General features: G+C 41.9%; 99 protein-coding genes and 4 pseudogenes (1 of these 103 cut by a window edge). 63 read left to right on the top strand and 40 right to left on the bottom strand.

From position 1 onward, the window contains the following. The first annotated feature begins 17 nt into the window (after window positions 1-17). Window positions 18-1,871 (top strand): TonB-dependent receptor domain-containing protein, encoded by a 1,854-nt coding sequence (locus C2M25_RS13050; RefSeq protein ID WP_105181283.1) that lies wholly within the window; start codon window positions 18-20, stop codon window positions 1,869-1,871. A gap of 148 nt (window positions 1,872-2,019) precedes the next feature. On the opposite strand, the pseudogene msrA reads toward C2M25_RS13050, so the two are convergent. The 3 genes and pseudogenes from msrA to C2M25_RS13035 form a co-directional block, all read right to left on the bottom strand. Continuing rightward, a pseudogene (gene msrA, locus C2M25_RS13045) lies at window positions 2,020-2,552 on the bottom strand (peptide-methionine (S)-S-oxide reductase MsrA). A gap of 84 nt (window positions 2,553-2,636) precedes the next feature. Next, window positions 2,637-5,735: an efflux RND transporter permease subunit gene (locus tag C2M25_RS13040; RefSeq protein ID WP_105181282.1), complete on the bottom strand. Its 3,099-nt coding sequence runs from the start codon at window positions 5,733-5,735 to the stop codon at window positions 2,637-2,639. A gap of 2 nt (window positions 5,736-5,737) precedes the next feature. Then, window positions 5,738-6,790, bottom strand: coding sequence for an efflux RND transporter periplasmic adaptor subunit (locus tag C2M25_RS13035; protein WP_105181361.1), 1,053 nt, complete (start codon window positions 6,788-6,790; stop codon window positions 5,738-5,740). Between the two features lie 241 nt (window positions 6,791-7,031). Between C2M25_RS13035 and C2M25_RS13030 the strand changes: the two genes are divergently transcribed. The 4 genes from C2M25_RS13030 (at window position 7,032) to C2M25_RS13015 (ending at window position 10,391) form a co-directional block, all read left to right on the top strand. Continuing rightward, window positions 7,032-7,739 carry a DUF2982 domain-containing protein gene (locus tag C2M25_RS13030; RefSeq protein WP_105181281.1) on the top strand — a complete coding sequence of 236 codons (708 nt, stop codon included), beginning with the start codon at window positions 7,032-7,034 and terminating at the stop codon, window positions 7,737-7,739. Between the two features lie 33 nt (window positions 7,740-7,772). Continuing rightward, complete coding sequence (locus C2M25_RS13025; RefSeq protein WP_105181280.1) at window positions 7,773-8,105, top strand: hypothetical protein; 333 nt, start codon at window positions 7,773-7,775, stop codon at window positions 8,103-8,105. Window positions 8,106-8,188: 83 nt separating this feature from the next. Then, a complete protein-coding gene (locus C2M25_RS13020; RefSeq protein WP_105181279.1) occupies window positions 8,189-9,868 on the top strand; it encodes an Lcl C-terminal domain-containing protein in 1,680 nt (559 codons plus the stop codon). A gap of 1 nt (window position 9,869) precedes the next feature. Beyond that, on the top strand, window positions 9,870-10,391 hold the full coding sequence (locus C2M25_RS13015) for an Lcl C-terminal domain-containing protein (protein ID WP_063703194.1): 522 nt from the start codon (window positions 9,870-9,872) through the stop codon (window positions 10,389-10,391). Here the strand turns inward: C2M25_RS13015 and C2M25_RS13010 are convergent. Continuing rightward, a complete protein-coding gene (locus C2M25_RS13010) occupies window positions 10,379-11,488 on the bottom strand; it encodes a tRNA nucleotidyltransferase (protein WP_105181278.1) in 1,110 nt (369 codons plus the stop codon). The genes C2M25_RS13015 and C2M25_RS13010 overlap by 13 nt on opposite strands. A 125-nt stretch (window positions 11,489-11,613) precedes the next feature. Between C2M25_RS13010 and C2M25_RS13005 the strand changes: the two genes are divergently transcribed. Then, window positions 11,614-12,534 (top strand): ExeA family protein, encoded by a 921-nt coding sequence (locus C2M25_RS13005; protein WP_105181277.1) that lies wholly within the window; start codon window positions 11,614-11,616, stop codon window positions 12,532-12,534. 13 nt (window positions 12,535-12,547) lie between these two features. Next, window positions 12,548-13,615 (top strand): general secretion pathway protein GspB, encoded by a 1,068-nt coding sequence (locus C2M25_RS13000; RefSeq protein WP_105181276.1) that lies wholly within the window; start codon window positions 12,548-12,550, stop codon window positions 13,613-13,615. Between the two features lie 20 nt (window positions 13,616-13,635). Here C2M25_RS13000 and C2M25_RS12995 read toward each other — a convergent pair whose 3' ends face one another. Both C2M25_RS12995 and putA read right to left on the bottom strand, forming a co-directional pair. Beyond that, complete coding sequence (locus tag C2M25_RS12995; RefSeq protein ID WP_063703201.1) at window positions 13,636-14,844, bottom strand: HD-GYP domain-containing protein; 1,209 nt, start codon at window positions 14,842-14,844, stop codon at window positions 13,636-13,638. 161 nt (window positions 14,845-15,005) lie between these two features. Further along, window positions 15,006-18,809 (bottom strand): bifunctional proline dehydrogenase/L-glutamate gamma-semialdehyde dehydrogenase PutA, encoded by a 3,804-nt coding sequence (putA, locus tag C2M25_RS12990; RefSeq protein ID WP_063703204.1) that lies wholly within the window; start codon window positions 18,807-18,809, stop codon window positions 15,006-15,008. A gap of 166 nt (window positions 18,810-18,975) precedes the next feature. Between putA and C2M25_RS12985 the strand changes: the two genes are divergently transcribed. Then, window positions 18,976-19,458, top strand: a complete 483-nt coding sequence (locus C2M25_RS12985; RefSeq protein ID WP_054551119.1) for a winged helix-turn-helix transcriptional regulator — start codon at window positions 18,976-18,978, stop codon at window positions 19,456-19,458. A gap of 48 nt (window positions 19,459-19,506) precedes the next feature. On the opposite strand, the gene C2M25_RS12980 is transcribed toward C2M25_RS12985, so the two are convergent. Next, window positions 19,507-20,106: a TIGR04211 family SH3 domain-containing protein gene (locus tag C2M25_RS12980; RefSeq protein WP_063703206.1), complete on the bottom strand. Its 600-nt coding sequence runs from the start codon at window positions 20,104-20,106 to the stop codon at window positions 19,507-19,509. Window positions 20,107-20,319: 213 nt separating this feature from the next. Here C2M25_RS12980 and C2M25_RS12975 point away from each other — a divergent pair, with 213 nt between their 5' ends. From C2M25_RS12975 to C2M25_RS12965, 3 genes are all read left to right on the top strand, one after another. Continuing rightward, window positions 20,320-21,840, top strand: a complete 1,521-nt coding sequence (locus C2M25_RS12975) for a CYTH and CHAD domain-containing protein (protein ID WP_063703208.1) — start codon at window positions 20,320-20,322, stop codon at window positions 21,838-21,840. Window positions 21,841-21,877: 37 nt separating this feature from the next. After that, window positions 21,878-22,498, top strand: coding sequence for an START domain-containing protein (locus C2M25_RS12970; RefSeq protein ID WP_158679722.1), 621 nt, complete (start codon window positions 21,878-21,880; stop codon window positions 22,496-22,498). Between the two features lie 69 nt (window positions 22,499-22,567). Then, window positions 22,568-22,972, top strand: coding sequence for a diacylglycerol kinase (locus C2M25_RS12965; RefSeq protein ID WP_063703212.1), 405 nt, complete (start codon window positions 22,568-22,570; stop codon window positions 22,970-22,972). 52 nt (window positions 22,973-23,024) lie between these two features. Here C2M25_RS12965 and metK read toward each other — a convergent pair whose 3' ends face one another. Continuing rightward, window positions 23,025-24,176 (bottom strand): methionine adenosyltransferase, encoded by a 1,152-nt coding sequence (metK, locus tag C2M25_RS12960; protein WP_063703215.1) that lies wholly within the window; start codon window positions 24,174-24,176, stop codon window positions 23,025-23,027. Window positions 24,177-24,442: 266 nt separating this feature from the next. Here metK and tkt point away from each other — a divergent pair, with 266 nt between their 5' ends. From tkt to C2M25_RS12920, 8 genes are all read left to right on the top strand, one after another. Continuing rightward, entirely contained in the window at window positions 24,443-26,434 is a 1,992-nt protein-coding gene (gene tkt, locus C2M25_RS12955; protein ID WP_105181275.1) for a transketolase, read from the top strand. Window positions 26,435-26,726: 292 nt separating this feature from the next. Beyond that, window positions 26,727-27,149 (top strand): GCN5 family acetyltransferase, encoded by a 423-nt coding sequence (locus C2M25_RS12950; protein WP_105181274.1) that lies wholly within the window; start codon window positions 26,727-26,729, stop codon window positions 27,147-27,149. 362 nt (window positions 27,150-27,511) lie between these two features. Then, window positions 27,512-27,937 (top strand): hypothetical protein, encoded by a 426-nt coding sequence (locus C2M25_RS12945; protein ID WP_105181273.1) that lies wholly within the window; start codon window positions 27,512-27,514, stop codon window positions 27,935-27,937. A gap of 273 nt (window positions 27,938-28,210) precedes the next feature. Continuing rightward, window positions 28,211-28,522, top strand: coding sequence for a pyrimidine/purine nucleoside phosphorylase (gene ppnP, locus C2M25_RS12940; protein WP_105181272.1), 312 nt, complete (start codon window positions 28,211-28,213; stop codon window positions 28,520-28,522). Between the two features lie 182 nt (window positions 28,523-28,704). Further along, entirely contained in the window at window positions 28,705-29,061 is a 357-nt protein-coding gene (hpf, locus tag C2M25_RS12935; RefSeq protein WP_063703227.1) for a ribosome hibernation-promoting factor, HPF/YfiA family, read from the top strand. 465 nt (window positions 29,062-29,526) lie between these two features. Further along, complete coding sequence (locus tag C2M25_RS12930) at window positions 29,527-30,759, top strand: NRAMP family divalent metal transporter (protein ID WP_105181271.1); 1,233 nt, start codon at window positions 29,527-29,529, stop codon at window positions 30,757-30,759. Between the two features lie 701 nt (window positions 30,760-31,460). Further along, complete coding sequence (locus C2M25_RS12925; RefSeq protein ID WP_105181270.1) at window positions 31,461-32,384, top strand: hypothetical protein; 924 nt, start codon at window positions 31,461-31,463, stop codon at window positions 32,382-32,384. A gap of 1 nt (window position 32,385) precedes the next feature. Further along, window positions 32,386-32,964 (top strand): hypothetical protein, encoded by a 579-nt coding sequence (locus C2M25_RS12920; RefSeq protein ID WP_105181269.1) that lies wholly within the window; start codon window positions 32,386-32,388, stop codon window positions 32,962-32,964. Between the two features lie 238 nt (window positions 32,965-33,202). Here C2M25_RS12920 and C2M25_RS12915 read toward each other — a convergent pair whose 3' ends face one another. The 3 genes and pseudogenes from C2M25_RS12915 to C2M25_RS12905 form a co-directional block, all read right to left on the bottom strand. Further along, window positions 33,203-34,390: a vWA domain-containing protein gene (locus tag C2M25_RS12915; protein ID WP_063703231.1), complete on the bottom strand. Its 1,188-nt coding sequence runs from the start codon at window positions 34,388-34,390 to the stop codon at window positions 33,203-33,205. Between the two features lies 1 nt (window position 34,391). Next, window positions 34,392-35,239 (bottom strand): annotated as a pseudogene (locus C2M25_RS12910) (AAA family ATPase). A gap of 52 nt (window positions 35,240-35,291) precedes the next feature. After that, on the bottom strand, window positions 35,292-35,525 hold the full coding sequence (locus C2M25_RS12905; protein WP_370626052.1) for a DUF1653 domain-containing protein: 234 nt from the start codon (window positions 35,523-35,525) through the stop codon (window positions 35,292-35,294). Window positions 35,526-35,588: 63 nt separating this feature from the next. Here C2M25_RS12905 and C2M25_RS12900 point away from each other — a divergent pair, with 63 nt between their 5' ends. From C2M25_RS12900 to rpoS, 11 genes are read left to right on the top strand one after another with little or no spacing between them, the layout of a single operon-like run. Further along, window positions 35,589-36,071, top strand: a complete 483-nt coding sequence (locus C2M25_RS12900) for a DUF2947 domain-containing protein (protein WP_063703236.1) — start codon at window positions 35,589-35,591, stop codon at window positions 36,069-36,071. A gap of 59 nt (window positions 36,072-36,130) precedes the next feature. Continuing rightward, the gene (locus tag C2M25_RS12895; protein WP_063703237.1) at window positions 36,131-36,763 is read left to right on the top strand and encodes a hypothetical protein; all 633 of its coding nucleotides are present in this window, start codon (window positions 36,131-36,133) and stop codon (window positions 36,761-36,763) included. Between the two features lie 22 nt (window positions 36,764-36,785). Next, window positions 36,786-37,076, top strand: coding sequence for a cell division protein FtsB (gene ftsB / locus C2M25_RS12890; protein WP_063703238.1), 291 nt, complete (start codon window positions 36,786-36,788; stop codon window positions 37,074-37,076). Next, window positions 37,066-37,767: a 2-C-methyl-D-erythritol 4-phosphate cytidylyltransferase gene (gene ispD, locus C2M25_RS12885; protein ID WP_105181268.1), complete on the top strand. Its 702-nt coding sequence runs from the start codon at window positions 37,066-37,068 to the stop codon at window positions 37,765-37,767. The genes ftsB and ispD overlap by 11 nt, the downstream gene beginning before the upstream one ends. Continuing rightward, complete coding sequence (gene ispF / locus C2M25_RS12880; RefSeq protein WP_105181267.1) at window positions 37,764-38,246, top strand: 2-C-methyl-D-erythritol 2,4-cyclodiphosphate synthase; 483 nt, start codon at window positions 37,764-37,766, stop codon at window positions 38,244-38,246. Before ispD ends, ispF begins: the two co-directional genes overlap by 4 nt. Then, entirely contained in the window at window positions 38,243-39,271 is a 1,029-nt protein-coding gene (truD, locus tag C2M25_RS12875) for a tRNA pseudouridine(13) synthase TruD (RefSeq protein WP_105181266.1), read from the top strand. The genes ispF and truD overlap by 4 nt, the downstream gene beginning before the upstream one ends. Then, window positions 39,272-40,036, top strand: coding sequence for a 5'/3'-nucleotidase SurE (surE, locus tag C2M25_RS12870; protein ID WP_054551143.1), 765 nt, complete (start codon window positions 39,272-39,274; stop codon window positions 40,034-40,036). Further along, window positions 40,026-40,664: a protein-L-isoaspartate(D-aspartate) O-methyltransferase gene (locus tag C2M25_RS12865; RefSeq protein WP_063703242.1), complete on the top strand. Its 639-nt coding sequence runs from the start codon at window positions 40,026-40,028 to the stop codon at window positions 40,662-40,664. Before surE ends, C2M25_RS12865 begins: the two co-directional genes overlap by 11 nt. 11 nt (window positions 40,665-40,675) lie before the next feature. Next, window positions 40,676-41,254 carry a YqaA family protein gene (locus tag C2M25_RS12860; RefSeq protein ID WP_063703243.1) on the top strand — a complete coding sequence of 193 codons (579 nt, stop codon included), beginning with the start codon at window positions 40,676-40,678 and terminating at the stop codon, window positions 41,252-41,254. Window positions 41,255-41,296: 42 nt separating this feature from the next. Next, complete coding sequence (locus C2M25_RS12855; protein WP_063703244.1) at window positions 41,297-42,121, top strand: peptidoglycan DD-metalloendopeptidase family protein; 825 nt, start codon at window positions 41,297-41,299, stop codon at window positions 42,119-42,121. Window positions 42,122-42,180: 59 nt separating this feature from the next. Next, window positions 42,181-43,164: an RNA polymerase sigma factor RpoS gene (gene rpoS, locus C2M25_RS12850; protein WP_063703245.1), complete on the top strand. Its 984-nt coding sequence runs from the start codon at window positions 42,181-42,183 to the stop codon at window positions 43,162-43,164. A gap of 101 nt (window positions 43,165-43,265) precedes the next feature. Here rpoS and mutS read toward each other — a convergent pair whose 3' ends face one another. Further along, window positions 43,266-45,839: a DNA mismatch repair protein MutS gene (mutS, locus tag C2M25_RS12845; protein ID WP_105181265.1), complete on the bottom strand. Its 2,574-nt coding sequence runs from the start codon at window positions 45,837-45,839 to the stop codon at window positions 43,266-43,268. A 21-nt stretch (window positions 45,840-45,860) separates the two neighbouring features. On the opposite strand from mutS, the gene C2M25_RS12840 reads away from it, so the two are divergent. Then, window positions 45,861-46,358: a nicotinamide-nucleotide amidohydrolase family protein gene (locus C2M25_RS12840; protein WP_063703247.1), complete on the top strand. Its 498-nt coding sequence runs from the start codon at window positions 45,861-45,863 to the stop codon at window positions 46,356-46,358. 58 nt (window positions 46,359-46,416) lie between these two features. Then, window positions 46,417-47,463, top strand: coding sequence for a recombinase RecA (recA, locus tag C2M25_RS12835; protein ID WP_063703248.1), 1,047 nt, complete (start codon window positions 46,417-46,419; stop codon window positions 47,461-47,463). Between the two features lie 451 nt (window positions 47,464-47,914). Here recA and C2M25_RS12830 read toward each other — a convergent pair whose 3' ends face one another. Continuing rightward, window positions 47,915-50,038, bottom strand: a complete 2,124-nt coding sequence (locus C2M25_RS12830) for a TonB-dependent siderophore receptor (RefSeq protein ID WP_105181264.1) — start codon at window positions 50,036-50,038, stop codon at window positions 47,915-47,917. A 194-nt stretch (window positions 50,039-50,232) separates the two neighbouring features. Next, window positions 50,233-51,399, bottom strand: coding sequence for a DcaP family trimeric outer membrane transporter (locus C2M25_RS12825; protein WP_105174842.1), 1,167 nt, complete (start codon window positions 51,397-51,399; stop codon window positions 50,233-50,235). Between the two features lie 282 nt (window positions 51,400-51,681). On the opposite strand from C2M25_RS12825, the gene acs reads away from it, so the two are divergent. Both acs and C2M25_RS12815 read left to right on the top strand, forming a co-directional pair. Beyond that, window positions 51,682-53,622 carry an acetate--CoA ligase gene (gene acs, locus C2M25_RS12820; RefSeq protein ID WP_063703251.1) on the top strand — a complete coding sequence of 647 codons (1,941 nt, stop codon included), beginning with the start codon at window positions 51,682-51,684 and terminating at the stop codon, window positions 53,620-53,622. 96 nt (window positions 53,623-53,718) lie between these two features. After that, a complete protein-coding gene (locus tag C2M25_RS12815; RefSeq protein WP_054551155.1) occupies window positions 53,719-54,369 on the top strand; it encodes a response regulator transcription factor in 651 nt (216 codons plus the stop codon). Between the two features lie 52 nt (window positions 54,370-54,421). Here C2M25_RS12815 and purU read toward each other — a convergent pair whose 3' ends face one another. After that, the gene (gene purU / locus C2M25_RS12810; protein ID WP_105174841.1) at window positions 54,422-55,252 is read right to left on the bottom strand and encodes a formyltetrahydrofolate deformylase; all 831 of its coding nucleotides are present in this window, start codon (window positions 55,250-55,252) and stop codon (window positions 54,422-54,424) included. Between the two features lie 340 nt (window positions 55,253-55,592). On the opposite strand from purU, the gene C2M25_RS12805 reads away from it, so the two are divergent. Both C2M25_RS12805 and C2M25_RS12800 read left to right on the top strand, forming a co-directional pair. After that, window positions 55,593-56,954: a hypothetical protein gene (locus C2M25_RS12805; protein ID WP_105181263.1), complete on the top strand. Its 1,362-nt coding sequence runs from the start codon at window positions 55,593-55,595 to the stop codon at window positions 56,952-56,954. Window positions 56,955-57,060: 106 nt separating this feature from the next. Further along, on the top strand, window positions 57,061-59,664 hold the full coding sequence (locus C2M25_RS12800) for a DUF2339 domain-containing protein (protein ID WP_105181262.1): 2,604 nt from the start codon (window positions 57,061-57,063) through the stop codon (window positions 59,662-59,664). Window positions 59,665-59,673: 9 nt separating this feature from the next. On the opposite strand, the gene C2M25_RS12795 is transcribed toward C2M25_RS12800, so the two are convergent. Beyond that, window positions 59,674-63,114: a PAS domain-containing hybrid sensor histidine kinase/response regulator gene (locus tag C2M25_RS12795; protein ID WP_105181261.1), complete on the bottom strand. Its 3,441-nt coding sequence runs from the start codon at window positions 63,112-63,114 to the stop codon at window positions 59,674-59,676. 387 nt (window positions 63,115-63,501) lie between these two features. Here C2M25_RS12795 and C2M25_RS12790 point away from each other — a divergent pair, with 387 nt between their 5' ends. The 12 genes and pseudogenes from C2M25_RS12790 to C2M25_RS12730 all read left to right on the top strand — a co-directional run bounded on the left by C2M25_RS12790 (window position 63,502) and on the right by C2M25_RS12730 (window position 76,973). Next, window positions 63,502-63,765 (top strand): DUF4212 domain-containing protein, encoded by a 264-nt coding sequence (locus C2M25_RS12790; RefSeq protein WP_054551160.1) that lies wholly within the window; start codon window positions 63,502-63,504, stop codon window positions 63,763-63,765. 10 nt (window positions 63,766-63,775) lie between these two features. Further along, the gene (locus tag C2M25_RS12785) at window positions 63,776-65,500 is read left to right on the top strand and encodes a sodium:solute symporter family protein (RefSeq protein WP_063703256.1); all 1,725 of its coding nucleotides are present in this window, start codon (window positions 63,776-63,778) and stop codon (window positions 65,498-65,500) included. 119 nt (window positions 65,501-65,619) lie between these two features. Further along, a complete protein-coding gene (locus tag C2M25_RS12780) occupies window positions 65,620-67,458 on the top strand; it encodes a DUF294 nucleotidyltransferase-like domain-containing protein (protein WP_105181360.1) in 1,839 nt (612 codons plus the stop codon). A gap of 8 nt (window positions 67,459-67,466) precedes the next feature. After that, window positions 67,467-68,089, top strand: a pseudogene (locus C2M25_RS12775) (3'-5' exonuclease). After that, complete coding sequence (locus C2M25_RS12770) at window positions 68,086-68,547, top strand: methyltransferase family protein (RefSeq protein ID WP_105181260.1); 462 nt, start codon at window positions 68,086-68,088, stop codon at window positions 68,545-68,547. Before C2M25_RS12775 ends, C2M25_RS12770 begins: the two are co-directional and overlap by 4 nt. Before the next feature lie 295 nt (window positions 68,548-68,842). Further along, window positions 68,843-69,859, top strand: coding sequence for an erythrose-4-phosphate dehydrogenase (gene epd / locus C2M25_RS12765; protein WP_105181259.1), 1,017 nt, complete (start codon window positions 68,843-68,845; stop codon window positions 69,857-69,859). 42 nt (window positions 69,860-69,901) lie between these two features. Further along, window positions 69,902-71,077 (top strand): phosphoglycerate kinase, encoded by a 1,176-nt coding sequence (locus C2M25_RS12760; RefSeq protein WP_105174837.1) that lies wholly within the window; start codon window positions 69,902-69,904, stop codon window positions 71,075-71,077. Between the two features lie 196 nt (window positions 71,078-71,273). After that, window positions 71,274-72,338 carry a class II fructose-bisphosphate aldolase gene (gene fba, locus C2M25_RS12755; RefSeq protein ID WP_063703260.1) on the top strand — a complete coding sequence of 355 codons (1,065 nt, stop codon included), beginning with the start codon at window positions 71,274-71,276 and terminating at the stop codon, window positions 72,336-72,338. 400 nt (window positions 72,339-72,738) lie between these two features. Further along, the gene (locus tag C2M25_RS12745) at window positions 72,739-73,689 is read left to right on the top strand and encodes a porin (RefSeq protein WP_105181258.1); all 951 of its coding nucleotides are present in this window, start codon (window positions 72,739-72,741) and stop codon (window positions 73,687-73,689) included. Between the two features lie 146 nt (window positions 73,690-73,835). Continuing rightward, a complete protein-coding gene (phoB, locus tag C2M25_RS12740) occupies window positions 73,836-74,525 on the top strand; it encodes a phosphate regulon transcriptional regulator PhoB (protein WP_036970740.1) in 690 nt (229 codons plus the stop codon). A 56-nt stretch (window positions 74,526-74,581) separates the two neighbouring features. Further along, window positions 74,582-75,913 (top strand): phosphate regulon sensor histidine kinase PhoR, encoded by a 1,332-nt coding sequence (gene phoR, locus C2M25_RS12735; protein WP_063703263.1) that lies wholly within the window; start codon window positions 74,582-74,584, stop codon window positions 75,911-75,913. Between the two features lie 91 nt (window positions 75,914-76,004). Then, window positions 76,005-76,973: a PstS family phosphate ABC transporter substrate-binding protein gene (locus C2M25_RS12730; RefSeq protein ID WP_063703264.1), complete on the top strand. Its 969-nt coding sequence runs from the start codon at window positions 76,005-76,007 to the stop codon at window positions 76,971-76,973. A 52-nt stretch (window positions 76,974-77,025) separates the two neighbouring features. Here C2M25_RS12730 and mdoH read toward each other — a convergent pair whose 3' ends face one another. The 10 genes from mdoH to sfsA all read right to left on the bottom strand — a co-directional run bounded on the left by mdoH (window position 77,026) and on the right by sfsA (window position 87,462). Beyond that, window positions 77,026-79,008, bottom strand: coding sequence for a glucans biosynthesis glucosyltransferase MdoH (gene mdoH / locus C2M25_RS12725; RefSeq protein ID WP_105181257.1), 1,983 nt, complete (start codon window positions 79,006-79,008; stop codon window positions 77,026-77,028). Beyond that, window positions 78,980-80,695 (bottom strand): glucan biosynthesis protein, encoded by a 1,716-nt coding sequence (locus C2M25_RS12720; RefSeq protein WP_105181256.1) that lies wholly within the window; start codon window positions 80,693-80,695, stop codon window positions 78,980-78,982. Before C2M25_RS12720 ends, mdoH begins: the two co-directional genes overlap by 29 nt. Window positions 80,696-81,041: 346 nt before the next feature. Beyond that, window positions 81,042-81,242, bottom strand: a complete 201-nt coding sequence (locus C2M25_RS12715) for a hypothetical protein (protein ID WP_370625252.1) — start codon at window positions 81,240-81,242, stop codon at window positions 81,042-81,044. 96 nt (window positions 81,243-81,338) lie between these two features. Further along, the gene (panC, locus tag C2M25_RS12710; RefSeq protein ID WP_063703268.1) at window positions 81,339-82,190 is read right to left on the bottom strand and encodes a pantoate--beta-alanine ligase; all 852 of its coding nucleotides are present in this window, start codon (window positions 82,188-82,190) and stop codon (window positions 81,339-81,341) included. Continuing rightward, window positions 82,191-82,985, bottom strand: a complete 795-nt coding sequence (gene panB, locus C2M25_RS12705; protein WP_063703269.1) for a 3-methyl-2-oxobutanoate hydroxymethyltransferase — start codon at window positions 82,983-82,985, stop codon at window positions 82,191-82,193. 29 nt (window positions 82,986-83,014) lie between these two features. Further along, a complete protein-coding gene (gene folK / locus C2M25_RS12700) occupies window positions 83,015-83,503 on the bottom strand; it encodes a 2-amino-4-hydroxy-6-hydroxymethyldihydropteridine diphosphokinase (RefSeq protein WP_063703270.1) in 489 nt (162 codons plus the stop codon). A 2-nt stretch (window positions 83,504-83,505) separates the two neighbouring features. After that, on the bottom strand, window positions 83,506-84,792 hold the full coding sequence (pcnB, locus tag C2M25_RS12695) for a polynucleotide adenylyltransferase PcnB (protein WP_229677565.1): 1,287 nt from the start codon (window positions 84,790-84,792) through the stop codon (window positions 83,506-83,508). Window positions 84,793-85,084: 292 nt separating this feature from the next. Next, window positions 85,085-86,029 (bottom strand): tRNA glutamyl-Q(34) synthetase GluQRS, encoded by a 945-nt coding sequence (gene gluQRS, locus C2M25_RS12690; RefSeq protein WP_063703273.1) that lies wholly within the window; start codon window positions 86,027-86,029, stop codon window positions 85,085-85,087. 17 nt (window positions 86,030-86,046) lie between these two features. Continuing rightward, a complete protein-coding gene (gene dksA / locus C2M25_RS12685; RefSeq protein ID WP_063703275.1) occupies window positions 86,047-86,490 on the bottom strand; it encodes an RNA polymerase-binding protein DksA in 444 nt (147 codons plus the stop codon). Window positions 86,491-86,742: 252 nt separating this feature from the next. Next, on the bottom strand, window positions 86,743-87,462 hold the full coding sequence (gene sfsA, locus C2M25_RS12680; RefSeq protein ID WP_105181255.1) for a DNA/RNA nuclease SfsA: 720 nt from the start codon (window positions 87,460-87,462) through the stop codon (window positions 86,743-86,745). A gap of 149 nt (window positions 87,463-87,611) precedes the next feature. On the opposite strand from sfsA, the gene pepB reads away from it, so the two are divergent. Further along, window positions 87,612-88,907: an aminopeptidase PepB gene (gene pepB / locus C2M25_RS12675; protein WP_105181254.1), complete on the top strand. Its 1,296-nt coding sequence runs from the start codon at window positions 87,612-87,614 to the stop codon at window positions 88,905-88,907. A gap of 470 nt (window positions 88,908-89,377) precedes the next feature. Next, window positions 89,378-89,944, top strand: coding sequence for a phosphoribosyltransferase (locus C2M25_RS12670; protein ID WP_063703281.1), 567 nt, complete (start codon window positions 89,378-89,380; stop codon window positions 89,942-89,944). A 193-nt stretch (window positions 89,945-90,137) separates the two neighbouring features. Here the strand turns inward: C2M25_RS12670 and C2M25_RS12665 are convergent, their stop codons facing one another. From C2M25_RS12665 to C2M25_RS12655, 3 genes are all read right to left on the bottom strand, one after another. Continuing rightward, complete coding sequence (locus C2M25_RS12665; RefSeq protein ID WP_158679721.1) at window positions 90,138-92,165, bottom strand: hypothetical protein; 2,028 nt, start codon at window positions 92,163-92,165, stop codon at window positions 90,138-90,140. Window positions 92,166-92,302: 137 nt separating this feature from the next. Then, window positions 92,303-93,913 carry a hypothetical protein gene (locus C2M25_RS12660; protein WP_105181252.1) on the bottom strand — a complete coding sequence of 537 codons (1,611 nt, stop codon included), beginning with the start codon at window positions 93,911-93,913 and terminating at the stop codon, window positions 92,303-92,305. Window positions 93,914-94,274: 361 nt separating this feature from the next. Continuing rightward, the gene (locus C2M25_RS12655) at window positions 94,275-94,931 is read right to left on the bottom strand and encodes a Crp/Fnr family transcriptional regulator (protein ID WP_054560870.1); all 657 of its coding nucleotides are present in this window, start codon (window positions 94,929-94,931) and stop codon (window positions 94,275-94,277) included. Window positions 94,932-95,199: 268 nt separating this feature from the next. On the opposite strand from C2M25_RS12655, the gene C2M25_RS12650 reads away from it, so the two are divergent. Then, the gene (locus tag C2M25_RS12650; RefSeq protein WP_063529621.1) at window positions 95,200-95,430 is read left to right on the top strand and encodes a YgjV family protein; all 231 of its coding nucleotides are present in this window, start codon (window positions 95,200-95,202) and stop codon (window positions 95,428-95,430) included. A 2-nt stretch (window positions 95,431-95,432) separates the two neighbouring features. On the opposite strand, the gene C2M25_RS12645 is transcribed toward C2M25_RS12650, so the two are convergent. The 5 genes from C2M25_RS12645 to C2M25_RS12625 form a co-directional block, all read right to left on the bottom strand. Next, window positions 95,433-97,073 (bottom strand): amidohydrolase, encoded by a 1,641-nt coding sequence (locus C2M25_RS12645; protein WP_105181251.1) that lies wholly within the window; start codon window positions 97,071-97,073, stop codon window positions 95,433-95,435. A gap of 93 nt (window positions 97,074-97,166) precedes the next feature. Next, window positions 97,167-97,400, bottom strand: a complete 234-nt coding sequence (locus tag C2M25_RS12640; RefSeq protein WP_063703288.1) for an EF-hand domain-containing protein — start codon at window positions 97,398-97,400, stop codon at window positions 97,167-97,169. Window positions 97,401-97,404: 4 nt separating this feature from the next. Further along, a complete protein-coding gene (locus C2M25_RS12635; RefSeq protein ID WP_063703291.1) occupies window positions 97,405-97,638 on the bottom strand; it encodes an EF-hand domain-containing protein in 234 nt (77 codons plus the stop codon). Between the two features lie 103 nt (window positions 97,639-97,741). Next, a complete protein-coding gene (locus tag C2M25_RS12630; protein WP_063703293.1) occupies window positions 97,742-97,969 on the bottom strand; it encodes a hypothetical protein in 228 nt (75 codons plus the stop codon). Window positions 97,970-97,978: 9 nt separating this feature from the next. Continuing rightward, window positions 97,979-98,206 (bottom strand): cag pathogenicity island protein Cag25, encoded by a 228-nt coding sequence (locus C2M25_RS12625; protein WP_062564862.1) that lies wholly within the window; start codon window positions 98,204-98,206, stop codon window positions 97,979-97,981. 312 nt (window positions 98,207-98,518) lie between these two features. Here C2M25_RS12625 and C2M25_RS12620 point away from each other — a divergent pair, with 312 nt between their 5' ends. The 4 genes and pseudogenes from C2M25_RS12620 to C2M25_RS12605 all read left to right on the top strand — a co-directional run bounded on the left by C2M25_RS12620 (window position 98,519) and on the right by C2M25_RS12605 (window position 102,359). Further along, window positions 98,519-99,976, top strand: coding sequence for a HAMP domain-containing sensor histidine kinase (locus C2M25_RS12620; RefSeq protein ID WP_105181250.1), 1,458 nt, complete (start codon window positions 98,519-98,521; stop codon window positions 99,974-99,976). Between the two features lies 1 nt (window position 99,977). Next, window positions 99,978-100,505 (top strand): hypothetical protein, encoded by a 528-nt coding sequence (locus C2M25_RS12615; protein ID WP_063703297.1) that lies wholly within the window; start codon window positions 99,978-99,980, stop codon window positions 100,503-100,505. 2 nt (window positions 100,506-100,507) lie between these two features. Next, window positions 100,508-101,850: pseudogene (locus tag C2M25_RS12610) on the top strand (sigma 54-interacting transcriptional regulator). Between the two features lie 8 nt (window positions 101,851-101,858). After that, window positions 101,859-102,359 (top strand): DUF1543 domain-containing protein, encoded by a 501-nt coding sequence (locus tag C2M25_RS12605; protein ID WP_105181249.1) that lies wholly within the window; start codon window positions 101,859-101,861, stop codon window positions 102,357-102,359. A gap of 1 nt (window position 102,360) precedes the next feature. Here C2M25_RS12605 and C2M25_RS12600 read toward each other — a convergent pair whose 3' ends face one another. The 4 genes from C2M25_RS12600 to pdsR form a co-directional block, all read right to left on the bottom strand. After that, window positions 102,361-102,570, bottom strand: a complete 210-nt coding sequence (locus tag C2M25_RS12600) for a hypothetical protein (RefSeq protein WP_054560860.1) — start codon at window positions 102,568-102,570, stop codon at window positions 102,361-102,363. Between the two features lie 50 nt (window positions 102,571-102,620). Continuing rightward, window positions 102,621-102,791, bottom strand: a complete 171-nt coding sequence (locus tag C2M25_RS21740; protein WP_156426462.1) for a hypothetical protein — start codon at window positions 102,789-102,791, stop codon at window positions 102,621-102,623. Window positions 102,792-102,904: 113 nt separating this feature from the next. Continuing rightward, window positions 102,905-105,031 (bottom strand): proteobacterial dedicated sortase system histidine kinase, encoded by a 2,127-nt coding sequence (pdsS, locus tag C2M25_RS12595; protein ID WP_105181248.1) that lies wholly within the window; start codon window positions 105,029-105,031, stop codon window positions 102,905-102,907. Next, window positions 105,031-105,720: a proteobacterial dedicated sortase system response regulator gene (gene pdsR / locus C2M25_RS12590; RefSeq protein ID WP_105181247.1), complete on the bottom strand. Its 690-nt coding sequence runs from the start codon at window positions 105,718-105,720 to the stop codon at window positions 105,031-105,033. Before pdsR ends, pdsS begins: the two co-directional genes overlap by 1 nt. 219 nt (window positions 105,721-105,939) lie before the next feature. Between pdsR and pdsO the strand changes: the two genes are divergently transcribed. Genes pdsO through C2M25_RS12575 form a run of 3 tightly spaced genes read left to right on the top strand, consistent with a single transcriptional unit; the run spans window position 105,940 to window position 109,279 of the window. Beyond that, window positions 105,940-106,677 carry a sortase-associated OmpA-like protein PdsO gene (pdsO, locus tag C2M25_RS12585; RefSeq protein WP_105181246.1) on the top strand — a complete coding sequence of 246 codons (738 nt, stop codon included), beginning with the start codon at window positions 105,940-105,942 and terminating at the stop codon, window positions 106,675-106,677. Between the two features lie 26 nt (window positions 106,678-106,703). Then, window positions 106,704-108,704, top strand: a complete 2,001-nt coding sequence (locus C2M25_RS12580) for a marine proteobacterial sortase target protein (RefSeq protein ID WP_105181245.1) — start codon at window positions 106,704-106,706, stop codon at window positions 108,702-108,704. Continuing rightward, window positions 108,692-109,279 carry a class GN sortase gene (locus tag C2M25_RS12575; protein ID WP_105181244.1) on the top strand — a complete coding sequence of 196 codons (588 nt, stop codon included), beginning with the start codon at window positions 108,692-108,694 and terminating at the stop codon, window positions 109,277-109,279. Before C2M25_RS12580 ends, C2M25_RS12575 begins: the two co-directional genes overlap by 13 nt. Here C2M25_RS12575 and C2M25_RS12570 read toward each other — a convergent pair. Next, complete coding sequence (locus C2M25_RS12570; protein ID WP_105181243.1) at window positions 109,186-110,133, bottom strand: DMT family transporter; 948 nt, start codon at window positions 110,131-110,133, stop codon at window positions 109,186-109,188. The two genes, C2M25_RS12575 and C2M25_RS12570, sit on opposite strands and share 94 nt — an antisense overlap. A 125-nt stretch (window positions 110,134-110,258) precedes the next feature. On the opposite strand from C2M25_RS12570, the gene proB reads away from it, so the two are divergent. The 4 genes from proB to gltX all read left to right on the top strand — a co-directional run bounded on the left by proB (window position 110,259) and on the right by gltX (window position 114,390). Next, entirely contained in the window at window positions 110,259-111,362 is a 1,104-nt protein-coding gene (proB, locus tag C2M25_RS12565) for a glutamate 5-kinase (protein WP_063703313.1), read from the top strand. Window positions 111,363-111,425: 63 nt separating this feature from the next. Beyond that, the gene (locus C2M25_RS12560; RefSeq protein ID WP_105174818.1) at window positions 111,426-112,397 is read left to right on the top strand and encodes a GGDEF domain-containing protein; all 972 of its coding nucleotides are present in this window, start codon (window positions 111,426-111,428) and stop codon (window positions 112,395-112,397) included. Between the two features lie 68 nt (window positions 112,398-112,465). Continuing rightward, window positions 112,466-112,825: a glutathione S-transferase N-terminal domain-containing protein gene (locus tag C2M25_RS12555; RefSeq protein WP_054560852.1), complete on the top strand. Its 360-nt coding sequence runs from the start codon at window positions 112,466-112,468 to the stop codon at window positions 112,823-112,825. Window positions 112,826-112,905: 80 nt separating this feature from the next. Further along, window positions 112,906-114,390 (top strand): glutamate--tRNA ligase, encoded by a 1,485-nt coding sequence (gltX, locus tag C2M25_RS12550; protein ID WP_063703318.1) that lies wholly within the window; start codon window positions 112,906-112,908, stop codon window positions 114,388-114,390. Window positions 114,391-114,492: 102 nt separating this feature from the next. On the opposite strand, the gene C2M25_RS12545 is transcribed toward gltX, so the two are convergent. After that, window positions 114,493-114,882, bottom strand: a complete 390-nt coding sequence (locus C2M25_RS12545) for a hypothetical protein (RefSeq protein WP_063703320.1) — start codon at window positions 114,880-114,882, stop codon at window positions 114,493-114,495. Between the two features lie 428 nt (window positions 114,883-115,310). Between C2M25_RS12545 and C2M25_RS22210 the strand changes: the two genes are divergently transcribed. After that, on the top strand, window positions 115,311-115,343 hold the 5' end (the start) of the coding sequence (locus tag C2M25_RS22210) for a S8 family serine peptidase (RefSeq protein WP_105181242.1). Its footprint extends 5,061 nt past the window's final position; 33 of the gene's 5,094 nt are visible here — the first part of the coding sequence; its start codon is at window positions 115,311-115,313; the stop codon falls past the right edge of the window.

The following is a 115,343-nucleotide window of genomic DNA, read 5'->3' as shown; positions in this document are numbered from 1 at the left end:
ACAGGCTAGGGGATATCATGCTAAATAAATCTGCGTTAGGCGTAGCGGTTGCTGCTGCGTTGTCTTTTTCTGTATCTGCTGACGAGCAATCGATCGAGCATATCACAGTTACTGCCAATAAATTCGAACAATCAATTAATGATGTATTAGCCAGCGTTACTGTTATAGACCGTGCTGATATTGAAGCAAGCTATGTTCGTGACTTACCAAGCTTACTGGCCACCCAAGCAGGCTTTCAAATTAATGCCAATGGTGGTTTTGGGCAAAGCTCAGGTGTGTCATTACGTGGTGCAAGTTCTCGTCATACGCTAATTTTAATTGATGGTGTACGCACCGGCTCTGCAACACTTGGCTATAAAAGTATTAGCAATATTCCTTTAAACAGTATTGAGCGTGTTGAAGTAATTAAAGGCTCACGTGCTGCTGTATATGGTTCTGATGCGCTAGCTGGTGTGATTAATATCATTACGCGTAAAGCACAAAATACGACCTTAGATGTTACTTTTGGCTCAGACTCTTACCAAGAGTACCAAGTAGCGACAGGTGATCAGTTTGCGGGTGTTGATGTGGCCGTTAATGCCGGTTATGAAAAAACAGATGGGTTTGATGTCCTTCAAGGCTTAGCGCCTGATGAAGACGGCTACGAGAACAAAAACCTTGGCTTTAATCTAGGTTATCAAAATGAGCAGTTAGGTGAGTTTTTAGCGCAAGCACAATACTCAGAAGGCGAAGCAAAATACGATAGCGCTTATAGCCCTGCAGACAGCACTGTAGAAAAAGGCGAGTTCGAAAATTACCAAGCTTCACTAGGTTGGAAAAAAGCTTTCGAAAAACACGGCCATGCCATTGATATTGCAATATCAAGTGATAGTTCAGATGACTCACGTATTGATTACACAGGCGCAACGGTGGTCGATAAGTTTGAAACTGAGCGTGAGCAAATTGATTACAATGGCCAATACTTTTTCAATCAAGCGCTGACTCTTAGTGGCGGTTTGAATTGGTATAAAGATGAAGTGAACACTAACTCAGGTACTTACTTAAAAGACAGCCGTGAAGTATTCGCTGCGTTTGTTGGCGCTTATTATGACGACGAACAAGTACTGGCAAACCTAACCGTTCGCCAAGATGATGATCAACAGTTTGGTGATGAAACAACTTACACCGCAGCTGTTGGCTATCACTTAAATGACATCGCTACATTCCGCGTAAGTCAAAGTACGGGTTTTAAATCTCCAACATTTAATGACCTATATTACCCTGGCTCAGGTAACCCAGAGTTAAATCCTGAAACATCAGATAACCAAGAGCTTGGTTTATCACTCAATGTGAATGATATCAGCCTTGATATTGCGATTTTCCGCAGCGAAATCGACAACAAAATCGCTTGGGCACCAAATGCATCAGGGCAGTGGATCCCAACCAATATAAACGAAGCTCGCCACGAAGGTGTTGAGTTTAGCTTTAAAAACCAAGTGTTTGGCTTTGATCACAGCTTTAACTTTACCTACCTTTCAGCGGAAGATACTGAGACAGGTCAGTCACTAACCTATGTGTCAAATCACAGTGTGAATTGGTCATTAAACAAAGCATGGGGTGATTTTGATGCCGGTATCGATATGCAATACCGTGGTGATCGTGATGGCAAGTTAACGCACTTACCTTCGTATACGTTATGGAATTTAGTAGGTCACTACCAAGCAACTGACAACTTAACTGTGTCACTACGTGTAGAAAACCTATTCGATAAAGAGTACAACGCCGTTGATGCCTATGGTACAGACCTAGATGGTGATTACATCAACGACGAATTTTATTACTACAACACGGCCGAGCGTCGCCTGTTTGTAGGTGCCCGCTATCAGTTCTAATAACCACTAAGGTCAGCTGAGTTGTTTACTTATAGCGAGTAATTGACATTAATTTGCCCGTTGATGTCATTAGTCCTAAGTTAAAACAAGCTCAGCGTTATTATTAGTTCTGCGTCTAAAAGCTCGCTACCTACTTAGCGGGCTTTTTTCATTTTAGTTTATCTGCGTAATACTGTTCGAACTTTGCAAGCTTAGGGGCAATCAGAATACTGCAATAACCTTGGTTTGGGTTTTCATTGTAATAGTCTTGATGGTACTGCTCTGCAGGGTAAAAGTTTGTAAGCGGGCTAAGCTCGGTGACAATCGGCTCACGAATTTGCTTTTGTAAAGCATCAATCATGGCTTGAGATTCTGCTTTTTGCTTTTCATCATGATAGTAAATAACACTTCGATACTGGGTGCCGACATCATTACCTTGGCGGTTTAACTGTGTGGCATCGTGTAAAGTGAAGAACATTTCAAGTAGGGTGTTATAGCTTACAATACTGCTGTCAAAATCGAGCTGAACACTTCAGCGTGACCCGTTAAGCCAGTACAAATTTGCTGATAATTTGGGTTTTCAATCTCACCGCCGGCATAGCCAGAGCTGACATTAAGCACGCCTTTTACGCGTCTAAATGCGGCATCAATACACCAAAAGCAGCCGCCGCCAAAAGTGGCGATTTGTATGTTGTTATCCATATTTCACTCCCTTACCGTTTTGCTGACTATAGCCGAAAAAACAAAACGCCGTAAAGACGGCGTTTTGTTAAAGCTCAAGCTTGTTTAAATTTCTTCTAACGGCTTGTCTTTTGCTTGTTGTTCTAACTTGCTCTGTAAGTACTCAGGCGACTGGGTATTTCGGGCAAGTGCGCTGTATGCTGCAGGTACAACGAACAAGGTTAGTAAGGTTGCAACAATAACACCTGTAAATACCACCACACCAATTACCATGCGACTTTCTGCACCTGGGCCACTTGCAAGAACTAGCGGTACCGAGCTCATCACTGTGGTCAATGAGGTCATAATAATTGGGCGTAAACGTTGTGTCGCAGCTTGGCTAATCGCTTCGTTAAACTCAACGCCTTTATCGCGCAGCTGGTTTGCAAACTCAACAATCAAGATACCGTTTTTCGCACTTAAACCTATCAGCATTACGATACCAATTTGGCTGTAAATATTTAGAGTAAGTCCGGTGTACCACAAGCCAAATAACGCACCCACTAAACCAAGTGGCACAGTAAGCATGATCACAAATGGGTGAATAAAGCTTTCAAACTGGGCTGCAAGTACTAAGAAGGTAACAGTCAGCGCCAGAATGAATACATAGGTCATTGCCGATGCACCTTCATAGAACAGCTGAGATTCACCCTTGTAGTCAATTGCACCGTCGATGTCGTTTTCTTCTGCTGCCACTTGATTTAAGAAGTTAAGCGCTTCTTCTAGGGTATAACCATCTGCTAAGTTCGCACTTAACGTAATTGCGCGCATACGGTTATAACGGTTTAAACGCGATGCGGTGGCTTCTTCTTTTAAGCTAATTAAGCTATCTAGCGGCACTAATTCACCACTGCGTGACTTTAAATAGATATTTGAGATATCAGTTGGGTTAGCAAAGTCTTCTTTGGTGCCTTTTAAAATCACATCGTATTCTTCACCGCGGTCGATAAAGGTCGTTACGCGGCGTTGCCCTAACATGGTTTCTAGCGTGCGGCCTACATCAGATACAGAAACCCCTAAATCCGCGGCTTTGTTTTTATCAATGTTGATTAAAAACTGCGGGAATGTTTCTTTGTAATCGTGGTCAATTCTTACCAAGCCTGGGTTTTTCTCAGCACGCTCAATAATACGGTCTCGCCAATCGGCTAGCTGGTCGTAATCGTTACCTTGCAGTACAAATTCAATCGGACGAGATGAACCGCCGCCACCAATACCACGGCGCATAATGGCAAACGCACGCACATCAGTCACTTCAGTCATTTTACCGCTGATTTCGTCCATTACTTCCCACGTCGAGCGCTTACGCTTATCCCAGTCAGCCATACCAATGATAGCAACACCACCTTGGCCGCCCCAGCCCGGCACACGAACAAGCACTCGGCTCAATTCACCAGACTCAGAGTAAGGCATTAAACGTTCTTCAATTTTAGCCATGTTTGCAGCGTTATTTTCATAACTTGCGCCCTCTGGGCCACTCATCATGATAAAGAAAGTACCGCGGTCTTCTTTTGGAGTAAGCTCTGAAGGCACTTTTTGAAACAGCATAAAGCTGGCAACACCGGCCAAAATCATAGTCAGTAGTAAGCTCCACTTACGGCCCATATTTGAAGCCAGCGAGTTACGATAGGCGTTTTCGATTTTGGCGAAGGTTCTATCCATCCACTGGCTAAATTTACTCTCTTTTTCTGAAGCTTTTAACACTTTAGAGCAAAGCGCCGGAGAAAGGGTTAATGCAGTAATACTCGAGAAGAACACCGCGGCACTTACTGCCATCGCAAATTCTGTGAATAGGGCACCAATACGACCATCCATAAACACTAGCGGTACGAAGACCGCAATCAATACGAGTGTGGTGGCAATAATCGCAAAGCCAACTTCACGGGCACCACGAAACGCTGCAAGCAGTGGTGGTTCACCCAGCTCTATACGGCGGTGAATATTCTCAAGCATTACAATCGCATCATCTACTACTAAACCGATAGCAAGCACGAGTGCCAGAAGAGTTAATAAGTTGATTGAGTAACCCATAGCCAGCAAGAACATAAAGCTGCCCACTAAGGCCACTGGTACGGTTACAGCAGGCACTAGGGTTGCGCGGATATTGCCTAAAAATAGGTAAATAACCAAGACAACTAGCGCCATTGAAATCCCAAGGGTTCTATACACTTCATCAATAGACTCTTTGATGAAAATTGATGAGTCATAGCTGTCTTGAATGGTGGTGCCTTCTGGCAGGTTACGCTTAATTTTTTCAAGCTCTGCGCGGGCATTATCAACCACGGTTAGGGTATTGGCTTTTGCTTGCTTGACGATACCCAAACCAATCATATTACGGCCATTACCTCGGAATAAACTTTCGTCGTCAGCAGCTTCTAAGTGAACATCAGCCACTTCACCTAAACGTACTAAATAGCCGTCATCGCCACGTTTGATTACTAGGTTTCTAAAGTCTCGCTGATCTTTATAACTACGCGCGGTACGTACTGTAAAATCACGGTCGATAGATTCGATTTCACCGGCAGGTAATTCAACGTTTTCAGTGCGTAAGGTATTTTCAATATCGCTACTGGTAATACCGCGCGCTGCCATCGCTTTACGGTTTAACCAGATTTTCATTGCGTATTTACGCTCGCCACCCACGCGTACATTAGAGACACCATCAACAACCGCTAATCGGTCAACAATAAAGCGCTGTGCGTAATCAGATAACTGCAATGAATCCATAGTGGTACTGTTTAGTACGAACCAGGCAATTGGGCTTTCATCACTGTTTGATTTAGAGACCTCTGGTGGGCGAACTTGCTCAGGTAAGCTATCAAGGGCACGGGCGACACGTTCACGTACATCGTTTGATGCGGCATCGATATCGCGGCTGATATTAAACTCAATGGTGATATTTGAGCGACCATTTCGGCTTGATGAGTTAATACTTTTAATGCCTTCGATACCCGAAATGCGGTTTTCGAGTACTTGGGTGATTTTCGTTTCAATAATCTCTGCGCTGGCACCTGTGTAATCAGTGCTAACGCTGACAATCGGTGTTTCAATATCTGGGTATTCGCGCAGTGGCAGCATAGAAAATGCCACTAAACCAAAGGTAAGTAACAACAGGTTTATTACGATCGCAAAGACCGGGCGTTTAACACTAGTATCAGTAATTTTCATGTTTAGCCCTTGATACTTACTTTGCTGCCAGTACGGATCTTAATGATGCCTTCAGTCACAACTTGTTGGCCATTTTCAAGGCCTTTATCAATGGCTACCCAGCCATTGTGACGACCAGCCACATGCACCTCGACTTTGTTTGCAACGCCATCTTCAATTTGGAACACATAGTGTTTGTCTTGTTGCGGGATCACGGCTTTCTCAGGCACCATAAGTGCTTGGTTTGAGCTTAACTCTAATGCGGTATTTAACAGCATACCTGGGCGTAATAGGCCTTTTTCATTGATAAAGCTTGCAGTCACTTCAACGCTACGAGTGACTGAATCGATACGCGAGCTAATATGCGTCACTTTACCGTTAAAGGTTCTATCTGGGTAAGCATCGTTTTGGGTCATCACTTTCATTCCTAGCTGTAACTGCGCTAGGTATTTTTCTGGTACTTTAAAGTCGACTTTAATGATGCTGATATCATCAAGGGTGGTGATGTTTGTAGTATTGCTAACATAAGTACCAATTGAAATTTCGCGCTTGCCAAGTAAGCCAGAAAAGGGTGCTTTAATCGTCATTTCGGCAAGTTTTGTTTTAGCGCTTTCAAGTTGTGCTTCGGTTGCGTCTACGCGTGATAGCTGCTCTTCTAGTAACGATTTAGCCGTAGCCTGTGAGCGAGATAGCTCAGTAAGGCGTTCAAGTTGACGGCGTTCTTCACGTAAATTAATGCTTAGCTCTTTCACTGCTAACTCTTCTTCTTGAGATTGCAATTGAACCAGCTTTTGACCTTTACTAACTAAGTCGCCATCATTGAAAAAGATATCGGTAACATAATCGTTTTGTGCACTGCGAATATAAATCGCTTGGTTAGCACGAGCACTACCAATTGCTTCTATTAGCACCGCATTTTCTTCGGCTGTAACAGTGTGTGCTGTCACCTGCGTTGCTCTGTCGCCAAAGTTGCTTTGCTCACCTTGGCTTGAAGGTAAATACAAATAAATACATAACCCTAGTAAAAGGGTAATAATAAAAGGAAAAAGTGCTTTACCAGATTGTGTAGAATACATCATCGTGTTACCAGAAAATTAGTTGAGTGTAGTGTACAAAATTAGTACGTGCCCCGTATGTCAGGTATCTCATAAATTTGTGCATTTGGCGTAAAAGTTAAAAGTTCGGCTAATTTGTTCCTTTATTGTGACTAAAAGAGAGGTTTTAGTATGGGTAAAGAGCCAAAATGTAATTATTGTTTAACGCTTAGAAAGATAGTTTTGGTCACAATTGTGATGTTTATTTTTTACTTTTCTGTTTATGGATAAGAAACCTCCTGCACTTAGAGTGCGCGCACAAGCATCCCGCCATGGTAGTGAGTTTTTAATTGTGGGCGGTATTGGGTTAATCATTATTATGCTAGTTAACCTATTGAGGCCCGGTGAAATTAGCATTGTTGAGATTTTTTTAGCCACAACCTGCATTGCGGCAATTTTTGTTGGCTTTTTAAAAACTCAAGAACCATACTTTAGCCTAACATTTACTCAGAATTTACTTATTTATCATCACAAAGTTGGGAATTGGCAGCTAAATCATGCTAATTTTCATCATAGTGGTATACCAAAAGTGGAACAGGGCTTAGAATACCTTGAGTTAAATGCAGTTGGTATTAAACTCAATAACATAGATGAATTTTTAACACAGATTCACCCAAGAATTGCCGGACGATTACTAATAGAGCAGCGTCATCTATTTATGCAAGTTATTCAAAAACATTGCAAAAATGGTGATTGCCCATCAGAATGGTTAATAGAAGAGACGGACTACACTGCCCCAAGTGGTCAGCTTTACAAAGGATTGATTGCCATGTTTGCCAATCGTACGCAGCATTTAAGGCAATTGACAGGATACGATTTATTACTGCCTGCCAATGTACTTGATGTTGATATTTGGCAATTTAGTGCTGATTTGAATCGTTGGAAACTGAATCCTAATGAGTTTATAGAGACTCGCTTGCAGAAAATGTAAGCTTTAGGTGGCAGAAAGTAGTAGGAAAAGGCTATGAGTCAAGAACGTTCTTTTATTAAAAGCGGTCGAAACACAATTATACACAAAGATAAAAAACTTGATTTAGTGATAGTGAATGGTGAAAACCATCCACGTATTAAAGTGACCCAAAATGGCCTTGAGCCTTTCAAAGAAGATCTGCCAAAAAACCGTCGTGAAGCGAAAGAGCGCTATCTAGAGATGGTATATGTAACCAGTCCAGATGTGTTCGCAGAAGAAAAACGTTTACTGTTTATCCAAGCCCTAGATGGTCGAGAGTATAAAGTCGACTACAGTAAAGTCGGCACAAAGCTTTTCGTTCGTATCCACCAAGAAAGTTATTTATAACTCCTAGTCTGGCACTTTAATTGCTTGTTATTAGCTTATTTGGCAGTCGGCCTTAACCGACTTTTCATTTTAAGGTGGTAAACATGAGATTAGTGCCTCTTGCCCTAGTTGCATTAACGACATTAACAGCCTGTGGTGGCGGTGGCGGTTCGAGTGACTCGAGCACAACCGCTGCAACCGTTAATGCGGGCACAGATCAGCAAATCATTGAAAAAAGTGAGTTTACTGTATCTGCAAAAGGCTCTCCAAGCGATGGAACCTTCACTTGGGAGCGAGTCAGTGGCCCAGCATTAGAAGGTTTTCCTGCTGAGGGTGCTGAGCAAACTGTTACTGCTCCTGATATTAAGCTCGATTCAGAGCTTGTGTTGAAAGTGAATTATCAAACCGATGATGGGCAACTTGTTTCCGATCAGGTAAGTATTTTTATTACTTCCAATAACCAACTCCCGGTTGCTGTTATTACCCAAACTGCGCCAGAAGAGTTGCCATCACAATACAATGATGTGATCACATTAAGCGGCGAAGAATCTGCTGATATCGATGAAAATGGCTCGGTTGACAGTTATTTGTGGACGCAACTGGATGGTCCGGATTTAACCGCTGATAGTTATACAAACCAAACAATTAGTTTTACTCACCCATTACTTGAATCAAATACAGCAATGACATGGCGCTTGACTGTAACCGATGATGAAGGTGGCTCGGCGAGTACTGAGGCGTCGTTTACCTTAAACAAAACGGTTGAGGTAATTATTGCTGATGCAGGGGAAGACCAGCAGGTTATCGAGTTTGATACCGTAACCCTTGATGCCAGCAATAGTGAAATTGTGACAGCAACAAAATCATGTTTTTGGGAGCAGTTAACAGGCGAAACAGTGACGTTGGCAAACCAGAACCAATGTATCACGACGTTTGTAGCCCCTGATGTCGATACCGATTCAGAGCTTAGTTTTGAAGTTACCGTGACAGACAGTAAATCGCGTAGCGACACAGATACAGTGATTATCGATATAAGTCCAAAACCGTTGGGATTAATTAACGATACCGGTATGAGCGATTGCTATAACAACTCGCAAAAAATTAATTGCGGCAGCGAAGACTTCCCAAGCCAAGACGCAGATATAGGCCGTGACAGTGTCGCCAATCAACTAGATAAAGTCGGTCAGGGTGACTTGGCGTTTGATTTTACCAAAATGAATGAATATGCCGACGAACTTCCTGATGATGCGACCAGCTTTAGTTGTGTACGCGATAACGTGACGGGCCTTATTTGGGAAGTAAAAGAAGCAAGTTCAACATTACCGCCGTCAACAACCGATCGTGCAGCAACAAACCATTATACCTGGTATTTAAATGGTTCAAGTGGTGTGCAAACGGGCAGTGTACAAGGGGCTGCGAGCTCTACTTGCCCAAGCACCAGCAACTGTGGCCTGCAAACTTACATTAATGATGTAAACAGCAGCGATTTTTGCGGTGGTACAAATTGGCGTGTGCCCACTTACACCGAATTATTAGGGTTATTAGATTATGCCAAGCAAGGTGAGTCTTCGATACTTAATAGTGACTTTTTCCCAAATCAACCGAGCGACACGCAACTAAGTACAGATGGCAGTTCGTTTATGCCTTATTGGACTTCGCAAACCGCGGCAGATGGAACAAGTTTGTCGCAAGCTTATATTATCGATATGAGTAGTGCGAATGATTTAGCGTATCCAAAAAGTAACACTGCCTTTGTGCGCTTAGTTAGAACGCCGGGAGAGTAATATGCGAAACTTATCTTTAATCACAGCACTTACCGTAATCGCTCTGCAATCGAGTTATGCCGCTGCGCAAGTATGTTATAGCGCCGTCACTGAGACGACGCCTGATAGCCGCTTTACTATCAATGAGGATGGTACAGTAAGTGACAGCGAAACGGGTCTTATGTGGCAACGTTGTACCTTTGGCCAAAGTTATGATAGTGACACGGATACTTGCGAGGGCACGAGCCAGCAGCTTACATGGGGCGAAGCTTTACGCGGGGCCGAAAACGCAACGTTTGCTGATTACACTGATTGGCATGTGCCAAATGTAAAAGAGTTAGCAAGTATCTTAGAGCATAGTTGTGTACAGCCTAGTATCAACGAAACGGCATTTTTATCGACTAAGCTGCAAAACTATTGGAGCAGTACTTCAGGGATCAGTCGTACCGATCTTGCTTGGGTGTACCAATTTGATAAAGGCATAAACAGCCTGCACGCAAAAACGTCCGATGTTTATTTGCGTTTGGTGCGCTACGAAAAGTAACTGTTAATAACTTCTAACCGCGCTTGCTCAAGCGCGGTTTTTATTTCTGCGCCTTTAATACCTTGAGCAATAAATTGCTGCGGACTAACTGCTCGTGCTTGCTTAGCTGTCTTTGTGAGCGACTCAAAACAGCTAACAGGTTGTTGCTGACTTATTTCTAACACCTTCAATACTTGCTCAAAACGCTCAGGGCGACGCCATAAATCAAGTTGATTAAAGCAAGCAAAAACAGCTTCGCTAGTCGGTTTTTCTGCACTTAATGTTGTTTGATGAGTTTGGCTAAATAGCGCTAAATCACGCACTTCATTAGGTAAGCGTATGTTGCTAGCTATCGTTTTTATCTCATCGCTTGAAAGTGATAAAGTAATTTGGCTAAATAATAACGCAGTGTCGTTAATTTGTAGTTTGTTAGCATAGTCAAAACGTGCTTGAAACGTATTGTAAAGCTCATCACACCATTTACTTTCAAGCTCAGGGCTAATCACATGCAGGCCATTGATGCTGGCAAGTACATTTAGAAACTCGCTAAATGCGCCATCACTGAGGGATTTTTCGCATTCCAACCAAACGCGCTCAGCGGTGAGGGTACTCAGTTCACCGGCTTTAACCATCTCGGTTAATAGTGATAGGGTTTCTGGGGCGATAGTAAAGCCTAGGTAATGATAACGAGCAGCAAAACGCGCTACTCGCAATATGCGTAGAGGGTCTTCACTAAAGGCATCGGAGACATGACGTAATACACGATTTTCAAGATCTTGCTGGCCAGAAAATGGATCAACTAAGCTGCCATCTTGGGCTTGCGCAATGGCGTTTACGGTGAGATCTCGACGAATTAAGTCTTGCTCTAAAGTGACATCAGGCGCGAAATCACAAATGAACCCCGTGTAACCTTGACCTTGTTTTCGCTCGGTACGGGCTAGCGCATATTCTTCTTTACTTTTAGGGTGTAAAAATACTGGAAAATCTTTTCCAACTTGTTGATAGCCTTGGCTGATCAGTTGCTCGGGCGTTGCACCAACCACCACATAATCGCGCTCTTTAACGTCACGACCAAGTAGGGCATCTCTCACTGCGCCACCGACTAAATAAACCTGCATAAAACACCTAAAATTTTGCCTTTTCGCTATTTTACGTTATTTAACCAATAAAATGTAAACAAGGTTTTAAGTAGCGATGTTTTTTGCCATTATAGACCGTGATTTTAAACGCAAGGAATAACACGGTGTATTTAAGCTATTTTGGCTTGTCAGAAAAACCCTTTTCGATTGCCCCTAATCCTGAGTATTTATTTCTTAGTGAGCGCCATAAAGAGGCATTAGCACATCTTACCTACGGATTAGGTGAAGCGGGTGGCTTTGTTCTGTTAACAGGCGAAGTGGGTACAGGTAAAACAACACTAACAAGAAGCCTGCAAGAGCAGTTACCTGAAAACACCCAAGTGGCACAAATTCATAACCCAGCTTTGTCACAGCTCGAACTGCTTGCCAGTATTTGTGATGAGTTGAAAATTGAGTATGACAGCGCGAATGCGACATTAAAAACGCTTACTGATGTTATTAAAAAACATCTAGAGGCAAATAATCAAGCAGGTGGTCATACCATCTTAATTATTGATGAAGCACAATTACTCGCGCCAGATGTGCTAGAGCAATTGCGCTTATTGACGAATATCGAAACGGATCACAAAAAGCTACTGCAAATTGTGTTAGTTGGGCAACCAGAGTTACAAGAGTTATTAAAACGTACTGAATTAAGACAACTAGCTCAGCGTATAACGGCACGTTATCACTTATTACCATTAACGGAAGGGCAAGTATTTGCCTATGTTAAGCATCGCTTGTTTAAAGCGGGTACAGAGCAAGCCTTGTTCTCAGGTGATGCGTTAAAAGCAATTTATCAAGTCACTCAAGGTGTACCAAGATTAATCAATTTATTGTGTGAGCGTTGTTTAGTAGGGGCTTTTTCGCAGCAAAAATTGAGTATTGATAGTGAGCTTGTGATGCGCTCAGCTGCTGAAGCATTGCCACCCACGAGTACACCAATGGCCACAGTAGCAAATAAAGAGCCGAGTTATGTTTGGCTCTACCCAGTTTCATTTTTAGCCGTATTAGGAATGGGTATTGGTTTATCCTACCTAATATAACGAGTGTTCATTTATGTCATTATTATTAGATGCAATTAAACAGTCTGGTCAGCACGAACAAACCGCGGTTGACCACGACCAAGCAGCGCTTGCGCTCAAACAACAACAAGAACTTACACGCTATCGCCGCTTAGCTTTTTCATTTGGCTTATTATTGGCGGCCATTTTAACCTTGATGGCAGGCTTTTCAATTGGTAAATGGTTACAACAAAATAAACCATTTGCTGAACAGCCAAAAGTTGTTAATAACAGCCATGAAGCCACTGAAAGCGCTGCGACTGAGGCTCAAGCAAGCCCTGAATCGCAACAACCCGCTAAGCAAGATCAAGTTGCCCAACCACACACTCAGCAAGCTGCTAATAACCCAGCTCAAGTAACCACAATGCCGCAACAAGGGCAGTTGATGCAACCAGCCATGGGGCATCAACAAATGATGCAGCAGGTGCCAGTGCAAGGACAGCAATACCAGTGGGTGCAAGTTCCGGTAAATTCAGCACCTGTGTACGCGAATCAAGGTTATCAAGTACAGCCGCAATATCAGCAGCAAGCTGTGTATCAAAATCAGCCTGTATATCAATCGCAGCCACAATTTTCTCAATCAATGCAAATGCAGCAGATTAACCCGCAACAAATGAGCAGCAATGGCATTGATCTAAGCAAGTATAAGGTGCTGGGTAAGCCACTTGATGGTCAACCAACTCAACCCGCATCGCAATCATCAACAAATGATGAGTTAAGAGATGTGCCAGATACCTTAAAGGATGCCTTTGCTAAAGCGGTTGAAGATGTTGATAACGCACACAGTGTTGATATTACTCGAAGCACTAAAAATACCTCGTATGCTGAGCCGATTGAGCTATTACCCGATGCGCTGCAAAGCCTAATTCCTACCATTAAATATCAAGCGCATATCTATGCGTCTGAATCATCAAAGCGTTGGATTAAGTTAAACGGTAGAGAATTATACGAAGGCGATAACATTGGTGTGCTATCTGTGGTTGAAATTACCCCTGAGCAAAGCTTATTAAGCTACGATGGCTATGAGTTTACCCTAAAAGCATTACAAGACTGGCCTGAATAGCCAGTCTTTACTTTAAGGGATTAAGGTAAAATCGCGTTCTTAAAAAAGCGGATCAGATCGATATTAAATTCAGCAGGCCTGACTGCTGATTCTAAACTGTCATGACAGCGGCTGTTTGCCAAATCAATATCCTGCACTTCGGTATAACGCGCATGTTTAGCGTGATAAAACACTTTAACTTGAGGTTTTAAAGGGCTGGTTGGGTTACTGTGAGTGACCACCCCCAACTTTTGACTTTCAAGTTTCACTAAAGTGCCAACCGGGTGAATACCAATACATTGAATAAATTTAGTGACTAAGTCTCCATCAAAGCTATCTGGGCAGCCTTCTTTGAGAATTTTAAATGCCTTAATTGGCTCCATGCCTGCTTTGTAGACCCGCTCAGCGGTTAGTGCATCATACACATCGACAATCGAAGCCATGCGCACATACAAGCTGATCTCTTCACCACTTTTACCAAACGGATAGCCACTACCGTCTAAGCGCTCGTGATGGAATCCTGCAATATCCACCGCAATTCCACTTAAACCTGACTGCTCTAAAATTTCTTTGCTAAAGCGAGCGTGGTCTTGAATGGTTTTATATTCGTCATCGGTTAACTTGCCTGGTTTATTAAGTATTTCATCAGGAATGTTTATTTTACCGATATCGTGTAGTAATGCGCCGGTGGCAATTTCTTGGATTATCGATTTTTCTATTCCTAAATGTTTGGCAAAAATACTGATTAAAATCGAAACATTGATTGAATGTTCAAGCAGATAGGCATCTTTTTCGCGCATACGTGTGATACAAGCAAGCGCATCTTGGTTACGAAAAACCGAATCAATAAAACCACTTGCGAGGTCTTTAAAAGGGGCGATATCAATTTTGTTGCCATCGCGGATATCATCAAATGCTTTGCTTTGCAGTGTTCTTGCTTCGTTGTATAAGCTGTTTGCTTTGCTCATTTCTGCTGACACGCTATGGCTGGTGTGCCAAGGATTAAAGGTCTCTGAATTGGTCGCAGGTTTCGCAATATCTTGTTGCTCGACCACTTTATTATCACTGTCTAAAGTCAGTGTTTTATCCGGATCGATTGAAATTTCTAATATACCTGCCTTGATCAGTTTATCTATACTTCCCTGCGTTTTTACCCAACCTTGGTTTTTTATACGGATCTTGCCTGTTTGTTTTGTCACGCTTTGTACAAACATGCCCGGCTTAAGTTGATTGATAGGGAGTGTTTTCAAGGCCTTTACTTCTAGTCAAATACAATACTATAAAACTAGCAGAAAATTTGTACCTCGGTAAATAAGAATAATGAAAAGGTATCTTTAATACTAAAAAGCCCCCGCAAAATGCGAGGGCTTTTAATTTACTCAGGGAATGGTAACTCCCTTACTGAATACGATTATTCGTCGTCTTCAACTAAGGTCATTAGTGATGTATTACCACCTGATGCCGTTGTATCAATACTGATTGTTTTCTCAGTTAATAAACGTTTAATTAGCGTGTCGTAGTACTCAGAGCTGATCACTGGCAGAATCGCACCTTTACGTTGTGCTAGCTGCTGGCTGAAGTAGCCTAAGCGTGATGAACGTGCAGCAACAACTGCACCAGCAAGGTGAGGGTGCGCTAAAATTGCTTGTAACTGATTAGGTTTAGCAACTTGGAATACACCTTCAGCGATACCTGTAGAGATAAACTTGTCTCTAAACGCAACCGCTTCTTCGTAGAATAACTCTGATGCAACAGTAATTACGGTGTTACCTGCAGCAAGTGCTGTGATAATCGAAATTGCCCAGAAGTTAAATGACGTACTCTTATCAGCATAACAAACCACACAGCCACGAGGCTCTAAGTGAAGTGTGTTTGACTCACCCGTTGGTCCAGGTAACACAGTGTGCTTACGCATGTGTTTTTCAAGACGGTTAAGCTGCGCACGTGCATCAGCTAGCGTTAATGCTAAGTCATCAGCTAGCTCGTCGATGATCTCTACTGTTGCTACTTTCGCAAGTAATTGACGTACAGCAGAAACACGGTCGTTTAGCGGTGTCGCACGCCAGATTTTCTCGTCGCGTAATGAATTTTCCATCAGCTTAGCAACTTGCTCAGCTGCACCAGAGAAGTTATGTGTATCTAACTCATCAGGTGTTAGGTTTGTCATTTGTACGTTATCTGGTGATGCTTTTTCTTTCACTAGACGTTGTAAGTAGTTTGGACCACCGGCTTTAGGACCAGTACCAGAAAGACCACGGCCACCGAAAGGTTGTACGCCTACAATCGCACCGATCATATTACGGTTGATGTAAACGTTACCTGCACGTGACATCTTCGCTAAGTATTCACAACGTTCTTCGATACGTGAATGAACACCCATCGTTAGACCGAAGCCAGTGCCATTTACTTGGTCAATTACGTTATCAAGCTCTGAGCCTTTGAAACGGATGATGTGTACACATGGGCCAAATACTTCGCGCTTAAGTACAGATAAATCTTTGATTTCGTATAAACGAGGCGCAAAGAAGTAAGCACCATTTTCGTTGTTATCAGGGATCGCACATTCGTAATGGAGTGTTGCGTTACCTTTTAAGTACTCAACGTGCTCGTTTAGGTTCTTCAGTGCTTTCTCGTCGATAACTGGACCGATATCCGTTGAAAGTAGTGAAGGATCGCCAACATGAAGCTCTTTTAAAGCGCCTTTGATCATATCAATGATGCCGTCTGCAACGTCTTCTTGTAAGAACAACACACGTAGCGCAGAACAACGTTGACCAGCACTTTGGAAACCTGAGCTGATCACATCGTCAACAACTTGCTCTGGTAGAGCGGTTGAGTCAACGATCATACAGTTTTGACCACCGGTTTCAGCGATAAGCGGTACTTGGATATCATTACGCGCAGCAAGCGTTTGCGAAATAACAGTACCGGTTTCAGTTGAACCTGTGAACATAACTGCTTGAATACGCTCATCAGGAACGATTGTTTTACCTACTTCGCTACCACGAGCAATAACAGGTTGTACAACGTGCTCTGGTAAGCCAACAGATAGCATAAGTTCAATCGTACGAAGGGCGATTAAACTTGTTTGCTCAGCAGGTTTTGCAATAACCGTGTTACCTGTCACGATAGCTGCAGCAACTTGGCCTAAGAAGATAGCAAGAGGGAAGTTCCATGGGCTGATACATAAGATCACACCACGCGCTTCAAAACGCTCGTCTTGTGATAATTCTTCAGCGCGTGCAGCGTAGTAGCGACAAAAATCCACAGCTTCACGTACTTCATCGATACCGTCTTGAGTTACTTTACCCGCTTCTTTGATACACAGAGCCACTAACTCATCGTGGTGACGTTCTAGGATATCAGCAACGCGGCGTAGTAAGTTTGCGCGTTCTTTAACTGGTGTTTGTGACCATGATTCAAATGCTTTTTCTGCATTTTCTAAAAGTGCAGTCATCTCTTCTGATGATTGTAATTTCACATGACCAATGATTTCTTTATGGTTTGCAGGGTTCTTAACTGGGATAGAGCCTTCTGGCACTGCGCTTAATTCAATGCGGTGCTCAGCAAACCAAGTATCAAGGTTTTCTTTAAATGGTGTAATAACATTGATGTCAGTTAAGTCCATGCCTTTCGAGTTTGGACGCTCATCACCATATAAATCAATTGGCATCTTAATTTGCGTGTTGTACTTGTTACGTAAACCTTGCAGCGTTTCTACAGGGTCTGGTAATAGTGATTCAACTGGTTTAGTGGTATCAACAATCGCATTTACGAATGAAGAGTTAGCACCGTTTTCTAATAAACGACGTACTAAGTATGCAAGTAAGTCTTCGTGTTGACCTACAGGTGCGTAAACACGACATTGAATTTTTTCTTGCTCAACGATTTGGTCAAATAATGACTCACCCATACCGTGTAGGCGTTGGAATTCGAAACCTTCATGGTCACCTTTAGCAACTTCTAAAATAGTTGCCGCAGTGTAGGCGTTGTGTGTAGCAAATTGCGGGTAAAGTACATCGCGCGCTTCAAGTAGTTTGATAGCACATGCTTTGTACGAAACGTCAGTCGTCGCTTTACGTGTAAATACCGGGTAGTGATCTAAACCATCTTGTTGAGTGGTTTTGATTTCTGTATCCCAGTATGCGCCTTTAACGAGACGAACCATTAATTTACGACCAACGCGGCGGGCAAGTTCTGCAACCCATTCAACCACAAAAATAGCGCGTTTTTGGTATGCTTGAACGGCTAAACCAAAGCCATTCCAGTTACCTAAATCGTCATCGCTGAATACCGCTTCAATGATATCTAATGAGATGTCTAAACGGTCAGCTTCTTCAGCATCAACAGTGAAGCCGATGTCGTAGCTTTTAGCTGCAAGTGCAAGCTCTTTTAGCTTAGGTACGATTTCAGCCATCACACGCTCACGATGAGTAAACTCATAACGTGGGTGAATCGCAGAAATTTTAACTGAGATACCAGGGCTCTTGATTGGGCCACGGCCATTTGCTGCTTTACCAATCGCGTGGATTGCCGTCATGTAGCTTTGGAAGTAACGCTCAGCATCTTTCATGGTGCGCGCGCCTTCACCTAGCATATCGTATGAGTATACGTAGCCTTTTTGCTCTTTATCAGCAGCACGTTCAATCGCTTCGTTAATAGTACGACCCATAACGAATTGCTTACCCATGATCTTCATTGCGAAGTTCACAGATTTACGAATAACAGGCTCACCTAGACGACCAATTGTTTTCTTCAGAACACCGAATTGCTGTTCTTTAGATTTGTCGCTGTAGTTAACCATTTTACCGGTTACTAACAGGCCCCAAGACGATGCATTTACAAATAGAGAGTCACTGCTACCTAAGTGCGAGCTCCAGTCACCTTTAGCAAGTTTGTCACGAATTAGTGAGTCTTGCGTTGCTTTGTCTGGTACACGTAGTAGTGCTTCTGCTAAACACATTAATACCACACCTTCTTCACTTGAAAGTGAGAACTCGTTTAGTAGTGCATCTACACCGCTTTGACCATCCTGATCGCGACGGATATTTAAAACCATTTGACGAGCACGTTCCCACGCTCGGCTACGCGCTTTCACGCCTACTTCAGCCAAAGGCAAAATGTGATCAATCACCGCATTTTCATCAATACGGTAGAAATCACGGATCTTTTGTCTAATTGGACATTCAGTTGTCAAATCGCCATTAAATAGCATAAGTAACCCTCTGGTATGTGGAGTCTAGAAATGAACTTATTGCATTTCTTACCATTGATATAATTCGTGCATTCTAATTAAAATCCAGCAGAATATGCTGGTTAAATTTTTCGATTTACGATAATTTACAGGGCATACCGTTAACTTAGCCGCATAAAATTCTGTTATGACCAGTCCGAATAGATTACGCATGTTAGATCGCATCGATTTAGCAATTTTAGACGCTCTGCAAAAAAATGGCAGAATATCGAACGTAAACCTCGCAAAACAGGTAAACCTGAGCCCAAGCCCGTGTCTCGATCGCGTAAAACGTTTAGAACAAGAAGGCTACATCGAAGGCTATTACGCAAAGCTTAGCGAAGCAAAACTTAACCAGAGCTTGTTAGCACATGTGCAGGTATCGTTAGTGACTTCGAATACATCAGTATTTAAAGTGTTTCGCGAATATATTTTAAATATTCCTCAAGTTGTTGAATGCGACATGGTGGCTGGTGGCTATGACTACTTATTAAAAGTACGAGTCTCAGATATGGATGAATATCGCCAAGTATTGGGTGATTTAGTGGATATTCCGGGGGTGGGGACACACCACACCTATATGGTGATCGAAAAAATTAAACAAGATACCGGATTAAGATTCGATATATAGATACAAAAAAAGCACCAACAGGTGCTTTTTTAATGACTATTTAGTAGCTTATGCCCAGCCGTCGTAACGTTTACGACGAGATAACACCACCGTTAAGATAATACCTATCAGTAAGCCTATAAATGCAATTGCACCGCCATAAGTAAGTAGCTGGCGTTTCTCTTTTGCACTTGCTGTTTGCTTAGCGTTACGCTCAGATTCAATGGTATTTTTTAGCGTTTCGATTTGCTCACTCAGGGCTGCGTTTTGCTCTGTTAGTAATTTGTTCTGTTCTTGAAGTTGTGGCAGTTCAATTTCAGCCTGACGAAGTTGCTCTTGCATTACCGTCATGTCGTTATTCAATGCCTGAAATTGTTGCTGGATACCGGCGTTTTCAGTGATGAATTTTGATTCAACCCAGCCTTCGCGATCTTTATCGTCACGAATTTTAAAGTAGCCGTTATCTTCACCTGATAACAACACAATTTGAGTACCCGCATCAACTGAACCCAAAATGCGGTAGTTTTTGCTCGGACCTGAATGCATAAAGGTGTACAGGTTATCGACTATGTAGGCGGTGTTTTGGCTGTCGCTGCTTGGCGCTTCTTCTGCGTAGCTAATAAAAGAGGTGGCCGCAAGGAGCAACCCAAAAATACACTGTTTTAACATCAATCTGCCTTGTTAATGTGATCTTGCCTAGAAGTGGCTAAATTTATAATTTCTTTATGTATAGAGATAGTAGGGATTTCAACTATTAATAGCAAGGCTGATATTGTAATCCATGGATGAGCTTGGTCGCAAAAATCAGGAAAAAATTTGCATTAAGTAGCTGCTTTGTTTATTTTGATCACTTATTTATTTTAAATGTACTCCGCAAAACGAATGGATACTGAGATAGAACTGAAGTTTTTGGTGTCAGATGCCGTTGTTCCACTGATCCCCGCATTAATTACCCAATTTGCAAAAACCGTTACCAACAAACCGTCGCGCAGCTTACAAAATGCTTATTACGATACGCCAAGCCGAGAATTACGTGCTTTAGATATTGGCTTACGTACTCGCTGTTGTGACAACCAGTGTGAGCAAACGATTAAGCTTGCTGGCGAAGTCGTTGGTGGCTTACATCAACGCCCAGAATACAACTTACCACTAACAGGTAACCGCCCAGATTTACTCGCATTTGATGCTGCTATTTGGCCTCATGGTATGCAAGTGGGTGCTATTGCAGAGAATTTATACCCAATTTTTAGCACTAACTTTATTCGCCGTACTTGGTTAATTGAAACTAATAACGGTGCAAAAATTGAAGTGGTGTTAGATAAAGGTGAAGTTGCGGCATCGGGTCAGGTTGAGCCAATTTCTGAACTTGAAATCGAACTAATCGAAGGTAGTCGTAGTGAGTTGTTTGCACTGGCTGATAAATTGGTTAGTGAAAGCCATGTTCGCTTAGGGCTTTATTCTAAAGCAGCACGGGGCTATCGCCTTGCGGATGACAAACCATTAAAAGCAAGTAAATCAATTGGTTTTGTGCCGCTAAAAAGCGATGCCACACAAGAGCAAGCGCTGGTAGAAAGTATCAACTACGCGATTCGATTTGTGCAAAAACATGAGGCCTGTTACTTCATTAAACCTAGTCTAAAAACTCTTAAGCGTGTCACAGACGGTATTCGTTTAATTCGCCATACGTTTTGGCTGTTTGATGACATTGTCAGTAAAGACGACACCGACTCATTGCGCACAGAGTTAAAGTGGTTATTGAGCGAATTAGCGTGGGTTGAAAACGCAATTCAACTAAAAACCTATACATCAAAGCGTCACGCATACTACAAAAAAATCAACAGTGCGCCTGAGCTCACGCAAGTTATTAATGACTTAAAAGAGTTACAGCCAAGCATTGAAGATATCGAAACTCTGTTCCATAGCACCCGATATAACCGCTTACTATTGCAATTAACAACGTGGTTAATTGAAAAGCAATGGCGTAAATCATGGGGGCAAGCTGAGTTTCAGGCAGCAGAAAAACCGGTTGCCGATATTGCTAAGCGTTTATTTGCCAAAGATTGGCACGACATGCATGAGCTTATCCCTGAGCAGCAAGTATTTACCGATAAAGACTATTTATCACTGCGCACTCGCTTAGAAAACTCATTGCTTAGTGGCAACTGTTTAGGTGCTTTGTTCGATAAAGAAGACAGAAACGAGTTTCGTATGCCATGGGTCGATATCTCTCATGGTATTTACGAGTTAAGTACGCTTGAGTATCTAAAGCAGTTATGCGCAGGACAAGACGATTTAGAGCTGGCAAAAATTCAAGCATGGCTTGATCAAAAGTCAGAGTTTTTAGTTAGTGCAATGGAGCAAAGCCGTCACGCTTCATTTAATACTGATCCCTATTGGCTGTAAGTAAATGCGCTTTTGCCTATGGATGGGGTTAGCTTGGTTGAGTATATCAGCCTGGGCTAACCCTATTGAATGGCAAACCTACAAACAGCAAGACGACATCACCGTAAGCTATAAAAAGCATGAAACCGGTATTATTGAAATTAAAGCTTCTGTGCTGGTGAAAAATGCCAAAGCCAGTGACTTTATGGCATTGCTCAGTGATACCGACAACGCTGCTAACTGGCTTGAGAATGTCAAAAGCGTGACGCTAATGGAGCGCTTAAGTCCCTCAGAAACCCTTGTTTATACTCATTTTAATTCACCTTGGCCGGTGTCAGACCGTGACTTGGTGAGTTATTCTTGTTATCACGCTTTAGATGAGCACAAAACCGAGTTACAAATCAAAAGTCAGCCTTATGCAAAAGCCGAAGTTGCAGGGCTTGTACGCATCAAAGATCTCACCGCTTATTGGCGCTTAGAACAGCAACAAAGTAACTTGTTAGTGAGCCATCAAGCCTATGCTGATCCAAGCGGTTCCATTCCGCATTGGTTAAGTAACAAAGTGTCGTTAAAAAGTGTTTATAAAACTCTGCAAGCACTGAGAGAACAATTAACCAACAATCAGTTTTCTAGAGCGAATACACGCAGCATTCCCGGCACGTGTCAGCCGTTAAATTAGCTCATCATCGGGTGACATCGCTTAGATTTACACATATCATCGCTGTAATTGCGATTTTGAAGGGTTACCATGAAAGAGCCAAAAATTCCCTTAGTTAATAAGCCAAATGGCATGGGCTTTGGGCGTATTTTAAAAGCAACAAAATGTTCTATTAAAGGTTTTAAAGCGGCATTTAAAGAAGAGTCTGCATTTCGTTCTGAAATTTATCTAGGCGTGTGTTTATTACCCTTATCTGTCGTACTTGCGCAGTCATTAAATCATTGGCTAGTACTGTTTATTCCTTATTTATTATTGTTAATTGTCGAGTTACTTAACTCGTCGATAGAAGCGCTGACTGACCGAGTAGGGATTGAGTACCATGTGTTATCGGGTCGTGCTAAAGATATGGCCTCTGCGGCAGTAACATTGTCACTGCTTATTCTTGCTTTGGTATGGGGTGTGGCTGTTTACGAAAAAATAGTAACCTACCTTTAAATCAGACATAAAAAAAGCGCCGAAAGGCGCTTTTTTCATTTTATCTAACCTATTACAGGCCAGCAGCTGCGCGAAGTGCGTCTGCTTTGTCTGTACGCTCCCAAGGGAACTCATCACGACCGAAGTGACCGTAAGCCGCAGTCGGTTGATAGATAGGACGCTCAAGATCAAGCATTTGGATTAAGCCGTAAGGGCGTAGGTCGAAGTGCTCACGTACTAATTCGATTAGACGTGCTTCTTCTAATTTACCAGTACCAAATGTCTCGATGCTGATAGATGTTGGCTCTGCAACACCGATAGCGTAAGAAACTTGTAGCTCACACTTGTCAGCAAGGCCAGCAGCAACCACGTTTTTAGCAACGTAACGTGCAGCGTATGCAGCTGAGCGGTCAACTTTTGATGGATCTTTACCAGAGAAAGCACCACCACCGTGACGAGCCATACCGCCGTATGTATCAACGATGATTTTACGACCTGTAAGACCACAGTCACCCATAGGACCACCGATTACGAAACGGCCAGTTGGGTTGATGAAGAACTTAGTTGCACTAGAGATAAGCTCAGCTGGAAGAACTGGCTTAATGATCGTTTCCATTACCGCTTCAACTAAGTCGTTTTGTGAGATTGAATCACAGTGTTGAGTTGAAAGAACAACTGCATCAATACCAACAGGCTTACCATTTTCGTAAGCAAATGTTACTTGAGATTTAGCATCTGGGCGTAACCAGTTAAGCTCACCGCTCTTACGAACTTCAGCTTGACGCTGAACTAGACGGTGTGAATAAGTGATTGGTGCAGGCATTAAAACATCAGTTTCGTTACATGCATAACCGAACATTAAACCTTGGTCACCAGCGCCTTGGTCTTCTGGACGAGCACGGTCAACACCTTGGTTGATGTCTGGAGATTGTTTACCGATAGTGTTTAGGATTGCACAAGAGTCAGCATCGAAACCCATATCTGAGTGTGTGTAACCGATTTCACGTACTGTTTTACGTGTGATTTCTTCGATATCAACCCAAGCGCTAGTAGTGATTTCACCACCAACCATAACCATACCAGTCTTAACGTAAGTCTCACATGCAACACGGGCATGAGAATCTTGCTCTAAGATAGCATCTAGAACCGCGTCAGAGATTTGGTCCGCGATTTTATCCGGATGACCTTCAGAAACAGATTCAGAAGTAAATAAATGTTTTGCCATTGTATTTCTGCTCACAAATATTGCGCTTCACAAACGTCGGTAATAGCGCTAAAAAATTAAGGGGCGTATTTTATCTAAAACAAATATGTTTGCATAGTAATTTTACGCCTAGACGTCCATTTAAAATTACTAATAACGTATTGTTCTTAATAAACGCCCATAATTGGTGCATTTAATGCGGATTTTTAATTGCACTGTACCCTTACAATAAGTAAGAATGGGGCTTCATACACAACCAGCGCAAATACATAAAGGTAGGAGAATTCATGCCATCACGCAAAGAACTTGCAAATGCTATTCGCGTCTTATCAATGGACGCAGTACAACAGGCCAAATCTGGTCACCCTGGGGCCCCTATGGGCATGGCAGATATCGCAGAAGTACTATGGCGCGATTATCTAAAGCATAATCCAACAAATCCAGAGTGGGCAGACCGAGATCGATTTATTCTTTCTAACGGCCACGGTTCAATGCTGATCTATTCTCTACTGCACTTAAGTGGCTATGACTTACCACTAGAGGAAATTAAAAACTTCCGTCAAATGCACTCAAAAACACCGGGTCACCCAGAATATGGTTATGCACCGGGTATTGAGACTACTACGGGCCCATTAGGTCAAGGGATCACAAATGCTGTGGGCATGGCAATTGCCGAAAAAGCGCTTGCTGCACAGTTTAACCGTGAAGGTCACGATATTGTTGACCACTTCACGTATGCATTCATGGGCGATGGCTGTTTAATGGAAGGTATTTCACACGAAGCCTGTTCATTAGCGGGTACATTAGGCCTAGGTAAACTAGTTGCGTTTTGGGATGACAACGGCATCTCAATTGATGGTGAAGTAGAAGGTTGGTTCAGCGATGACACGCCAGCGCGCTTTAAAGCATACGGCTGGCACGTAGTAAGCGATGTAGATGGTCATAACCCAGATGCAATTCGCGCCGCTATCGAAGAAGCGCGTAGCATCACTGATAAGCCATCATTAATTTGTTGTAAAACAATCATTGGTTACGGTTCACCTAATAAATCAGGTAGCCATGACTGTCACGGTGCACCACTAGGTGAAGACGAAATCAAAGCATCTCGTGAGTTCCTAGGTTGGACTGGCGAAGCATTTGAAATCCCTGCTGATATCTACAGCGAGTGGGATGGCAAAGAAAAAGGTAAGCAACTAGAAGCTAGCTGGGACGAAAAGTTTGCCGCTTACGCAAGTGCATACCCTGAACTTGCTGCTGAGTTTACTCGCCGTACCAATGGTGAGTTACCAGCTGATTGGGCTGAAAAGTCACAAGCTTACATCGAAGAGCTACAAGCAAACCCAGCAAACCCTGCAACACGTAAAGCATCACAAAATGCATTAAATGCGTTTGGTCCGTTACTACCAGAATTCATGGGTGGCTCTGCTGACCTTGCTGGTTCTAACTTAACGCTTTGGGATGGTTCAAAAGGCTTAGAAGCAAACGACGCAAGCGGCAACTACATTTTCTACGGTGTACGTGAATTTGGTATGTCAGCGATTATGAATGGTATTGCACTACATAAAGGCTTTATTCCTTACGGTGCTACATTCTTAATGTTTATGGAATACGCACGTAACGCAGTACGTATGGCGGCATTAATGAAGCAGCCAAGCATCTTCGTTTACACACACGATTCAATTGGTCTAGGTGAAGATGGTCCAACGCACCAACCAGTAGAGCAAATCGCAAGCATGCGTTTAACGCCTAATCTAGTGAACTGGCGTCCATGTGACCAAGTTGAGTCTGCTATTGCATGGCAACAAGCTATTGAACGTAAAGATGGCCCAACGTCACTCATTTTCACTCGTCAAGGCCTTGAGCAACAAGCGCGTACTGCACAGCAGTTAGTCGATGTGAAAAAAGGTGGTTACGTACTTAGCTGTGACGGTGAGCCAGAGCTTATCCTTATTGCAACTGGTTCTGAAGTACAGCTTGCACAAGATGCCGCTGCCGAACTTCGTTCACAAGGTAAAAAAGTACGTGTGGTATCTATGCCTTCAACAGACTTATTTGATGAGCAAGACGCTGCATATAAAGAAAGTGTACTACCAGCAAGCGTTACGCGCCGCGTAGCAATCGAAGCGGGTATCGCAGACTACTGGTACAAATATGTAGGTTTAAATGGCGCAGTAGTTGGTATGACTACCTTCGGTGAGTCTGCTCCTGCTGATGAGCTATTCAAGCACTTTGGTTTCACTGTTGAAAACATCGTAAACAAAGCAAACGCTTTGTTCTAAGCTTTAGCCACTAAAATTTAAAAGCCCGCCCAGTGTAAGCACAGCGCGGGCTTTTTTGTGTTTGACTGGTAGGTTGGGTAGAACGGAGTGAAACCCAACACCTTTGCAGCTTTCAGCCGTCAGCCATCAGTTTAAAAAAAAACTCACCGTAAGCGTGAAATTTATTTCGCGCGAAAATTGTGTCTAGCTATTAACCAATAGCTTTGATATTAATAGGCTATAAAACAAGCAAAAATAGCCGCGATAAAACGCCTATTTGTTTTTTACTTATATTTTCTGCTCAAGGATGGTTATGAAAAGTTATCCAAAAGTGTTGGACCCTAATAAAGTCGGCGAATATGCTGGTTTGGCAAAATCTGGTGGTGGTTACGTGTGGGATGAGGTACTAGAATATCGAGTTTGGTGCCACCCTCATAACGGTGCTCCTGATTTAGAAGAGGGGAGCGATTATTACTATGCTTTCGACACTTACGAAGAAGCACTGGAATGTAGTAATGACATACCTGGAGCTGAAGAGCCATTAGCATTAATTCTCCAGCGTGAATATATAGATGAGCCATCAACAGGGCAGTATAAGCATGTGAAAGTAGAAAGGGTCACTGAATGGCCAGTACAATTTCTTGAACGGCCAAGAAGAACCGAATCGACTATTCCTAATTTTATGTCTGTTGATGCACCAGAAAATAAACTGGATATCATTCGTGGTATTGCTTAAATGTAATATCCGCCAAACCTTGTATGGCTTAGGCGTACAAACAACGAATCAAGGTTAACCCCCAATAGTTAGGTTGGTGTGTTTCATCATGAAAAATCACATAAAAGAATAATCTCTTCAATCTCTTCGCTAATAGGTTTGCTTGTCGGGTTCAAGCTATTGGACTTTCTAAGAAGTGATAGATGCCTAGAGTTAAGTGGCAGCTTAACAGATTGGGGGGCGTGTGATTTTGGTGATGCAAGAGCTGAAGCAATACCCCTTGGCCTGCCCTCATTGGCTTTAGTAATGACTGTAAGTATTGTTATCTACTTCGTAGTAAATTATTTTATAAAACAAGTTTTTAAATCTCTTTAGAGATCTCAATGGAAGAACCTACAATCTCAGCAATGATGGAAGCATATTCTTTAGATGCTGTTGATTACGCTAAGTGTCATTTTGATATAACACTAGATTTTACGGAGTCGAGTGTTGAAAAAGTTGAACTCATAGTGTCAAAACTATATGACAGTATACCTAGGAGTTTTTTATCTAAATTGTTCTATGACAGCCCAAGTGACGATGAAATAGAAACTATCAGTAAGGTGTTAGGTGCATACATTGGTGAAGTTTTCATCCAAGAGCACGGTGGTGTCTGGGGTTATAACGATCAATTGTTAACGTTAGGAATTCAAAGTGGTGATAACTGGCTTTTTCCATGTACAAAAGTATTTAAACGATTAACAAAGGGTGAAGAAGATAGCCTAATTTGTTTCTATGAAATAGCTAAAAAACAATCTTGGGGGTCTTAATTTACTTCATACGAAGATAACAAAATCTATACCTCTTAAAACAATGAGAATTGCAATTTATTACAGCTCAGAATTCATGACTCTGCATAGATATTCTTTCTCGTAGTGTTTAACTTGACGCGCTAAAGCACGACCTACCACAATTGCACGAGCTGCTCAAAACTGACAGCTTACAGCTAACCCGACTTGATTATTTCTCACTCAGTCCCCCTTGAATGCTAAACAGACAACTGGCAATGTCTGTAGTTTAATAACAAAACAACAGGAGTGAGGATGTCTCAGTTTGATAATGTAAGTGTGCTGAAAAAAGCCAATGTGTATTTTGACGGTAAAGTGTCTAGCCGTACTGTGGTATTTGCTGATGGCAGCACGAAAACGTTAGGTTTTATGCAACCGGGTGAGTTTGAGTTTGCAACAAGCCAAAAAGAGTTGATGGAGCTTAACGGTGGCAGTTGGCAAGTGCTATTACCCGGTGAGAGCGAATGGCAAACGATGCAAGCAGGGGAGTCATTTACAGTTGATGCGAATGTGAGCTTTAAAGTAAAAGTGAGCGAGTTTGCAGATTACTGTTGTTCGTACAGTTAATGAACAGTTGTTAACCTCTCTGAAAAGCCCGTGTACTGCGGGCTTTTGCATATTTTATCCGCAACGCATGATCTAAATCATCTATGGTTACAATCAATTACTAAATATCTGCAATTTTTGCTTGTGTTAATTCAATTCGCCCCCAATACTGATTATGAGGTAACAAGAAAAAAGGATACCCTATGAAGATTAATATTTCTGGTCATCATGTTGACGTTACTGAGGCTGTTAGAGCTCATATCAACGAGAAATTCTCGAAAATTGCTAGCCATTTTCCATCATTAATATCACTTGATATTATTCTTTCAAAAGAACATCACAAACACCAAGCTGAGATCAGCACAACCTATGAAGGTGCGCGTTTATCAGTAAAAGGTGAGGACGAGGTGATGTACCCAGCAATTGCAAATGCTGCAAAAAAACTTGATGCATCACTGAAACATCGTAAAGGGCAAATGAAAGCCAAACTACACGAAAAGCCGGTCAGTACTACACCGGAAATTGCCCACGAAATCATTCAGGAAATGAACCTGACCTAATCACAGAGCGCTAGCCTAAGCGGCAAGACTTAAAACTAAATCTGAAAAAGCCAACCGTTGCGAAACGCTTGGCTTTTTTGGTTTTAATATTTAGCCGTCAGATTGAAGTTCCAAAAGTTAGCGAGTTGCTAGGGGAAAGAGTAAAGTTAATGAGTTAGAAAGAGTAAAGGGGAAAGTTTGCGAGATACGAGACGTAGGAGGCGTTTTAACGCCGAACAAACATGGAGATATCAGATATCAGTCGTTAGAAGTCAGATTTTAAAAACAACGGCTTGACACAAGTGGTAGACAGTCTAGTGTTGCTAACTTGCTAACTTGCTAACTTGCTAACTTGCTAACTTGCTAACTTGCTAACTTGCTAACTTGCTAACTTGCTAACTTGCTAACTTGCTAACTTGCTCTGCTTCCAATCTCACCTAAAACGCTGTAAGTTGCTTGTTACTAAGAATAAAACACACAAAGCATATGCAATCAGCAGTATCAAATTGGCAATCTAAATTAAATGCATTAGGGCCGGGTATTTTAATGGCGACAGCCGCCATTGGTGGCTCACATTTAGTGGCGTCAACACAAGCCGGGTCGTTATTCGGCTGGCAGCTATTTTGGCTAATCATTGTAGTAAACGTATTGAAGTACCCATTCTTTCGATTTGGCATGGAGTACACCCTTGCGACCAAACAAAGTTTAGTTGAAGGTTACAAGCAAAAAGGGCCGGGGTATTTCTATAGTTTTATTGCGCTCAATATTGTCGCCGCGGTAGTAAATACTGCGGGGGTTTTATTATTAACGGCCAGCCTGCTGCACTACGCATTGCCTATCACAATTTCTGTAACCTTATTATGTTGGCTGATTTTGGCTGTGTGTTTGCTCATTTTATTATTAGGGCACTTTAAGGCGCTCGATAATGTTTCAAAGCTCATTATGGGGTTGCTAACAGTTACCACTTTAGCTGCGCTTGTTGTTGCTATTAATAATGGCCCGATGGCGCCTGTTGACTATGTGGGCCCGTCGCCGTATGAACTTGCTATGCTTGGCTTTATAGTCGCGCTCATGGGCTGGATGCCTGCGCCTATCGAAATATCAGCAATTAGCTCACTGTGGCTAAAAGAAAAGCAGCATCAACAAGTCGTGACAAAGCAACAAGGCTTGTTTGACTTTAATTTGGGCTACTGGCTTACCGCAGCACTTGCGTTAGTGTTTTTCTCATTAGGTGTGTTAGTGCAATATGGCCAAGCACAGGCAGTGCAATTAGGTGGAGTCGCCTTTGCAAAGCAATTAATTGATATGTATGCCCTTACTATGGGCGAGTGGGCAAGGCCACTGGTTTCAGGTATTGCTTTTTTATGTATGTTTGGCACTACGCTAACAGTGCTTGATGGCTACGCTAGAACATTAAATGAGTCACATAAACTGCTACCGATTAAACAATCTAAACACAGTTTAAACATGTGGTTATTACTGCAAGCATTTGCTGGCATGGCAGTGATTTTATTCTTTAAATCAGCCCTTGGCCCAATGCTTACTTTTGCTATGACCCTTGCTTTTGTAACCACTCCTGTATTTGCGTGGCTGAACTTTAGTTTAGTGCGCTCAGAACCCAGCATTCATCACTCACCTTTATTATGCACCCTAAGCTGGCTAGGCTTGGTTTATTTAGTGGGCTTTGCGCTAGTGTTTTTGGTTTGGAAACTCGCTTAATGAGCTTAGTTAGCGAGTTACAAGGGGTAAGAGTAAAGTTATCGAGGGTAAAGCAATAATCGCCGACTTGAAAAGTGTCCGCTATTTACTTAATTCAAATGATGAATTGTAGATTTAACTACAGATCAGAAAAGAAATTAAAAGGTTTCTTAGAGATATAATGCAATAAGTAAACGTGAGGTGTTTTCAGAATTAACTAAAGCCCTTGTTGATACTAAAACACATATATGAGATAAATTTCGGTGACTACACATATAGTTAATGATAGGTGAGCACACCATTTTACACGATGAAATTACCAAGATTCGTGAGCATTTATTATCTCATGAAGTGCAATTGTCAGCTTTTTACATACATCATTTTAATCCCTTGAAAACTGTGTTCGCTGGTGCAACTCAAGCTATTATTTTATTAACGTTAGTAAGGGATATACTGAGGTATTGGTTCACATAGCTGGGTTGTAATTTTTATGATAAATATCTAACTAATGGCTTTTTTACACTAAAAAGAATGTATTTATTTTGAAAAATGGTAAGGCCGGAGCTTTCTTGTGTAACTTTCATTACTCGCGTTCAAGATTAGGACCGAGAATTGCTGGTGTAAGTTTTTTTAGGTACACTGGCAAAAGGTTTTGTTTTCAAAGCTGTTTTAATTTTAATTCAGCAGTGGAATCTTAGGATTTATTTATAAGGAAATTTATCATGTCAGCACACGCTAGAAAAGCTATTCAACAACTACAGAGACAAAGACAAATTCAAGCCGCTATTGGCAAAAATGAGTATACATTCGTACAAATGAATACAGCTGAATTCTTTGATTTTATTATTAATGTAAAAAGGTTGAATGGAATGAGCCAGTTCCAAATCAGCGAGTGGATTGAGAAAATATTAGTTAAAGAAAATATTAATCTGGATACAATTAATAATTATAAAGAATCAGCTAAATTATATTCTGCAGCAATCCCGGTGACAATGGATGCTGTAGCTCTTGGAGCACTTGCCCTAGAAATGAGACGTAGTGGTAACGTTTTTTCTAAGTACCAAATTAAGACTTATAATGGTAAGCCATATATTATATTTAAAGGTTATGCTGGTCTTAGAAAACACTTAACAGGTACCAAATATTTAGCACATAATCCAAAAGTTGTTTCATTTGGGATTGGTAAATTGGGCGTTGAAAAAGCCATAAAAGGTGGTTTTGTTGTTACTATAATTATTTCAGCATTTTTTCATGGTATTGAGCAAATGATTAATGATAACGCTACATGGCATGATTTTATTGGTGGTATGGCTGTAGATGTAAGTATTGCTGCTGTATCGTCCGGAATTGCTTGGGGATTAATTGCAACTTATGTAGGCGGCACTGCTGCAATGGTTGCTGTTGGGCCAATGATAGCTGTCGTTATTATTGGCACTGCATTAACTCTTTTAACGTCGGCATTTATTGATTCTGATGAGATGGCTAAAAGAATTTCAAATAGCTTACGAGTAATGGAGGAGAATATAAAAAATAGTGTTACTCAGTTAAATTACGAAATAGATAGGGCTGAGCGAATGTACTATAACAACCCAATTGAGTTTATACACCGCTTATTTGGCATTCCTTACACAGGAAGACGATATTAAAATGGCAAGTTCAGTTGAACAATTCTCATCCATCAACTCTAAGCAGGGGTGGCTTTCTATAGGCGTTTTATGTTTAATTATTACTCTCTACGCCTATAGCTTTATATTAGAAATTAGAACTTTGAGTCTTATTTCTGAAAATGTAATTTCGCTAAGAATTAAGCCTGTAGTAATTCCTTTAATAGTTATGATGCCTGCTTTTATTGTACTTATTTATGGAATTTATCAAAGAATCCATGGTGACATATCAGCGAACTCAATGCGAAAGGGGATATTTGTTATTATAGGATGTTTCCCTCTATTTCTTGTTGCTTGGTGGGTTTATAGTTGGCAACTTAGTAATAAACTCGAAAGTGAAGGCTATTCTATTTGTAACTGGTATTCGGGTGTTTCGCTAGGAGCTCCAAAAATTTGGCTTTCAGATCCAAGTTACTGCATTGAAGACGGTTATTTAGTAAGAATTGAATTACTTGAATGGCTGAAGCAACAGCGGTTAAGTGGAAAAACCCCATCGATAGAAGTCTTTGAAAAGCAATTAGAATTAATGTTAAGTGAATACCATCAAAAACATGATGTATAAACTACTGAGAATTCAATTTTAAGCTATAAGTAAAGTTAGCAAGTTACAAGGGGAAAGAGTTAAGTTGGCGAGCTGCTTGACACTGAAGGTCGGTGGTTTAGGCTTCTAACTTTCTAACTTTCTAACTTTCTAACTTTCTAACTTTCTAACTTTCTAACTTCTAACTTTCTAACTTTCTAACTTTCTAACTTTCTAACTTTCTAACTTTCTAACTTTCTAACTTTCTAACTTTCTAACTCTAACTCAACTCTCTAATCGCATTACTAATCCCATCTAGCGTGAGTGGGTACATGCGGTTGTCCATTAACTGCTTTATAAAATCAATTGATTGATAATAGCGCCAGTGTTCAACGGGTTGCGGGTTGAGCCAAGCGACTTTATCAAAGTGATTGGTTATGCGGTTTAGCCAAGCGCTGCCGGGTTCTTCATTCCAATGCTCAACGCTGCCTCCAGGGTAGGCGATTTCGTAGGGACCCATAGTGGCATCGCCAACAAAGATCACCTTGTAGTCGCTGGTGAACTTGTTAATCAAGGTCATGGTATCAATGACGTTAGAGTGACGACGCTGATTATCTTGCCAAACATGCTCATACAAACAGTTATGAAAATAGTAAAACTCAAGGTGCTTAAACTCGCTGTGAGCAGCGCTAAATAGCTCTTCGCAGGTATGAATGTAATCATCCATTGAACCGCCGATATCAAATAGCATCAATACTTTTACTGCATTGTGGCGCTCAGGTGCCATTTTTACATCGAGCATGCCGCCTTGCTTTGCAGTTGCGCGGATGGTTTCGGTTAAATCGAGGGTATCGCTGGCGCCAGTACGGGCAAATTTACGCAGTTTTTTTAGAGCGAGTTTAATGGTGCGCGAGCCGATTTCACGGTCACTATCAAGGTTTCGGTAGCTGCGTTTATCCCACACTTTTACCGCGCGGCGATGTCGGTTACCGTCTTGACCAATACGCACACCTTCAGGGTTATACCCATAGGCGCCAAATGGTGAAGTGCCACCGGTACCCACCCACTTATTGCCCCCTGCATGGCGCTTTTGCTGCTCTTCAAGGCGTTGCTTGAGGGTTTCCATTAGTTTATCAAGGCCGCCCATGGCTTGTAGTTGCGCTTTTTCTTCTTCGCTTAAGTGCTTTTCAAACTCTTTACGCAGCCAATCATCAGGCAAGGCATGTTGCTGTTTTAAGCTTTCGAGCAGATCAAGGTCGGCAACTCCACTAAAGTAATCAGCAAAGGCTTTATCAAAACGGTCGAAATGGGTTTCATCTTTAACCATGATGGTACGCGCTAAATAATAAAACGCGTCAACATCGGCAAAAATAACTCCTTGCTTGAGCGCATTGATCAAATCAAGTAGCTCTCGCAAACTTACTGGTAAGCGGTATTCGCGAAGCTTAAAGAAAAACGCAATTAACATCTTAACGGCGGCTCATAAACGCAAGTTTTTCGATTAAGCTAATGTCTTGCTCGTTCTTTAATAGTGCCCCAAACATGGGCATTAAGCCGCCTTTTTGGCTTTTATCATGCAGTGTTTTAGCATCAATATCTTCGGCCATCAGTAGCTTTAACCAGTCGAGTAATTCGCTGGTTGATGGTTTTTTCTTAATACCGTTTACTTCACGTAGATTAAAGAACACCTCAAGTGCTTGGCGTACTAAATCTTGTTTAACATGCGGGTGATGCACATCGATAATTTGCGCCATTTCTTCACTACTTGGAAAATCAATGTAATGGAAAAAACAACGACGTAAAAAGGCATCTGGCAGCTCTTTTTCGTTATTTGACGTGATGATCACAATCGGACGTTGCTTTGCAATAACTCGCTCGCCGGTCTCATAAACATGAAACTCCATTTTATCGAGCTCTAATAGCAAGTCGTTGGGGAATTCAATATCGGCTTTGTCAATTTCATCAATCAATAGCACAGGGCGTTTGTTATGTTGCTCACCATAGGTAAAGGCTTGCCATAATTTCCCTTTTACAATGTAGTTGCTGATATCGTGCACACGCTCATCACCTAACTGGCTGTCGCGAAGACGCGATACCGCATCATATTCATACAGGCCTTGCTGCGCTTTAGTGGTTGATTTGATGTGCCATTGAATTAGCGTGGTGTCTAAACTTTTTGCAAGTTCCTCGGCCAGCATAGTTTTACCTGTGCCGGGTCACCTTTAATAAGCAGGGGTTTTTCGAGCAAGATCGCTGCGTTAACCGCTTGTTTTAATGAGTTACTGGCAATGTAGTTATCGGTTGAATTAAAAAGCACGATGTCACCTTATCTGGTCTGAGCAGTGATTAATAACGTCATGATGCCACAGTTAGTCGGCGTCTGAAAGGTATGCAAAACGCGGTACCGTTTTGCCCTCTACAGTGACGGTTTCTGTAAACATACTAAGCGGGCGTGCCCACATGCCAAATTCGCCGTAGAGCGCTTGATAAATTACCAATGGCTCATTCGTTTCGCTATGAGTGGCAACATATTCAACTTTGTATTTTGGACCTTTGTAATGTTGGTAAATACCGGGTTTGATTGTCATGTGTTTATCTCGCATCTTGGAGTCATTTGGGTATAATTGCAGTTTGCACATTTTACGCTGAAACAAACTGCCTGAACTATGAATTATATTTCGTTAGATGAATACAAAAAAGCCTGGGTTTTTCGTCATAAAGATATGCCGATAAGCAGCGAAGACGCAGCGCAAATAAAACCAATGAGTGCTGAACGCGCTGCTGTTTTATGGACTACCATGGTGAGCCGAGAGCATGATCACCCTGACTTTTTTGATAAAACAGATTGGTGTGGCAAAGACGACAGCTTTTCAGAGACCATTAACTGGGAAAACGCATGGGAAGCGGGCGACGAGCAGTTACCTGAAGAAATCCTAAACCACTTAGCGTGGGAAGCAAACACGACGGTCTATTTTTGTATGGCTCGCGATAATATCATTGAAACCAGCTTTGCCGTTTTTAAGCGTTGTTGGCAAAACTTTATGTTTCTAGCTGATGGTAGTTTGTTACTAGGTAAAAAGCGTGATGCGGTGGTGCAGTTTTTAGAATCTGGTAATGCAAAATTGGGTAAAAAAGGCGCAGTAAAGTAGCGCTCAATAAACGCTCTATGCTATAAAACAGTCAAGCAATTGTTTTATAAGAGCGCGCATTGTCTAAACCAACTTCACAGAGCGAACACTCGCAACAAGCCGAAATTTGGCAAACTGATGCCGATCGTGCTTTGTATGCGCAGTTATGCAATGCATTTTATGCTCGTGAAATCCCGCGTTTGGTAAATGAACCTGATGCTGCAAGGCTAAAGCGCTTATTAGCTAGTTTGCCTTACTATATAGAGCGTTTAGCCATGCGTATAGTTAATGGCGATGCGCCATTGCAGCTAGATTCACAAAACGGCAGTTGGCTTGAAAAACAAAAATCAACGCCACCTGTTTATAATAAAAACGACTCAAAAGACTTTTATAGTCAATATGCTAAGCGCGGGTTAATTGTTCCCGTGCTAATTAATGACGAGCAATGTACAACCGTGCGCATAGACAGCTTAGATCAAGTAAGCGACAATAAGGTACATTGCAACGAGCTTGGTTGGTTTGATACTTCCGGTGAATCGCTAGAAAACGCGCATATTCAATTGCTTAAGCCCGCAAAAGCGGTGATGGCAGCAGCGTGCTGTGGTCATCAATGGCAATTTAATAAACGCATCACACCTAAGCGTTTGTCATTACGAGAAATGCTACTAGCAAGCAATATAAATTGGCGTAATTTAAAACGCCCTTTGACTTAATTTAACCGCGAAGGAGTGTTCAATGCGGGTTTTTCAATTCGCCTTGTTATGTTTGGCTTTATTTCTGCAATATCGTTTATGGTTTGGCCATAATGGTGTGCAAGATTACACTCGTTTGAAACAAGCGGTTACCTCTCATCAAGACACCAATGCTAAATTGTTAAAGCGCAATAAAGTGCTCAAAGCCGATATTGAAGACTTAAAACTCGGTCAAGAGGGCATCGAAGAGCGGGCGCGCAATGAATTAGGAATGATTAAACCTGGCGAAACCTTTATTCGCGTATTACCAGGTCAACAGCAAAATGAACACTAAGCAAACTATCACCGCCATTGTTCCCGCTGCGGGAGTTGGGAGTCGAATGCAGCATTCGGCGCCAAAGCAGTATATTGAACTTGCGGGTAAAACTATTTTAGAACATACCCTGAGTAAACTTGCAGAACTTAACGAATTAAATACCATCAAAGTAGCAGTTAGCGATGATGACGGCTACTTTGCTGATTTACCTCATATTGATAAGCGTATTGAGCGCGTATCTGGTGGTAAAGAGCGCGCTGATTCAGTGCTCAATGCATTGTTATCACTTGCGGATAACCCGCCTGATTGGGTACTTGTTCACGATGCGGCAAGGCCGTTAGTATGCTTGGCAGATATTCAGCGTTTAATATCTGAATGTATCGCTGCCAATGAAGGCGGTATCTTAGCATCAAAAGTAAAAGACACCATTAAACGCGGTCATACGCACAGTGAACAAACGGTGCCTCGTGATGATTTATGGCAGGCACTCACCCCTCAGTTTTTCCCCTATCGGGCGCTCACAGATGCGCTATCAAGTGCCCTTATAAATGGTGTGACTATCACGGATGAGGCATCGGCAATTGAATGGGTTAAGCAGCCTGTTAAGCTGGTTGCTGGTCGCAGTGACAACATTAAAATCACCACCCCAGAAGATTTAGATTTAGCAGCATTTTTACTGCAAAAACAACAAAACGAGAGTACCTCATGATTCGAATTGGCCATGGCTTTGATGTACACAAATTTGGCGGCGAAGGCCCGTTGGTGATTTGTGGTGAAAAAATTGATTACCCACAAGGCTTTTTAGCACATTCAGATGGCGATGTTGCCATTCACGCATTGTGTGATGCCATTTTAGGTGCATTAGCAATGGGTGATATTGGCAAGCATTTCCCTGATACTGCGAGCGAATACGAAAATATTGATAGCCGAATTTTACTACGCCACGTGGTTGGGCTTGCTAAAGAGCAGGGCTATGTACTTGGTAATGCCGATGTGACGATTGTTGCGCAAGCACCAAAAATGTTGCCGCACATTCAAGCAATGCGTGAAAACTTATGCCAAGACCTTGCAGCTGATATTTCACAAGTGAATGTGAAAGCAACAACTACTGAGAAGCTTGGGTTTGAAGGTCGTAAAGAAGGTATTTCAAGCCACGCAGTGGTGATTATGAGCAAACAAAGCGCATGAGTGAGTTAAACTACCTTTACGGTAAACCCCTTTCTAAGGCTGACTTTAAAACTCACGCCGAAGACTTCATGGTTGATGAAGACTTAGGTATTGAGTTTACCGGTGCTGGTGAGCATGTTTGCTTGCAGGTTGTAAAAAAAGGCGAAAATACTCAGTTTATTGCTAAACGCATTGCCGAAAAAGCGGGGGTATCACCTCGTGACGTAAGTTATGCGGGCTTAAAAGACCGTCATGGCGTGTGTACACAATGGTTTAGTGTTCCCGTGCCAATTAAAAAACACATAGAATTTAGTGAGTTGAATAACGAGCAATTTTTTGTGGTATCGCAACAGCGTCATAATCGTAAGCTCAGAACTGGCTGCCATAGAGGCAATCGCTTTACCATTACGTTACGCAACGTGACTGAGCCGCTGGATATTTTGTGTCGTATTAACGCGGTGCGCGCCGGTGTGCCTAATTACTTTGGTGAGCAGCGCTTTGGGCATGGTGGTCACAACCTTGAAATGGCAAAGCGCATGTTTGCCGGAGAGCGTATCCGCGATAAAAAATTGCGTGGCTTAGTTATTTCAGCTGCACGCTCTTATGTGTTTAATGAAATCGTGAGCATGCGCGTTGCAGAGCATGGCCTTGCAAAAACAATGCACCGCGAAGTGTTTATGCTCAGCGGCAGTAATGCATTTTTTGAAGACAATATTAGTGATGACAATATTGCCCGCCTAGCGTCTGGTGATATTGTGATGTCAGCTCCTATGGTTGGTAAAGGCGAAAAAGGCCTAACCGAAACTGAAAAAGAGTGGCTCGAGCCTTATCAGTCTTGGATAGAGGGTCTTAGCGAACTTGGCCTTAAGAATGAGCGTAGAATGTTACGACTGATCCCAGACTCATTAGCCGTTGAAACGATAGATGAAACGACCTTAAAGTTAAGCTTTGGTTTACCAAAAGGGTGTTTTGCTACCGCCTTGCTGCGTGAGCTGGTGGACTATCAAGATGCAAGCCCTAGAGAACAAAAACAAAAGGATGCGTAAATGAAAATCTTACTAAGCAATGATGATGGTGTGCATGCTAAAGGGATTGCGGTTTTGTATCATGCATTAACGCAAATTGCAGATGTGACCTTAGTGGCGCCAGATCGCAATTGCAGTGGCGCAAGTAATTCATTAACGTTAATGAATCCACTGCGTGCAACCACCCTTGATAATGGCTTTATTTCGATTAATGGCACGCCAACTGATTGTGTGCATTTAGGAGTTAATGAGTTAACCGAGCAGCAGCCCGATTTAGTGGTTGCAGGGATAAACCACGGTGCCAATTTAGGTGATGATACCTTGTATTCAGGTACCGTTGCCGCTGCCACTGAAGGCCGTCACTTAGGGCTACCTGCCATTGCAGTGTCGTTATGTTCTAAAGAAGGAAATCACTTTGAAACTGCCGCAGCGGTTGCGGTAAGTATCATCAAAGAGTTGGCATCGCATCCATTACCGAAAGATCAAATCATCAACTTAAACGTGCCTGATATTCCGCTTACCGAACTAAAAGGGGTCAAAGTAACCCGTTTAGGTTCGCGCCATAAAGCTGAAACCATGACTAAACAACAAGACCCATGGGGCCGCGATATTTATTGGTATGGTACCCTTGGCGCTGAAAGTGATGCAGGGGAAGGCACTGATTTTTATGCCATCAATAATGGATATGCATCAGTCACACCACTCAGTGTTGATATGACGGCGAAAGAAAGCTTACAAGCCGTTGATAGCTGGTTAGCAAATATGGAGATTAATAGTGCTGACTAATTATAATCGCAGTGCACTAGCATTAGCTGAATTATTAAAACGCGAGGGCGTAGAAGACAGTACGGTGCTTGAAGCGATTGCTTCTACACCTAGGCACATCTTTGTTGATGATGTTTTACAGCACAAAGCCTATCAAAATACCGCACTGCCAATCGGGCAAGGGCAAACGATTTCACAACCATACATAGTCGCACGCATGACAGAGCTGCTCCGCTTAGCTGGGGTGCGTGATAAAGTGCTTGAGATAGGCACAGGGTCTGGCTACCAAACGGCGATACTGGCAAAAACCTTTACTAAAGTGTGCTCGGTGGAGCGTATCAAAGCATTGCAATGGCAAGCAAAACGGCGTTTGCACAAACTTGATTTATACAATGTCACCATGAAACATGGTGATGGGTGGCAAGGCTGGCAGTCACAAGCTCCATTTGAGGGAATTATTGTCACAGCAGCAGCTGCTACTATGCCACAAGGGCTTCTTGCACAACTTGCTGATGGGGGCGTTATGATTGCACCTATTGGTGAACAAGATCAGCAATTAATGATGGTCGTTAGAAATGGCGATACATTTACAGAACATAAAGTTGCACCAGTAAGATTTGTACCTTTGGTACCTGGTGATATTGAATAGGACGTTATACTTTGAAGTTGTTTACTAAGTTATATGATATGGCGCTGGTATGGGCTAAACACCGTCATGCGGAGCGTTATTTAGCAGGGATGAGTTTTGCTGAATCAGTTTTTTTTCCGGTACCACCGGATGTTATGCTAGCCCCTATGTCGCTAGCTCAACCAGATAAAGCATGGCGTTTTGCCAGCTTTACTACAATAGCCTCTGTGATTGGTGGTATTTTAGGTTACTTACTTGGCTTTTGGTTATTCGAACCTGTGGTCGAGCCTCTTATTGCCCAAATGGGTTGGCAAGCCAAATTTGACACAGCACTAGGTTGGTTTGAAAACTACGGTGTTTGGGTAGTCTTCTTAGCGGGCTTCTCTCCTATACCTTATAAGGTTTTTACAATCGGCGCTGGTTTGATGCAAATGGCATTCTTACCGTTTTTAATTGCCTCAGCTGTCGGCCGTGGCGCGCGTTTCTTTTTAGTGTCGGCCTTGATGAAATGGGGTGGCGTTAAAATGGAGCAAAAATTACGTCAATATGTTGAAGCGCTTGGTTGGGGATTAGTTGTTTTAGTCGTGGTTGCGTACTTTTTGCTACGATAACCCGCAAAACCATTAAATTAGTACGATAAGGAGCATTTTACGATGAGCAGGCAGTTAACAGTCTATGTTACTTTGTTTCTTAGTATTTTGCTCTTTGGCTGTACTTCTCGCGAAGCACCGGCGCCGGTCAGTAGTTTAGATAATAAAGTTAAACCCGCCACACGCAAAGTAAATATCTCAGGCTCAAAATATGTAGTCAAAAAGGGTGATACTTTGTACTCAATTGCTTTTAGCGCTCAACAAGATTTTCGTACCCTTGCGAAAATAAACGATATTCCAGCACCTTACACTATCTTCCCCGGACAGAGTGTTTTGCTCACAAAATCGGCACAAAAACAAAAAAAGACGAAAAAATATACGAATTCGAGTAAAAAGTCTACTGTTTCTATACAAAAAAATAACAAAAAATTAAAAAAAGAGCTTGATCAGCCAAAACAACGAGAGTATGTTCAGAAACAAGCCAACAAAATAATTAGTGAAAAAAACAGTAATTCTAATGCAAAAGTTGTATGGAGCTGGCCGGCAAAAGGCAAGGTTACGCAACGCTTCTCTAATAAAGAGAATGGCTTTAAAGGATTACAGATTACTAATAAACAAGGGGCTTCTGTTTTAGCTGCTGCACATGGAACTGTGGTATACGCGGGCAACGCATTGAGGGGTTACGGTAATTTAATTATTTTGAAACATAATGATGATTACCTAAGTGCTTACGCGCACAATTCAAAGTTGCTTGTAAAGGAAAAACAGGAAGTAAAGGCGGGGCAGAAAATAGCAGAAATGGGCAGTTCAGACTCTTCGGTTACGGCTTTGAGATTTGAAATTCGTTATCGGGGTCAAGCAGTCAATCCTGCTAAGTATTTACCTTAGCCATTAGGGTATTGATAAAGTGATTTAGCTCAATCACATATTTGCTCGGGAGGACGCTTATGGGTCACACAGCAAAACTTGAGAAAACAACTGACGCGATTGACGATAAATTTGATGACACGGTAATTGAAGATGATTCACCAGAGTTACTAGAAGAAGTCGACAACGATGATGAAATTTTTGCAAAGGATGAAGTTGCCAAGAATCTAGATGCCACTCAGCTATACCTTGGTGAAATTGGCTTTTCTCCGCTATTAAGCGCAGAAGAAGAAGTCTATTTTGCTAGAAAAGCATTGAAAGGCTGTGAAGCCTCTCGCAAGCGAATGATTGAAAGTAATTTACGTTTAGTGGTGAAAATTGCCCGCCGCTATAACAACCGAGGTCTTGCACTACTTGACCTTATTGAAGAAGGTAATTTAGGCCTTATTAGAGCCGTTGAAAAATTTGACCCAGAACGAGGTTTCCGTTTTTCAACTTATGCAACGTGGTGGATACGTCAAACCATTGAACGTGCCATCATGAACCAAACACGTACGATTCGCTTACCTATTCATGTGGTTAAAGAGCTAAATGTTTATTTAAGAACAGCCCGTGAATTAACACAGAAACTTGACCATGAACCAACCGCAGAAGAAATAGCAGAGTGCTTAGATAAGCCGGTTGAAGATGTTACTAAGATGCTGCGTTTAAACGAAAAAATCACCTCGGTGGATACACCAATTGGTGGTGAAAATGACAAAGCATTATTAGATATCATCGCCGATGAAAAAGACTATGGTCCTGAAGGCGAAGTACAAAACAATGACATCAACAAGCACATTGTTGATTGGCTAGGAGAGTTAAACCCGAAACAGCGAGAAGTACTTGCTCGTCGTTTTGGTTTACTAGGCTATGAGCCATCAACCCTTGAAGATGTTGGTCGTGAAATTGGCTTAACACGTGAGCGTGTAAGACAAATTCAAGTGGAAGCATTACGTCGCTTAAAAGACATTTTGCAACACGAAGGTTTAAGTACTGATAGCCTATTCGACCAATTCACCTGATTTGACAACAATGAATACCTGATCAAAGGTATAGAACCCACGGGTTCAGAACACACAAAAAAGCTGACGTAACGTCAGCTTTTTTTATATCTATTCAAAATTTAAAGTAAATCTTTTAATTGATACAGTAGTTGGTGTGCTTGTCTTGGCGTTAGGCTATCTGGATCAAGCTGTTTTAAGGTTAATTCAAGCTCAGAAGGTTCATCATCAAAACTTAATGTTTGCTGTTGCTGCTCAATAGGGGCTGTGACAGGTTGATGATTTTCAAGCATTTTAAGCTTTTGTTTTGCTTGTTGGATCACTGCCTTTGGTACACCTGCTAAGGCGGCAACTTGAAGGCCAAAGCTCTTGCTTGCCGCACCTTCAAGCACGGTATGCATAAAGGCAATGGTGTCGTTATGCTCAATGGCATCAAGGTGCACATTAACTAGCCCCGGTTTTTGCTCGGCTAGTTCGGTTAGCTCAAAATAGTGGGTTGCAAACAAAGTTTTAGCAGCAATTTTTGATGCTAAATAATCAGCCGTTGCATAGGCAAGCGATAAACCATCATAGGTTGAAGTACCGCGACCAATTTCATCCATCAGCACCAGTGATTGCGCTGTGGCGTTATTTAAAATTGTTGCCGTTTCTGTCATTTCAACCATGAAGGTTGAACGCCCTGATGCTAAATCATCACTTGCGCCGATACGCGTAAAGATACGGTCAATATTACCAATTTCTGCGCTATCAGCAGGTACGTAAGAGCCAATATGGGCCATCAAAACGATAAGCGCGGTTTGGCGCATATAGGTTGATTTACCACCCATATTTGGACCTGTGATAATCAACATTTTCCGGTCGTTATTAAGCTCTACTGGGTTGGCAATAAACGGGTCTTTCATTACCTGTTCTACCACCGGATGGCGACCTTGTTTAATGCTGATATTATCGTTATCGCATAATGTTGGTTTAGCGTAATTAAGCGCTTGTGCACGTTCAGCTAAGTTGTTCAATACATCTAAATCAGCCAGTACGGCTGCCATCGTTTGCAGTTGCGCAATGTGCGGAGCTATAAACTCAAAGAGTTGCTCATAAAGCTGTTTTTCAAGCGCCAGCGCTTTTGATTGGCTACCAAGTACTTTATCTTCGTGCTCTTTAAGCTCAGGGATAATATAGCGCTCATTATTTTTTAGCGTTTGACGGCGAATATAATCGGCAGGAACCAAGTGCGAGTTAGCGCGGCTAACCTCAATAAAAAAGCCATGCACCTTGTTATAGCCAATTTTTAAGGTGCTGATGCCAGTGCGCTCACGCTCACGTTCTTCAAGCTTTTCGAGAATATCAGTTGCACCTTGGCTTAACGCACGCCATTCATCGAGCTCACTGTTATAGCCCGGGGCAATCACACCCCCATCGCGAATAAGCACCGGTGGGGTTTCGATGACAGCACGTTCTAGTAAATCTTGTAGCTCAGGTAATTGCTGTGATTGCGCAATTATTTGACTAATACGTGGATCGTTGGCGTCCAGAAGTAATTCGTGTAATGGTGCCAGAGCTTGCAGTGCACTACGTAGGCGCGTTAAATCACGTGGGCGTGCTGTGCAAAGCGCTAAACGGGCGATAACACGCTCAATGTCGCCAATTTGCTTTAATGACTCTTGTAGCTCACCACATAATTGCGCATCGATAATTGCACTGATTGCGTTTAGTCGAGAGTTGAGCTCTGTTTTACTGCGCACAGGCGTATGAATACGACGTTTTAATAAGCGTGAACCCATCGCAGTCGCTGTTTTATCAAGTACTTGTGCAAGCGTGTTTTCGTAGCCGCCCGATAAATTTACCGTTAGTTCAAGATTTTTACGGGTTGCAGCATCTAAAATCACCGCGTGTTCGTTTTGCTCAAGGGTAATCGCACGAATATGCGGCAGGGCAATACGTTGAGTGTCTTTTACATATTGCATTAAGCAGCCCGCAGCCACCAAAGCAGCGTGTGCTTTGTCTACACCAAAACCAACCAGATCTTTGGTGCCAAATTGGTCGCACAGTAAGTGCTGGGCTGTATCTAAATCAAACTCCCATTCTGGGCGACGACGTGCGCCTTTGATATGCTCAATTAGGTGCACATTTGCAAATGTTTCACTATAAAGCAGCTCAGCAGGGGCTAAACGCTGTAATGTTGAGCTAAATGCTTCATCAGTATTTACTTCTAACACATTGAATCTGCCAGAGTTAATATCTAAATAAGCAATACCATATAAGCCTTGTTTACTTTGCCAAACGCTGGTTAGCAAGTTGTCTTGGCGTTCTTGTAACAGCGCTTCGTCAGAAATAGTGCCCGGTGTAACAATGCGCACAACTTTACGCTCAACAGGGCCTTTGCTGGTGGCAGGATCGCCAACTTGCTCACAAATAGCCACCGACTCACCCATTTGTACAAGGCGAGCTAAGTAGTTCTCTACGGCGTGATAAGGCACACCTGCCATTGGAATGGGATCGCCACCGGCTTTACCACGATGAGTCTGAGAAATATCAAGAAGTTGCGCAGCACGCTTGGCATCATCGAAGAAAAGTTCATAAAAGTCGCCCATACGATAAAACAGTAAAATATCCCGATGCTCGGCTTTTATTTTTAGATACTGCTGCATCATAGGGGTTTGTTGATTTATAGTGTGCGGTGCATAAAGATCAAACGACATGTATTTACCCAAAGGCTGAATATGGAATTACATCAAGAGATTAAAACACTTGCTGCGAAATTAGGAGCTATTTTAACGGATAAACGCTTATGGATCACTACCGCAGAATCATGCACCGGTGGTGGAGTAAGCTACGCCTTAACCGATACTCCTGGTAGCTCTAATTATATTGACCGCGCATTTGTCACTTATAGCAACCAAGCAAAACATGAACTCATTGGCGTAACAGAACAAACCTTAAATAGCTTTGGTGCAGTAAGTGAGCAAACAGTTGTTGAAATGGCATCGGGTGCAGCAAAAGCTGCAAACGCCGATATCGCAATTGCAATTTCGGGAGTCGCAGGACCCGGTGGCGGAACACTGGATAAACCTGTGGGATTAGTTTGGTTTTGTATTCATTTTGCTGGTCAAAACTACCCAAGCAAACAGGTTTTCGCTGGTGATAGAGCTGAAGTTAGACTGCAAGCTATTGTTTATTCATTAAAAACTGTAATTGAATTGATAAAATCTGAAAATTAGCTTGATACTGTGATTTCATACAGTATACTGTCTGCATTAGCCGGATTTGGAGAACAGAATGAACGATAACAAACAAAAAGCCTTGGACGCTGCTTTATCACAAATTGAGCGTCAATTTGGTAAAGGCTCAATTATGAAACTGGGCGATAACAAAGCCCTAGACATTGAAGCAATCTCAACAGGTTCACTTGGTATCGATATCGCATTAGGTATTGGTGGTTTACCTACAGGCCGTATTGTTGAAGTGTATGGTCCTGAATCATCAGGTAAAACAACACTTACTTTACAAGTTATCGCTGAAGCTCAAAAACAAGGTAAAACGTGTGCATTCGTAGATGCTGAGCACGCTCTAGATCCTGTATACGCGCAAAAACTGGGTGTAAACATTGATGAATTACTTGTTTCTCAACCTGATACTGGTGAGCAAGCATTAGAAATCTGTGACATGTTAGTTCGTTCAAGCGCTGTTGATGTAGTTATCGTTGACTCGGTAGCAGCTTTAACACCAAAAGCTGAAATCGAAGGCGACATGGGTGACTCACACATGGGTCTACAAGCTCGCTTAATGTCGCAGGCATTGCGTAAGCTTACAGGTAACATCAAGCGTTCAAACACGCTATGTATTTTCATCAACCAAATCCGTATGAAAATTGGTGTTATGTTTGGTAACCCTGAAACAACAACGGGTGGTAACGCACTTAAATTCTACGCTTCAGTACGTATTGATATTCGTCGTATTGGTTCTGTGAAAGAAGGCGATGAGGTTGTAGGTAACGAAACTCGCGTTAAAGTTGTTAAGAACAAGGTTGCCCCACCGTTTAAACAAGCTGAATTCATCATCATGTATGGTGAAGGTATTTCTAAACAAGGCGAGTTAATTGATTTAGGTGTTAAGCATAAACTTGTTGAAAAATCAGGTGCTTGGTACAGCTACAATGGCAACAAAGTTGGCCAAGGTAAAGCAAACTCAATTAAGTTCTTAAAAGACAACCCAGAGATCGCAGATGAGATCGAAGGTAAGTTACGTGAGATGCTATTACTTCAGGCAACTGTGCAACCAGAAGATGGTGAAGATGCAGGCCTATTAGCTGAAGACGAGCTATAAACACCGCAAAAGAGTACAGTTAAGCGTGATTTGACCCGCACTTAACACAAAAAAGACCGCTACACAGTTAGCGGTTTTTTTATGGATGAAAGTTAGCGAGGGGAAAGTTAGCAAGGGGAAAGTTAGAAAGGGGAAAGTTAGAAAGGGGAAAGTTAGAAAGGGGAAAGTTAGCGAGGGTAAAGTTAGCAAGAGTAAAGTTAGCAAGAGTAAAGCGTTTTGAAGCGGGACAAACTGCCGTTACAGGAGCAGGTAGTAGTTTGTAGCAGCGATTTTATATCGCGTTTAATCACTACATTGTTGGCGGTATTCAATGGTTTCGTGTCGATTAAAGCTGTCAGAATACTCGATAGTGCCTGTAACTTTACTCTTGCAACTCTTTCATGAAAAAGCCGCATATGATGCGGCTTTTCATGTACTTAAAGCTTAAAACTTTCAGCTTCTAGCTCAAAGCTTACAGCTGCCAGTTGAAAGACACTGAGTAGTTACGTGGTGCGCCGTAATAACCTTGTGCCCAGAAAAGGCTGTGGATGTATTTTTCGTTGGTCACGTTATTAACGTTCAAGTTAACGCTCATATTGTCATTAATATCGTAGGTTGCCATTAGGTTTAATAGGCCGTAAGCATCTTGCGTAGTAGTGATAAGTGCAGCATTTGTTGCCGCATCACGCACTTGTACGCGTTTTGTATCGTCTTGCCAACGATAGTTTAAGCCAAAGGTTAAACCATCAATCTCAGGCACTTTATGAGTGACAGCAAGTTTGAACTGGTTTTCAGGCGTGTAGTCTTTTACTAATTCATCACCATCAATGTTTAGGTTGCTGTAGCTAAAGCTCGCACTTAGTGTTTCGTTGATTTGACCACTAAGCTCTACTTCAATACCGTCGCTGTTAATGCCATCTGCGCCATAGTAACGAGTGTCATCAGGTAATGAATCAGGAATGGCAATCGCAAGGCCTACTTGTTTAGCGTCAAAATAAGCAACAGTGACAAATAAATTGTCATCAAGTAACTGCGCTTTTACACCAATTTCACTGCTTTTACCTGTGATTGGGTCTAAGTAATCGCCATTGATGTCACGCTCTGTTTGTGGAACAAAGGTTTCTGTATAGCTTGCGTAAGTTGATAAGCTTTCGTTGATATCATACACAGCACCGAAGTAAGGCACGGTTTGGTCAGTGTCTTTGTCTTTTGCTACGCCGTAAGAGGCCCCTTCAGTTTCCCAATTTACTTGGCTCACACCCGCTAAAACACTGAATGAGTCATTTGCACGGATACGTGTTGAAATATACGCTGAGCGTTGACGGCTGGTGATATCAGCACCTGTTAAACCATCGGTAAGTGTTGGCACTGGCGCAACACCATCCCAACCACCTAGCTCAGGCATTGCAGGGAAACCATTGCCTGTTGTACGGTCATACAATGATTTATCTTTGTTATCCATATCTGCTTGGTTTACACCAAACGACAGATCATGTTCCATACCAAATAAATCAAATTTACCCGTTGCGTAAATATCTAAAATATCGTGCTTATCTTTGTGGTCATATTCACTCGCATAACCCGTTAAGCCAAGACCTGTTTCTCTATCAGGTGTACCATAAACATAGAAAAGCTCTGAGTCTTGCTCATTTTCTAGGTGTGCGTAGCTTGCTTTTAAGAACCAAGTATTGGTAATTGCTTGCTCAATTGATAAGAACAACTGCTCAGTTGTATTATTCCAATAAGACCAATCAGACGCAGTGCTGGTTGAAGCATCAAAGTTTGTTGCTGAACCATCGCTGTAATAAAGCGGTAAGGCACCCCAAAGTGGGCTGTCAGCATCTTTCTTTTGATTTACGTAGTTTGCAGTGACTACTGTGCTGTCAGTTAGCTGACCTTCGTAGGCTAGGTAATAAATTGTTTTATCTTGCTCGTAACGGTCAAGGTATGACTCGGTTTTGTGCTTGGTGAATACAGCACGTACAGCGTGGTTTTCGTTGATAGCAGTTGAAGCGTCAAGCTCTAAACGCTTGTTGTCCCAAGAGCCATACGATACAGACGCATTAACTTGTGTTTGGTAAGTAGGGCGCTTTAGAACCATATTCACGGTTGCTGATGGATTACCCGCACCGGTCATTAAGCCATTGGCACCACGTACAATTTCAACACTATCAAAAATAGACGTATCAAGAGTACCTTGGATTGAACCGTTATCTTGTGGCATGCCCATGCCATTAACTTGGAAGTTGGTGATCTCAAACCCGCGAGCTTTAAAATAAGTACGGTCAGTTTCGATTTGCTCAACCGTCACACCCGGTGTGCTTTCTAACACAGCATTAAGGTTATCGAGTGAAAAGTCATCCATTAATGCACGTGAAACAACAGAGATTGACTGTGGTGTTTCTTTAATGGTTAGCCCTAATTTGGTCGCTGATTGTGCTTCTTCTGTGATGTAGTTTTTATGATGCTGGCCATACACGGCAATTTTTTCAATTGCTTGTTCTTCTTTTTGTTGTTCTGCAAAAGCGTGGCCACTTAAAAGTGCTGAGGTCACTAGGCTTAATTGAGATAAGCGCAAAAATGTTGTTGATGACATGCAAAGTTCCAATTAGTTCAATGAATAGTGAAATTAATGCGTAATTTAATCTAAATGAAAATAATTTGCAATTAGACTTTTCTGTTTTAGTGAATTATGGTTTGCAAAAAGCTAAAAGGGGATCACTGTAAATAAAAAGCAGAAATAAAAAAAAGCGGCCGAAGCCGCTTCAGGAAGTAAAATAAGCTTAAATCTTAAAATACGTATTTTGCAGAGAACTGCAGACGATCCATATCGCCATCAGTACCACTTTCAAGCTCACGCTCTGCATGTTTAAATTCAACACCAAAGGTTAGCTTTTTAACAGGTGAGTATAAAAGGTTCGCACTGTAGCTTTGGCTCGTTTTAGTTGGGTCGCCAGATACAGCAAGTAAGTCTGTGTTGTTATCAGCTGAGAAGAATGAATAAAGGAAAGTTGAACGCCATTGGCTGTTCCAGTTTTGTTGATAAGCAATGAATCCCGATGTTGAATCAATCGCGTCTAAATCATCACCGTCAAGCACAGCACCATTTGCTACGTTTAAACCAATGTAACGGCCTAGACCTGAGCCTTGGGTTAGCATGAATTTTAAGTTGTTTTGACCAAAATTAACTTTACCAGATGCACTGATACCGAACGATGATGTATCTGCATCAATGCCATTTTGTTTGTAAGTTAATTGACGAGCAAGACCGGTAAATACTAATTCACCCCAATCAGCTTTGTGCGCATAACGTGCTGTAAAGTCAGGCATTGATGCATCATCAGTGGCAACACGTGCTCCGCCTACTGTAACAGTACTCTCAGGGTTTTCGATAGAGAATGACCAGTTACCTGTGGTGTAGCGTGCCTGTGCTTGACGCACGAACACAGTACCTTCAGCAGGACCAACGAAATCAAGTGTTTCTGGCAATGCGCCAACGTTTTGGAAGTTTGACCATGCTTGACCAAATAGCCAACCATCATAAGTTACAAATGCTTGACGAATACGTGGTGCGTAAGAGTTACTGACACGTTCGTTACCGCCAGGTGCTGAAGCAATAAAGTCGATTTCGATTTTGGTATTAATCGTTTTACCATCATCTAGTTTCGTTGCTGTGCCAAGGCTAAAGCGAGATTGGCGCGCATGCATGTCGAATACTGCATCGCTGTCACTGTCTGCGCCCACGGGTGTTGTACCAGGAACATAGAAGTCACGGCCAATGCTACCACCGGCTGGTACGCCAGCAGAGTAATCACTCCACATGGCATCAAGTTTTACATAGCCACCATAAGAAACGTCAGTGTTGCCAATGGTTGCAGCGTTAGCGGTACCTGCAAGTGCACATAAAACAGCTGAAGCTGTCAGTGTTTTTAATGCGGTTACTTTTGTTGTTGTCATAATGTGTATTCCTGTCGAAGCTACTTGTTGATTGCATTAATGTTGTTGTATCACTGTTGTTTAAGAAATGACTTCTCTCAATTATCTATTGGTCTATTAGACTAAGGTGGTAAGTGGTTCAAAATCGCTTACCGGCGTACATTGGACTAGATTATAGAAGGCGATTTAGAAGTTTTTTGTGAAATGACAAGATATACAACTAAGGTCTAATACTTTCAGGGGCTTTGCTGAGTGATCCTTGAAGCAGGCCGTAGGCAAGTAATTAAAATGGAGACGACAACAATGTCAGAAAGTATCTATCCAGTACCAGCGCATATCAAGAATGCAGCATTAGTTGATAACGATAAATATAATACACTGTATAAGCAATCTATTGATGACCCTGAAGGATTTTGGCGAGAGCACGGTAAACGCCTTGATTGGTCAACTCCTTATAATAAAGTAAAGAACACCTCATTCGACAAAGGCCACATCAGCATTCGCTGGTATGAAGACGGCCAACTTAACGCATCTTATAACTGTATTGACCGCCACCTTGCCACTAAAGCCGATAAAACAGCCCTCATTTGGGAAGGCGATAACCCTGAACACAGCGAAAATATCAGCTACCAACAGCTTCACGACGAAGTCGCAAAATTAGCCAATGGCCTTAAAAAGTTAGGCGTATCAAAAGGTGATCGCGTTGCTATTTATATGCCTATGACACCGCAAGCTATTTACGCTATGCAAGCGTGTGCGCGTATTGGTGCGATTCACTCTGTGGTATTTGGTGGTTTCTCTCCATCAGCGATTGCTGACCGAATTAATGACTCTGGCGCTAAAGTGGTGATTACATCAGACGAAGGTCGTCGTGCTGGTAACTGCGTACCACTGAAAGCAAATGTTGATGAAGCGGTATCACAAGACTCAGTAACCACCGTTGAGCACGTTATTGTTCATCAGCTAACAGGTGGTGAAATTGAATGGAATAGCCATGATATTTGGTGGCATGAGCTTGTAGCTGACTTACCAGCTGAGTGTGAGCCAGAGCCAATGAATGCAGAAGATCCGCTTTTCATTCTTTATACTTCAGGCTCAACGGGTCAACCAAAAGGGGTAGTTCATACTACTGGTGGTTACCTCGTTTATGCATCAATGACACATGAATATGTGTTTGATCTTAAAGAAGACGATATTTTCTGGTGTAGTGCTGATGTGGGCTGGATCACAGGTCACAGCTACATTGCTTACGGTCCATTAGTGAATGGCTGCACGCAAGTGGTTTTTGAAGGTGTACCAACTTACCCAACAGCGGGCCGTATGGGTGAAGTGATTGATAAACACAACGTGACTATCCTTTACACAGCACCAACAGCTATTCGTGCATTAATGGCGAAAGGCGATGAGCCAACAGCGACTTCAACACGAAATAGTTTACGTATCATGGGTTCTGTAGGTGAGCCGATTAACCCTGAAGCGTGGGCATGGTATTACGAGCACATCGGTAATGAAAACTGTCCAATCGTAGATACGTGGTGGCAAACAGAGACTGGCGGCATCATGATCACACCATTACCAGGTGCGACAGATATGAAACCAGGCTCAGCAACTCGTCCGTTCTTTGGTATTGCACCAGCCTTATTTGATGCTGAAGGGAATACACTCGAAGGCGCGGTTGACGGTAACCTTGTTATTCTAGATAGCTGGCCATCACAAGCTCGTACAGTGTATGGCGACCATGAACGCTTTGAACAAACCTATTTCTCAGCATACCCAGGTGTGTACTTCACAGGTGATGGTTGTCGCCGTGATGAAGATGGCTACTACTGGATCACAGGCCGTGTAGATGACGTACTAAATGTGTCAGGTCACCGCCTAGGTACTGCCGAAATCGAGAGTGCATTGGTTGCTCACGAAGCAGTAGCAGAAGCAGCAGTAGTGGGTTACCCGCATGATATTAAAGGTCAGGGCATCTATGTTTACATCACTCCAAATGAGGGGGTTGTAGTGAGCGATGAACTAACCAAAGAGGTCCGTAACTGGGTTCGTAAAGAGTTAAGCCCAATTGCATCACCAGATATGATCCAATGGTCTCCAGGTTTACCGAAAACTCGTTCTGGTAAGATCATGCGTCGAATTTTACGTAAAATTGCGGCAAATGAGCACCAACAGCTTGGTGATACCTCTACACTAGCCGATCCAAGCGTTGTTGATGAGCTAATCGAAAACCGATTAAATCGTTAAAATCGCGTTAAAAACTTGATTAGAAGTTGATTCTAAACGTAGTATATCGGCTGTCACTTAGAAATAGGTGTCAGCCGAATTTATTAGGAGTGAACCATGAGTCAGTTTTTAATAGCGGACGATCATCCGTTATTTCGTGAAGCGCTGAAAGGGGCATTGAGTGCTAAGTTCGCTGATTTAGAAGTGTTTGAATCGGAAAACTTTGATACCACTTTGCAGGTGCTGAGCGAGCAAGAAGATCTTGATATCTTACTACTAGACCTTCACATGCCAGGCAATGGCGATTTATACGGCCTTATTCGCATTCGCGAAGACTATCCAAGCTTACCAATAGCTGTTGTTTCTGGCAGCGAAGACATCAATGTAGTTTCTAAAGTAATGGGTTATGGTGCGATGGGATTTATTCCTAAATCATCTTCATCAGATGATATTGCGCTGGCAATCAACCACATACTTGAAGGCGATGTTTGGCTTCCACTTGAACTTAAAGATAAAGTGGCTGCCGTAGATGGCGAAGACAAAGAAATTGCAGCGCAAGTGGCTTCACTGACACCGCAGCAATACAAGGTGTTGCAATACTTGCACGAAGGCTTGTTAAACAAACAGATTGCTTACGAATTACATATTTCTGAAGCAACCGTTAAAGCTCACATTACAGCAATTTTTAGAAAGCTAGGTGTGTATAACCGTACTCAAGCGGTATTAATTGCCTCTAAGTTACAATTAGAGCCTATTGAGTCGGCATAACAAAAGATAATAAAAATAATAAAGAGGCCATTCAGCCTCTTCATTTTATTGCTTAAGCGAACACCACGGTTCGATTTCCATTGATAAACAGTTTATGTTCAGATGCGAGTTGCAACGCTTTGCAGAACACTGTTTTCTCTACATCTTTACCCATTTTTGCCATCATCTCTGCGGTATCCGCATGACTGACATGCGTCACATCTTGTAAAATAATCGGCCCTTCATCGAGCTCATTATTAACAAAGTGAGCGGTCGCGCCAATAATTTTTACACCGCGCTCAAATGCCTGATGGTAAGGCTTTGCGCCAATAAAGGCTGGCAAAAATGAATGGTGAATATTAATAATCTTACCTTCAAAGCGCGCCACAAATTCAGGGCTTAAAATACGCATATATTTAGCAAGGCCGATGATATCAGGCTGATAACTGGCAATTAAATCACCGACTTGTTGATCATGCTCCGCACGGCTTAAGCCTTCGTGCGATACCACATGAAATGGCACATCAAAGCCTGCAGCCAGTGGCGCTAAGTCGGCGTAGTTAGCAATTACAGCTAATACTTCGATGTTTAAGGCTTTTTCGAATTGCTTAAGTAATACCCCACCTAAACAGTGCGCTTCTTTGGTAGCAAGTAATACCACTTTCGTTTTTTCGCTGCTGTGCAGGGCAAGCTCTGCGCCATCAGGAAGTAGCTCAGCAAGGCTTGGTAAAAAGTCCTCTGATATAACGCCGCTTAACTCTGTACGCATAAAAAAGCGTTTAGCGTCTTTATCTACAAATTCGTTATTACGTGTGATATTTAAATTATGCTGATGACAAAGGCCGGTGATCTTGGCAATTAGACCAACATCATCATCGCATTGTGTGGTTAAAATCGTGTTCATAGTCCTCATTCTAATCCCGTTTGTGTGAACACCATTATTTGCTAATTTTTTTGTGCTGCATAGCGCAAATTTAACTATCTAATAATTTATCTGATTTGATTGTATAAGCGCCTAAAATGTAATCATTATTTACTTTTCGTGTAAAAGTAAACTGCTTTCACTATAAATGTGATTTTCTGTCCATAATTATGATTAATTGAGTGCTTTTCTACATCATTTTCTACACTTTTTAACTTTATCGTAAGCAACTGTAAGTGAAGGTAATAGTTTGTAAAACATAGAATTTTTTCGCACTATTCGAGTCAGAATGGGGTATTACAAACAATAAGGAAAAAATTCCATGAAAAGCACTCTGCTTAAAACAATTGTTGCCTCAAGTTTGCTTTCGGTACTGGCTGCCTGTTCAAGCGACGACAGCAGCAGTAGCAACAGTGGCTATGTGCAACTGTACAATGGCTCTTACAACAGCCCATACACGCGTTTATTTGTTGATGACACTGAACGTTCGGGCGCAGATTTTGGTGATGTATCAACTCGTCATAACTACAGTTCGGGGGAGTATGATTTAAGTTTTGAATATGTTGATGCCAACGATAGCTATATCACTATCGATGAAGAAACCATCAAAATTAAAAATGATCAAACTCAGCTGCTAGTAATGAATGGCGATTTTGCGGAACCAACGTTTACAGAGCTCAGTGTGCCGACGTCAAGCGATGAAGATGAATTCAATGTTGGCTTTTTTAATATCGTTGGTGAAGATAACCTTTACGATGTATACGTTGCTACCGACGACGGTTTATTTGATACCGCTGAGTTATTAATGACTTCGCAATACCTCGTTGAACCAGAATTAGCGACGCTTGAGGAAGGTTATTACACTATTTATATTACCGCTAGCGGTAGCACAGATGTGATTTTTGAATCACCACCCGTGTACTTTAATGATGAAGCAACGTACATGGCGATGATCCGTCCAAGTTATGCAACAGAAGAAGATGGTATTACGCTTGATGTCGTAACGGCTAGTAGCTCTGTAACACAACTGAACCACCAAGACGCGCAAGGTCAGCTGCGTTTTATCAATACTATCGATGAGTACACGCAAACCCAGTTTAAAGTAACCCGAGGCACAACGGCGACTAACACCGAAGTTGTTAGCAACGATAGTTACTCTGAATACATGAGCATGTCGCCAAATAGTTACAGCGTCGCCATGTTAGATGAAGCGGGTGACACGATTGTAGATAACTTCTTAATGACATTAGAACGTGAGCAAAGTGCGGTTGGTCTTTTCTACAATGACAAAGATTACGGCCCTCGTATGATGACCATTGAAGAAAACCTAACTCCAAGCAGCTACAGCCATGCAGTTACTGTGGTTAACTTAATTGATAGCTATGCAGGGCAAGAAATTGACGAGGTTGATGTGTACTTCACCCTCAATGGTGAAACGGTTGAAGATACTAGCAATGTTGTTGAAGGGTTAGATCAATACGACCAACAAGAGCAGGTGGTTGATAACGAAGTTTATACAACCTATGTGGTGTTTGAAGATAACGGCCAACAGATTGTGCTTTTACAACAAAGCGATATGGATTTTACTGAAGAAGGTAACTATATCTTGGTGATTGAACACGATGAAACCACTGATTCAGGTTACAAAATGACCTTAGAGCGCACGGTGACTGAACAGTCTTAACCGGCTAAAACGCAATATCGTTGTTTCTTTACTCTTGCTAAGTGTTTATTGTATAAACAATTAAGGCTTTTTGCTTTTTTGTTTAAAGCGTACACAAGGAGAGGGTATGGATGGCGGTATTGCGTTACTAGTATTACTTGCACTAGTTGTTATAGGTGGCTCAATTGCGGGTATTTTTGCCTTTTTTCAACTCTCTAGTTTAAAGCGAGAAGTGGCAGCTCTTCGAGTAAAACTTAACGCGACATATAGTCATCATCCACAAACAAATACTGCAAACCAGTTTGATAATTCAAACGACGATCTGACTGACATTGCAAAATCTGAACCAGAGCCTGTATTCATTAGTAAGCCAATTGAGGCAATCACTAAGAAGCCAGAGCTAACAAAACCCAAGCCTGCGACTTTAAATCCGCTAGTCAGCCAACTCGTTACACAAATCAAAGCCAATTGGCTAACTTGGGTAGGAGCAGTTGCCCTTGCCTTTGGCGGTATCTTTTTGGCCCGCTATTCACTGGAGGTAGGCTTATTATCTGAAACCATGCGACTTACGCTTGGCGCTATTTTTGGTTTGAGCTTAATTGTCGCGGCTGAGGTTTTACATCGCAAAGGTATTATTTTTGATGGGTTTAGCAACTATATTCCCGCAGCGCTGGCAAGTGGTGGTTTTATTAGTTGTTTTGCATTGACCTTGCTGGCCTATAGCCATTATGGCTTACTCCAAGCGTTACCTGCATTTAGCATTTTAACCTTAGTTTCTGTAGCAGCAAGCTGGATGGCACTGCGTTTTGGTCCAGTGCTAGCAGTCATTGGCATTATTGGCGCCTACAGCGTGCCGGTTTGGGTTAATACCGGGAGCAATGACTTTATAGCACTGCTAACTTATGTTGCGTTTGTCAGTGTATCAGCTTCGCTAGTTGCTCATTACGTAAAACGGCATTGGTTGTGGTATCTGTTATGGGCGGGTCATTTAGGCTGGTATTACCTAGTTGCGATGAGTGCAGCTAAAAACCTGCACTGGTTTATTAATCTGTATGCTCTATTTAGCATCGTATTGTTAATTGCTATTCCACGCCTTGGGCTGAGTATTAAGCAAATTGAACACCGCCCACATCGCTTCAAAACGCTACTTAAACAACTACCCGACAACCCTTTGTTGTTAGCTGTTGTCGTGCCACTTTATCTTTTACTCATGAGCAGTAACCAACTGCTTACTTGGCAGCTTAGTATGTTGTCGTTAGTGGCTTTACTGTTGTTTTTGGTATTAAAAAACAGTGCATGGGATCATTGGCTGATAATAGCTGTTGTGAGTGTGGTGTGTTTGCTCATAGGGCAACACAATGCTGTTGATTATTCTGAGCAACTTTTTGTATTTCGGCAAAACTACGGAGCAGGGCTGTTTTTTATTGCTTTGTTTGCTGGCTGTGGGTTTTTATTTGGCCGTAAATACCCTAAACGCTTTGGCTTTACCTTACTCGCTTCACTTTCAGGCTTTGTGATTATTAGTTGCTTATATGTCATCACGCCCGATCATGCCTTAACGACGGCATACCCGGTTTGGTGCTTTGTATTACTCGCACTGTCTGCTTGGTTATTTAAGTTATCAATTAACAGCACGAACCCAATGCGGGTATTTAGTTACTGGCTTGGCGGCAATGCCAATATTAGTTTGGCATTAACCATGCTCCTTGAAGGCAGTAGCTTAACCTTAGCGCTTGCTGCGCAAGTATTGTTGATTAGTTTTTATGTTAATAAACATGCACTCAGCATTCCGACTTGGCCGCTTAAAGGTTTAGTTGGTGCTTTACTTGTTAGGTTAAGTTTTGCCCCTTGGTCAGCTGATTATAGTGATGCGCTGCTGCTCGGTGTGCATTGGAGTTTGGTTGTGTACCCAGTATGCGCTTGCTTATTTTACTTAGCGGCGAGGCACTGGCAGCTGCAATCTGTTCGGGTGTGGCTAGAAGGTGCGGTGCTTCATTGTATTGCTTTATTTATTACCACAGAGACGAGCTATCAGTTGGTGGGGCGCTACCCTGATTTTGAGAGCTTGTCTGTGTATGAGCATATTTTATTAACCTGTAACTGGGGCATCTTGGGTTGTGTTTATTTACTGCGTTCACGCTTTACTGCGCAATTAGCTAAGCTCTATCAAGTAGCAGGTTTTGCGTTATTAACATTGAGTGGCTTGTTAGTGCTTAAAAGCTTTACCGCAGTAAATCCGTTTTTTGAGCCGATAAATATAGGCAGTTGGCCGATTATTAACTGGCTATTATTGCTTTGGTTAGTCCCTGCCTGTATTGCAATTTGGGCAAGCCGACTAACTCAATCTCAGCACTATTTACAAAAGCTGTTTACAGCTCTTGCGGGTGTGATGAGTGTTTTATATATCAATGCGGAAATTCGCCATAACTGGCAAGGCGAGTTTATAAATATTGCTTTGCCAACCTCAGATGCCGAGCTTTACAGTTATTCTTTAGTTTGGCTTGTTATCGGTGGCTTGGTGGTTGTGGCGGGGCAGTTAAGAGCTATTACGGTATTACAAAAGCTCGGCCTTGGCTTATTGGCGCTGGTGGTGTTAAAAGTGTTTTTGATTGATATGGCAAACTTAACTGGATTACTTCGAGCTATTTCGTTTATCGGCTTAGGCTTGTCGTTAGTGGCACTTAGCTGGTTGTTCCAAAAATTTAAGGCAAAGCCTACTGCTTTGCCTTAAGTGGTATTGTTAAGCACTGTGATTAAGCAGTGCTTTGAGTTTTGCGGGCTTAACGGGTTTACTAAGGTAATGAATTTGCTCAGCTTTGGTTTGTTGTTTTAACGCTTCATCACGCACCGCTGTGATTAAAATAGCAGGCACAGGGCTTTGCCAAATTTCTCTTAGGGTTTTAATAAGCGTTATCCCATCGCAATCATGACCCAACTGATAATCCATTAAGATCACATCGGGCGCTCGGTGCTCTTTGGCATAGGCCATCACGGTTTCAACTTGATCAAAGAGTTGATAATTTGCCTGCCATTTTTGCAATAGGCTTGCCATGGCATTAAGGTTTTCAGGGTCATCATCCACCGCAATAATATTCATCGCACTGCGGTTCTCAACACCTTTTTTAGGCGCCTCTTTTTGTTGAATAAACTGGCTTTCACCATAAGGTACTTCAATACTAAAGCGGCTACCTTTGCCAGGCGTTGAGCTTACATCTAAACGTAAAGAGAGTAAGTCGGCCATTCGTTTTACAACTCCTAAGCCAAGACCCACCCCTTTGTTATCACCGGCTTCAATACGATAAAAGTCATTAAAGATTTTCGCTTGCTCTACTTCTGTAATGCCAGGGCCGGTGTCCCATACTTCAATTCGTAAATGGTGTTTGCGTTTGCGACAAGCAATTAAAACTCGGCCACTATCGGTGTATTTAACCGCATTTGACACTAAGTTTTGAATAATTCGTCGTAAGTAAGTGATATCACTGTGAACAATAATTCCTTTTGAACGCACCGTCAGTTTTAAGCCTTTTTCGCTCGACATAATGGCGTATTCATTTTTCAGCGGGGCAAGTATGTCATCAATACTAAAGTGGCGTGGAGTAGGGGTCATTGCCCCTTGCTCAAGCTTGGCAATTTCTAACAGCGCCGACATCAAATGCACCGTTGAATCTAAACTTGCGCCAAGCTTTTCAAAGTTATTTAAGTTGTTGCTCGATAGGGTTTTATCATCAATGGCTGCAAGGTACAGACGCGCCGCATTCAGCGGTTGTAAAATATCGTGGCTAGCTAAGGCTAAAAATCGTGTTTTACTGTCATTAGCTTGTTCTGCCTCTTTTTTAGCTAAAGTAAGTGCTTGCTCAGTTTGTACTCGGCTATCGATTTGTGCTTGTAAATCTTTATTGATAGTACGGATTTCTTGAGTACGCGCTTCAATACGGTTTTCAAGGTCCATGTTTACTTCTTCAAGCGCATTTTGCGTTTCGATATGCACAGTAATGTCAGAGAAACTTGTTACAAAGCCGCCATCTGGCAGTGGGTTACCAATCATTTCGAAAACTTGGCCATTACGGCGGTGGCGAATAAAGTGATGGGGCGTGCCGTTTTTAAGATGCTGTACACGCTTCTCTACATGGCGCTCAACTTCACCGGGACCACATTCACCACGCTCGGCATTGTACCTAAGCACATCTTCAATTGGTTGGCCTACTTCAAGAAAGTCATCTGGGTAGGCAAACATCTCTGCGTAGCGCTTATTCCACGCCACTAAATTAAGCTCTTTATCAACAACCGAAATACCATGACTGAGGTTTTCAAGAGAGGTAAATAGTAAGTTTTGATTGAATTGCAGGGCTTGCGTGGTTTCATCAAAAAAGTTAACCACTTCTTCAAAGGCCATGCGTTTACCAGAGGCAACCGTGTGGATCAGCGCTTGTGCTGAAGAGGCACCAAGCACACCGGTTAAGGCGCGTTCACAATAAGCGATAAACTCAGGTTCAGGATGCGCGTTGTTGTCATCTAAGTTATGCGACAACGCAAAGTGAGCCAGCACCTGTTGCGAGCGTTGCACGCCTAAGAAGGTTTGCAGCAGCACTTTAAAATCGTAAACGGTGGCTTTAACGTTTTTATTTAAGCGTCTAGCGAATACGGCTTGCTCTTTTGGATTTACAAAGGCTGCAGCTTGAATTTTATCAATTAAACGCTCATCTGCACCGAGCGAAAAGCTAATGTAACAACCAATATTGGCAAACAAGGCGATTAGAGTGCCACGAGTAATAAGTGTTTGTTGTAGCTCTGCGTTTAAGGTATTGCCCGCATCTAAAATAGGCAGCATTAAGAATAAAACCCAGCAAATAAAGCCTGCTAATAATCCGGCATAAACCCCATAAGCATGGCCTTTTCGCCAATATAGGCCACCGACAATTGCAGGAAGTAATTGCGATACCAAAGAAAAGGCCACTAAACCCATACTAGCCAATGCTTTACCATGACCAAACCATTGCTGGTAGAAATATGACAAAATCAAAATGCCGGCAATTGTGAAGCGCCTTACTAACAGGATTTGCGACTTATAGCTGCTAGTGATGAGATTACGTTTAAACTTACGACGCAGCATTAGCGGCAATACTACATCGTTTGAGATCATGGTGCTGAGCGTGAGTGTGGCTACAACAATCATCGCTGTAGCCGCAGATAGACCCCCGATAAATACAAAGGTCGTTAAAAAGGCGTTTTCGTGCATCAGTGGTAGGGCTAATACAAAGCTATCTGGTGAGAAGCCACTGCCAATGCCAGGGTGTATAGCTGCCGTTGCAATAGGGAAAATCATTGCAGCAGTCAGTAACAAATACAGGGGGAATGCCCAGCGGGCTGTATAAAGGTGGCGTTTATCTTGGTTATCGACCACAGTTACGTGGAATTGCCTTGGCAAACAGATAATCGCCGCTGCCGCCATTAATGACTGGCCGATAAAGTTAAAGCTAAAAAAGTCGAAGTTATGCCAGTGCTGCCAAATAGAGCCCGTTAGCTGCTCGGTCTGCACCGTAGTTAAATTAAATAATGTGTATAAAGCAAGCCCAGCAACGGCCACCAAAGCTAATAACTTAATCATAGATTCAAAGGCGACAGCGAGCATTAGCCCTGAGCGATATTCGGTTACATCGACTTTACGAGTACCAAAGAATATCGCAAACATCGCCATGATAAGTGTTGCTGAAAGGGCCAGCATAGACCCCGAAATACGATCGTCGTTTTGTAATAATAAGAAGCTGCCACTCAGTGCTTTTAATTGCAGAGCGATATAAGGGATCGTCGCTAATAAAGCGATAATGGTTACCATAATCGCGGTGGTTTGCCGTTTACCATAGCGAGCTGAAATAAAGTCGGCGATAGTGGTGATATTCTGCTTTTTACTGACCAGTACTAATTTACGTAAAAACCCTTGGCCAAAGAAAAATAGCAGCGCAGGGCCAATTAAAATAGGTAAGTAATTCCAACTGCTGGTGGCTGCTGTACCAACTGAACCGTAGTAAGTCCAAGACGTACAGTAAATCCCTAGTGAAAAAGAATAAACAAATGGGTGGTGACTAATTCTTTTTGCAAGAGGAGTGGTTTTGTCTCCCCAATTTGCCAACCAAAACAACACGCCAATATAGGCGAGTGCAACAAATAAAAGCGCAGCTGTCATGTTTAAATTCAGTAATTATTGTAATAACACTACCTTACCAGAATTATGTACGATTTCGATGACTAGATTTTTTGCAATAAAAATTAATAAATAGCAAGTTATTGATATTTAAAAGATAGTGGTGTTTTGTTCGCTGTTATTAGACTAATGTCGCAGATCATTCGTTTTTACTATTTTCGCTATTTCGCAAATTTATCTTTATAGGTTAAGCTGTTGTTAATTATTGTTTTTTACCATTCATTAACAAATGGTGTTTTGCAGTTTACGTAAACGTAAACTGGCTGTTACGACTATGGTCTCAATTCCATAAATCAGAACCCTTGCTAACTTAGTTAATGACAACTAATACCACTCATTACTTTTTTGTAATGCATAAGGGGATAAAAAATGGCTTTTAAAGATGAAGAACAAGCAAAAGCTTATTGGGCGGAAAACCTCGCACTGCTATTTAAATTATTAGCAATTTGGTTTGTCGTGTCATTTGGCTTCGGCATTTTACTAGTAGACGTACTTAACGAGATACGTTTCTTTGGGTTTAAACTCGGCTTCTGGTTCTCCCAGCAAGGCGCTATTTACACCTTTGTTGCTTTGATTTTTGTTTACGTTTTCAAAATGAATACGTTAGATAAAAAATATGGCGTAGACGAATAGGAGCTAAGCAATGGATGTTCAAACACTCACGTTTATTATCGTCGGTTTAAGCTTCGCGCTTTATATCGGCATCGCAATCTGGGCTCGTGCTGGGTCAACTAATGAATTCTATGTTGCAGGGGGCGGTGTACCGCCGCTAGCAAATGGTATGGCAACCGCTGCTGACTGGATGAGTGCGGCATCGTTTATCTCAATGGCGGGTATTATCTCGTTTGCGGGTTATGACGGTGGTGTATATCTAATGGGTTGGACAGGTGGTTATGTACTACTTGCACTTTGTTTAGCTCCTTACCTACGTAAGTTTGGTAAGTTCACGGTGCCAGATTTCATTGGTGACCGTTATTACTCACAAGCTGCACGTGTTGTTGCAATTTTATGTGCCATCTTTATCTGTTTCACATACATCGCAGGTCAAATGCGTGGTGTAGGCGTGGTTTTCTCTCGCTTCTTAGAAGTAGATATTGAGACCGGTGTTTACATTGGTATGGTGATTGTATTCTTCTACGCGGTATTAGGCGGTATGAAGGGGATTACATATACGCAAGTAGCTCAGTACTGTGTACTCGTATTTGCTTACCTTGTTCCAGCAATCTTCATTTCAATGATGATGACAGGTCACTTCTTCCCACAAACAGGTTTTGGTGCAACCCTTAGCGATGGCTCAGGACAGTTTGTACTCGATAAACTAGATGGACTCAGTACCGAGCTTGGCTTTGCGCAATACACCGAAGGCTCGAAGAGCATGATTGATGTATTCGCAATCACAGGCGCGCTAATGGTTGGTACTGCAGGTTTACCACACGTAATCGTTCGTTTCTTCACTGTTCCTCGTGTTAAAGACACGCGTATCTCAGCTGCATGGACACTTGTTTTCATTGCAATCGTTTATACAACAGCACCTGCTGTAGCGTCATTCGCTCGTGTAAACATGATTGATACAATTAACGGTAAAGACGGTAGTGGTACAGAGTACGCTGAAGCACCAGCATGGGTTAAAAACTGGGAAAGAACAGGCCTAATCACCTTTAACGATAAAAATGGTGACGGCAAAATGTTCTACTCAGCAGGTAAGATTGATGATCCAAACAGCGCAAACGAAGTTAAAGTTGACCGCGACATCATGGTACTTGCTAACCCTGAGATTGCAGACTTACCAGCATGGGTTGTTGCATTGGTTGCAGCAGGTGGTATCGCAGCAGCGCTATCAACTACAGCAGGCTTACTATTGGTAATCTCAACCTCGGTATCGCACGATTTATTAAAACGTACATTAAAACCAGATATTAGCGATAAACAAGAGCTACTTGCTGCGCGCTTAGCAGCGATGATAGCGATTGTGATTTCAGCTTACTTTGGTATTAACCCGCCAGGGTTCGTGGCCTCGGTTGTTGCCTTTGCCTTCGGCTTAGCAGCGGCGAGCTTCTTCCCAGCCATCATTATGGGTATCTTCTCTAAGAAGATGAATAAAGAAGGTGCGATTGCGGGTATGGTGACAGGTATTACATTTACAGCGGCTTATATTATCTACTTCAAGTTCGTAAGCCCTGAATTAAATGCACCGGCACACTGGTTATTTGGTATTTCACCTGAGGGTATCGGTCTAGTTGGTATGATTGTTAACTTTGTAGTTGCAGGTATCGTACTGAAACTAACAGCTGAAACACCAGTTGAAATCCAAGAAATGGTTGAAGGTATCCGTAACCCTAAAGGTTCGAGCGCAGCACACGCGCACTAATAAAACCATTTAATGAGAACACACTCTTGAAGTTCAAAAGCCCGACTTAAGTCGGGCTTTTTATTTATTTAAAACAGGGGTAGTGTAGATATTGTCTCTATTTTATAGCGAGAATGACCATGAATACCGAGCAACAGGAAGTCGCCCAATTTGTGATGCAACAAACGCCATTTAATCAGCTCGAAGGTGCTGCTAGTGAGTATTTTGTAAACCATCTCGATATTATTTATCTGACCCGTGAGAATCAAAATCAGTGGTTAAGTTCAGATAATCTAAGATTATTTTTAATTCGCTCTGGCGATTATGATTTGGTCGACCCAAAAGGCGATGTGATCACTAAGTTATCAAGTGGCGATTACTTTGGTTTTCCTTCACTGTTAACCGGCGAAGCAATTCAAAATAGCATTTCAGTGCAAAAGGAAGGCATTGTGTACATGCTAAACCAAGCGGCATTTGATTACTTACGCCGTGAGTATAAAGTGTTTGAGCAGTACTTTGTTCGCGCCCATAAAAACCGTTTATTGTCGTCTCATTATAAAAGTCAAAACGACAGTTGGTCGGAGAAAAAAATTTGCGAATTGATGAATCGCAAAGCCGTCACCTTGGCACCAGATGCAAGTATTCGTCAAACCGCTAAAAAAATGAAACAGCATGGTGTTTCGTCGATTATGTTAACGGAACATGATCGCCTCGTTGGGGTTGTCACCGACAGAGACTTACGCAACCGCGTATTGGCCGATGAGGTTGACCCTCAAGAGTCAGTAAGTAGCATCATGACGTGTAAGCCCAAGTTTATTTTTGAAAATAACCGCGTGTTTTCGGCGCTACACTTAATGCTTAAGCACAATATTCACCATTTACCTGTTCTTGATGAACATCACAAACCCCTAGGTATGCTCACCAGTACTGATTTGCTGCGTCAGCAAAAAAGCGACCCAGTACAATTGATTGGACGAATTTACAAAGCGCACAGCGTGGTTGATTTAAAGCGTTATTCGCAAGAGATACCTGGCTTGTTAAAAGGCTTTTCGAACAATATTGATGACATCTCCTTGATTGGTAAATTATTAAGTGGCTTAACCGATGCACTGACTTCGCGTTTGATCCGTTTGTTTCAAGAAGATAATGGTGCGGCACCAACCAGCTTTAGCTTTATTTGTTTTGGTTCACAAGCACGAGAAGAACAAACGCTGCATTCAGACCAAGATAATGGCCTGTTGCTACCTGATGATCTAACAGACGAACAACACGATTACTTTAAGCGCATGGGCGAGTATGTCTGTGAGCATTTAATTGAGTGCGGTATAAAGCGTTGCCCAGGCAATATTATGGCGAGCAATGCACAGTGCCGTATGGGCATTAATGCTTGGACAGAAAAGTTTCATAAGTGGATCACTTCACCGACACCAGAGGCGATGCTCAATTGTAAGATATTTTTTGATTTACGGTTTATTGAAGGTTCCACTACTTTATATGCGCGCTTTTGTGAGCAGCTAAAACGCATTTCTAAAAATGACTTGTTCTATGCGGCTATGGCGAGCGACATTAAAAATACCCCAGTGCCCATTGGTTTGTTCAATCAGTTCAAATTAGAAAAAGACGAAAAGCAGCATAAATACCTCGACTTAAAAAAACGTGGTGTGGTGATCATTAACGACATAGTGCGTTTATATTCCCTCAAAGCGGGTATTCAGCGTGCTAATACGCAAGAGCGTATTGACGCGTTAATGAAGTTTTCGCTACTCAATAAAGATGACCTATATAACTTAAAAGACTGTTGGCGATTTTTAACTCAACTGCGTTTGGGCACGCAAATTAACGAAGAGGGATTGCCTAGCAACTGTATTAACCCAAATGCGTTGAATTCATTGGAGCGACATCAATTAAAAGAAGCATTTTATTTGGTTAAGCAGGCGCAACAAGCCGCCGCATTTAAGTTTGCTCGCGGTAGTTTATAGGAGAGGGTATGGTTAAACGCTGGTTAAGTCGGTATTTAGCGCGCAAGCAACTCTTGGCAGCCGATGCCTATAAAGAGCGCTACGTAGTGATAGACATGGAATTAACGGGCCTTGATCCTCGCCAGCACGAAATTGTCTCGGTGGCGTGGGTGATGATAGAAGATCAATGCATTAAACTCAGCGGTGCACAGCACTTAATAAATAAAGACGTGCAAAGCTTAGAGCAAAGTCCGATTTATCATGGTATTGCAAAACAAGACATAGATACAGGTGAAAGCCTCGAAACCATTCTTGGCAAGCTGCATCAGCATTTTGGTGAGTGCATTTTAGTGTTTCATAACGCGGCACTTGATTGGGGGTTTTTAAAACAGGCCTGCAGAACGCTTGGGTTAGATGCAAAGGCGCGTTTAATTCTTGATACCTTTGTTATTGAAAAAAAAGCCTGCACCAGCAAGGCCACGAAATCGGGCACGATGATTTAACACTTAGCGAATGCCGTAAGCGCTACAACTTACCGCATTATAGCTCGCACCATGCCCTCACTGATGCGATGGCAACGGCCGAGTTATTCTTAGCACAGTGTCATCAAATTAGTCGAGGTAAGGCATTGAAAGTAGGGGAGCTGGTGTGAATCAGTTAGAATTAAAAGTGCCCCCAGTTGTGCTGCTGTTGATCATTGCGTTGATGATGTGGGGCACAGCTGACTTGTTTATGAGTTTTAGCTTCTCGTTTTTTGCATCATCTTTTGTAGCAATACTCATAGCATTTTCAGGTGTGATGTTTGCTTTATTAGGGGTTTATCAATTTCGTAAGCAAGGCACGACTGTTGACCCTCGAATTCCAGAAAAGTCAGCGAGTCTTGTTACAAGTGGTGTTTATCAAATTAGCCGTAACCCAATGTATGTTGGTATGTTACTAATGCTAGTTGGTTGGGGAATTTATCTTGGTAATATTGCGAGTTTTATTATGTTGCCGGTATTTATTCTTTATATGAACCGATTTCAAATTATGCCAGAAGAAACGTTTATGGCAGAGAAGTTTGGGTTAGCATACCAGCAATACCAAAAATCTGTTCGTCGCTGGCTATAAAGGAATAAAGAGAGACAGAAGTTGCTATGGCAATTGCATTAACTTTGCTCTCATATAAAAAAGTGTAAGGTCGATTACCAAAACTGCGCCATCTAAAACATACTAAGCAACTTTTATTTCACATGACCTCTTATAAAAACTCTTCAGGTCGATTACCAAATTGAGCCATCTAGGGTTGTTAAAGTAGTTTTATTTACCTTGCCCTCTTATAAAAACTCTTCAGGTCGATTACAATACCGCCATCTAAAAGGCAGCTGCCTTTATCTGCAAGCAAATAGAGTGGATTTTCTTCTTCATGGCAATCAAACTTGCAATTAATGGTTTTGGTCGAATCGGGCGCAACATCGTCCGTGCTCTGTATGAATCAGGGCTTGAAGATCAAATCAAAATTGTCGCTATTAACGAATTAGCCGACCCTAAGGGCATTGCCCATCTCCTTAAATACGATACATCTCACGGCCGCTTTTCATTCCCTGTTAATCTTGGCGAAGATACTTTAACGGTTGCTAATGACTCTATTGCTTTGTTTGCAGAAGAAAACCCAGCAGAACTGCCTTGGCAAACACTTGATGTTGATGTGGTTCTTGAATGTACTGGGGTGTATCACTCACGTGAACATGCTGAGCTACACTTAAACGCTGGTGCGAAAAAAGTATTGTTTTCGCAGCCTGCAGATGCAGATGTTGATGCCACAATTGTGTATGGTATTAACGATGATGAATTAAAAGCTGAACATACGATTGTTTCAAATGGTTCATGTACCACAAACTGCATTGTACCAGTGATTAAAGTGTTAGATGACGCATTTTCGATTGAATCTGGAGCCATTACGACGATTCATGCCTCGATGCATGATCAGCAAGTCATCGATGCGTATCATCATGATTTACGTCGTACTCGCGCTGCAAGCCAGTCTATTATTCCAGTAGATACAAAGCTTGCTCGTGGTATTGAGCGTATTTTGCCTAAGTTTCATAGTCGCTTTGAAGCCATTGCTGTTAGGGTACCCACTATCAACGTGACGGCGATGGATTTAAGTGTAACAGTGAATACCGATGTGAATTTAGCGACTGTCAATCATGCACTTAAGTTAGCAGCAAAAGACCGTCTTGAAGGTATTTTAAGCTACACAGAAGAGCCATTGGTATCGGTAGATTTTAATCATGACCCACATTCTTGTATCATAGATGGCACTCAGACACGTGTTAGTCATAAACGACTGATAAAGTTGTTAGTGTGGTGCGATAATGAGTGGGGCTTTGCGAATCGTATGCTCGACACTGCGCGTGCGATGATGGCTGTAAGCCAATAATTTATAAATATAATATTAGTATCGTTAACTAAGGAGAAGTCCATGTCGGTCATTAAAATGGCAGATTTAGATTTAAACGGCAAACGCGTGTTAATTCGTGAAGATTTAAATGTGCCTGTAAAAGAAGGTAAAGTGACCTCTGATGCACGTATTCGTGCAGCATTACCAACTATTAAATTAGCGTTAGAAAAAGGCGCTAAAGTAATGGTGATGTCACACCTTGGCCGCCCTACGGAAGGGGAATATGATGAAGCGTTTTCACTTGCCCCTGTGGTTAATTATTTAAATGATGCCCTTGAGCAAACAGTTCGTCTTGAAAAAGACTACCTAGAAGGCGTAGACGTTGCTGATAACGAAGTGGTTGTTTTCGAAAACGTACGTTTTAACGCTGGCGAAAAGAAAAACGACGAAGCACTGTCTAAAAAACTTGCTGCCTTATGTGATGTTTACGTAATGGACGCATTTGGTACGGCTCACCGTGCACAAGCATCTACTCACGGTGTGGGTTTATTTGCTGATGTTGCATGTGCAGGCCCACTACTTGCGGCAGAGCTAGACGCATTAGGTAAAGCGCTTGATAACCCAGCTCGTCCTTTAGTTGCTATCGTTGGTGGCTCTAAAGTATCAACTAAGTTAACAGTACTTGATTCACTATCTAAAGTGGTTGACCAACTTGTAACAGGTGGTGGTATCGCGAATACCTTCATCGCAGCAGCAGGTTACCCGGTAGGTAAATCTTTATTTGAAGCTGATTTAATTGATGAAGCAAACAAATTAAGTGCTGCAGCAAAAGCTAATAACGGTGAAATTCCGGTACCGACTGATGTTGTTGTAGGTAATGAGTTCTCAGAATCTGCAGTGGCAACACTAAAAGATGTGAATGAAGTAACAGACGAAGACATGATCTTCGATATTGGTCCTGATACAGCAAACCAATTAGCAAAAATCATTGCTAATGCGGGTACCGTTGTATGGAATGGCCCAGTAGGTGTATTTGAATTTGACCAATTTGGTAACGGCACACGTGCTATTGCTGATGCGATTGCTAATTCAAGTGCATTCTCGATTGCTGGTGGCGGTGATACGCTTGCAGCGATTGATAAATACGGCATTGCCGATAAAGTTTCTTACATTTCAACAGGTGGTGGTGCTTTCCTTGAATTTTTAGAAGGGAAAAAATTACCAGCAGTTGCTATGCTTGAAGAACGCGCTAAGTAATTAGTGCGTATACCAGCGTAGTTATTAAGTAATTACGCTGGTTCAGCTGTTAATAAAATACCTCTCACCCTCGTTTTATTTACAGCTGTTACGGTAGGCGCGAGCTTTTCGTGATGCAGTGATGCATCAAAAAATAACTTATCCGTTCAAACTAGATAGTAGGAAACTACTGTCGATACAATTTGGAGAATACCAAATGGCTTTAATCAGTATGCGACAACTTCTTGATCATGCAGCTGAAAATGGTTACGGCGTACCTGCGTTTAACGTTAATAACCAAGAGCAAATGCGCGCAATTATGGAAGCGGCTGACAAAACAAACAGCCCGGTAATTGTACAAGGTTCAGCAGGCGCACGTGCCTATGCTGGTGCCCCTTTTATTCGTCATATGATTTTAGCAGCCGTTGAAGAATGGCCTCATATTCCAGTTGTAATGCACCAAGACCACGGTACTTCACCAGGTGTGTGTCAGCGCTCAATCCAGTTAGGCTTTTCATCAGTAATGATGGATGGCTCATTAATGTCTGATGGTAAAACACCTTCAAGCTACGAATACAATGTTGATGTAACACGTCAAACAGTTGAAATGGCACATGCTTGTGGTGTGTCTGTTGAAGGCGAGCTAGGTGTTTTAGGTTCACTTGAAACAGGTGAAGCAGGTGAAGAAGACGGCGTGGGTGCAGAAGGTAAATTGTCTACTGATCAAATGCTAACAGATCCTGAAGAAGCAGCTGATTTCGTTCGTAAAACTAAAGTGGATGCACTGGCTATTGCTTGTGGTACATCACATGGTGCCTATAAATTCACGCGTCCACCAACGGACGATATCTTAGCGATTGATCGCATTAAAGAAATCCACGCGCGTATCCCTAACACGCACTTAGTAATGCATGGTTCGTCTTCTGTGCCACAAGAGTGGTTAGAAGTGATCAATCAATACGGTGGTGAAATCCCTGAGACTTATGGTGTACCAGTAGAGCAGATCATCGAAGGTATTAAGTACGGTGTTCGTAAAGTAAATATCGATACCGATCTTCGTTTAGCATCAACAGGTGCAATTCGTCGTCACTTAGCTTTAAACCCAGCTAACTTCGATCCACGTAAATACCTAGCTGAAGCAACGAAAGCAATGACTGAGATCTGTGTTGCTCGTTACGAAGCCTTTGGTACTGCGGGTCAAGCAGCTAAGATCAAGCCTATCTCTTTAGATGATATGCACCTTAAATATTTATCAGGTGAACTTGATCCACAAATCAAGTAATTGATAAAAAATTGAAAAAGCCGGCTTACATGCCGGTTTTTTTATGATTCGATCAAGGCGGATCAGCGATTTACTTACTCATGTTCGTGAGGATCAGTGTTTTACTAACCTTCGCTTTCACGGATCATTATTTTACTAGTTACGCACTGATCATCGGCTTTTCTTTGCTCAGCTTTTAAACTAAATACTGATCCCCTTAACATTAAATCAACAAGTTACCTTATTCTCTAAGTAAAATACTGATCTCGGGCTGATCAACTTAGTAAAAACCTGATCCTGATCTGATTTGGTTAGTAGATCAGTGATCCGTGATTTTTGTGTGAAATATAGCCACCTTGCCTTGACCAAAAGCCCTTTATGTTCGATTTTTAAGTTACTGCTTAAATTAAGGATCGCTACCATGAACAAACCTGCCATGATGTTGTCGAGCTTTGCAATGTGCTTTATTTCTTTTCATAGTGTTGCCGAAGCCGTAGATGTGTATGGTCGGGCCCATTTAGGGATTGCCAATAGCGACACCGGGGAGGGCAGTAAAACGTCTGTTGAAAGCTACAACTCACGTATGGGTATTAAAGGTAGCGGTGAAATAAGTGATGGTTTAAAAGCCGTATATAAGTTTGAATTTGCAGTAAATGCGGCTGATCAAGATAGCGATGGTAAAACAGAAGAAAATATTACCGCGCGTAATCAATACGTTGGCTTACAAGGAAGCTATGGCCAGGTGGTGCTCGGCCGTCATGATACGGCATTAAAAGTATCGCAAGGTAAAATTGATTTAATGAACGACTTTAATGGTGACATTAAAGCCTTGTTTAACGGTGAAAATCGCCTCGGCGATGTGGTTCATTATAGCTCGCCTATTGTCGGCAATATGCAATTTGTGGTCACCTATATTGCTGAAGATAATTCTAAACAAGATGAAGAAACCGGTGTCTCTGCGGCCTTTATGTATGGCGATAGTAAATTTAAAAATGCGCCTTACTTTGTGAGTGTTGCCCACGACAGTAAAGTAGCCGGCTACGATACTACGCGATTTACGGCGCAAGGTAAATTAGGCGATTTGACGGTAGGCGGTATGTATCAACAAAGCGAAAAAGTCACAGGCTCTGACAAAGAAGATGGCTATTTAGTGAGTGCATCTTACAAAATAGATAAATATAAATTATTAGCGCAATATCAAGATACCGATGGTAGCTTTGGTAAGTTGAAAGATTCGGGCAGTGGTACCTCTGTTGGGGTTGAACGAAGCCTGTCAAAACAAGCACGTATGTATATGTGGTATACGCAATTTTCACTAGATAATAATACTGATGAAGATCACGTGGCAGTCACTTTAAGGTATGACTTTTAATCTAAAATTCACTATTAAAGCGTAAAAACTGGCTATTTTTGCATTGATTTTTTTGCGCTTTTTGAATTACTCGTTAGACTTTCATAAAAATGTCATACTTAGTCATAATAATGAAACCAGTTCGCTAACGAAAGAGATAAATTGGAATGTCACGTAAAGTACTAGTCGTCGATGACGAAGCGCCTATCAGAGAGATGCTGGTTTTTGTTCTAGAGCAAAATGGTTTTCAAGCAATTGAAGCAGAAGATTATGACTCTGCAATTGAAGCTATGGTAGAGCCATACCCAGATATGGTTCTATTAGATTGGATGTTACCTGGTGGTAGCGGTATTCAAATTGCTAAGAAATTTAAGCAAAGCGAATACACTCGTCAAATTCCTATCATCATGCTGACAGCTCGCGGTGAAGAAGAAGATAAAGTGCGCGGCCTTGAAGTAGGTGCTGATGACTACGTAACAAAACCATTTTCTCCTAAAGAATTAATGGCACGTATCAAAGCGGTAATTCGCCGTGTTTCGCCAACCTCATTAGAAGAAGCCATTGAAGTACATGGTTTACGCCTTGACCCTATTTCACACCGTGTAACCTCAGAAGGGAGTGAATTAGATATGGGTCCTACAGAATTTAGATTACTGCATTTCTTCATGACTCATCCAGAACGTGTTTACAGCCGTGAACAATTACTTGATCATGTATGGGGAACAAATGTATATGTAGAAGACCGTACAGTTGATGTACATATTCGTCGTCTGCGTAAAGCGATTGCACCATTAGGACATGACCGTTTAGTACAAACAGTTCGCGGTGCTGGCTATCGTTTTTCAAGTAAATTATAAGTGTCATTGGAATGACCTTAACAAGCTAATTTACATACTTAAGGTAAAGTGAGTGTATGTATCGAGTAGTGAATAAACAGGCGTTAGCAAAACGCCTGTTTATGTATTTCTTACCCTTGTTATTAGTTGGCGTACTTGTAGGTGCGCCTTTTTTGCTTTTATTTTTAGGCTCTTTTGCACTTCTAATTTGGCATTATCATCAATTATATCGCCTCAGCGATTGGCTCCTAAATCAACGTAGTTTTAATCCACCGGAAGGTGAGGGAGCGTGGGAACAAGTCTTCGAAGGGATCTATCATTTACAACATCGCAACCGTAAAAAACGCAATGAGCTGGCTGACTTAATTCGCCGTTTTCGTGATGGTGCCGAAGCTGTGCCTGATGCGGTGGTGGTGTTACAAAAAGATCTCAGCATCATTTGGTGTAACCAACTGGCGTTAAAGGTATTAGGCTTAAAATGGCCGACTGATCATGGACAGCGCTTAGATAATCTTATTCGCGATCCTAAGTTTGCTAAGTACATGCATAAAGCCTGTTTCGATGAACCGCTCGAGCTTGATGGTGGCCACAGCTACGATCAAACGTTAGAGTTTCGTGTGATGCCCTATGCAAGTTCGCAGTTGATGATGGTGGTACGTGATGTTACTCGCTTAAAGCAACTTGAGCAGATGCGCAAAGATTTTGTGGCGAATGTTTCTCATGAGCTGAGAACACCACTTACGGTGGTGACAGGCTACTTAGAAATGCTTGATTCAGATAGCTTACCACCTCCTGCAATGTGGCAAAAAGCGCAAACAACCATGCTTGAACAATGTAAGCGTATGGACAGTTTGGTTAATCAATTACTCTCGCTATCGCGTATTGAGGGAGCACGTCGTCAAGATAACGATAAGCCGGTTAATGTGCCGCAGCTACTTACCTATATTCAAACCGAAGCACAGTCATTAAACCAAGATAAAGGTCATGAGCTTATCTTTAATGTTGATGCAAGTTTAGATATTAAAGGGGCTGAAGACGAATTACGAAGTGCCTTTTCTAATCTTGTGTTTAACGCCATCCATTACACCAAGCCTGGTGGCAAGATTGTAGTTGATTGGCAGCTTAAAAATAACCAAGCCGCGTTTAGTGTGACTGATAATGGTGATGGTATTGCTGCTGAACATATTAACCGTTTAACCGAGCGTTTTTATCGCGTTGATAAAGCGCGTAGCCGCACAACAGGTGGGTCTGGATTAGGTTTAGCGATTACAAAACATGTACTTACAAGGCATGACAGTCGTTTAGATATCAGCAGTAAATTAGGACAAGGCTCGACCTTTGCGTTCGCATTTGGTAGCGAAAAAGTCGTGCGTATAACAGATAATATTAAAAAAACGGCAAAGTCATAAAAATGTCATTTAAGGGTAATCTAACTGTCATCTAGTGTCATTAGAGTAGACCGTAGTTAGGAAATGGGACGAACAAATCGGAGTAACCCCTATGAAATTCAAAAATCTCGTTGCCGCAATGGGTGTGGCTGTAACAACATTTGTATCAGCACAAGCAGCTGCAGTTGATAAAGATATGCCTGAGTACACTAAAACAAGTGGTATCTCTGGTAATTTCTCATCTGTTGGTTCTGACACTCTTGCTAACATGATGACGTTCTGGGCAGAAGAGTACAAACGCTTCTATCCAAACGTAAACATCCAAATCCAAGCAGCGGGTTCTTCAACTGCTCCTCCAGCATTAACTGAAGGTACAGCAAACTTCGGCCCAATGAGCCGTCGTATGAAGTCAAAAGAAATCGAAGCTTTCGAAAAACGTTACGGCTACAAGCCAACTGAAGTACGCGTTGCAATCGATGCTCTAGCTGTATTCGTACATAAAGACAACCCAATCAAAGGTTTACGTATTGACCAAGTTGATGCGATTTTCTCTTCTACACGTAAATGTGGTGCTGAAGCAGAAGTTAACCGTTGGAGTGAAGTAGGTCTTGAAGGCGATTGGGCTGCAAAAGATATCCAACTTTACGGTCGTAACTCAGTATCGGGTACTTACGGTTACTTCAAGAAGAAAGCACTTTGTAAAGGTGACTTCCGTAACAACGTAAACGAACAACCTGGTTCTGCATCTGTAGTACAGTCAATCTCTTCTTCAGTGAATGCGATTGGTTACTCAGGTATCGGTTATAAAACATCAGGTGTACGTACAGTACCACTTGCTAAGAAAGGCGATAACTTTGTTGATGCGACATTAGAAAACGTAGCAACAGGTAAATACCCACTATCTCGTTTCTTATACGTTTATGTGAACAAGCACCCTAACAAGCCTCTTGCACCAATTGATGCAGAGTTCTTAAAAATGGTTCTTTCTGTAGACGGTCAAAAAATTGTTGAGAAAGATGGTTATGTGCCACTTTCAGGAAAAATGGCAACAGCTGAACTTAAAAAGCTAGGCCTTCTGTAACAACCATACAGACATAGATGAAAAAACCGCTCATTGAGCGGTTTTTTTTCGTTTAGCTTTTGGCAAATAGTTTTGCCTTAATGCGTTGCTGGGCAAGGCGTACTTGCTTACGCTTTTTACCCGAAGGTGCCTTAAAGCTTTGAATTGGCATTACCGTAGGGTATTCATTAGGCAATGCTGGCACACTAAAGTCAGCGTGCTCATCTTTAGGCAAACCAATCTCTTGTTGATGTACACGAAGTGCCGCTAAGGTATCATCGTTTTCAACTTCACTTGGGCATAAAAATAAACCCATTTTACGCATTTTAACACCTAAGCCGATGCTGCTTGAGTAGCGTACAATTGGCGCTGCTAAAACAAGGCCCACTAAAATAGGTGATAACCACCAAAAGAAGGTCGGTGTGTAATAGTAAGCAACCGAGCCCCAAATAATCGCAGTAATAGTCGAAAATAGCGTATAACCAATCGCTTCTTTCCACGGCACCATTCTGCCTTCACGAGGCTGTGCATCCCAGCTAACTTTTTTACCTAAAAATACGCACACGACAAAATAGCTATGGAATACCATCATTAGCGGCGCAATTACAATGGCAAAAACCGTTTCGATGAGTGAACCTGCAATTAGCTTCATCGTGCCACCAAAGGCTTTATTACGGTGTACTAAAGTCACAATAACACCCATTAATTTAGGCAGTAACAGCAGCACGGCAGTAATGAATAACAACGAATCAATTAAATCCGTTTTGGCAATTTGCCAGGTTGGGAAAAGCTGATAAGCATGGTTAAAGTACACGTCGCTATTTAGTGCCCGAGTCACTGCATCTAAGGTACTTAATGCCAGCATCGATAACCAAATTAACGATGAGATATACGCCGTAGCACCGAATAAAAAGTGCATTTTACTCATTAGCTTAAGGCCTGATTTAGGCAATAAACCTAAATGCTGGATATTTCCTTGCACCCAACGTCTATCACGAATCGCGTAATCGAGAATGTTACTTGGCACTTCTTCATAGCTACCTTCAACATCGCTAAGCAGTAACACATCCCAACCACTTCGGTGTAGCAGTGAAGCTTCAACAAAGTCATGACTTAAAATTTCACCACCAAATGGGGCATTGCCTTTTAAAACCGGCAAGCCGCAGCATTTTGTGAATGCTTCAACGCGAATAATCGCATTGTGACCCCAGTAGTTTGCTTGGTTTGTTTGCCAAAAAGCAGAACCGGTTGCCAGCATTGGGCTATATAAAATCGATGCAAACTGTAAAAAGCGACCAAAAAACGTGTCTTGGCGAACCGGGATCGGGATCGTTTGGATCAAGCCTGATTTTGGATTGCTGATCATGCTAGAAGTCAGTTCAAGCATACATTGACCGGTCATAATGCTATCGGCATCAAGCACAATCATATGATCGTACTGGCTGCCCCAACGCTCACAAAAGTCGGTTAAGTTGCCAACTTTACGGTGTTTGTTGTCTTCGCGGCGACGATAAAAAGTATGCGCTGCTAAATCACCTAAACGCTTAGTAAGAGCATTCCATGCTTTAAGTTCATTACGAGCAATTTCAGGGTCTTGCGTATCACTTAGCAAGTAAAAGTCGTAATGTGGCATTTGCCCTGTTTTTGCCAGCGAGCGAAGGCTAACCTCAAAACCGGCAATTACACGCTCGGTATCCTCGTTATAGATAGGCATAACAATGGCTGTTTTAGTTTGGCTTAAGGCATGCTGATCAATCTCGATTGGTTTTTGACGTTTTAAGGTCAACGGGTCAATACGAAATAATTGCAGGATAAAGCCCATACAGCCACTACAAAAGGCTGTAACAATCCACGCGAAGGTGACTGTAAATAATGCTAGTAAAGCGTACTCAAGCGGTGTCATGCCGTTAGAATTTAAAATATCGAACATGATCCACACGCCATAGGCGGTAATGGTGAGCGCTAGGCTCGAAAAAAGCCAAGCGCGGGTTTTCTTAAAAGGCATTGCTGTTGCTTCTAATGCTTTACTATTGGACGTCGTTTGGATACCAGACATAGCTCCATACCTCGCTGATTTCTTTATCACGTAGTTTTAACGATAAGCGCATATCAACTGGCTTATCTCCCTCTGGCGCCACTTTAAAGGCTACGCGCCATCCTTGATTGTTTGGTAACTGCTGTACCGTTTTATCGCTTACTTGACCTGAAGACAGGGTTAAATCGGCCATCATGGCAAAATTAGCGGATAGTTGATTAATGGTTTCACCACTAAAATCTACGGTAAATTGACGATGACTTTTCGGTGGCGGATTCTTCTCACCCGGAAGTGCAGCACTACCAATTCGGGTTCTTAACACACTCGCTTTATCTTGAGTTGCAAGCGTGGCATTGAAAGTTGAAAGCTTGTAACTAAAGCTTAAGTTGTCACCGGCTTTCATTGGCTGCTCTGGCACCCAATAGCTAACAATATTGTCGTTGGTTTCTGTATCTGTTGGGATCTCAACTAACTCAACGCGTCCTTTACCCCAGTTACCCAGTGGCTCAATCCACATGCTTGGACGATTGTGATAATGGGCCTCAGTATCAAGGTAGTTATTAAAATCACGGTCTCGCTGTGCAAGACCAAAGCCTTTCGGGTTCTCGTAGCTAAATGAAGTGACACTTAGCTTCTTCGGGTTATTCAGTGCGCGCCAAACCCATTTACCTTGCTCTGATTGCATTAAAAGGCCGTCAGAGTCATGTACTTCAGGGCGGTAATCATCAAAAAACTTAGTACTATTTTCACCGTGATAGAACATACTTGTTAGCGGGGCAATGCCGAGCTTTTTGATGTCTTTGCGGGCAAAAATTTGCATTTGAGTTTTCACTTCAGTGTTAGTCGAAGGTGTTAATTCAAAACGATAGGCTCCCGACACTGATGGACTATCTAATAATGCATAGAGCACGATAGTGGTATCTTCGGGTGCCGGTTTTACTAACCAGAACTCCTTGAACACGGGGAATTCTTCACCTGAACTGAGTGCTGTATTAACCGCAAGCCCACGCGCTGACAGACCATATACTTGGTGCGGGCCAACTAAACGAAAATATGAAGCACCTTGAAACACAGCCACTTCATCTTTGTACTGGTTGTTGTTCAGTGGAAAGTGTAAACGAAAACCTGCATGGCCAAGTTGTGTATTAGCAATAGCGGTGCTGATCTCTTGCTCTAACGGGGCAGCGGTTGCATCGTAACGATAGTAATCTGTTTTAAAAGGTAAACTTTTTACTTCAGCATTTTGCTCAAGGGTATTAATCGCCACCGGTGAGCGATATAAAAAGCCAGGGTGGAATAACTGCACTTCATACAGGCTTTGATCTTTCCAAATTGCTTGCTCAGTACGAAAACGGATTGCACGGTAGTCCTGATAACCAATGCTAGTTAATGCTTCAAGCTCTAATTCTTTAGGCGCTACATACGGCTCAGAGGCTAATTTTTTCGCACGTGCAGTGATAACTTCAAATAGCTTTTCTTGCGGAATAGTGATCATTGCAGGCTTAAGCTCAGCAGCATTTTCCTTTACTTGCTGTTTTTCATTTTCGGTTGCTTGAACCTTGACGGCTGTTTGTTCTGTTTCAGTCGCTTTTGGCTGGTCTGGATCTTCAACTGCGTAACTATGACCTGCACTCATGGCTAATAATACGCCCAAGAAGGTCTTCTTTTTAACAGCGCTGAAGAGCTTAGTTCGGGTTTCTGGTCTCATTCAATTTTCCTTTAGCCGTAAATCACATTAATTCATTCATATCTCTTAGCAATTACTGAACCCAAAATAAAAACTAATAATCTCAATGGCTTTGAGTTGGTACAGCGAAATGCGAAGAGTAAAATTTTGAAATTAGTGAGAAACAATTACACGGTAGTCGTTGTTTATTCGTCACCAATATGGAGAAGTTTAATGAACGAAAGCTTGCCCTAATATGAATAGCTTAAAGGATAAACAAAAATATGAACAAAATTACCAGAGGCTTAATTTTGCAAGCGAAATTGTAATCGAGGAGGGGAGTGTAGGCACCGAACAGGTTTTCAGTGCCTTAGAAAGGCAAGTCGTGTTATTTAACTTCACCTAACTTTTCTGCATTGGCTTTACATTGGTTGTAAGCTTCAATGCATTTGTTGCTACAGACTTTATGAACTAAACCATCAGCGGTGCTTTGCTGTTCACAGCTCGCTTCACATTGATAGTTTTGCTGAGCACATTGCTGCATTTCTGGGTTTTCAATTTTGTTTGAGCAGGCAGACAGTAATGTCATTGCAAAAAATGTTGCTGCAATTGCTGGTAATTTTTTCATGCTTATCCCTAGTTTATGTCTTTTCTTTGCAATCCATCTTACCCAGATTGTTGCTATTTAATCCAGCTCAACTTGTAAATTGTCAATTAAACGTACTGAGCCTAAATAAGCAGCAGCTAAAATAACAAGTTGTTTGTCAGTTGTTGTTGCAGGCTTTAATGTTGAGCGCTCTGCAATTGCGTAGTAGTCAGGCTTAAGACCTGCATCTTCAAGCTGTGCTTTTGCATCAGCCTCAAGTGCTGCAATGTCTTTGTTGCCTTGCTTAAGTGCTGTTGCTGTATTATTGAGCGTGGCAAACAGTACTTTTGCGGTGTCTTTTTGCTCATCAGATAAATAGCCATTACGAGAACTCATTGCTAAACCTGAGATTTCGCGGCAAGTAGGTACGCCAACAATTTCAACTGGGATAGATAAATCGCGCGTCATTGTTTTAATAACTTGCAGCTGCTGAAAATCTTTTTCACCAAAACAAGCAAAGTCAGGTTGTACTAAATTAAATAGCTTAGTAACAACGGTTGCAACGCCTTTAAAGTGACCAGGACGCGAGCCTCCACAGTAACCCATAGAAACACCCGGTACATCGACAAAGCTTTGCTCGCCTAAACCATTTGGGTAAATTGTTTCAACCGAGGGAGTAAACACGATATCAGTACCAAGTTCAGCCAAACCTTGCTTATCTTCGTTTAGTGTACGCGGATAACTATCAAGGTCTTCATTGGCACCGAATTGCATCGGGTTTACAAAGATACTTACAACAACCTTATCAGCAAGCGTCTTGGCTTTTTCAACAAGTGAAAAGTGACCTTGGTGTAAATTGCCCATGGTAGGTACTAGCGCAATGCTCAAGCCAGCTTGACGCCAAGCTTTGATTTGACTGCGTAACGATTTAATTTCAGTGATTGATTGCATTTATTTAAACTCGTGTTCGGCACTTGGGAAAGCACCACTTTTTACATCTTCACAATACTTTTGCACTGCTGCTGGCATATTGCCGGTTTCTAATAAAAAGTTCTTTGAGAACTTAGGAATATAGCCTGCAGAAATACCAACTAGGTCGTGCATTACTAAGATTTGACCATCGGTTTGATTACCCGCACCAATACCAATGGTAGGAATATTCAATTCATCAGTAATACGTTTAGCAAGCTCACTTGGAATACATTCTAAAACAAGTAACTGTGCACCTGCCGCCTCAAGTGCTTTTGCATCACTGACCATTTTATCGGCTTGAGATTGCTCACGACCTTGAATTTTAAAACCGCCAAATACATGCACTGACTGAGGTGTTAAGCCTAGGTGACCACATACAGGAATACCTTGCTGTGTCATTGCCCGAATGCTGTCGTGCAGCCATTCGCCGCCTTCAAGCTTGATCATGTTTGCCCCAGCACGCATCAACTCTGCTGCATTTTTACAGGCATCAGTTGGATTGGCATAGGTCATGAAGGGTAAGTCAGCAATCACAAATAGCTCTCGGCTACCTGCACGTACGCAGCGTGTATGATAAGCAATCTCACTGTTGGTCACCGCTAATGTGTCATCACCACCTTGCAATACCATACCTAGTGAGTCACCGACTAAAATCACCTCGACGCCATTATCATGAAACAATTTAGCAAAGCTGGCGTCGTAAGCCGTTAATGCGGTGATTTTTTGTTGTTCTTGTTTCATTTTATTGAGAGTTGAAACGGTGATTTTAGACATAATTTCCTCTAAGGCTTAGCCTTGGTTGATTACTGCTGAGGGAGTTGTTGTAAATCGTTTAAAGGCAACGTTTTTGTTATATCAGCAAGTGATTGATTATTCGGTAGTACAAGCGTTGGTGCTATCTCAAATAATGGATAAACAACAAATTCTCGCTCTGTTAAGCCATAATGAGGCACAGTTAAGCGAGGGGTGTCTATCACGTCATTACCGAACAATAAAATATCTATATCAAGGGTACGAGGACCCCAGCGTTCTTCTTTTCTAACACGGCCATGTTCAAGTTCAATGGCTTGAGTTAAATCAAGCAATTGTTCAGGCTCAAGTGCAGTTTTAACACACGCGACCGCATTTACATAATCTGGTTGATCCTGCGGTCCCATGGGTTTGCTTGCGTAATCATGAGATACACAAACAAACTCAACATCTTTTAATGCTTTTATGGCAGCGACAGCGGCATGTATCTGTTTGCGTGGTGCATTTAAGTTAGCACCTAAACCTAAATAAACAGTCTGCATGCTTAGTCTACTTTTTTCTTACGAGGGCGACGACGGCGTTTTGGGCCACCTTGGTGCCCTAAATTTTTAACCATCTCTTTTTGGCCATTGATGTCTTGGCTCAAGTAAGCTGTCCACCAATCTGCAAGTTCTTTATGTTGCTCTTCACCGGCTTGTACACGCAGTAATAAAAAGTCATAGGCAGCTTTGAAGCGGGGCTGTTGAGTGAGCCTGTAAGCGCGCTGACCGCCTCGTTTATCAAGACGCTGCTGAATATGCCAAATATCGCGAGCACCCAAAGTGAAGCGTTTTGGAACCGCGACATGTTGTGCACTTTCACTAAGTACTTTATTCATTGCTTGAGCAAATGCATCGTACTCTGAAAGCTGATCGCGTTGTTGTAGCTTCTTAGCAATACTGAGTAATGGGAACCACAATAAGGCTGCAAAAATAAAGGCCGGCGTGACTTTTTTATCTGCATTGATACGCTTATCGGTGTTTTTAAACATTTGCAGAATAAACGCATGCTCAAGGCCATCAGGATTGGCATCTAAGATTTTATCAAGTGCAGGGAATAATGCTTTGAATAAGCCATATTGGCGTAGCATTAGGTAGTTTTCTTCAGCTTTACCGTTTAAGAACAATTTAAGTGATTCTTCGAATAAACGAGCTGGCGGAATATGGTCAAGTAAATTAGCAAGGCCTTTAATTGGTTTTTCGGTGCCAGGCGCAATGCTCATTCCCAGTTTGGTAGCAAAACGCACTGCACGTAACATACGCACAGGGTCTTCACGGTAACGTGTTTCTGGGTCGCCAATCAATTCAATTTGTTTTGCTTTTATTGCGCTAATACCATTGGCATAGTCATAAATACAAAAATCGTTTATTGAGTAATACAGTGCGTTAATTGAAAAGTCGCGGCGTTCGGCATCTTCTTCGATACTGCCGTAGACATTATCGCGCAGGAGTTGGCCGTGTTCACTTGATTGACTAATTTGATTTTTACTTTCGTCAGCTTCGTGATGACCACGCATGGTCGCTACTTCAATAATTTCTCGACCAAATACAATATGCGCTAAACGAAAACGACGACCAATTAGGCGACAGTTACGAAATAGCTTTTTGATTTGCTCAGGCGTTGCGTTTGTTACAACGTCGAAGTCTTTTGGCTGTTGGCCTAACAATATATCTCGAATACAACCACCAACTAGGTAGGCATCAAAACCACCTTCTTTTAGGCGGTACAATACTTTGATTGCATTTGGGCTAAATTGTTTGCGTGAAATACCGTGTTCACTGCGCTCGATCACCAAAGGTAACTCGCTCGTTGGTAAAGCATCACTCGATGTCGTGGCATTTGGGCCAATAATCTGCCGACAAAATTGAAAAAGCTTGGAAATAATAATCTGTCTCCTACGACGCGGACTTTGCGACTCATCAAGTATAGCGTTTGTTTGTTACTTCGCCGATGTGAGATTGACGTGTAATCAGTGTGTTTTACTTGGCGCTAAAATAAGCTGTTGATGATTCGCACACTTTGGGTCGCTATCATATACCAGCAGGGCAGAAAAATTAAGTTACTCGGCCTTTAAAATTGGCAATTTATTTTTCAATAGTAACAAAGTCACAAAAAGGAGAGTTTGGATTTTCGCTGACCTGTATTTCTTGCACCTTTGGGATGTGTTCAAGACGGTAAGTTTCCACTGCCCAAGCTAACATTTGTTCGATATTTAACGATAAAAGAGCGCTTTCTGGCTTTAGTCCTAAAAAGCGAAAAGCATCGAACAAAGCGGGCTTAGGATCTGATTTTGCTATTGCGGGGGCGTAATTTTGCTTTGATAACTTAAAACCCGGCTTAGCAACCGCTAAAGGTAGATGAGCGTAATCGGGCGCAGGTTTATTAAGCTGCTTAAATAAACTAAGTTGTCGTGCGGTTGGCTCTAGTAAATCAGCGCCGCGCACAACATGTGTTATACCTTGTGCAATATCGTCAACCACTACAACGAGTTGGTAGGCAAATAAACCATCGCTACGCTTTATTAAGTAATCTTCTTTGGCAAGTTGGCTATCAATACGCACCTCACCTTGAATTAAATCATGGTAGTGGCTGGTCGCAAATTGCTGGGTTAAACGCAGTGCTGAGTCAGAAAGCCCATGACTTTTATCTCGGCAATGGCCTTGGTAAATGCCCCCGATAGCTTTGATTTCTTTACGAGTGCAGTGACATGCATAAACTAGGTTTTGTGAGATTAGTTCATTAACAATAGCTTGATATTGCTCATGACGCTGGGTTTGGTAAATGACGGATTCGTCCCAATGTAGGCCGTAAGCTTCTAAGGTGTGTAATATATCGTCGCTAGCACCGCTGACAACACGCGTTGTGTCGATATCTTCAATGCGTACTAACCATTTTCCTTGATTGGCTTTAGCATCAAGGAAACTACCCACAGCCGCTATAAGTGAACCAAAATGTAATGGCCCAGAAGGTGATGGCGCAAAACGGCCACGATATTCACGCGTTGGCGTGTTAACGGCTGTGGTAGACATGGGCTAATTAAAGGATATTAACCGCGTCCAGATTGTTTTTCTTTAATTTCCGCAAGCGTTTTACAGTCTACACATAAATCAGCTGTAGGACGCGCTTCTAGGCGGCGGATACCAATTTCGATACCACAAGATTCACAATAACCAAAATCGTCTTCTTTGATTAATTGAATCGTTTTCTCAATTTTCTTGATCAGTTTACGCTCACGGTCACGAGTACGAAGTTCTAATGAGAATTCTTCTTCTTGTGCTGCACGGTCTACTGGATCTGGAAAGTTAGCTGCTTCGTCTTGCATATGCGATTTAGTACGGTCTACTTCGTTACGTAAATCGTTACGCCAAGCTTCTAAAATTGTTTTAAAATGAGCACGTTGTGCATCATTCATATACTCTTCACCTGGCTGTTCTTGATATGGTTCCAACCCGGCCTGAGCCAATAACCCTAGTTTTTTTTGGTCTGGCATAACTTTCTCCTAAATCCTTAATATTTTGCCCAGCGTTAGCCGGCGGCTATAAATAGCAGAATCATTAGATTGAGGCAAATTTATTTTTAATTAATCCTCTTGACCTCGGACTAATGATTGCTCAAATAATTATGGGCGGTGTTATAAGCCCTTAACTATCCGTAAATTTTTTAAATTTGCTAAGTTATATGGGCAAAAAAAAATAATACAACTTAAATCGTGCTTTTATTGTCGTTTTAGTAAAAGAGTAGCTTAGGCGATGAATGGGCACTTTTCCTGTATTTTTATCTCATCAGCAGATATTTTTGCTTTGTAAGCAATAACTTCAACGCCTTTTTCAATTGCATCAGTTAAAAGTTGTGCGTATTTAGGGTCAATATGAGTTGCCGCACTTACTTGGTTAATGCCTTCATGTAAAACTGCAAAAAAAAGCACCGCACGATGTCCTTGCTGCACCATTTCGACAAGCTCTCGAAGGTGCTTTTGGCCACGCTCAGTTTTTGCATCGGGAAAATACCCTTGCCCAGAATGCGGCTCTGTTTGCGACAGTAAGGTCACTGACTTAACTTCAACATAACAATGAGGCTTTTGATCATCTGTTAATAAAAAGTCGATGCGGCTGTTTTCTTGGCCGTATTTTACTTCTGCAGCAATGGTTTGGTAGTTAGCAAGTTCAGCAATCGTGCCAGCTTCGAGCGCTTCTTGCACAACATTATTTGCTATAGCCGTATTTACACATATCAATTGGTTAAATTGGTTCTGGGTTAATTGCAGTGAATGAGGATATTTGCGTTTGGCATTATCGCTAGTTGAATAAAAAGCGTTAAAGCCAGGCTCTGCACAGCCTGTCATTTTGCCGGTATTAGCGCAGTGAGCTGTAAACTCTTCGCCGTCAGCCGTTTTTAAGTCAGCTAAAAAGCGCTTGTAACGCTTAATTAAGGTGGCTGATTGTAATGCGGGAGTAAATTTCATAACTTTAAATAATTCGTTTTTCTTTATTGTATGTGATTCAAGACAAGGATAGAACCAAACAGCATAACGCTATTTATCGCAAGCTGTTGGGAACTGACGAAGGCTGTAGTAAACTCAAGCAACATTTTTAGCGCAAAGAGTATTCTAACATGTCAGAAAAATTTCTAGTTCAACTTAGCGAGCAGGGCGCTGCCGCACATTGGGGCGAAAAAGCCGCTCTTTCTTTTACTGAACAAGGCGCAACTGTTCATCTAACTGAGCAAGATACACTTAAAAACGTACAAAAAGCAGCACGTACGTTAGCTAATCAAGGCTTAAAAAATATTGCGTTAGTAGGCGATGTTTGGTGCACTGAATCTCAATGGGCTTTCTATCAAGGCTTTGTTTCACCTAAGAATTTAGATGCGATTGAATTTGTTGAAAATGCAAAAACAGACAGCAAAGAATTAGCTTCTTTAAAGCAAGCAGCGACGTGGGCTCGTCAAATGATCAATGGCACAGCTGATGATATTTTCCCAGAAAGCCTAGCCGGTAAAGCGGCTGAGTTTATTCAGTCATTAGCGCCTGAGCACGTAAGCTACCAAATCATTAAAGGTGATGCTTTATTAGAGCAACAGTGGATTGGTATTCACGCGGTAGGTCGTGGTAGTGAGCGTCCACCGGTATTATTAGCATTAGATTACAACCCAACGGGTGACGAGAACGCACCTGTTGCGGCTGCTTTAGTTGGTAAAGGCATTACGTTTGACTCAGGCGGTTATTCTATCAAGCCAAGTGAAGGCATGTTAGGTATGAAGTGTGACATGGGTGGTGCTGCTACAGTAACTGCGGGCTTAGCGCTAGCTATCAGCCGTGGTATCAACAAACGCATTAAATTATTCTTATGTTGTGCAGAAAACCTTATTTCAGGTCATGCTTATAAACTTGGCGATATCCTTACTTATAAGAATGGTACAACGGTTGAAATCGTTAACACCGATGCAGAAGGCCGTTTAGTGCTTGCTGATGGCTTAATGGCTGCAGGTGAGTCTGGTGCGCCATTAATCATTGATGCAGCAACACTAACAGGCGCTGCGCTTGTTGCTGTTGGTCAAGAGTACAATGCATTGTTTGGTCTTGATAAAGAGCTTGTACGTGACGTACAAGACTTTGCAGAGCAAGAAATGGAAGGCGCTTGGCCATTACCTCTTGAAAAATGGCACCAACAAAACTGCCCATCGCCATATGCAGATACCGCAAATAGCCGTCCTCAAAAAGGTGGTGGCTACGGTGGTGCTTCTAATGCGGCTGGCTTCTTATCACGCTTTGTGCCAAATGAAGGCAAAGGTTGGGTGCATATTGACCTTGCGGCTGCATTTAACATGGGCAGCACAAGCGAGTGGGCTGCTGGCGCGACAACACAAGGTATGCGTACCGTTGCAAGAACCTTATTAGAAAAAGCATAAGTAATTTCCTTTTTCTAGTAAGGGCGTGTTGACCCTTTATGATTGATTTTGCAGCAGTGCGTTTGGTATTTAGGCAAGGCAGAGCCTATGTAGTGTGGTTGTTCCACATAAATAGGCGATAACGCAGCATCAATGCCAAACACGCGCTGCCCTTCGGGTTCTTCCTAGGGGCGATTAACTCTTTGTTGCTCGATTTTTACTTAGCCCACTAGGTTACAAATCTCGCGCCGTGATTAAATCGCCCCTAGAGTGAACAAATTTAATCCACAAAGGTCAACACGCCCTTATTAAGCCCCTTAACTTTATCTAAGTTAATGGGCTTTTTTTGATCTAACAGGTAATTTTACAAACTGATACAAGCTTTTTTGAGTAAATTAGTATAAAATCCCGCCCCACATTTTCTCATCCTGTGGTTAGTTTTTATTAAATTAGCTACACTTGAATGATCATTCACACTGGGGTCTCTATTTATGTCAGATAAGTGCTATATTACTGCGCAGCAGCTTCTTGAAGATTCATTTCGTGTTGCGGCACAAGTTTATGAAGATGGTTTCCGTCCTGATTTCATCATTGGTATTTGGCGTGGTGGTGCTCCAATTGGTATCGCAGTTCAAGAATATTACGATTACAAAGGTATCGAAACTGACCATATCGCAGTGCGTACTTCTTCGTATTACGGTATTAACCAGCAATCTAAAGAGATCAAAGTTCACGGTTTGCATTACATCATTGAAAATGCCAATGCAGATAACTCATTACTAATCGTTGATGACGTATTCGATTCTGGTCGTAGTATTGTTGCATTAAAAGAAAAGCTTTCTGAACTAATGCGTTTGAACCTACCACGTGATATCCGCGTTGCATGTCCATACTACAAGCCGAAAAACTCAAAAGTAGACATGGTGCCAGATTATTACATTCATGAGTCTGAAGAGTGGCTTGTGTTCCCTCATGAGCTTTCAGGCCTAACACCAGACGAAATCATCGAAGGTAAGTCAGATTTAGCGAATATCCACGACATTTTACTGGAAAAGTAATTTCGCTCAAAATATCAAAAAAGGTTCCTAGTGAGCCTTTTTTATTGCCTGTAATTCAGAGTAGTAGTTTAAGTTGCACAAATTTATTGATGCTTATCACTAAATAGAAGATTGGTGTTTATGTATAGTTTTAAAAAGGCAATAAAAAACCGCGCATAAGCGCGGTTTAAATAGTTATTTCTAGTGTTAAAAATTAGCCATTACCACCAGTAGATCCCGTTGATCCTGTACCACCTGTAATAGGTTGTTCTTCAACTTCACAGATAGTGGGTATATCTAAATTTTCAACTGTATTGCTTGCAGTAATTTCTTTTACATTCCAGCTATAGTTTGTGTAATTGAAATAGCCAACATAGTAATTAGAGCCTTCCTCTAGGTTAAAATTACCTAGCCCATTAGCTCCTGTATAAACTCTACCTTGCCACATCCAACTAGTATCGTAGATATATACAATCGCTGGCGTAGCTACAGGGGATGCATCAACATCAAAATCTTCAGTATTACTACATACCAACTGAGACTTGAATTGCTGTGAAACCATTGATGGAGGTGTGACATTAAGCTTAATAGTTTTACCATTTAAGTCACATAAATTATCAAAAGATAATTTTGAAACCACTCCATCAGCGCTCGCTTCGCCAACAATACCATCTAAAACATTTTTACTACCACGAATAAATTTAATAGATGCAGGGAACGATGGAGGATTTCTGAAGGTTCCTTCTGAATAGTTTCCTCCATAATTATAAATTCGTTGGCGATAACCCTTGGCTTCGATTAAGAGGTCTGCACGTAAAGTATTTGGGTCATTATTTACATCAACTACATTAAATGAAAGAGTATTTCCTGGGCACTTTGAAGCGCCTATTTGATATGTGAAATAATCTAAGTTCCAATAAGACAGGTGATTAACAGAGACTTCAACATCAAATGTATTTGCTGCACCACTATCTTTTACTAACCCATAATTCTCAAACGACCATTTTCCTGTGTCTTCATCATAGCTCCAAACAGGAAAAATATCATTTACAGCTAAATCTCTAGACGTTGGACTTTCAAGAGTACAAACACCATTCGCATAACCGTTCGCTTCTGCTTGGGCTGAAAGACTGTCTGTTGAAGCTTCATCGTATGTTACAGGGCAAGGATTCAAGGTGTTTTTATCAACCTGCATTGCGACTTCAATTGAAATAGGTTCACCACCATCATCTTCACCAAACGTACTAACTTTGTTTCCTTCATCATCAACTAGCTCTATTGCAACAAAACCACCTGATGTAAATGAACCATCAACTTGTTCTGTATCGCTATTTGGAGCTGTGACAGACAATGAAAGTCCACCAGGAAAAGCATCTAGTGAAGAGCTTTCTAGGGCGTTATCTTCTGTTTCGGTATTATTTCTTGTTGCTTCATTTGCAAAATAAGCCAAGGTCATTTGAGGAGCAGAGGTTAATGCTGTTCCATCTTTATCAAGAAACTTAGTTCCGTTTTTAAGTTTTACAGTAGCACTGCCAACAGCAATATTTGCTTTTGAACTATCGATTTCTTGTTTTAATATTATTTTGTCAGCGCCATCTAGTGATAGTCCTGTTGATGGATCATAAGTTACAGTAACATCTTCCCCTGACTCCCCTTTTAATGATGAAACCGCTTCAGTCGCAGCAGCAACAGCAACATCAGAATCACTCAGCTCTCGTGGTGTTAAACGAACTTCTTTAGCACCAATATTATCAGTAGATGACAAGGTTATAGAGGCATTATTATTTAGGTACCCTTCAGCGCTAATTATAAACTCATAGGTACTGCCTTCTGCAGGAATTGACTCGACAGTAAAGGCAAATGCACTACCTGTTGTTGATTTATCACTATCTGTCAACTCTTCACCACCACCAGATAAAAGCCCATCCTCACTTGAAGTAAATGATATCATTGCAGTGACTGAGTCAGGTAATGGTTGACCTGTAAGGTCTGTGATGTTGATTGTTAACGCACCAGCTTGTACAGCTGCTGCAACTGGCGGGACTGCTACATTTTGTGTGGGGGTAGGGGGTTCAGGTATTGTTTCATTGTTATCGTTATCACTAAAACAGCCCGCTAAGATCAGCGTAGAGCTTACTGCTAAAGCGAGTTTAGATAAGTTAAAGCTAGACTTTTTCATCGTCACTTTCCTTGTAAAGTTAATTTTTACTGCATTTGTATGAAAATTAATGCTAGTAGCCATACACTTTTACGTCAAGGAAGTGGCTAATGAACTGTTTAATTATTTTAAAAAATAGGATTATTGGTGTAGGAAGAAATTTAGATAAAAAAATACCTCCCAGAGGAGGTATTTTTAAAACTTTAACAAACTAAATTTAATTAGCCGTTACCACCAGTAGAACCGGTTGAGCCAGTACCACCAGTTACAGGAACAGTTTCAAGCTCGCAGTTGTCACGAACGATGTTAAAGGTTTCATCAGTACCATCTGCCGTGATAGTGAATGTTTGCTCTTCAACATCAACACCACGTGGAGTGAATACAACATCATACTCTGAACCGCTTTGTAAGCCAGTTAAGCTGTATGAACCATCAGAACCACTTGCTGCTGTTTTAATTCTGTTTGCTTGTGCATACTTAACTAAAGCACCTGTGAATGGGTACGTATTATCTTGGAAATCTTCGCTCGCGTTAGAACAAGAATAAGTTACATTGATATTCTCATTAACGATTTCGTAAGGTTGAACAACTGGAATTGAAATTGGACCACATACTAATTGTGAGCTGAAACCCCATGAGTTACCTAGTAAATCACGTACAGAGATACGAGCATTTAATGTATTCCATAAGCCATACTTAGCTGCAGCACGTAAGAATAGGTTACCGCTGCCAGATTTAATACGGCGGCTGTATGAGAATTGAGGAGTATCAATATCAATAATTAATGGTACGCTACCAGGGTAGCCACCTAATGCGAAAGTTGGTACCGCTGTACAAGCTGGGAAGCTCCAAAGGAAAGGCCAGCCAGATAAGTGATTAGTAGAAACAGTTGCATTACCGTCAGCGTCTACTGTTACAGAATCTTCTGTTGCCCACTCACCAGTATCTTCGTTATAAGACATTACACTTAGAGAATCGCCTTCAGAAATCGCTTGGCCATTAACTGTTGCTGGTAATGATGCAGTAAGAGAAATTGGGCTAGAGAAGTTTTTAACTTTTGAATCACCAGCTTTCATTTCAATATTCATCATCGAAACAGGAACTTGAACAGTAGTTGTGCTTGATTCATTTAAGCCATCAGGGATAAGGTCAATTGCTTTCGCTTTACCTGAAGCTGCGTCAACATCAGCAGTAACTACAGATAAGCTAATATCACCGTCTGCGATTGCATTACCATCTGCATCCTGTAAAACAACATCTGTACCAATTGCAACAGACGCTGAGCTTGAGTCTGCATCTGCTGATACAGTTAGTTCTTCAGCAAGTTGACCAGAAGTAGTTGTACCTGTGCCAGAAGCTGATGTTACTGTTGAATCAAGTTTCGTAAGTTGGACGAAAGCTTCAAAAGGCTCAGAGCTGTCCACTTCAGAGAAATCTAAAATTGAAGTTTTAGAAATGAACTCATCTGAAGAAACAATCATTTTAAGCGTAGAAACATCAGATGATGCTAGGTTGAATGTGAAAGAACCATCTTCAGTTGTAATAGAGGTAATAGCGTTACCGTCGATATCAACAACATTTTCAGAAGGAGCACCATCTTGGTAAAACATAATTGTTGCAGCAATTGGATTACCTGTTGATTTTTGAACTACGTTACCTGAAACGTAGAACGTTAAATCCTCAGGGGTATCAGCCACAGGAACGTCTACTGTAGGTACTGGTGGCTCAGGCACTGTGTCGTTTTTGTCGTCATCACTCAAACAACCACTTAAGCTTAAAGTGACACCTAACGCTAGCGCTAGCTTGGTTAGTTTAAATTCATTGTTTCCCATAATCGTTACCTTTCTTTCCTTTCTCGTAAAGTAATCAGACTTTTATTAGAGCAAATAGTACCGGTTTGTGCACCGAAAAAACGCCACACATGGTTATCTGTTATTGAAGGATAAGCGTACATTATATATACGTCAAGTGAACATTATATATACTTTCATTAATAAAATAAGAAAGTTCTGTCTCATCTTTCAGGTGTAACTTGTGACAACACACCGCTTTGCAAAATTATAATACAGAGCTTTGCTGTTAAAAAGCTTAACTCTATGAATATTTATAGATTATCCAACTGAACTTATGCTGACTTTGCTTTTCAGTTTGGTAATATTATTTTAAAGCATTTAAGAAAAATTTGTAACACATTTATAACTGCGCAAAACTTTCGACGTAGTCGCTAAGCTTGTCGATATCTACTACTTGTAAGCCTTGATTACTTCTTTGTACTAAGCCTTTTTCAACCAATTCTGTAACGACGCGTCTATATGCTCTTTCGGTGGTGGCAAAGCGCTCAGCTTCAGCATTTACGGTAGGGTAGGCACGCAGTAACGTTGGGTTACTGTTTTCAGCTCTTAATAAGCAATCTTTAGCTATGTTGTAGCTAAGTGGTAATAGCAGCTTATCTAAATTTATTTTTTGGTTTTCTTGGAATTTAGCGGCAATTGTTTGCGCTGTGTACAAGCTTAACTCTGGCTTTTCTAAGAGTAGTGCGCGCCAATGTTTAAGCTCAATTAGGTTATAACTTACATCGCTAAAGCACGTAACTGTGTAGATACACGGGTAGTTATTCAGTGCTTCAATTTCACCAATCAGAGTGTTGTTACAATCAAGCTGGCCCAAAAGAAGGCGTCGGCCATTACCCACGTCATAGCTGAACGACACTGTGCCACTTCTCACTAATACGAGTTTTGACAAAGGTTGATCTTGGTGGATCAGCACTTCTTTTTTAGCTTGTTGAAAACTACTGCCAGCAAATGTCAGTAATTGGTCAACAAGATAGCTTGAAAAATGATATTGAAACATTAACGCCGCTCTTCGGACAATTGTCCTATTTATTACATCTTAATGACGTTAGCATTAAGATTCTAAGAATTTACGCTAACTTGCTAGTAAGGTGATTCACGTTACTGATACCTTCATTTCCCGTGTAATGATTTTAAAGCCAAGATTATTCTTAAGCTTTACAAGGTTTTTAGTAAGTTAGCTTTTTTATTTTATTGTCAAACTAGCACAGAGTGCGTCAAAAAAAATGACAAGCTCCAATGCTAACCTAAAGCCTAGGAGAGAACAATTGAGTTGGGAATATTTAGGCTATTTAGCGTCAGCACTGTTGGTTGCTTCTTTGACAATGAGCGATGTAGTAAAACTACGCTGGCTCAACCTAGCAGGGTGTATTGCATTTACCTTCTACGGACTGGCAATAGGTGCCGTTCCGGTGGCCTTCACCAATGGTTTACTGGCGTTTGTGAATATTTTCCACATCATTAAATTAAAGCGTCAGCAAAAAGCTGACGCCGAGTAATATTATTCCTCTTTTTTATATTTTAACTCGCCCGCAATCCAAGTTTGTGTCACGTTTATATCGTGGATCTCAGAAACTGGGGCTTTGTAATAGTCTTTATCAATCAAAATAAAGTCAGCCCACTTTCCTTGCTCTAAACTACCTATCTTAAACTCTTGATGTGCAGCATAAGCACCACCTAAAGTAAACGCACGCAAAGCTTCATCACGCGATAGCAGCTCTTGTGGTCGCCAGCCACCTTCAGGAAGTTGATTATGATCCATTCGTGTAATGGCTGAATATAAGCCATCAAACGGATCAGCAAGCTCTACAGGAAAGTCAGAACCTGCTGCAATTACAGAGCCTTGCGCTAAAAAGGTTTTCCAAGCATACGCCCCTTCAAGTTGTTTTTCAGTCAGGCGCTGCTCTGCCATATGCATATCAGAGGTTGCATGAACAGGCTGCATTGAAGGAATAATTTTTAACGTTTTAAAACGAGGGATATCTTCAGGAGTCACAATTTGTGCGTGTTCAATTCGGTTACGAAGTAAAATGCCACCGGTTTTTTTAAACACATTTTCATAAGCATCGAGCACCACGTGATTGGCTTTATCACCAATTGCATGGGTGTTCGCACTAAAGCCATGAGCAAAGCTTAAGTTGAATAGCTGTTCAAGCTTTTCTTGGGTTTCAAGCATTAAGCCGTGGTGATTTTTACGATCTGCGTATTCCTCGATGAGGGCTGCGCCTCGACTGCCTAAAGCACCATCTGCATACACTTTGACACTTCGAATCGACAGCATGTCATTCATGTCTTTATATTTGCCTGCTTTGAGCATGGTTTCTAGTTGAGGATCGGCAGCACTTAGCATGGCTACGATTCTGACAGGAAGGGTATTTTGCTCAGAGCGCTGCTTGTACACTTGCCACGTGTCGTAATCGATACCGGCATCATGGGTTGATGTAATACCCAAACTTAGTAGATGTTTACCTGCATTATCTAATGCCGTATTAATGCTGGCATGGCTTGCTTTTGGTACATGTTGGGTAACAAGCGTTTCGGCTTTATCAATGAATACCCCAGAAGGTAACCCTGAATCCAGCTTTAAAATTTCACCGCCGGCAGGAGAGGGAGTTTGTTTATCAATACCTGCAAGTTCCATGGCTTTTGAGTTAACCCATACAGCATGGCCATCAACGCGAGAAAGCACTACAGGTTTGTCTTTTACATATTTGTCTAAATCAGCTGCAGTTGGAAACTCACCGCCAGGCCATTGCTCTTGATTCCAACCGCGACCAATGATCCAACCTTGTTTATCTTTGGCAAACTCAGCCAGCATTTTGCCAACCTCATCTGCCGAGTGCGTATTTCTGACATCAAGTTGTGAAAGGTTATTACCTAAACCAATTACATGGCCGTGAGCATCGACTAAGCCAGGTAACAATGTGGCTTGCTTGCCATCAATTGCGGTGGCGTCAGGGAAGCTATTTTTAATTGAGTCATTGCCTGTTTTTACGACTTTACCGTCTTTAAAAACCAGTGCAGAAAAGTGTTGGGTTTCGCCTTTGTAGGTAGGCGTGTAGCCATTTACATTATAAATAACAGTGGTGTTGGCAAAGCAGCTAAGTGAAGCTGTTGCTAGTAAGCTGATGATGAGTTTCATAATCTTCTAATAGTTTTTATTGATTTATGAAAACAGTATCAGAGTTGCAGTAAACTGCAACTCAGCAGTAAGTAAATAATTAACCGTAACGCTTTATTTGCTTGCGTAGACCTTAAATTCACTAAGCGATAATTTATTATCTTTATCGCTGTCGTAGTTTTTGAAACGTGACCACAGAGCAGGGTCTCTCGCAGACTCTGAGCGAGTCAGGTAACCATCGTCATTACGATCAAGTTGTTTAAATTTTTCACCAATACTATCTGCAGCAAAACTCACTGTGCTAGTTACACAACATAAAATTAGGCTGGCAAAGGTTAATTTTGACATTACTTTAACTCTTGTTTGTTAAATAGTGTTTAAATTCAAGGAGCGAGATTTGTTGATCTTTATCTGTATCCCACTGCGCCATGCGTTTTTGCAAGTGCGGTTGCGATGACAGTTCCTGCACAGATAAAAAGCCATTTTTATCTTTATCAAGGTGATCAAATCTTTGTTTTACATCCAATGCTAAGCTATTGAAGCTTATAGTAATTAAGGTACATGAAGCAAGCCAGAAAATTCTCATAATTACACTCCTTTATAAATAAAAGTGCTTGCCATAATTTAACTCCCAAAATTTAAATCCGTTTACACATTCCCTCTGGGATTATGGCAAGCACTTTAAGCCGTTAAGGTTTGAATTTTTCAAACTCTTGTTCAGACAGAACCTGATCTCCGTTTTCATCCAGATCGGCAAATTGCTTAAGTAGGTTATCGTGTTTGGTTGCTTCAGTTAATGAAATCTCGCCGTCGGCGTTAATATCAAACTTAGCAAATCGAACATCCATTTGTGATGCTAGAACGGTGGCGCTGATAACTAAAAACATCAGCGAGAATGCAGCTAATAGTTGTTTCATTACAATCTCCTATTGAATAAACGACTGAAACTCAGAAAATGAAATTTGGCCATCTTGGTTACTATCAATTTGCGTAAAGTTGCCATGTAATAATGCATCTTCAGATGCTTCAGCTTCACTCAAAAAACCATTACTGTCTTTATCGAGTTCGTTAAACGTTGTTTGCAAATCAAGTGCATAACTACTTAACGAGATGAGACTTATAAGCAGGGTGGCTGCCAAGGCCGTTACTTTCATTTTGTGTCCTAAATAACTAATTTGCTTAGTACTAATCAAAATCAGTGCCAATTTTAAAAGTACATAATTATCAATTGGTTATAGGTTTTATGTGGTTTTGAATGCGAAATAGTTACAGGGTGTTGTGTCTTTTTTGCAACGATTTTCAGGTGTTAAAAGTTTATCCATTTTATTTCAATGAGTTAGTTTGTTGCTAAATAGCAACTTTGTATCGGTTTTTGGGTGAAAATCAGTCCTTTTTAAGGTCGGATTCAGCGAGTGTCTAAGTTTGTTCACTAATAATCAGCATCTGCAATTATGTTGAGAGTGAATATGCAAAATAAAGTAGCGATAAAAATAAAACAGTTACTAAATTGGCGACCTAGTCTTATTGGCCAGTTCGTCTGTAGCATTTTGCTGTCTTTGCTGCCGTTATCCTTGGTGGTGATTTTATTTTTAAATGCGCTCAATAAGCAGCTTGCAGTGACTCAAGAAATCGTCGGTGACAATTACGAAATTACCAAAGCATTCAATAACCTCAAACAAGACTTAAATAGCCTTGAACGAGCAACTCGACAAAACTGGGTGCTTAAAAGTGAATCCCTCGATAGCTTAATTGCCAACAAGTGGCAATCGTCACTGCAAAGTGTCGATGAGCTCATTTTCTTAAGCCCAACCGCTGATTATGTCTCGCAGTGGCGGCAATTGGCTGAGGTATTACAGTTTGCGCATCAACATTTATTAATAGAACAAAAGCAAGATGGTGAGCTGTTTGCACCCGCTAGTAAGCTTATCAGTGAGCAAACAAATTGGCTCAAAGAGCAAAATGAATTACGCATCACAAAAAATCAGCAGCAATTAAAAGCACTTCAAGCTTCATTTATTAATTGGTTAGTTGCGTTAATTCCACTCACGTTATTGGTCGGGGGCGGGTTTCTTTGGCGGATCAGCGGACGGCTCAGGGAACTCACACATGTTATTGATAAACTTGGACAAGGCCATTGGCAGCAAAAAATTCAAGTTCGAGGCTCCTCAGAGTTAGTTGAATTAGGTAACAAACTAGAGTGGGTTCAAGCACAGCTACATATGCTTGAGCAGCAAAAAGATACATTTTTACGCCATGTGACACATGAATTAAAAACCCCCCTAGCTTCGATGGTTGAAGGCACAGACTTACTCGCAGATGAAATTGTTGGCCCAATCAATAATGAGCAACAAGCTGTCCTTGGGCTAATAACGCAAAGTATGGTGCGACTCAGAGCCATGATTGAAAGCTTATTGAGTTACAACGCTATTCGCACGAGTAAGCAAAGCCTAAGCGAGCTTAACTTTAACTTGATGATGAATAAAATTGAGCGTCATTTTGAGCACCGATTATCAGCGCGTGACTTATCCATTGTGTGGGTGAATGAGTTACCAAATAAAGCCTTGTTTATCTCAATTGAGCTACTTGAAATGGTGCTCATTCAGCTGACTTCAAATGCGTTAAAGTTTTCGCCGGAACATGAGTCAGTGACAATAAAAGCAAGCTTAAAACAGGGACAGTTAATTTTGAGTGTCAGCGACTTAGGAGTAGGGATAGAGGATACTGAAAAAGCCGCTGTATTTGGGGCTTTTTACCAAGGAAAAAATGCAAAACAACATACTGAAATGGGCAGCGGGCTTGGTTTAACCATAGTTAAAGAAACCGTTGAACAATTAAACGGTAAGCTCTCTATTACAGATAATGAGCCACAAGGGTGTGTATTTACAGCCATTTTACCAATTCAATTAACCCAAGGAGTTAACTGATATGGGCTTAGCGAATAAAGCCAGTTTTATGCTTGTTATAGGCACACTTTTTATAACAGGGTGCACGATCACGCAAAAGCATGTTGAGCCAGAGCAAGTAGAGCCGACAACAGATGTGAAACCTCAAGGGCAACCTAATCCCAAGCCTCGGCCGAAAAGTGAGCCGTTATACCCGCCTGCAAGTACAGTCATTGCTTGGCATGCAGCCAAGTGTGGTGGCTTTAAAGCGTCTTCTGATAAAGCAAATTATGTTGGCGAAAATGAGCTAAAGCGTCTGTTTGAGTCAATTTGTTTACTCGGTGCTTCAGAGCCAGAAAAAGCCCTTAATCAGCTTGAAAAAAGTGACCATGCTTTTTATTGGCCAGATGATATTAAGCAGTATCTATGGTTACAAAAACAATATTTACAACAGAATTTAGCGGCAAAACAAGCTAAGCAAGCACTGAGTGATGAAATGGAAAAAACCTTATCGTCGCTTGCGACTATCGAACAACAACTTCTGCTACGTGAAGAAACCAAGGAGCAGTAATCATGAATGAAGTAACAAAACCACGGGTTTTATTAGTAGATGACGATGCGAGTTTATTAAAGTTACTAGCGATTAGAATTGAGTCTAAAGGCTATTTGGTTAGTACAGTTGAAAGTGGCATTGAGGCATTACAAACGCTAAAAAACCAAACCATGATGCGGTGATCACCGACTTAAGAATGGATGAAATGGACGGCATGGCTCTACATCGCCAGTTACAAAGTCGTTATCCTTCAATGCCGGTGATTATGATGACAGCACATGGTTCGATACCTGATGCAGTGGAAGCGACGAAGCAAGGTATATTTGCGTTTATTACCAAGCCTGTAGATAAAGATGAGCTGTTCGACAGCCTTGCTAAAGCTATCGAGATCCATGGTGTACACGGCGATGAAACACCGACACAAACCAATATTGTCACCCGTAGCGGGGCGATGTTGCATTTACTTGAGCAAGTTAAATTGCTTGGTCCAACGCAAGTGAATGTGTTGATCTCCGGTGCTAGTGGAACAGGTAAAGAGCTGCTTGCACAAGCGATACATCAACACAGCCATGTTAGTGATGGGCCATTTGTGGCAATTAACTGCGGCGCAGTGCCGGGAGAGCTTTTAGAGTCTGAATTATTTGGGCATAAAAAAGGCGCATTTACAGGTGCAGTCAAAGACCATCAAGGTTTGTTTCAACAAGCACAAGGTGGTACCCTTTTTCTAGACGAAATTGGTGATATGCCTCTAAATTTACAAGTAAAACTGCTGAGGGTTTTACAAGAGAAAACCATTCGCCCTGTAGGCTTTCAAGAAGAGATCCCAATTGATGTGCGGGTGGTGTCGGCGACCCATAAGAACCTCCCAGAGGCAATCAATAATCAGCAGTTCCGTGAAGATTTATATTACCGATTAAACGTGGTGAACTTAAAATTGCCTCCGCTTTGTGAACGCCGAGAAGATATCAGTTTGCTAGCACAGCATTTTGCATGTCTAATTGCTAAACGTATGGGGCAAGATCAAAAGCAGTTTGCCAATGATGCAATGCATGCGTTGGTTCGCTATGACTGGCCGGGTAATATCCGTCAATTACAAAATGTGATAGAGCAAGTTGTAGCCCTTACACCTGGTAAAGTGATTGCTGCTCAGTTAGTTGAGAGTGCATTAAATAGTAATGTTAGTATTGCTGAGCCACTTTCGTTAAATGATGCAAAAAAAGAATTTGAGCGAGATTATTTAATTAATACGCTGAAAATGTCAGCGGGTAATGTTGCCGAAGCCGCAAAGCTTGCGAAACGTAATCGCTCAGATTTTTATAAATTAATCAAAAAGCACAACATTAATGTTGAAAGCTTAATATAAGGAAAAACATGGCGCTTTTTTTAGTCTATCTGGGCGGTCGTATTCAAGGTTGCCACATTGAAATGCACGACGTTCGATTTGTCGTAGGTGATAACATTGAACAAACCTACTCAAAACTAAAAGCACAATGGGTGGGTGATAAAAACAATGTGCATATGGATAGCTACATGCGAATTCAGCACATCGATGGCTATCAGGTCGAAGTGGTTGATACTGCGCATCACCAAGCCGAAAAACTGTATTTTGTGAATTTAGGTGCTTACCGAGCTGATAGTCTTGCGGAGCAACATGATTTTGCATTGTACGTTGCGCGTAGCAGTGAAGAAGCAAAGCAACGCGCTAAAGAGTCTTTATTGGCGGGAATGACTCATCTTCATAAAGATGACTTACACGATGTAGACGATTGTTTTGCGATTGATTTGTTAGATAGCAACTTATCAATAAAATTAACGCCAAGCGGGCAAGCTCAAGCAATGAAGCCCGATTGGTTTGGCTATTACGTTCTTTGATCTAATCTTGGTTATCGTTTTTACTGGCAACTTTAAAGGCGATAATCACCAATCCAAACAAAGCAAATGGCAGTGCAGCGAGTAAATACTCAACGGTATGGCTGTCTTGATAGTTAGGCTGAAGTAGGAAGTGACCTGCAACACAAAGTAAAATAGCCACGAACAAAACGGGCAGTAAAATCAGTTCTTTTTTAGGTGAGTGTTTTTTCATTACAAGGCGTTATATTCCAAAGGTGCGCCATTGTAATGATCTCAGCTTACTCAGGTCAAATAAGTTGCTTTATAGTTTGCTTTATATTGCGCTGTATCAACTTTTTTTGTGTCAGCTTTTACAGGCTGCTTTTTTGGAGCCGCTGGTTTATCGGTTGCTTCATTATAGCTAAATAGCCCCATAATGAACTCAATCTCTTCACGTTGTAATCCAGATCGCATAATGCCCTCCAAAGAATAATTTGCCTTTTGTATTACAAATATTACGTCCTGTAATCTGAATTATCGGTGAATACCCAGTCATTAAACTGTAATCATATGTAACGCAAATATGCTTATTTAATAGGCAGCTCCACAGTAAACACAACACCTGTGCCATCATCTAAATTTTCTGCCAATACTTTACCGTGATGGTAATCACAAATAAGCCTTACAATATAAAGACCTAAACCCAAGTGTGGCTGCTGCTGATGTTGTTGACTTCTCACCGAGACCATTGAGTCGAAAATGTGTTCAACTAAACCGTCAGGGAGCAGAGGCCCTTGGTTGCTAATTGTTAATAATGCATGGTGCTCTTGCTTGGTTAAACTGACTGAAATTGTGCTTTGCGAGGTTTTAAACTCAAGTGCGTTGTTGATGAGCTTATCGAGTAATTGGGCAATAAATTCTGGTGCGCCACTAACATTTAACGGCTCTTTATATAGCGACAAGGTAAATAGGCTTTCACCATAGGTTATTTGATAGCCCTGCATGCAACCGGTGATCACCTTGGTCAGGTCAAACTCTTCTGCCTCGGCACTTTGAATACTTTGTTCAAGGCGCGTTGCTTCACTCATGGTGGTAATAATTTTACCTAACCGCTCAACCCCTTCACTGGCACGGTCGAGGTATTTTTGACTCAGTTCAGATTGCGGCTGCATTTGTAAATTTTCAAGTGATGAGCGCACAACAGCCACGGGCGTACGCAGCTCATGGGAGAGTCGTGATGACATATTTTCTAAGTAATCAGTATAACCACTTAAACGGCTAACAATGTTGGCAAAGCTGCGAGAAAGGTCGCCAATTTCGTCATTCGAATCGGCATAAGTAATTTTGCCGGTGATGCGCCCTTGGGCATCAATGGCTTGCTCGGCGTTGTCACGTAAGCGGCGAATACGGCTGGAAATTCTTGAAGCAAAAAAGAATAGCGTCACAGTGCCTACAAGCATCACTGCTAAAATGACATTAAAGAGCTTCTCTAACGATTTATTACGTAGGGTGCGCACGCCATTGGTGGTTTCTTCTGCGATTACTGCACCAATGACTTTGTCTTGGATCCAAATAGGGTAGGCCGCCGATAAAATAACGGCTTTGTTATCTGGAGTTAAGCGCCATGATGATGCAGGTTTCCCATTTAAAGCACTGGCTATGTGAGTACCTTGCATCGCTGCTACATCATGTAAGGTATCAATAAACTCATTTTCTGGGCGAGTTAAAATTTTATAGTAAAGTGGGTGTAAGTAATCTTGCTCAAAGCGTTGCCACCAGGTTGTTGCGGGCTCCTCTTTTAGGCCGTCTGCCCAAACGCCATCGGCATGATGAATTGAGCCTGATTGTGCAAGTACGCGATGATGGTTATCGACGACCCAAATTCGGCTGCCACTGTGGCCCATGCCTTTCAAAATACGGTTAATTTCTGGTGAAGGCACTAAAACAGAGCCGATATCATTGGGATTTTGTAGGTTTGAGGTCGACATAAGCTGAGGCTCAACCTTGTCTTCATCCCAATCTTCAACCGCAAAACCAAGCTTATTACCTAGCATCGAAAGCGGGAAACGCAGCTCTATGTTGTAACCTGTGTCGGTGCTTTTAAAATAGCCTTGGATTTTAGTGACAGGCTCTTGTGTCGTAGCATCAAAGGCATTAACCCAACCATCTTGACGGGCAGCCACCACATAACTTTTAAATTCACCTTCAGGTGTTTTTAGCATGATCTGTAAGTGATCATTACGGGTAAAGCTGAGCACATTTTTAGCACGGTACACCAGTGAGCTATCAGTGACTTTAAATGCCGCATAAAGGTAGTTTTCGTATTTGCCTACCATGTGATCAAAACTTAGATCACTATCTTGATGATCATTACTTAACCCCTGTAAATAGCGTTTGTCATAATGCCAAAATAAGCTTTGATAAGGTTGCCATTCCGACAATTTGCCATCAAGTTGAATCGGGTTATTTAGATTATAGGCGTATAAATCTCGACCTTTTACAACTTGATCTAAAAAGTTGGTTTGCGAGTCAAACAAAGCAGGGCGTTCATGTAATGCGGTAGCGAGTGCACGGGTGGTGCCCACTAAGGTTTTTTCTTGCCCTTGTCTTAAGAACTTTTCCATTTCCCAAACATACTCATAGCCAAGCCAAGGCAATAAAAATAAAAAGCAGGATAAGAAAATAAACTTTGTTCTGAGCCCCAAGCGCAGCATTAAGCTTGCTCCCAGCGATAACCCATACCGTAAACGGTATCAATGCAGTCAAATGCATCATCTAAAGCAATAAACTTTTTACGAATGCGTTTTACATGCGAGGTAATGGTGCTGTCATCAACATAAATTTTCGCATCACTCATTAATTCGTTGCGGCTTTTAACATGGCCTGGACGCTGCGCAAGTGAATGCACCATCCAAAATTCTGTCACGGTTAAATCAACCAGTTGCTCTTGCCAAAACACCTGCATGCGCTGGGTATCTAACTTTAATGGGCCGCGATGCAAAAGAGCGGTTTGATCGGCGGGTTGATCGAAGGCATCAAGGCGTCTAAACAAGGCACCAATTCGAGCAGCAAGATGCGCCATACTGATGTCTTTGGTTAAGTAATCGTCGGCTCCCATGCGCAGGCCGCATACGGTATCAATTTCGCTATCGCGGGCGGTTAAAAATATAATCGGTAAGGTTTTAGAAAGACTGCGTAATGTTTGGCAAAGTAAAAAACCACCATCCACTTCATGGCCAAGGCCAATATCAACAATGGCTAAATCTGGTAAAGATTGACTAAATGCCAGTTCAGCACAGGCTCTGTCAGCAAAGCCTACAACTTGATAGCCCTGAGCACTGAGCATTTCTGTGTAGTTTTCGCGGATTGCTGTTTCATCTTCAACGATTGCTATTTTCTTCATTGTTAATACTTACTTAAATTCTTTCTATAGCGAACTATACCTAATTTTTTGCCTTGCGTACTGGCAAAAACGCGATTGCCATTTTTCTGCCACAATTGCTCAGCAGTTTGCCTTTTTTGATCCCCTTTATTGCCATTTCGACTTGTTTTAATAGCTCCATACCAAGTTCGCAACACCAACCAATGTTGCCAAGCAATTAAGTAGAAAAAGGATTAAACCATGAAAAAATTAATTATTGCCGCTGTTATTACGTCTGCTGTATCTGTAGCCCCTTTTGCAGAGGCTGCGAGTAAAACAAAGCAAGAAACACCAAAAGAAACAGCCATTGGCTTAGGTGCTGGCGCAGTTGTCGGTGGTTTGTTAGGAGGCCCAGTGGGCGCATTTGTTGGCGCGTTTGCTGGCGGTTTAATTGGCGAAAAAGAAGCGGCAGACAACACTATTGATGAACAAGCCCACGCATTAGTTGTAATGAAAGAGCAAACCGCAGATTACCAACAAGTGATTGCCGATAACGCAGCCCTAAGTGAGCAGCTTGAATTATTAGCTGACGAAAAAGAGCAGTTACTACAAGCCCAATTAAACACCTTATTGGCGATGACGGTACAGTTTAAAACCGGCTCTAGCGAAATAGCCCCGCACTTTGCTAATCAACTCGACAAAGTCGCACAGTTACTGATTGCCCAGCCAAATCTGGCTATCGACTTAAATGGCTTTGCAGATCAGCGTGGTGATGAGTTGGCTAATTTAATGCTTTCAAAACAGCGTGTAAATGCAGTGCAAAGCTACTTAATTAAACAAGGTGTGCCTCATACGCGCTTAACCGCAACTGCCTTTGGTGAGCAGCAAAGTGTTGCCGATTCAAATAACTACGAAGACAACGTGTTTGACCGCCGCGTAACCTTAACGACACGCCCTGTGTCACAAAGCAGCTTACGTACAGCACAAAGTAACCACTAATTCATCGGTCGATGGAGTGACATATTATGTTGAGTAACCGTACCAAAAGGCTCCTTTTTGGGAGCCTTTTTATCCTCTTATTAGGTTATGCAGTTAACCCTGCATTTGCAGCCAATGCCAGTGCCGAACTGCGATTTTATGATGATTCAAATAGCCAAGTGTCGTCGGGCTTATTAGTGAAAAACGATGTCACTATGACGCTCACTGGGCTTATTAATCATGTTGTTGTTAAACAGCGTTATCAAAACCCGCACCCGTTTGCGGTTAATGCCCGTTATGTGTTTCCGTTACCTGATGAAAGCGCAGTTCATGCCATGCAAATGCAAATTGGTGAGCGCATTATCACCGGTAACATTGCCCTTAAACAGCAGGCAGAACAGCAATTTGAGCAAGCTCAAAAACAGGGTAAACGCGCCGCTTTAGTTCGTCAGCAGCGTGCGAACATTTTCTCAACTGATGTGGCAAACCTTGGAGCAGGGGAAGAGATTGAAATTACCTTGCAATACCAAGAGATAATCGGTTTTCGAGATGGTGTGTTTTCACTGCGTTTTCCAACCACTATTACACCGCGCTACGAACCTTTAACGGCAGAACTGCAGCAAAAAGCGAATCTAGAAACAACAGACACAGAACAACAGAACGACGCAACAGCTAACACAGTGCAAGTGGCATCAGCGTGGCTAAAGCCTGTTTTTCATCGTACACAAAGCCAAGAGTCTGATGCGAGCCTAAACCTTGCAATTGCGATGGATATTGGCCTTGAACTCAGTGATATCAGCGCTAATTTAGCGGGTATGCAAATCGATAATCCAAGTTTTGGTCGCTATCAATTATCACTTAATCGTGATGTTCCAATGGATAGAGATTTTGAGCTGACATTTAAACCCCTTGATAAAGCTCACTCTCAGGCTGCATTTTTTACCGAAACAGTAGCAGGGCAAGAATATGGTTTACTGATGTTAGTACCGCCAAGCGATCACTTTACCTCGCAAGCTCGTCTGCCTCGTGAAATGGTGTTTGTTGTTGATACCTCCGGCTCAATGCATGGTCAATCTATGGAGCAGGCCAAACAAGCCTTGTTTTATGCCCTTTCGTTATTGGATGAAAATGATAGTTTTAACATCATCGGCTTTGATAACGAAGTGTCAGTGTTAAGTGACACGCCAATGATTGCCAATGACTTTAACATTCGTCGTGCAGAGCGCTTTATTTATGGCTTACAAGCTGATGGCGGCACTGAAATCGCAAAAGCACTGACTCAGGTACTTGATGGTAAACAGCATGATGGCTTTGTACGCCAAGTGGTGTTTTTAACCGATGGCAGTGTGGGTAACGAAACGCAGCTATTTAAACAAATTCAAACAGATTTAGGTGACAGCCGACTCTTTACCGTCGGTATTGGTAGCGCGCCTAATAGCTTTTTTATGACCAGAGCTGCTGACATTGGTCGTGGTACATTTACTTTTATAAGTAGCACCAGCCAAGTACAGCCAAAAATGCAGCTACTTTTTGATAAGCTGGCGCATCCAGCTGTTACTGAGCTTGCTCTTGAAGGTGACAAAGCAGCCCTTGAGTATTGGCCATCGCCATTACCTGACTTGTATTTTTCAGAGCCGGTTTTGGTTGCCGTGAAGCTTGATGGTAGTCAGCACTTAACATTAAAGGGGCATACAAACACAGGGCCAATGATGATTAATTTAGCAACTGCCAATGCTGCAAACGGCGAAGGTATCGCTAGACTCTGGGCCAGACAAAAAATTAAATCGCTGCTGCTTTATAACGAAAAACAAGCGGTACGCGCAGAAGTCGAAACATTAGCACTTCAGCATCATTTACTTAGCCCTTTTACGGCCTTTATTGCAGTTGATAACTACGCGGGGAATGAGATTGCAGAGCGTTCAATGCAAGTACGAAATAAACTTCCTAATGGCATGACACTGCCACAAACTGACGGACAAAGCCGAGTGTTTATGTTACTTGGGTTGTTGCTGCTTACATTCTCATGGTTATGGCAATGGCGACGCTAAATAAAGCGCTGCCAGTTTGCAGCACCTTACTTGGCATCGCATTGTTTGTTAATGGCGGTTATATGCAGGCGAAAGCTTGGCTGGCACAGGCATTGATTGAATCAGCTTGGCAGCAAGCTTTGCAAAGTCCTAATCAGCAAGTAAGGCCTTGGTTTTACGCCGATGGTTATGTCACTGCACACATAAATTGGCCAAGTCAGCAGCAAGAATTGACTGTACTTGCCGGTGCGTCGGGGCGAAACCTTGCGTTTGCCCCCGGGCATTTTTTGCCAAGTGGTGAACTTGGCAGCTCAAAAGGGGTGTTAATAGCTGGCCATAACGACACCCACTTTGCATTTCTAAAACATGTCGCAGTGGGTGAGCAGTTCAGTATGCAGTTGCAAAGTGGCCAGATTGAGCACTATCAAGTTCGTAGCATTGATGTTATTCATCAAAATGAACAGGGCTTTTTAGCACAATCAGGCCTTTATTTATTAACCTGTTACCCTTTTGACTCGTTAGCTTCAGGGACAGAGTTTAGGCTATTGGTGTCGGCTGATAAATTATCGTCGTCTACGTCAACTTTCAGCTCTTGATGACGTTGACTAACAATAACACCGGCGAATACCACTGCAATACTCACCCATTGCCATAGTGTGAGTACTTCGCCAAGTAAAATAGCTGACAAAATTAACGCAAAAATTGGAATGAGGTTTGAATAAGCCGCAGCGGTTAATACCGACACTTTACTAATGGCGTAGTTGTACATGCCATAGCCGCCTAAAGTGACACATGAGCCTAAATATAAAATGCTCAGTAGGGCACTTAAGTCGTGCTGATTTTCGCTGGGTAGTTCGATGAAAAATAAAAAAGGCGCAAAGAATAAGCTACCACTGAACCCTTGAATTGCTATTAAGGTCAGCGGTGAGTAACGAGTGACTAAGTGTTTTACGCTCACGGTATAAAACGCGGCACACACCATCGCCATCAACTCTAAAAAGTTACCAAGCAGTGGGTTAGGGGCTTGCTCAGTGCTTGGTGATAATAGCGTTAATAAAATACTGCCACCAATACACAAGGTAAAACCAACGACGATGGCTTTACTGATGTACTCTTTTAATATTAAGAACGCCAAAATAGCGACGATAATTGGTAAACAAGAGACAATTACCCCAGCTTGCGATGCTGAAGTGTATTCAAGAGCATGCCCTTCAAATAAATAATAGAAACAAGGCTCAGCCAGTGACATACCAATTAAGTACTTCCAGTCACCTGGTTTGAACTCAAAGCGGATCACATAGCGCCATAAACATAAGCTAATCAATAACGTGGTTAGCATTCTTAAGAAAATGACTAACACAGGATCATAAACATTGATTGCATGCTTTAATGCAATGTAGGAGCTACCCCATAAAAAGGTCGCGATAATTAAGCATAAACTGGCTGGCATAGGTGTCGCTATTGAGTAAAAAAACGAGAGCGCGATCCTAGCATGAATTTTTTTAACTTGTTCAAAAATTGTTAGCTGGTATATATATACCCAAACTCCCTCAATATGCAGAATATAAGAATCAAATGCAAAGGCCACACGTCGTTGTTGTAAAGCTGGGCACAAGCGTGCTGACAGGCGGTACCGACAAATTAGATAAAGCACACATGGTTGAACTTGTTCGCCAATGTTGTGAATTAAAAAAACAGGGTTATCAGGTTGTTTTAGTATCAAGCGGCGCGGTTGCTGCAGGTCGCGAGCAACTCATTACCCCCTGTGGTCGTTCTTTGATTGAAAAACAAATGCTTGCCGCAATCGGCCAAGGACAGCTTATTCATATTTGGCAGAGTCTGTTTGCTTTGTATGGTGTGAATGTTGGACAAATGCTATTGACCCGTGCCGATGTGGAAGACCGTGAACGTTACTTAAATGCCCGCGATACCTTGAATGCACTTCTAGCGCACAATGTGGTGCCAATTATTAACGAGAACGACGCTGTAGCCACCGCCGAAATTAAAGTCGGCGATAACGATAACTTATCTGCTTTAGTCGCAATATTAGCGAATGCTGAAAAGCTGTTATTGTTAACTGATCAAGAAGGCTTATTTACAGGCGATCCTCGCTCTGATGCCAATGCAACACTAATCAATGAAGTGTCTCACATTAATGATGAACTCAGAGAGCTCGCTGGTGGCAGTGGCACAACCCTAGGTACCGGAGGTATGGCAACCAAACTGCAAGCGGCCGATATTGCACGTCGTGCTGGTGTTGAGGTAATTATTGCTAAAGGGGCAGGCAAGAATGTGATTTTAAATTGCATGGCTGATAAGCTTCCAGGTACGCGCTTTTTAAAACTCACCGCACCAAAAGATGGCCGTAAAAAGTGGCTTCTAGCAGGGCCTAAAAGCACGGGGCAATTAGTGATTGATGATGGCGCAAGCCTTGCGCTTAAAGAACGTGGCGCAAGCCTTTTGGCAAAAGGCGTAAAAAGTGTGCGAGGGCAGTTTGAGCGCGGTGATGTGATTGAAGTGGTGACGAGCCAAGGACAATGTATTGCTAAAGGTCTTGTTAATTTTAACCACCAAGAAATTGATCAAATTAAGGGCTGTCATTCGTCGCAAATTACTGAGTTGCTTGCATTTGCACCAAGCAGTGAAGTAATTCACCGAGATGATATGATTTTGTTATAGTTTTTTAGTAATTCTGATAAAGTTAACTAAACTAAAGTAATATGCGGTTTTGGGGACTTTTAAATGGCGGCTAACGCTTGCGGACATGACTGGGTTGTAGAAATCACCCAACAAGAAGAAGAGCCTGAGCTCGATCAGGCGCTTATTAATGCCGTGAGCGAATTAGATGAATTTTCTCGTTTCGCTATTTACATCAATAAGTTTTTTAAACCTGGCCTGCCTGCCAGGCTGCTAAATAAAGATTCAGTTATCGAAGAGCTCAGTGAACATGAAGTCAATGAGCTCATCGAAAAAGTAAGCCGTAATAAAATTCGCATCAGTCGCAACTACGGCTTTATTTCTACTTATGTGCCTATTTATTACATGGGCAATGTGGTTGGTGTACTGGTTATTGAATCTGAAAAAGAGCTTTCAGAGCGCTGTAGTATGCTCGCCATCTACATGCTGAACATCTATGCGAATCAACTGTCGTTACTTTATAAGTCGCAACTAGACCCTTTAACTGAGCTTTTAAACAGACAAACCTTTGATAAAAAAGTGATTGAAATTGCAGCCGATGCCGCAATAGAACATATTGAACCTGACTCTAAGCATCGTCATTGGTACTTGGCTATGGTCGATATAGACCACTTTAAACGTGTAAATGATAACTATGGTCACGTTATTGGCGATGAAGTGATCTTGTTAGTGGCGCAGCTATTAAAAAATAACTTTCGCTTTGAAGATTATGTTTTTCGTTACGGCGGCGAAGAATTTGCTGTGTTATTTCAAGCAAGTGACGAGCTCGATGCCCGTAATGCCCTTAATCGCTTTCGTGGCTGCGTAGCAGAATACCCCTTCCCGCAAGTCGGTAACTTAACAGTGAGTAGCGGTTTTATGCCAATCTACGAATTTGAAATGGTTGCCAGTCTGGTCCAAAAAGCCGATAAAGCCTTATACCATTCTAAAAATATGGGCCGCAATCGCGTGACTGCCTATTCCGAGTTAGATATTCAACAAAGCCAACCTCAAGATGATTCAATAGAGCTGTTTTAAGGTGTTGCAGCGCGCTTTGCTGTGTTAAAATTGCCCACTATTTTTTAGAGCCCTATTGAGAAGGTAAGATGAAGTTTGTTCGTTGGTTGTTAGGCCGCATCATTTTGTTTTTTGATTTTGTATTCACACCACGTAGTAAGAAGCGTCCAGCAGCAGAGCAAGCGGCGCTTGATTCAGTGACATCACAATTTAAGCTATATCAATTTAAAGCTTGTCCATTTTGCGTGAAAGTACGTCGTGCAATTAAACGCCAAGGTCTTTCAGTTGAAACTCGTGATGCCAAAGGCAACGAGCAATTTCGCCAAGAGCTTTTAGAGCAGGGCGGAAAAGTAAAAGTGCCTTGTTTACGTATTGAAGAAAACGGCCAAGTAACTTGGTTGTATGAATCAAACGATATCATTGCTTATTTAGATAAAGTCGCTGCTTAAAGCGGCTTTTCACTTCGATTATAGCCCGTGCTGTGCTAGCATTTGGGCAAATTTTTAATTGTCTTTTGAGAGATATAACCATGACAATTCGCACCCGTGTTGCTCCGTCACCGACAGGCGACCCGCACCTAGGTACTGCATACATCGCATTATTTAACTACTGTTTTGCTAAGCAGCAAGGCGGTGAGTTTGTGTTACGTATTGAAGATACAGACCAAGTTCGTAGTACGCCAGAATCAGAGCAAGCTATTATGGATAGCTTGAAATGGTTAGGCTTAAACTGGGATCACGGTCCAGATGTAGGCGGTGAGTTTGGTCCATACCGTCAGTCTGAGCGTAGCGATTTATATAAGAAATTTGCGCATCAACTTGTTGAACAAGGTAAAGCGTTTTATTGCTTTGCTACGAGCGAAGAACTAGACCAAATGCGTGAAGAGCAAATGGCCGAAGGCCTGCGCCCTAAATACGATGGTCGTGGTTTAAATCTTTCTGAAGATGAAATTAAAGCAAACCTTGAAGCGGGTAAGCCTTACGTAATCCGTATGAAGATCCCAAGCGAAGGCACGTTTAAGTTTAACGACTACCTACGTGGCGACATTGAGATCCCATGGGAAAACGTAGACATGCAAGTGCTACTTAAAGCGGATGGTTTCCCAACTTACTTCCTTGCCAACGTAGTTGATGATCACCACATGCAAATTAGCCACATTTTCCGTGGTGAAGAGTGGATCAACTCAGCGCCTAAGCTATTAAAATTATACGAAGACTTCGGTTGGGAAGCGCCGGTACTTGGTCACTTACCGCTTCTTCGTAACCCAGATAAATCAAAGTTATCGAAGCGTAAAAACCCAACATCAATCAACTACTATAAAGAAATGGGTTACTTACCAGAGGCGCTATTAAACTATTTAGGCCGTATGGGTTGGTCAATGCCAGATGAGCGTGAAAAGTTCACACTAGATGAGATGATTGAGCACTTTGATATGAAACGTGTGTCGCTAGGCGGCCCTATTTTCGATATCGATAAGCTTAGCTGGTTAAACGGTATGTGGATCCGTGAAAACTTATCTGATGCAGAATTAATGCAACGTTTTGTTGATTGGAAATTTAATACTGAGCTATTCGCTAAAGTATTGCCAGAAGCAAAAACGCGTATTAATACGCTTTCTGACATGGTTGACCTAGCGGGTCACTTTGTAGGTGGTATCCCAAGCTATGATCCTGCGCTATTAACAGCAGGTAAAGCAGGTGAAGATGCAACGCGCCAAGCGTTACAGTTCTTCATCTGGCAATTAGAAGGGTTACGCAGTTGGGAAAAACCAGCGATTTTTGCTATCGCAAAAGAAGTGGCCACTTTCCATGAATTGAAGATTAAAGACTTCCTTGAGCCAATCTTTGTGGCGATCACTGGTAAGACATCTTCAACATCAGTACTTGATGCGATGGAGATTTTAGGCTCTGACTTATCACGTGCTCGTTTACGTGTAGCATTAGCGCATATTGGTGTGTCTAAAAAGCAAGCTAAAAACATTGAGCGTGCATACCGCGATTATCCACAAGCATAATCGTGATAAAACTTCCAAAAACCGAGCTCTATGCTCGGTTTTTTGTTTATAGCTGTAGCTGTTAAAAGTGCCAGCTCTGTAATAAATAAAACGAAGTTGGCCTCAGTAACTATACGCCTTACCTTTACATACCGTGGCAACATCGCAGTTTTGGTCGTCACTGGTAAAGTCTTTACAGCTTTCTACCCAGTAGCCATTACCGCCTCTATTTACTACTTCAAGTTTTAGCTGCTCAATAGCGATACTATTTACCTCTGTAGGGTTGTAGCCACCAGATTGCACTGAGCGTTCACCAAGACAACTAAGCCCTTCAACCTCACCTAAATAATAGGCGCCGCTTTCAATAACCTGTTGTTCACTTATAAATTCTTGTAATCGCTGTTTTTCAAATTCATAGGTAAACAAATTATAGGGGCTGTTTAGTCTTATACCTATGTTGCCGCAGGCTGACAAAGTTGCAAAGGTGATGAGTAAAATTAGTAGTCTAGTCATGTTTTTCACCTCAATTTAGTTTTCTTACTTTATCGCTAAAAGTGCATATGTGTTGTAAAAAATTGTTGGCTAAAACTGAATAAATGCATTTAATCATGCACTTTAATATGACTAAAATGCGATTGAAAATGTAACTGAATGTGCATGTTTGTTAACTTTGTCGATTAATTAGCTCTTAAATAAAACGATAAAAAGTTCACATTCTAATAGCGGCTGATAAATTTAGATTAGCGTTATGGCTTGTTTTATAAGCTTAAAATTGATTTTTTCGTTTTTTAGGTAATTTATTTGTTAACCCTAAGTACAAAATGCTACACGCATGTAGCTTTCTTTTAACCCCCTTTGTGATTGAATTGTCTATACAAGTGGTGAAATGGATATTCACAAATCTTGAATAACTATACTTACCAACTATCCAGGGGATACTAATGCAAGTTAAGACCTTATCGATTGCTGTTGCA

The sequence above is a fragment of the Pseudoalteromonas sp. T1lg21 genome (assembly GCF_002964625.1).
Classification (GTDB): domain Bacteria; phylum Pseudomonadota; class Gammaproteobacteria; order Enterobacterales; family Alteromonadaceae; genus Pseudoalteromonas; species Pseudoalteromonas gelatinilytica.
This window is presented reverse-complemented; position numbering and strand designations above follow the sequence as displayed.

What these genes read in the sequence shown, in the direction of transcription:
- C2M25_RS12600 (WP_054560860.1), bottom strand. Translation starts at nt 102,570, where the DNA reads ATGAAAAAACACTCACCTAAAAAAGAACTGATTTTACTGCCCGTTTTG.
- pepB (WP_105181254.1), top strand. Translation starts at nt 87,612, where the DNA reads ATGTCAGAAAAATTTCTAGTTCAACTTAGCGAGCAGGGCGCTGCCGCA.
- C2M25_RS12915 (WP_063703231.1), bottom strand. Translation starts at nt 34,390, where the DNA reads ATGTTAATTGCGTTTTTCTTTAAGCTTCGCGAATACCGCTTACCAGTA.
- C2M25_RS13035 (WP_105181361.1), bottom strand. Translation starts at nt 6,790, where the DNA reads ATGTATTCTACACAATCTGGTAAAGCACTTTTTCCTTTTATTATTACC.
- C2M25_RS12760 (WP_105174837.1), top strand. Translation starts at nt 69,902, where the DNA reads ATGTCGGTCATTAAAATGGCAGATTTAGATTTAAACGGCAAACGCGTG.
- C2M25_RS12730 (WP_063703264.1), top strand. Translation starts at nt 76,005, where the DNA reads ATGAAATTCAAAAATCTCGTTGCCGCAATGGGTGTGGCTGTAACAACA.
- C2M25_RS12930 (WP_105181271.1), top strand. Translation starts at nt 29,527, where the DNA reads ATGCAATCAGCAGTATCAAATTGGCAATCTAAATTAAATGCATTAGGG.
- gltX (WP_063703318.1), top strand. Translation starts at nt 112,906, where the DNA reads ATGACAATTCGCACCCGTGTTGCTCCGTCACCGACAGGCGACCCGCAC.
- C2M25_RS12635 (WP_063703291.1), bottom strand. Translation starts at nt 97,638, where the DNA reads ATGAGAATTTTCTGGCTTGCTTCATGTACCTTAATTACTATAAGCTTC.
- pdsS (WP_105181248.1), bottom strand. Translation starts at nt 105,031, where the DNA reads ATGCTGCGCTTGGGGCTCAGAACAAAGTTTATTTTCTTATCCTGCTTT.
- C2M25_RS12980 (WP_063703206.1), bottom strand. Translation starts at nt 20,106, where the DNA reads ATGTTAAAACAGTGTATTTTTGGGTTGCTCCTTGCGGCCACCTCTTTT.
- C2M25_RS12640 (WP_063703288.1), bottom strand. Translation starts at nt 97,400, where the DNA reads ATGTCAAAATTAACCTTTGCCAGCCTAATTTTATGTTGTGTAACTAGC.
- C2M25_RS12620 (WP_105181250.1), top strand. Translation starts at nt 98,519, where the DNA reads ATGCAAAATAAAGTAGCGATAAAAATAAAACAGTTACTAAATTGGCGA.
- C2M25_RS12715 (WP_370625252.1), bottom strand. Translation starts at nt 81,242, where the DNA reads ATGACATTACTGTCTGCCTGCTCAAACAAAATTGAAAACCCAGAAATG.
- acs (WP_063703251.1), top strand. Translation starts at nt 51,682, where the DNA reads ATGTCAGAAAGTATCTATCCAGTACCAGCGCATATCAAGAATGCAGCA.
- C2M25_RS12720 (WP_105181256.1), bottom strand. Translation starts at nt 80,695, where the DNA reads ATGAGACCAGAAACCCGAACTAAGCTCTTCAGCGCTGTTAAAAAGAAG.
- C2M25_RS12985 (WP_054551119.1), top strand. Translation starts at nt 18,976, where the DNA reads ATGACCAGTCCGAATAGATTACGCATGTTAGATCGCATCGATTTAGCA.
- C2M25_RS13020 (WP_105181279.1), top strand. Translation starts at nt 8,189, where the DNA reads ATGAGATTAGTGCCTCTTGCCCTAGTTGCATTAACGACATTAACAGCC.
- epd (WP_105181259.1), top strand. Translation starts at nt 68,843, where the DNA reads ATGGCAATCAAACTTGCAATTAATGGTTTTGGTCGAATCGGGCGCAAC.
- phoR (WP_063703263.1), top strand. Translation starts at nt 74,582, where the DNA reads ATGTATCGAGTAGTGAATAAACAGGCGTTAGCAAAACGCCTGTTTATG.
- C2M25_RS12575 (WP_105181244.1), top strand. Translation starts at nt 108,692, where the DNA reads ATGGCGACGCTAAATAAAGCGCTGCCAGTTTGCAGCACCTTACTTGGC.
- C2M25_RS13040 (WP_105181282.1), bottom strand. Translation starts at nt 5,735, where the DNA reads ATGAAAATTACTGATACTAGTGTTAAACGCCCGGTCTTTGCGATCGTA.
- rpoS (WP_063703245.1), top strand. Translation starts at nt 42,181, where the DNA reads ATGGGTCACACAGCAAAACTTGAGAAAACAACTGACGCGATTGACGAT.
- C2M25_RS12905 (WP_370626052.1), bottom strand. Translation starts at nt 35,525, where the DNA reads ATGCGAGATAAACACATGACAATCAAACCCGGTATTTACCAACATTAC.
- dksA (WP_063703275.1), bottom strand. Translation starts at nt 86,490, where the DNA reads ATGCCAGACCAAAAAAAACTAGGGTTATTGGCTCAGGCCGGGTTGGAA.
- C2M25_RS12630 (WP_063703293.1), bottom strand. Translation starts at nt 97,969, where the DNA reads ATGAAACAACTATTAGCTGCATTCTCGCTGATGTTTTTAGTTATCAGC.
- proB (WP_063703313.1), top strand. Translation starts at nt 110,259, where the DNA reads ATGCAAAGGCCACACGTCGTTGTTGTAAAGCTGGGCACAAGCGTGCTG.
- ftsB (WP_063703238.1), top strand. Translation starts at nt 36,786, where the DNA reads ATGCGGGTTTTTCAATTCGCCTTGTTATGTTTGGCTTTATTTCTGCAA.
- C2M25_RS12800 (WP_105181262.1), top strand. Translation starts at nt 57,061, where the DNA reads ATGGATGGCGGTATTGCGTTACTAGTATTACTTGCACTAGTTGTTATA.
- metK (WP_063703215.1), bottom strand. Translation starts at nt 24,176, where the DNA reads ATGGCAAAACATTTATTTACTTCTGAATCTGTTTCTGAAGGTCATCCG.
- pdsO (WP_105181246.1), top strand. Translation starts at nt 105,940, where the DNA reads ATGAAAAAATTAATTATTGCCGCTGTTATTACGTCTGCTGTATCTGTA.
- C2M25_RS12920 (WP_105181269.1), top strand. Translation starts at nt 32,386, where the DNA reads ATGGCAAGTTCAGTTGAACAATTCTCATCCATCAACTCTAAGCAGGGG.
- C2M25_RS12825 (WP_105174842.1), bottom strand. Translation starts at nt 51,399, where the DNA reads ATGACAACAACAAAAGTAACCGCATTAAAAACACTGACAGCTTCAGCT.
- C2M25_RS12830 (WP_105181264.1), bottom strand. Translation starts at nt 50,038, where the DNA reads ATGTCATCAACAACATTTTTGCGCTTATCTCAATTAAGCCTAGTGACC.
- C2M25_RS12580 (WP_105181245.1), top strand. Translation starts at nt 106,704, where the DNA reads ATGTTGAGTAACCGTACCAAAAGGCTCCTTTTTGGGAGCCTTTTTATC.
- C2M25_RS13000 (WP_105181276.1), top strand. Translation starts at nt 12,548, where the DNA reads ATGTCATTATTATTAGATGCAATTAAACAGTCTGGTCAGCACGAACAA.
- C2M25_RS12945 (WP_105181273.1), top strand. Translation starts at nt 27,512, where the DNA reads ATGGAAGAACCTACAATCTCAGCAATGATGGAAGCATATTCTTTAGAT.
- C2M25_RS12545 (WP_063703320.1), bottom strand. Translation starts at nt 114,882, where the DNA reads ATGACTAGACTACTAATTTTACTCATCACCTTTGCAACTTTGTCAGCC.
- phoB (WP_036970740.1), top strand. Translation starts at nt 73,836, where the DNA reads ATGTCACGTAAAGTACTAGTCGTCGATGACGAAGCGCCTATCAGAGAG.
- C2M25_RS12795 (WP_105181261.1), bottom strand. Translation starts at nt 63,114, where the DNA reads ATGACAGCTGCGCTTTTATTTGTTGCACTCGCCTATATTGGCGTGTTG.
- C2M25_RS12560 (WP_105174818.1), top strand. Translation starts at nt 111,426, where the DNA reads ATGGCGGCTAACGCTTGCGGACATGACTGGGTTGTAGAAATCACCCAA.
- ppnP (WP_105181272.1), top strand. Translation starts at nt 28,211, where the DNA reads ATGTCTCAGTTTGATAATGTAAGTGTGCTGAAAAAAGCCAATGTGTAT.
- C2M25_RS12555 (WP_054560852.1), top strand. Translation starts at nt 112,466, where the DNA reads ATGAAGTTTGTTCGTTGGTTGTTAGGCCGCATCATTTTGTTTTTTGAT.
- sfsA (WP_105181255.1), bottom strand. Translation starts at nt 87,462, where the DNA reads ATGAAATTTACTCCCGCATTACAATCAGCCACCTTAATTAAGCGTTAC.
- C2M25_RS12975 (WP_063703208.1), top strand. Translation starts at nt 20,320, where the DNA reads ATGGATACTGAGATAGAACTGAAGTTTTTGGTGTCAGATGCCGTTGTT.
- tkt (WP_105181275.1), top strand. Translation starts at nt 24,443, where the DNA reads ATGCCATCACGCAAAGAACTTGCAAATGCTATTCGCGTCTTATCAATG.
- C2M25_RS13025 (WP_105181280.1), top strand. Translation starts at nt 7,773, where the DNA reads ATGAGTCAAGAACGTTCTTTTATTAAAAGCGGTCGAAACACAATTATA.
- truD (WP_105181266.1), top strand. Translation starts at nt 38,243, where the DNA reads ATGAGTGAGTTAAACTACCTTTACGGTAAACCCCTTTCTAAGGCTGAC.
- C2M25_RS12670 (WP_063703281.1), top strand. Translation starts at nt 89,378, where the DNA reads ATGTCAGATAAGTGCTATATTACTGCGCAGCAGCTTCTTGAAGATTCA.
- mdoH (WP_105181257.1), bottom strand. Translation starts at nt 79,008, where the DNA reads ATGTCTGGTATCCAAACGACGTCCAATAGTAAAGCATTAGAAGCAACA.
- C2M25_RS12840 (WP_063703247.1), top strand. Translation starts at nt 45,861, where the DNA reads ATGGAATTACATCAAGAGATTAAAACACTTGCTGCGAAATTAGGAGCT.
- panB (WP_063703269.1), bottom strand. Translation starts at nt 82,985, where the DNA reads ATGTCTAAAATCACCGTTTCAACTCTCAATAAAATGAAACAAGAACAA.
- C2M25_RS12950 (WP_105181274.1), top strand. Translation starts at nt 26,727, where the DNA reads ATGAAAAGTTATCCAAAAGTGTTGGACCCTAATAAAGTCGGCGAATAT.
- C2M25_RS12745 (WP_105181258.1), top strand. Translation starts at nt 72,739, where the DNA reads ATGAACAAACCTGCCATGATGTTGTCGAGCTTTGCAATGTGCTTTATT.
- C2M25_RS12625 (WP_062564862.1), bottom strand. Translation starts at nt 98,206, where the DNA reads ATGAAAGTAACGGCCTTGGCAGCCACCCTGCTTATAAGTCTCATCTCG.
- C2M25_RS13030 (WP_105181281.1), top strand. Translation starts at nt 7,032, where the DNA reads ATGGATAAGAAACCTCCTGCACTTAGAGTGCGCGCACAAGCATCCCGC.
- C2M25_RS12805 (WP_105181263.1), top strand. Translation starts at nt 55,593, where the DNA reads ATGAAAAGCACTCTGCTTAAAACAATTGTTGCCTCAAGTTTGCTTTCG.
- C2M25_RS13050 (WP_105181283.1), top strand. Translation starts at nt 18, where the DNA reads ATGCTAAATAAATCTGCGTTAGGCGTAGCGGTTGCTGCTGCGTTGTCT.
- putA (WP_063703204.1), bottom strand. Translation starts at nt 18,809, where the DNA reads ATGCTATTTAATGGCGATTTGACAACTGAATGTCCAATTAGACAAAAG.
- C2M25_RS12900 (WP_063703236.1), top strand. Translation starts at nt 35,589, where the DNA reads ATGAATTATATTTCGTTAGATGAATACAAAAAAGCCTGGGTTTTTCGT.
- C2M25_RS21740 (WP_156426462.1), bottom strand. Translation starts at nt 102,791, where the DNA reads ATGCGATCTGGATTACAACGTGAAGAGATTGAGTTCATTATGGGGCTA.
- C2M25_RS12605 (WP_105181249.1), top strand. Translation starts at nt 101,859, where the DNA reads ATGGCGCTTTTTTTAGTCTATCTGGGCGGTCGTATTCAAGGTTGCCAC.
- panC (WP_063703268.1), bottom strand. Translation starts at nt 82,190, where the DNA reads ATGCAATCAATCACTGAAATTAAATCGTTACGCAGTCAAATCAAAGCT.
- C2M25_RS12785 (WP_063703256.1), top strand. Translation starts at nt 63,776, where the DNA reads ATGGATGTTCAAACACTCACGTTTATTATCGTCGGTTTAAGCTTCGCG.
- C2M25_RS12790 (WP_054551160.1), top strand. Translation starts at nt 63,502, where the DNA reads ATGGCTTTTAAAGATGAAGAACAAGCAAAAGCTTATTGGGCGGAAAAC.
- C2M25_RS13010 (WP_105181278.1), bottom strand. Translation starts at nt 11,488, where the DNA reads ATGCAGGTTTATTTAGTCGGTGGCGCAGTGAGAGATGCCCTACTTGGT.
- ispF (WP_105181267.1), top strand. Translation starts at nt 37,764, where the DNA reads ATGATTCGAATTGGCCATGGCTTTGATGTACACAAATTTGGCGGCGAA.
- C2M25_RS12925 (WP_105181270.1), top strand. Translation starts at nt 31,461, where the DNA reads ATGTCAGCACACGCTAGAAAAGCTATTCAACAACTACAGAGACAAAGA.
- fba (WP_063703260.1), top strand. Translation starts at nt 71,274, where the DNA reads ATGGCTTTAATCAGTATGCGACAACTTCTTGATCATGCAGCTGAAAAT.
- ispD (WP_105181268.1), top strand. Translation starts at nt 37,066, where the DNA reads ATGAACACTAAGCAAACTATCACCGCCATTGTTCCCGCTGCGGGAGTT.
- C2M25_RS12660 (WP_105181252.1), bottom strand. Translation starts at nt 93,913, where the DNA reads ATGGGAAACAATGAATTTAAACTAACCAAGCTAGCGCTAGCGTTAGGT.
- C2M25_RS12965 (WP_063703212.1), top strand. Translation starts at nt 22,568, where the DNA reads ATGAAAGAGCCAAAAATTCCCTTAGTTAATAAGCCAAATGGCATGGGC.
- pdsR (WP_105181247.1), bottom strand. Translation starts at nt 105,720, where the DNA reads ATGAAGAAAATAGCAATCGTTGAAGATGAAACAGCAATCCGCGAAAAC.
- C2M25_RS13015 (WP_063703194.1), top strand. Translation starts at nt 9,870, where the DNA reads ATGCGAAACTTATCTTTAATCACAGCACTTACCGTAATCGCTCTGCAA.
- surE (WP_054551143.1), top strand. Translation starts at nt 39,272, where the DNA reads ATGAAAATCTTACTAAGCAATGATGATGGTGTGCATGCTAAAGGGATT.
- purU (WP_105174841.1), bottom strand. Translation starts at nt 55,252, where the DNA reads ATGAACACGATTTTAACCACACAATGCGATGATGATGTTGGTCTAATT.
- C2M25_RS12570 (WP_105181243.1), bottom strand. Translation starts at nt 110,133, where the DNA reads ATGCCAGCCAGTTTATGCTTAATTATCGCGACCTTTTTATGGGGTAGC.
- C2M25_RS12815 (WP_054551155.1), top strand. Translation starts at nt 53,719, where the DNA reads ATGAGTCAGTTTTTAATAGCGGACGATCATCCGTTATTTCGTGAAGCG.
- C2M25_RS12645 (WP_105181251.1), bottom strand. Translation starts at nt 97,073, where the DNA reads ATGAAACTCATCATCAGCTTACTAGCAACAGCTTCACTTAGCTGCTTT.
- C2M25_RS12665 (WP_158679721.1), bottom strand. Translation starts at nt 92,165, where the DNA reads ATGGCTACTAGCATTAATTTTCATACAAATGCAGTAAAAATTAACTTT.
- recA (WP_063703248.1), top strand. Translation starts at nt 46,417, where the DNA reads ATGAACGATAACAAACAAAAAGCCTTGGACGCTGCTTTATCACAAATT.
- C2M25_RS12780 (WP_105181360.1), top strand. Translation starts at nt 65,620, where the DNA reads ATGAATACCGAGCAACAGGAAGTCGCCCAATTTGTGATGCAACAAACG.
- mutS (WP_105181265.1), bottom strand. Translation starts at nt 45,839, where the DNA reads ATGTCGTTTGATCTTTATGCACCGCACACTATAAATCAACAAACCCCT.
- C2M25_RS12655 (WP_054560870.1), bottom strand. Translation starts at nt 94,931, where the DNA reads ATGTTTCAATATCATTTTTCAAGCTATCTTGTTGACCAATTACTGACA.
- hpf (WP_063703227.1), top strand. Translation starts at nt 28,705, where the DNA reads ATGAAGATTAATATTTCTGGTCATCATGTTGACGTTACTGAGGCTGTT.
- C2M25_RS12615 (WP_063703297.1), top strand. Translation starts at nt 99,978, where the DNA reads ATGGGCTTAGCGAATAAAGCCAGTTTTATGCTTGTTATAGGCACACTT.
- folK (WP_063703270.1), bottom strand. Translation starts at nt 83,503, where the DNA reads ATGCAGACTGTTTATTTAGGTTTAGGTGCTAACTTAAATGCACCACGC.
- gluQRS (WP_063703273.1), bottom strand. Translation starts at nt 86,029, where the DNA reads ATGTCTACCACAGCCGTTAACACGCCAACGCGTGAATATCGTGGCCGT.
- C2M25_RS12855 (WP_063703244.1), top strand. Translation starts at nt 41,297, where the DNA reads ATGAGCAGGCAGTTAACAGTCTATGTTACTTTGTTTCTTAGTATTTTG.